The organism is Halomonas meridiana (genome assembly GCF_009846525.1).
Taxonomy (GTDB): Bacteria; Pseudomonadota; Gammaproteobacteria; order Pseudomonadales; family Halomonadaceae; genus Vreelandella.
Window position 1 is genome coordinate 1,931,401 of the sequence record NZ_CP024621.1, and the last position, 113,962, is coordinate 2,045,362.

108 protein-coding genes, 5 tRNA genes and 2 pseudogenes (2 of these 115 running past the window's edge) are annotated in these 113,962 nt (G+C 56.4%); 38 read left to right on the plus strand and 77 right to left on the minus strand.

The window, feature by feature from the left end; genetic code table 11:
• Nucleotides 1-1,893: the 3' portion of a bifunctional acetate--CoA ligase family protein/GNAT family N-acetyltransferase gene (locus tag CTT34_RS09285; protein WP_159342176.1), read on the plus strand. It extends 855 nt beyond the left edge of the window; 1,893 of the gene's 2,748 nt are visible here — the last part of the coding sequence; its start codon lies off the left edge, out of view; it ends in the stop codon at nt 1,891-1,893.
• An 84-nt stretch (nt 1,894-1,977) separates the two neighbouring features.
• Here CTT34_RS09285 and pdxH read toward each other — a convergent pair whose 3' ends face one another.
• Nucleotides 1,978-2,622, minus strand: coding sequence for a pyridoxamine 5'-phosphate oxidase (gene pdxH, locus CTT34_RS09290; protein WP_159342177.1), 645 nt, complete (start codon nt 2,620-2,622; stop codon nt 1,978-1,980).
• A 196-nt stretch (nt 2,623-2,818) separates the two neighbouring features.
• On the opposite strand from pdxH, the gene CTT34_RS09295 reads away from it, so the two are divergent.
• Nucleotides 2,819-3,505 (plus strand): cytochrome b/b6 domain-containing protein, encoded by a 687-nt coding sequence (locus tag CTT34_RS09295; RefSeq protein ID WP_159342178.1) that lies wholly within the window; start codon nt 2,819-2,821, stop codon nt 3,503-3,505.
• Between the two features lie 5 nt (nt 3,506-3,510).
• Here the strand turns inward: CTT34_RS09295 and CTT34_RS09300 are convergent, their stop codons facing one another.
• The 3 genes from CTT34_RS09300 to CTT34_RS09310 are packed head-to-tail and all read right to left on the minus strand — an operon-like array spanning nt 3,511 to nt 5,056.
• Nucleotides 3,511-3,906, minus strand: a complete 396-nt coding sequence (locus CTT34_RS09300; RefSeq protein WP_159342179.1) for a DUF2069 domain-containing protein — start codon at nt 3,904-3,906, stop codon at nt 3,511-3,513.
• Nucleotides 3,903-4,529, minus strand: coding sequence for an NAD(P)H:quinone oxidoreductase (gene wrbA / locus CTT34_RS09305; protein ID WP_159342180.1), 627 nt, complete (start codon nt 4,527-4,529; stop codon nt 3,903-3,905). The genes CTT34_RS09300 and wrbA overlap by 4 nt, the downstream gene beginning before the upstream one ends.
• Before the next feature lie 8 nt (nt 4,530-4,537).
• Nucleotides 4,538-5,056, minus strand: a complete 519-nt coding sequence (locus CTT34_RS09310; RefSeq protein WP_159342181.1) for a gamma-glutamylcyclotransferase family protein — start codon at nt 5,054-5,056, stop codon at nt 4,538-4,540.
• Between the two features lie 135 nt (nt 5,057-5,191).
• On the opposite strand from CTT34_RS09310, the gene smrA reads away from it, so the two are divergent.
• Nucleotides 5,192-5,782 carry a DNA endonuclease SmrA gene (gene smrA, locus CTT34_RS09315; RefSeq protein WP_159342182.1) on the plus strand — a complete coding sequence of 197 codons (591 nt, stop codon included), beginning with the start codon at nt 5,192-5,194 and terminating at the stop codon, nt 5,780-5,782.
• Between the two features lie 57 nt (nt 5,783-5,839).
• Here smrA and CTT34_RS09320 read toward each other — a convergent pair whose 3' ends face one another.
• The 4 genes from CTT34_RS09320 to metH all read right to left on the minus strand — a co-directional run bounded on the left by CTT34_RS09320 (nt 5,840) and on the right by metH (nt 13,192).
• Nucleotides 5,840-6,382 (minus strand): DUF934 domain-containing protein, encoded by a 543-nt coding sequence (locus CTT34_RS09320; protein ID WP_159342183.1) that lies wholly within the window; start codon nt 6,380-6,382, stop codon nt 5,840-5,842.
• Nucleotides 6,369-8,027 (minus strand): nitrite/sulfite reductase, encoded by a 1,659-nt coding sequence (locus CTT34_RS09325; RefSeq protein ID WP_159342184.1) that lies wholly within the window; start codon nt 8,025-8,027, stop codon nt 6,369-6,371. The genes CTT34_RS09320 and CTT34_RS09325 overlap by 14 nt, the downstream gene beginning before the upstream one ends.
• 136 nt (nt 8,028-8,163) lie before the next feature.
• Complete coding sequence (locus tag CTT34_RS09330; protein WP_159342185.1) at nt 8,164-9,483, minus strand: MATE family efflux transporter; 1,320 nt, start codon at nt 9,481-9,483, stop codon at nt 8,164-8,166.
• A gap of 13 nt (nt 9,484-9,496) precedes the next feature.
• Nucleotides 9,497-13,192 (minus strand): methionine synthase, encoded by a 3,696-nt coding sequence (gene metH / locus CTT34_RS09335; RefSeq protein WP_159342186.1) that lies wholly within the window; start codon nt 13,190-13,192, stop codon nt 9,497-9,499.
• 272 nt (nt 13,193-13,464) lie between these two features.
• Between metH and nfuA the strand changes: the two genes are divergently transcribed.
• Nucleotides 13,465-14,070, plus strand: coding sequence for a Fe-S biogenesis protein NfuA (nfuA, locus tag CTT34_RS09340; RefSeq protein ID WP_159342187.1), 606 nt, complete (start codon nt 13,465-13,467; stop codon nt 14,068-14,070).
• 242 nt (nt 14,071-14,312) lie between these two features.
• Nucleotides 14,313-15,947: a BCCT family transporter gene (locus tag CTT34_RS09345; RefSeq protein WP_253016383.1), complete on the plus strand. Its 1,635-nt coding sequence runs from the start codon at nt 14,313-14,315 to the stop codon at nt 15,945-15,947.
• A 54-nt stretch (nt 15,948-16,001) separates the two neighbouring features.
• Here the strand turns inward: CTT34_RS09345 and CTT34_RS09350 are convergent, their stop codons facing one another.
• Nucleotides 16,002-17,045, minus strand: a complete 1,044-nt coding sequence (locus tag CTT34_RS09350; protein ID WP_159342188.1) for a DNA-binding protein — start codon at nt 17,043-17,045, stop codon at nt 16,002-16,004.
• Nucleotides 17,046-17,308: 263 nt separating this feature from the next.
• Between CTT34_RS09350 and CTT34_RS09355 the strand changes: the two genes are divergently transcribed.
• Nucleotides 17,309-18,448 carry a tyrosine-type recombinase/integrase gene (locus CTT34_RS09355; protein WP_254436488.1) on the plus strand — a complete coding sequence of 380 codons (1,140 nt, stop codon included), beginning with the start codon at nt 17,309-17,311 and terminating at the stop codon, nt 18,446-18,448.
• Nucleotides 18,449-18,486: 38 nt separating this feature from the next.
• A complete protein-coding gene (locus tag CTT34_RS09360; RefSeq protein ID WP_159342189.1) occupies nt 18,487-18,903 on the plus strand; it encodes a SufE family protein in 417 nt (138 codons plus the stop codon).
• Nucleotides 18,904-18,906: 3 nt separating this feature from the next.
• Here CTT34_RS09360 and yidD read toward each other — a convergent pair whose 3' ends face one another.
• From yidD to CTT34_RS09390, 6 genes are read right to left on the minus strand one after another with little or no spacing between them, the layout of a single operon-like run.
• Complete coding sequence (gene yidD, locus CTT34_RS09365) at nt 18,907-19,182, minus strand: membrane protein insertion efficiency factor YidD (RefSeq protein WP_217353005.1); 276 nt, start codon at nt 19,180-19,182, stop codon at nt 18,907-18,909.
• Nucleotides 19,183-19,235: 53 nt separating this feature from the next.
• Nucleotides 19,236-19,709 carry a phosphoribosyl-AMP cyclohydrolase gene (gene hisI, locus CTT34_RS09370; RefSeq protein ID WP_159342191.1) on the minus strand — a complete coding sequence of 158 codons (474 nt, stop codon included), beginning with the start codon at nt 19,707-19,709 and terminating at the stop codon, nt 19,236-19,238.
• Entirely contained in the window at nt 19,709-20,158 is a 450-nt protein-coding gene (locus CTT34_RS09375) for a transcriptional repressor (RefSeq protein WP_159342192.1), read from the minus strand. Before CTT34_RS09375 ends, hisI begins: the two co-directional genes overlap by 1 nt.
• 31 nt (nt 20,159-20,189) lie before the next feature.
• Nucleotides 20,190-21,188 carry an alpha-L-glutamate ligase-like protein gene (locus CTT34_RS09380; RefSeq protein ID WP_159342193.1) on the minus strand — a complete coding sequence of 333 codons (999 nt, stop codon included), beginning with the start codon at nt 21,186-21,188 and terminating at the stop codon, nt 20,190-20,192.
• A complete protein-coding gene (locus CTT34_RS09385; RefSeq protein ID WP_159342194.1) occupies nt 21,185-22,708 on the minus strand; it encodes an inactive transglutaminase family protein in 1,524 nt (507 codons plus the stop codon). The genes CTT34_RS09380 and CTT34_RS09385 overlap by 4 nt, the downstream gene beginning before the upstream one ends.
• 38 nt (nt 22,709-22,746) lie before the next feature.
• A complete protein-coding gene (locus CTT34_RS09390) occupies nt 22,747-23,583 on the minus strand; it encodes an ATP-dependent zinc protease family protein (RefSeq protein ID WP_159342195.1) in 837 nt (278 codons plus the stop codon).
• Nucleotides 23,584-23,805: 222 nt separating this feature from the next.
• Between CTT34_RS09390 and CTT34_RS09395 the strand changes: the two genes are divergently transcribed.
• Nucleotides 23,806-24,354 (plus strand): DUF3833 domain-containing protein, encoded by a 549-nt coding sequence (locus CTT34_RS09395; protein WP_159342196.1) that lies wholly within the window; start codon nt 23,806-23,808, stop codon nt 24,352-24,354.
• 80 nt (nt 24,355-24,434) lie between these two features.
• On the opposite strand, the gene CTT34_RS09400 is transcribed toward CTT34_RS09395, so the two are convergent.
• The 4 genes from CTT34_RS09400 to gorA form a co-directional block, all read right to left on the minus strand.
• The gene (locus tag CTT34_RS09400) at nt 24,435-24,827 is read right to left on the minus strand and encodes an ectoine synthase (protein ID WP_139527592.1); all 393 of its coding nucleotides are present in this window, start codon (nt 24,825-24,827) and stop codon (nt 24,435-24,437) included.
• Nucleotides 24,828-24,917: 90 nt separating this feature from the next.
• Complete coding sequence (gene ectB, locus CTT34_RS09405; protein WP_159342197.1) at nt 24,918-26,186, minus strand: diaminobutyrate--2-oxoglutarate transaminase; 1,269 nt, start codon at nt 26,184-26,186, stop codon at nt 24,918-24,920.
• 87 nt (nt 26,187-26,273) lie between these two features.
• Entirely contained in the window at nt 26,274-26,852 is a 579-nt protein-coding gene (gene ectA / locus CTT34_RS09410) for a diaminobutyrate acetyltransferase (RefSeq protein WP_159342198.1), read from the minus strand.
• A 243-nt stretch (nt 26,853-27,095) separates the two neighbouring features.
• Nucleotides 27,096-28,478 (minus strand): glutathione-disulfide reductase, encoded by a 1,383-nt coding sequence (gorA, locus tag CTT34_RS09415; protein WP_159342199.1) that lies wholly within the window; start codon nt 28,476-28,478, stop codon nt 27,096-27,098.
• A 154-nt stretch (nt 28,479-28,632) separates the two neighbouring features.
• On the opposite strand from gorA, the gene can reads away from it, so the two are divergent.
• The gene (gene can, locus CTT34_RS09420) at nt 28,633-29,280 is read left to right on the plus strand and encodes a carbonate dehydratase (RefSeq protein ID WP_159342200.1); all 648 of its coding nucleotides are present in this window, start codon (nt 28,633-28,635) and stop codon (nt 29,278-29,280) included.
• A 25-nt stretch (nt 29,281-29,305) separates the two neighbouring features.
• On the opposite strand, the gene CTT34_RS09425 is transcribed toward can, so the two are convergent.
• The 6 genes from CTT34_RS09425 to CTT34_RS09450 all read right to left on the minus strand — a co-directional run bounded on the left by CTT34_RS09425 (nt 29,306) and on the right by CTT34_RS09450 (nt 38,644).
• Entirely contained in the window at nt 29,306-29,827 is a 522-nt protein-coding gene (locus tag CTT34_RS09425) for a c-type cytochrome (protein WP_159342201.1), read from the minus strand.
• 12 nt (nt 29,828-29,839) lie between these two features.
• Entirely contained in the window at nt 29,840-30,457 is a 618-nt protein-coding gene (gene msrA, locus CTT34_RS09430) for a peptide-methionine (S)-S-oxide reductase MsrA (protein WP_159342202.1), read from the minus strand.
• Between the two features lie 10 nt (nt 30,458-30,467).
• Nucleotides 30,468-34,580 carry an autotransporter assembly complex protein TamB gene (tamB, locus tag CTT34_RS09435; protein ID WP_159342203.1) on the minus strand — a complete coding sequence of 1,371 codons (4,113 nt, stop codon included), beginning with the start codon at nt 34,578-34,580 and terminating at the stop codon, nt 30,468-30,470.
• A 9-nt stretch (nt 34,581-34,589) separates the two neighbouring features.
• On the minus strand, nt 34,590-36,443 hold the full coding sequence (gene tamA / locus CTT34_RS09440) for an autotransporter assembly complex protein TamA (protein ID WP_159342204.1): 1,854 nt from the start codon (nt 36,441-36,443) through the stop codon (nt 34,590-34,592).
• A gap of 65 nt (nt 36,444-36,508) precedes the next feature.
• Nucleotides 36,509-37,342 (minus strand): coiled-coil domain-containing protein, encoded by an 834-nt coding sequence (locus CTT34_RS09445; protein WP_159342205.1) that lies wholly within the window; start codon nt 37,340-37,342, stop codon nt 36,509-36,511.
• Nucleotides 37,343-37,351: 9 nt separating this feature from the next.
• Complete coding sequence (locus tag CTT34_RS09450) at nt 37,352-38,644, minus strand: nucleotide sugar dehydrogenase (RefSeq protein ID WP_159342206.1); 1,293 nt, start codon at nt 38,642-38,644, stop codon at nt 37,352-37,354.
• 196 nt (nt 38,645-38,840) lie between these two features.
• On the opposite strand from CTT34_RS09450, the gene ubiG reads away from it, so the two are divergent.
• Both ubiG and CTT34_RS09460 read left to right on the plus strand, forming a co-directional pair.
• Entirely contained in the window at nt 38,841-39,584 is a 744-nt protein-coding gene (gene ubiG, locus CTT34_RS09455) for a bifunctional 2-polyprenyl-6-hydroxyphenol methylase/3-demethylubiquinol 3-O-methyltransferase UbiG (protein WP_159342207.1), read from the plus strand.
• Nucleotides 39,584-40,255 (plus strand): HAD-IA family hydrolase, encoded by a 672-nt coding sequence (locus CTT34_RS09460; protein WP_159342208.1) that lies wholly within the window; start codon nt 39,584-39,586, stop codon nt 40,253-40,255. The genes ubiG and CTT34_RS09460 overlap by 1 nt, the downstream gene beginning before the upstream one ends.
• Before the next feature lie 40 nt (nt 40,256-40,295).
• On the opposite strand, the gene CTT34_RS09465 is transcribed toward CTT34_RS09460, so the two are convergent.
• From CTT34_RS09465 to CTT34_RS09525, 13 genes are all read right to left on the minus strand, one after another.
• A complete protein-coding gene (locus CTT34_RS09465; protein WP_159342209.1) occupies nt 40,296-41,057 on the minus strand; it encodes a YciK family oxidoreductase in 762 nt (253 codons plus the stop codon).
• 33 nt (nt 41,058-41,090) lie between these two features.
• Nucleotides 41,091-41,900 carry a tol-pal system protein YbgF gene (ybgF, locus tag CTT34_RS09470; RefSeq protein ID WP_159342210.1) on the minus strand — a complete coding sequence of 270 codons (810 nt, stop codon included), beginning with the start codon at nt 41,898-41,900 and terminating at the stop codon, nt 41,091-41,093.
• 47 nt (nt 41,901-41,947) lie between these two features.
• A complete protein-coding gene (gene pal, locus CTT34_RS09475; RefSeq protein ID WP_159342211.1) occupies nt 41,948-42,487 on the minus strand; it encodes a peptidoglycan-associated lipoprotein Pal in 540 nt (179 codons plus the stop codon).
• Nucleotides 42,488-42,532: 45 nt separating this feature from the next.
• Nucleotides 42,533-43,819: a Tol-Pal system beta propeller repeat protein TolB gene (tolB, locus tag CTT34_RS09480; protein WP_159342212.1), complete on the minus strand. Its 1,287-nt coding sequence runs from the start codon at nt 43,817-43,819 to the stop codon at nt 42,533-42,535.
• Nucleotides 43,819-44,979, minus strand: a complete 1,161-nt coding sequence (gene tolA, locus CTT34_RS09485) for a cell envelope integrity protein TolA (RefSeq protein ID WP_254436361.1) — start codon at nt 44,977-44,979, stop codon at nt 43,819-43,821. The genes tolB and tolA overlap by 1 nt, the downstream gene beginning before the upstream one ends.
• A 13-nt stretch (nt 44,980-44,992) precedes the next feature.
• On the minus strand, nt 44,993-45,430 hold the full coding sequence (tolR, locus tag CTT34_RS09490; protein WP_159342213.1) for a protein TolR: 438 nt from the start codon (nt 45,428-45,430) through the stop codon (nt 44,993-44,995).
• An 11-nt stretch (nt 45,431-45,441) separates the two neighbouring features.
• Nucleotides 45,442-46,137 (minus strand): protein TolQ, encoded by a 696-nt coding sequence (gene tolQ, locus CTT34_RS09495; protein WP_159342214.1) that lies wholly within the window; start codon nt 46,135-46,137, stop codon nt 45,442-45,444.
• Nucleotides 46,138-46,148: 11 nt separating this feature from the next.
• Nucleotides 46,149-46,565 carry a tol-pal system-associated acyl-CoA thioesterase gene (gene ybgC, locus CTT34_RS09500; protein ID WP_159342215.1) on the minus strand — a complete coding sequence of 139 codons (417 nt, stop codon included), beginning with the start codon at nt 46,563-46,565 and terminating at the stop codon, nt 46,149-46,151.
• A complete protein-coding gene (gene ruvB, locus CTT34_RS09505; protein WP_159342216.1) occupies nt 46,562-47,599 on the minus strand; it encodes a Holliday junction branch migration DNA helicase RuvB in 1,038 nt (345 codons plus the stop codon). Before ruvB ends, ybgC begins: the two co-directional genes overlap by 4 nt.
• Nucleotides 47,600-47,650: 51 nt before the next feature.
• Nucleotides 47,651-48,259: a Holliday junction branch migration protein RuvA gene (gene ruvA / locus CTT34_RS09510; RefSeq protein ID WP_159342217.1), complete on the minus strand. Its 609-nt coding sequence runs from the start codon at nt 48,257-48,259 to the stop codon at nt 47,651-47,653.
• Nucleotides 48,260-48,327: 68 nt separating this feature from the next.
• On the minus strand, nt 48,328-48,879 hold the full coding sequence (gene ruvC, locus CTT34_RS09515) for a crossover junction endodeoxyribonuclease RuvC (RefSeq protein ID WP_159342218.1): 552 nt from the start codon (nt 48,877-48,879) through the stop codon (nt 48,328-48,330).
• A gap of 82 nt (nt 48,880-48,961) precedes the next feature.
• The gene (gene aspS / locus CTT34_RS09520; protein WP_159342219.1) at nt 48,962-50,743 is read right to left on the minus strand and encodes an aspartate--tRNA ligase; all 1,782 of its coding nucleotides are present in this window, start codon (nt 50,741-50,743) and stop codon (nt 48,962-48,964) included.
• Between the two features lie 63 nt (nt 50,744-50,806).
• Nucleotides 50,807-51,082 carry an FmdB family zinc ribbon protein gene (locus CTT34_RS09525; RefSeq protein WP_159342220.1) on the minus strand — a complete coding sequence of 92 codons (276 nt, stop codon included), beginning with the start codon at nt 51,080-51,082 and terminating at the stop codon, nt 50,807-50,809.
• 200 nt (nt 51,083-51,282) lie between these two features.
• On the opposite strand from CTT34_RS09525, the pseudogene CTT34_RS09530 reads away from it, so the two are divergent.
• Nucleotides 51,283-52,232 (plus strand): annotated as a pseudogene (locus tag CTT34_RS09530) (D-2-hydroxyacid dehydrogenase).
• A 29-nt stretch (nt 52,233-52,261) separates the two neighbouring features.
• On the opposite strand, the gene CTT34_RS09535 reads toward CTT34_RS09530, so the two are convergent.
• The gene (locus tag CTT34_RS09535; RefSeq protein ID WP_159342221.1) at nt 52,262-52,537 is read right to left on the minus strand and encodes an acylphosphatase; all 276 of its coding nucleotides are present in this window, start codon (nt 52,535-52,537) and stop codon (nt 52,262-52,264) included.
• A 17-nt stretch (nt 52,538-52,554) separates the two neighbouring features.
• Entirely contained in the window at nt 52,555-53,454 is a 900-nt protein-coding gene (locus tag CTT34_RS09540) for a YihY/virulence factor BrkB family protein (RefSeq protein WP_159342222.1), read from the minus strand.
• A 175-nt stretch (nt 53,455-53,629) separates the two neighbouring features.
• Here CTT34_RS09540 and CTT34_RS09545 point away from each other — a divergent pair, with 175 nt between their 5' ends.
• Entirely contained in the window at nt 53,630-54,724 is a 1,095-nt protein-coding gene (locus CTT34_RS09545) for a bifunctional nicotinamide-nucleotide adenylyltransferase/Nudix hydroxylase (protein WP_159342223.1), read from the plus strand.
• An 8-nt stretch (nt 54,725-54,732) separates the two neighbouring features.
• On the opposite strand, the gene CTT34_RS09550 is transcribed toward CTT34_RS09545, so the two are convergent.
• From CTT34_RS09550 to CTT34_RS09580, 7 genes are all read right to left on the minus strand, one after another.
• Complete coding sequence (locus CTT34_RS09550; protein ID WP_159342224.1) at nt 54,733-55,650, minus strand: LysR substrate-binding domain-containing protein; 918 nt, start codon at nt 55,648-55,650, stop codon at nt 54,733-54,735.
• Between the two features lie 56 nt (nt 55,651-55,706).
• Complete coding sequence (gene cls, locus CTT34_RS09555) at nt 55,707-57,125, minus strand: cardiolipin synthase (protein ID WP_159342225.1); 1,419 nt, start codon at nt 57,123-57,125, stop codon at nt 55,707-55,709.
• A gap of 106 nt (nt 57,126-57,231) precedes the next feature.
• Nucleotides 57,232-58,737: a fumarate hydratase gene (locus tag CTT34_RS09560; protein ID WP_159342226.1), complete on the minus strand. Its 1,506-nt coding sequence runs from the start codon at nt 58,735-58,737 to the stop codon at nt 57,232-57,234.
• Nucleotides 58,738-58,913: 176 nt separating this feature from the next.
• Nucleotides 58,914-59,744: an endonuclease VIII gene (gene nei, locus CTT34_RS09565; RefSeq protein ID WP_159342227.1), complete on the minus strand. Its 831-nt coding sequence runs from the start codon at nt 59,742-59,744 to the stop codon at nt 58,914-58,916.
• A 3-nt stretch (nt 59,745-59,747) separates the two neighbouring features.
• Nucleotides 59,748-61,772, minus strand: coding sequence for an excinuclease ABC subunit UvrB (uvrB, locus tag CTT34_RS09570; RefSeq protein WP_159342228.1), 2,025 nt, complete (start codon nt 61,770-61,772; stop codon nt 59,748-59,750).
• A 24-nt stretch (nt 61,773-61,796) separates the two neighbouring features.
• Nucleotides 61,797-62,204, minus strand: coding sequence for an OsmC family protein (locus CTT34_RS09575; RefSeq protein WP_159342229.1), 408 nt, complete (start codon nt 62,202-62,204; stop codon nt 61,797-61,799).
• Complete coding sequence (locus CTT34_RS09580) at nt 62,205-62,402, minus strand: hypothetical protein (RefSeq protein WP_159342230.1); 198 nt, start codon at nt 62,400-62,402, stop codon at nt 62,205-62,207.
• A gap of 230 nt (nt 62,403-62,632) precedes the next feature.
• On the opposite strand from CTT34_RS09580, the gene ygfZ reads away from it, so the two are divergent.
• Complete coding sequence (gene ygfZ, locus CTT34_RS09585; protein ID WP_159342231.1) at nt 62,633-63,589, plus strand: CAF17-like 4Fe-4S cluster assembly/insertion protein YgfZ; 957 nt, start codon at nt 62,633-62,635, stop codon at nt 63,587-63,589.
• Here the strand turns inward: ygfZ and CTT34_RS09590 are convergent.
• From CTT34_RS09590 to CTT34_RS09605, 4 genes are all read right to left on the minus strand, one after another.
• Nucleotides 63,580-64,368, minus strand: coding sequence for a TatD family hydrolase (locus CTT34_RS09590; protein ID WP_159342232.1), 789 nt, complete (start codon nt 64,366-64,368; stop codon nt 63,580-63,582). The genes ygfZ and CTT34_RS09590 overlap by 10 nt on opposite strands.
• 19 nt (nt 64,369-64,387) lie before the next feature.
• On the minus strand, nt 64,388-65,977 hold the full coding sequence (locus CTT34_RS09595) for a peptide chain release factor 3 (RefSeq protein ID WP_159342233.1): 1,590 nt from the start codon (nt 65,975-65,977) through the stop codon (nt 64,388-64,390).
• A gap of 226 nt (nt 65,978-66,203) precedes the next feature.
• On the minus strand, nt 66,204-66,413 hold the full coding sequence (locus CTT34_RS09600) for a putative motility protein (RefSeq protein ID WP_159342234.1): 210 nt from the start codon (nt 66,411-66,413) through the stop codon (nt 66,204-66,206).
• Between the two features lie 102 nt (nt 66,414-66,515).
• Nucleotides 66,516-67,757 (minus strand): NAD(P)/FAD-dependent oxidoreductase, encoded by a 1,242-nt coding sequence (locus CTT34_RS09605; protein WP_159342235.1) that lies wholly within the window; start codon nt 67,755-67,757, stop codon nt 66,516-66,518.
• Nucleotides 67,758-68,092: 335 nt separating this feature from the next.
• Here CTT34_RS09605 and amt point away from each other — a divergent pair, with 335 nt between their 5' ends.
• Nucleotides 68,093-71,470 (plus strand): ammonium transporter, encoded by a 3,378-nt coding sequence (gene amt / locus CTT34_RS09610; protein ID WP_159342236.1) that lies wholly within the window; start codon nt 68,093-68,095, stop codon nt 71,468-71,470.
• Nucleotides 71,471-71,554: 84 nt separating this feature from the next.
• Here the strand turns inward: amt and CTT34_RS09615 are convergent.
• The 4 genes from CTT34_RS09615 to CTT34_RS09630 form a co-directional block, all read right to left on the minus strand.
• Nucleotides 71,555-71,629: transfer RNA gene (locus CTT34_RS09615), tRNA-His, on the minus strand.
• A gap of 31 nt (nt 71,630-71,660) precedes the next feature.
• Nucleotides 71,661-71,735: transfer RNA gene (locus CTT34_RS09620), tRNA-His, on the minus strand.
• A gap of 60 nt (nt 71,736-71,795) precedes the next feature.
• Nucleotides 71,796-71,872, minus strand: a tRNA-Arg gene (locus tag CTT34_RS09625).
• Between the two features lie 86 nt (nt 71,873-71,958).
• Nucleotides 71,959-72,035: transfer RNA gene (locus CTT34_RS09630), tRNA-Pro, on the minus strand.
• Nucleotides 72,036-72,244: 209 nt separating this feature from the next.
• On the opposite strand from CTT34_RS09630, the gene folD reads away from it, so the two are divergent.
• A complete protein-coding gene (gene folD / locus CTT34_RS09635; protein WP_159342237.1) occupies nt 72,245-73,105 on the plus strand; it encodes a bifunctional methylenetetrahydrofolate dehydrogenase/methenyltetrahydrofolate cyclohydrolase FolD in 861 nt (286 codons plus the stop codon).
• Nucleotides 73,106-73,152: 47 nt separating this feature from the next.
• The gene (gene mtnN, locus CTT34_RS09640) at nt 73,153-73,860 is read left to right on the plus strand and encodes a 5'-methylthioadenosine/S-adenosylhomocysteine nucleosidase (protein ID WP_159342238.1); all 708 of its coding nucleotides are present in this window, start codon (nt 73,153-73,155) and stop codon (nt 73,858-73,860) included.
• Between the two features lie 88 nt (nt 73,861-73,948).
• Here mtnN and pyrC read toward each other — a convergent pair whose 3' ends face one another.
• Nucleotides 73,949-74,986: a dihydroorotase gene (gene pyrC, locus CTT34_RS09645; RefSeq protein ID WP_159342239.1), complete on the minus strand. Its 1,038-nt coding sequence runs from the start codon at nt 74,984-74,986 to the stop codon at nt 73,949-73,951.
• A gap of 150 nt (nt 74,987-75,136) precedes the next feature.
• Between pyrC and CTT34_RS09650 the strand changes: the two genes are divergently transcribed.
• Genes CTT34_RS09650 through CTT34_RS09660 form a run of 3 tightly spaced genes read left to right on the plus strand, consistent with a single transcriptional unit; the run spans nt 75,137 to nt 77,409 of the window.
• Entirely contained in the window at nt 75,137-75,553 is a 417-nt protein-coding gene (locus tag CTT34_RS09650) for a hypothetical protein (RefSeq protein ID WP_159342240.1), read from the plus strand.
• Nucleotides 75,554-75,561: 8 nt separating this feature from the next.
• Complete coding sequence (locus tag CTT34_RS09655) at nt 75,562-76,833, plus strand: ATP-binding protein (RefSeq protein ID WP_159342241.1); 1,272 nt, start codon at nt 75,562-75,564, stop codon at nt 76,831-76,833.
• Nucleotides 76,834-76,869: 36 nt separating this feature from the next.
• Nucleotides 76,870-77,409 carry a response regulator transcription factor gene (locus tag CTT34_RS09660; protein ID WP_159342242.1) on the plus strand — a complete coding sequence of 180 codons (540 nt, stop codon included), beginning with the start codon at nt 76,870-76,872 and terminating at the stop codon, nt 77,407-77,409.
• Between the two features lie 43 nt (nt 77,410-77,452).
• Here CTT34_RS09660 and CTT34_RS09665 read toward each other — a convergent pair whose 3' ends face one another.
• Both CTT34_RS09665 and hybE read right to left on the minus strand, forming a co-directional pair.
• Nucleotides 77,453-78,226 carry a 3-hydroxybutyrate dehydrogenase gene (locus CTT34_RS09665; protein WP_159342243.1) on the minus strand — a complete coding sequence of 258 codons (774 nt, stop codon included), beginning with the start codon at nt 78,224-78,226 and terminating at the stop codon, nt 77,453-77,455.
• A 77-nt stretch (nt 78,227-78,303) separates the two neighbouring features.
• Nucleotides 78,304-78,750: a [NiFe]-hydrogenase assembly chaperone HybE gene (hybE, locus tag CTT34_RS09670; RefSeq protein ID WP_159342244.1), complete on the minus strand. Its 447-nt coding sequence runs from the start codon at nt 78,748-78,750 to the stop codon at nt 78,304-78,306.
• A gap of 145 nt (nt 78,751-78,895) precedes the next feature.
• Here hybE and CTT34_RS09675 point away from each other — a divergent pair, with 145 nt between their 5' ends.
• Nucleotides 78,896-79,159 (plus strand): GrxA family glutaredoxin, encoded by a 264-nt coding sequence (locus tag CTT34_RS09675; RefSeq protein ID WP_159342245.1) that lies wholly within the window; start codon nt 78,896-78,898, stop codon nt 79,157-79,159.
• Between the two features lie 114 nt (nt 79,160-79,273).
• Nucleotides 79,274-80,041, plus strand: a complete 768-nt coding sequence (locus tag CTT34_RS09680; protein ID WP_159342246.1) for a VOC family protein — start codon at nt 79,274-79,276, stop codon at nt 80,039-80,041.
• 35 nt (nt 80,042-80,076) lie between these two features.
• Here CTT34_RS09680 and CTT34_RS09685 read toward each other — a convergent pair whose 3' ends face one another.
• Complete coding sequence (locus tag CTT34_RS09685) at nt 80,077-80,739, minus strand: CoA transferase subunit B (protein ID WP_159342247.1); 663 nt, start codon at nt 80,737-80,739, stop codon at nt 80,077-80,079.
• A gap of 49 nt (nt 80,740-80,788) precedes the next feature.
• Entirely contained in the window at nt 80,789-81,487 is a 699-nt protein-coding gene (locus tag CTT34_RS09690; protein ID WP_159342248.1) for a CoA transferase subunit A, read from the minus strand.
• A 169-nt stretch (nt 81,488-81,656) separates the two neighbouring features.
• On the opposite strand from CTT34_RS09690, the pseudogene CTT34_RS09695 reads away from it, so the two are divergent.
• A pseudogene (locus CTT34_RS09695) lies at nt 81,657-82,555 on the plus strand (LysR family transcriptional regulator).
• Between the two features lie 111 nt (nt 82,556-82,666).
• Nucleotides 82,667-83,548 (plus strand): acyltransferase, encoded by an 882-nt coding sequence (locus CTT34_RS09700; RefSeq protein ID WP_159342249.1) that lies wholly within the window; start codon nt 82,667-82,669, stop codon nt 83,546-83,548.
• Here the strand turns inward: CTT34_RS09700 and CTT34_RS18590 are convergent.
• The gene (locus CTT34_RS18590; RefSeq protein ID WP_285263369.1) at nt 83,532-83,663 is read right to left on the minus strand and encodes a hypothetical protein; all 132 of its coding nucleotides are present in this window, start codon (nt 83,661-83,663) and stop codon (nt 83,532-83,534) included. The two genes, CTT34_RS09700 and CTT34_RS18590, sit on opposite strands and share 17 nt — an antisense overlap.
• Before the next feature lie 55 nt (nt 83,664-83,718).
• On the opposite strand from CTT34_RS18590, the gene CTT34_RS09705 reads away from it, so the two are divergent.
• On the plus strand, nt 83,719-84,462 hold the full coding sequence (locus tag CTT34_RS09705; RefSeq protein ID WP_254436362.1) for a peptidoglycan DD-metalloendopeptidase family protein: 744 nt from the start codon (nt 83,719-83,721) through the stop codon (nt 84,460-84,462).
• Nucleotides 84,463-84,550: 88 nt separating this feature from the next.
• Here CTT34_RS09705 and CTT34_RS09710 read toward each other — a convergent pair whose 3' ends face one another.
• Complete coding sequence (locus CTT34_RS09710) at nt 84,551-85,120, minus strand: POTRA domain-containing protein (protein ID WP_159342251.1); 570 nt, start codon at nt 85,118-85,120, stop codon at nt 84,551-84,553.
• Between the two features lie 252 nt (nt 85,121-85,372).
• On the opposite strand from CTT34_RS09710, the gene CTT34_RS09715 reads away from it, so the two are divergent.
• A complete protein-coding gene (locus tag CTT34_RS09715; protein ID WP_159342252.1) occupies nt 85,373-86,395 on the plus strand; it encodes a helix-turn-helix domain-containing protein in 1,023 nt (340 codons plus the stop codon).
• Nucleotides 86,396-86,457: 62 nt separating this feature from the next.
• Here the strand turns inward: CTT34_RS09715 and gcvT are convergent, their stop codons facing one another.
• From gcvT to CTT34_RS09730, 3 genes are all read right to left on the minus strand, one after another.
• Nucleotides 86,458-87,570 (minus strand): glycine cleavage system aminomethyltransferase GcvT, encoded by a 1,113-nt coding sequence (gene gcvT / locus CTT34_RS09720; RefSeq protein ID WP_159342253.1) that lies wholly within the window; start codon nt 87,568-87,570, stop codon nt 86,458-86,460.
• A 90-nt stretch (nt 87,571-87,660) separates the two neighbouring features.
• Complete coding sequence (locus CTT34_RS09725) at nt 87,661-89,064, minus strand: alanine/glycine:cation symporter family protein (protein ID WP_159342254.1); 1,404 nt, start codon at nt 89,062-89,064, stop codon at nt 87,661-87,663.
• Between the two features lie 208 nt (nt 89,065-89,272).
• The gene (locus tag CTT34_RS09730) at nt 89,273-89,470 is read right to left on the minus strand and encodes a hypothetical protein (RefSeq protein ID WP_159342255.1); all 198 of its coding nucleotides are present in this window, start codon (nt 89,468-89,470) and stop codon (nt 89,273-89,275) included.
• Here CTT34_RS09730 and gcvH point away from each other — a divergent pair.
• Nucleotides 89,469-89,858, plus strand: a complete 390-nt coding sequence (gcvH, locus tag CTT34_RS09735) for a glycine cleavage system protein GcvH (protein WP_159342256.1) — start codon at nt 89,469-89,471, stop codon at nt 89,856-89,858. The genes CTT34_RS09730 and gcvH overlap by 2 nt on opposite strands.
• 85 nt (nt 89,859-89,943) lie before the next feature.
• The gene (gcvP, locus tag CTT34_RS09740; RefSeq protein ID WP_159342257.1) at nt 89,944-92,838 is read left to right on the plus strand and encodes an aminomethyl-transferring glycine dehydrogenase; all 2,895 of its coding nucleotides are present in this window, start codon (nt 89,944-89,946) and stop codon (nt 92,836-92,838) included.
• A gap of 40 nt (nt 92,839-92,878) precedes the next feature.
• On the opposite strand, the gene CTT34_RS09745 is transcribed toward gcvP, so the two are convergent.
• Nucleotides 92,879-93,781, minus strand: a complete 903-nt coding sequence (locus tag CTT34_RS09745) for a LysR family transcriptional regulator (RefSeq protein ID WP_159342258.1) — start codon at nt 93,779-93,781, stop codon at nt 92,879-92,881.
• 213 nt (nt 93,782-93,994) lie between these two features.
• On the opposite strand from CTT34_RS09745, the gene ppnN reads away from it, so the two are divergent.
• From ppnN to CTT34_RS09760, 3 genes are all read left to right on the plus strand, one after another.
• The gene (gene ppnN / locus CTT34_RS09750) at nt 93,995-95,377 is read left to right on the plus strand and encodes a nucleotide 5'-monophosphate nucleosidase PpnN (protein WP_159342259.1); all 1,383 of its coding nucleotides are present in this window, start codon (nt 93,995-93,997) and stop codon (nt 95,375-95,377) included.
• Nucleotides 95,378-95,425: 48 nt separating this feature from the next.
• The gene (locus CTT34_RS09755; protein ID WP_159342260.1) at nt 95,426-96,154 is read left to right on the plus strand and encodes a sulfite exporter TauE/SafE family protein; all 729 of its coding nucleotides are present in this window, start codon (nt 95,426-95,428) and stop codon (nt 96,152-96,154) included.
• Between the two features lie 119 nt (nt 96,155-96,273).
• On the plus strand, nt 96,274-96,474 hold the full coding sequence (locus tag CTT34_RS09760; protein ID WP_159342261.1) for a hypothetical protein: 201 nt from the start codon (nt 96,274-96,276) through the stop codon (nt 96,472-96,474).
• 368 nt (nt 96,475-96,842) lie between these two features.
• Here the strand turns inward: CTT34_RS09760 and CTT34_RS09765 are convergent.
• The 4 genes from CTT34_RS09765 to CTT34_RS18595 all read right to left on the minus strand — a co-directional run bounded on the left by CTT34_RS09765 (nt 96,843) and on the right by CTT34_RS18595 (nt 99,195).
• Nucleotides 96,843-96,919 (minus strand) — tRNA-Pro (locus tag CTT34_RS09765).
• Between the two features lie 114 nt (nt 96,920-97,033).
• Nucleotides 97,034-97,846: an inositol monophosphatase family protein gene (locus CTT34_RS09770; protein ID WP_159342262.1), complete on the minus strand. Its 813-nt coding sequence runs from the start codon at nt 97,844-97,846 to the stop codon at nt 97,034-97,036.
• A gap of 65 nt (nt 97,847-97,911) precedes the next feature.
• A complete protein-coding gene (locus CTT34_RS09775; protein ID WP_159342263.1) occupies nt 97,912-98,343 on the minus strand; it encodes an anti-virulence regulator CigR family protein in 432 nt (143 codons plus the stop codon).
• Between the two features lie 438 nt (nt 98,344-98,781).
• Nucleotides 98,782-99,195: a pilin gene (locus CTT34_RS18595; RefSeq protein ID WP_159342264.1), complete on the minus strand. Its 414-nt coding sequence runs from the start codon at nt 99,193-99,195 to the stop codon at nt 98,782-98,784.
• Between the two features lie 231 nt (nt 99,196-99,426).
• On the opposite strand from CTT34_RS18595, the gene pilB reads away from it, so the two are divergent.
• From pilB to CTT34_RS09810, 6 genes are read left to right on the plus strand one after another with little or no spacing between them, the layout of a single operon-like run.
• Complete coding sequence (gene pilB, locus CTT34_RS09785; RefSeq protein ID WP_159342265.1) at nt 99,427-101,184, plus strand: type IV-A pilus assembly ATPase PilB; 1,758 nt, start codon at nt 99,427-99,429, stop codon at nt 101,182-101,184.
• Between the two features lie 8 nt (nt 101,185-101,192).
• Nucleotides 101,193-102,422 carry a type II secretion system F family protein gene (locus CTT34_RS09790; RefSeq protein WP_159342266.1) on the plus strand — a complete coding sequence of 410 codons (1,230 nt, stop codon included), beginning with the start codon at nt 101,193-101,195 and terminating at the stop codon, nt 102,420-102,422.
• A gap of 29 nt (nt 102,423-102,451) precedes the next feature.
• Nucleotides 102,452-103,297, plus strand: a complete 846-nt coding sequence (locus tag CTT34_RS09795) for a prepilin peptidase (protein ID WP_159342267.1) — start codon at nt 102,452-102,454, stop codon at nt 103,295-103,297.
• A 33-nt stretch (nt 103,298-103,330) separates the two neighbouring features.
• Nucleotides 103,331-103,927 carry a dephospho-CoA kinase gene (coaE, locus tag CTT34_RS09800; RefSeq protein ID WP_159342268.1) on the plus strand — a complete coding sequence of 199 codons (597 nt, stop codon included), beginning with the start codon at nt 103,331-103,333 and terminating at the stop codon, nt 103,925-103,927.
• A 14-nt stretch (nt 103,928-103,941) separates the two neighbouring features.
• Nucleotides 103,942-104,175, plus strand: coding sequence for a DNA gyrase inhibitor YacG (yacG, locus tag CTT34_RS09805; RefSeq protein ID WP_159342269.1), 234 nt, complete (start codon nt 103,942-103,944; stop codon nt 104,173-104,175).
• Between the two features lie 15 nt (nt 104,176-104,190).
• Nucleotides 104,191-105,060: a DNA replication terminus site-binding protein gene (locus tag CTT34_RS09810; protein WP_159342270.1), complete on the plus strand. Its 870-nt coding sequence runs from the start codon at nt 104,191-104,193 to the stop codon at nt 105,058-105,060.
• Here CTT34_RS09810 and CTT34_RS09815 read toward each other — a convergent pair.
• Nucleotides 105,037-105,399, minus strand: a complete 363-nt coding sequence (locus tag CTT34_RS09815) for a hypothetical protein (RefSeq protein ID WP_159342271.1) — start codon at nt 105,397-105,399, stop codon at nt 105,037-105,039. The genes CTT34_RS09810 and CTT34_RS09815 overlap by 24 nt on opposite strands.
• A 357-nt stretch (nt 105,400-105,756) precedes the next feature.
• On the opposite strand from CTT34_RS09815, the gene CTT34_RS09820 reads away from it, so the two are divergent.
• Complete coding sequence (locus tag CTT34_RS09820; RefSeq protein WP_159342272.1) at nt 105,757-106,590, plus strand: helix-turn-helix transcriptional regulator; 834 nt, start codon at nt 105,757-105,759, stop codon at nt 106,588-106,590.
• 82 nt (nt 106,591-106,672) lie between these two features.
• On the opposite strand, the gene CTT34_RS09825 is transcribed toward CTT34_RS09820, so the two are convergent.
• The 6 genes from CTT34_RS09825 to serC all read right to left on the minus strand — a co-directional run.
• Nucleotides 106,673-107,047 carry a histone-like nucleoid-structuring protein, MvaT/MvaU family gene (locus CTT34_RS09825; RefSeq protein ID WP_159342273.1) on the minus strand — a complete coding sequence of 125 codons (375 nt, stop codon included), beginning with the start codon at nt 107,045-107,047 and terminating at the stop codon, nt 106,673-106,675.
• Nucleotides 107,048-107,359: 312 nt separating this feature from the next.
• The gene (rpsA, locus tag CTT34_RS09830) at nt 107,360-109,039 is read right to left on the minus strand and encodes a 30S ribosomal protein S1 (protein WP_139527448.1); all 1,680 of its coding nucleotides are present in this window, start codon (nt 109,037-109,039) and stop codon (nt 107,360-107,362) included.
• Nucleotides 109,040-109,223: 184 nt separating this feature from the next.
• On the minus strand, nt 109,224-109,913 hold the full coding sequence (gene cmk / locus CTT34_RS09835) for a (d)CMP kinase (protein ID WP_159342274.1): 690 nt from the start codon (nt 109,911-109,913) through the stop codon (nt 109,224-109,226).
• The gene (locus CTT34_RS09840) at nt 109,903-112,137 is read right to left on the minus strand and encodes a bifunctional prephenate dehydrogenase/3-phosphoshikimate 1-carboxyvinyltransferase (protein WP_254436363.1); all 2,235 of its coding nucleotides are present in this window, start codon (nt 112,135-112,137) and stop codon (nt 109,903-109,905) included. Before CTT34_RS09840 ends, cmk begins: the two co-directional genes overlap by 11 nt.
• Nucleotides 112,138-112,187: 50 nt before the next feature.
• The gene (gene pheA / locus CTT34_RS09845; RefSeq protein ID WP_159342276.1) at nt 112,188-113,279 is read right to left on the minus strand and encodes a prephenate dehydratase; all 1,092 of its coding nucleotides are present in this window, start codon (nt 113,277-113,279) and stop codon (nt 112,188-112,190) included.
• Between the two features lie 5 nt (nt 113,280-113,284).
• On the minus strand, nt 113,285-113,962 hold the 3' portion of the coding sequence (gene serC, locus CTT34_RS09850) for a 3-phosphoserine/phosphohydroxythreonine transaminase (RefSeq protein WP_159342277.1). Its footprint extends 426 nt past the window's final position; the window shows 678 of its 1,104 coding nt (coding positions 427-1,104); the start codon falls outside the window, past its right edge; it ends in the stop codon at nt 113,285-113,287.

The following is a 113,962-nucleotide window of genomic DNA, read 5'->3' on the forward strand; positions in this document are numbered from 1 at the left end:
GATGAAATGCTCGATGCGCTGGAAACGCTATCCCGCATGAAGCCGCTGCGCGGCGACCGCTTGGCGATCGTTTCCAACGGCCTTGGGCCTGCCATGCTGGCTATCGATAAGTTGGTGAGCGCAGGAGGCAAACTAGCGGAATTTAGCCCGGAGACCCAGGCGGCGCTGCATAAAAGCCAGGTGGATATGAGTAAGCCGGGTGAGAACCCTGTTGACTTAGGCGGAAACGCAACGCCAGAGCGCTTTGTAGAGGCGCTGCAAATCGTCACCGCCGACCCTAACGTCGATGCCGTATTGGCCGTGCACGCCCCCACACGACTGGCGCCTTCCCAAGTCACGGCTCAGGCACTCATCGATCACCGCAAAACCTTCAAACGCAATTTACTCACCAGCTGGATGGGGTTGAAAGAGGCGCTCAATGCCCGCCATGTCTGCAACTTGGCCGGGATTCCCACCTACACCTCACCCGAAAAAGCAGTGAAGGCGTTTATGCACATGGTGGATTACCAGCGCGTTCAGGCGCTGCTGCACGAAATTCCGCCCAGCCTGCCGTTTTCTACCAGCCCGGACATTCGCGCTGAGTGTCGCGCGCTGATCAAACAGGCAAAAGAGCAGGGCAGGCAGACGCTGACGCACTCTGAAACGGCCCGAGTGCTGGAGGCCTACGGTATTCCCACTGCCACCAGTGCCTACGTGCACTCGCCCGAAGAAGCCTTGGTGGTCGCCGAACGCTTTCCTGGGCCAAAGGCGCTGAAAGTCGTTCACGAGGGAAACTGCCGGCCGTATCGCTACCGCAAGCATCCGCATAAGATTTCCGCTGGGCTGCTGCAAGACTTGGAAACACCGGAGCAAGTCGCTGAGGGCGTTCGGCGGTTGGGCGATAAAGTGCAGGAGAAGTTTCCCGAACACGCCATTCGTGAGTACTGCCTCCAGCCAATGCAACGTGGCAAACACTCGATGCAAATTTGTGCAGGCATCACGCGGGACCCCGTATTTGGGCCGCTGATCGTGTTCGGTATTGGTGGCTACAAGGTCAACGTACTGGCAGACCGGCAGGTGGCGCTGCCGCCACTCAATATGAGCCTCGCCTCGGATGTGGTAGGCCGCACCCACGCGGCGTCGTTGATCCGCGAGCACTCGGCCGACCCCGAACGTGATATCCAGCATCTGTGCCAGTTATTGGTCAAACTTTCCCAGATGGCCTCGGATTTGACCGACCTGCGCGGCCTGGAGCTCAATCCCTTGCTGCTAAATCGCGATGGCATGTTGGCCGTGGATTTTGCCATGGACTTAGGACACCCCGCTCGTTTTGCGATCATGCCGTACCCAGAAGAGCTTCGACAGTGGGTGACGTTGAAAAATGGCTGGCAGGTAGAAGTGCGGCCCATTCGCGCAGAGGATGCGCCACTGATCACGACCTTTCACCGGCAGCTCTCAGAGGAGAGCATTCGGTTTCGCTACTTCCATAACAAGTCGAACCTTACCCAGCGCGACCTATCGATTCTGTCGCACATCAACTATGACCGTCAGATGGCCTTTATTGCCGAGCATCAGCACGATGATGGCAGTAAGGAGATGCTGGGAGTGGTGAGGGTTTGGAACGATCCAGACAATATTCGTACCGAGTTCTCGATCATCATTCGCGATGATTTGCAGGGCCTGGGGATCGGTAGCCTGCTGATGAAGAAGATGATCGATTACTGCACCAGCATCGGCACGCTCGAAATGATCGGCAAAATCATGGTGGATAACCACCCGATGCGGGCACTGATGAAGCATCTTGGCTTCCGATGCCGTTACAACATGGAAGAGCAGGTGATTGATGCCGTGCTACGGCTAAACGAACCCGACAGCGAGTGGCAGCGGCACCGCTTGGAGAGTCAGCCGGATTAACCCTGTTCAACACCATGTCCAATAAAATGGCCTGCTGGTCAACACCGGCAGGCCACTTGCTGGATGCCGTCTTGCGCGGGATGATTAAGGCGCTAAACGGAAGCGGCTCCACTCACCGCCATCACGTCGCTCATAGCGCAAGCGGTCGTGCAAGCGGCTGGGTTGCCCTTGCCAAAACTCGATCATTTCTGGATGGACACGGTAGCCGCCCCAATGGATGGGGCGCGGAATATCCTGACCCTCATAGGCTTGTTCAAAACGTTTTTGACGCTCTTCGATCCAGTTGCGATCAGGAATCACAACGCTCTGGGTCGCAATCCAAGCCCCCAGTTGGCTACCACGCGGGCGGCTGGCAAAGTACTCGTCCGACTCCTCGGCAGATACTTGCTCCACCGCGCCTTCGATACGTACTTGGCGGGATAGGGAGGGCCACCAGAACGTGAGGGCGGCGAAGGGGACGTTGTTCAGTTCGCTGCCTTTATGGCTGTGGTAGTTGGTGAAAAACACCATGCCGCGCTCATCGAACCCTTTGAGCAGCACCACGCGGGCATGGGGACGGCCTTGGCTATCCACGGTGGCAAGTGTCATGGCATTACCATCTTTACCTTCGCTTTCGAGCGCCAGGCTGAACCACTCATCGAACATCACGAACGGATCGTCAGGAGTGTGCGTTTCATCCAAACGCCCACCCTCGTAGTCACGCCTGACGTCGGCAATATTACGTGTCATCGGTGAAGCTCCCTTGCGGTGATAAGTTGCATTAGTGTCATGTTCGCTGGTCTACCGATAAAGCTCAAGTGTTGTTCGGTGGATGACCCAAAACGGTTGGTGCAGTGACACAGCGTTGGTGAGTGGGTGGAATCCTCCTAGGAGAACCCGTCAATAAATGAGAAACTCTACCAGTACGAGGATTGAGGATCGTCAGATGCAGAGCCGCACGACACGCATAGCCGTATGGGATACGTTCATTCGTTTGTTTCACTGGTCCCTGTTGGCAGCCGTGGTGATTTCGTTCTACACCACCAAAACGTCGGGCCAGCCGTTTCTATTTCCGCTGGAAGTGCATGCCCAGTCGGGCTATTTGATCATTGGGTTATTGGTGTTTCGCGTGATCTGGGGCCTGGTGGGCACGCCGTATGCCCGCTTTGGCACGTTCTTGTACGGGCCAACTGTCACCGCACGTTATACCAAAGCGCTGATGACACGACGCGCACCACACTACGCTAGCCATAATCCGCTTGGCGGCTGGATGGTCGTATTGCTACTGGCGTCGTTGGGGTTTCAAGCGCTCAGTGGCTTGTTCTTGAGCGATGATATTTTCTTTCAAGCGCCGCTGTATGGGCTGTTAGGGGCAGGGGTAGGCGATTTATTGGGCCAACTGCATGCACTGAATAGCGACCTACTGTTGGTATTGATCGGTGTGCACGTTCTGGGGCTGATGTGGCATGCGCTTCAAGGCGAGCGGTTAGTCACTGCCATGCTTACGGGCGTCAAAAAATTTGACCGCCCCCCTGCGGATGCCACTCCTGCCGCGTCTCGTGCGCAAACCCACTATGCCATAGGTGCACTGCTGATCGCGGCAGGTGTGAGTGGCTGGTTGTGGTTCTACTGATACACTCAGCCTTTGAGGCGCTGTTGGCGGCTGCGAAAACGGGCATACCCCATGCAGCCTGTAAATAGCGCCAGCGATACCAGCGCTTCCAACACTCCGCGCATGCCCTGGCCGGGCAGCGTCGCCAGCATGACGCCTTGTGTGAAGTAGAGCAAGCTGACGAAGGCAAGCCATGCGTGCCCACGGGCACGTTGGCCAATGATCGATGGCAAGAACAGCACCAGGGGTAGGACGAACGCGACGACGGGGCGCCAATTGAACGTCTCGCCTTGCACGAAGAATCCACGATAAATTACCAACAGCAGCAGCACGCCAAAGCTAACGAGCACCAGCAGGCGTGCTTGTCGCGTCAACGTATCGAGCCCGTGTTTCTCTTCCAGCGTCTCTAACCACTGTCTCATGAAGACACCTCCTGGCGCATTTTATGTAATGCCAGCGCGAGTTTGGCGAGCCGCCTGCCTTGTGCTTTGCATAACGCTCGTTCGTGCTCGTCCACCGGGCGGTCGCTGCGCGCGCCAGCCACGTGGCTGGCCCCGTAAGGCGTGCCGCCATGCTGCGTGCTCAATAACGCGGGCTCGCTGTAGGGGATGCCCGCATAGACCATACCGTGATGCAGCAAGGGCACTAGCATGGTCAATAAGGTGCTCTCTTGGCCGCCATGCAAGCTAGAGGTCGAGGTGAACGCGCAAGCGGGCTTATCGATGAGCGCGCCATTCATCCAAAGGCTGCTGGTCGTGTCGAGAAAATACTTGAGCGGCGCAGCCATATTGCCAAAGCGCGTTGGGCTACCCAACGCCAGCCCGCTGCAGTGACGCAAATCGTCCAGATTGGCGTACACCGCTCCTTCGGCGGGAATCTCGGGGTCGACGGCTTCACAGGTGGGGGAGACCGCAGGCACCGTGCGCAGTCGCGCTTCGATACCGGGAAGGCTCTCGACACCCGCTGCTAATTGGCGGGCCATGTCTGCCGTGGCTCCTGAGCGGGAGTAGTACAGTATCAAGACAAAGGGCGTGGCTTCACTCATGGCGTATCCTAAGTGGTGGGCAGGGCGACCAAGCGTTGAGCGGTCACTGGCAACGTGTCATATGGTACCAGAGCTATCCCCTGGGCAGGAGCGCTATCGAGCAGGCTGACCTCTGGAAGCCGAACGTAGACCCAGGCAGTGCTGCCATCGGCCAGCGTCTGCGTCACGCGCTCATAGCGAACGCCAAGCCGTTCATAACGATCGAGGCGCGCCAGCGCACGGGGCGAAACGGTTAGCAGGAGCCCATCGACGTGGCTATCCGCACGGGCCACAAGATCCAACCCCTGACGCTCGAATCCTTCTAGTCGCGCAGGCTCAGGGGAACCTGACGTCCCCATGACGATCCAGCGGATAGGCCAGTAGCGCAGCGTGCCGTACACGAACACTTGGTGGGTGCGCTGTTCGATGTCGGGTAGTTCTTCGGGGCGCTCATAGAACCAAGGGCTGAGCATGGTCAGCCAGAGCCAAGCGGCAATGCCCATCAATCCAGCCAACAGTGACCATACCAATCGCTTTGCCCAAATCATGCGTCATTCCTAGGTAACGTGTGGCTGTGTAGAGTGAAGAACGTCATGCCACAAGACAAGTCTTAAGCAGTGTCGGTGATTTTGCTACGATACGTAGCGTTGTCTAGGCCTTAGACCCTATCGGAGGAGCCTGTTATGAGCCAGTCACTTCGTGATGATATGGACTTCCGCGCGTTAGTGGGCGATGTGAAGCCATTGCCCAAGCGCAACCGCGCAGATACAGGTCCCCACCGTCAACGGCCATCAGAAGCCCAATTGGCCCGGCGTGAGAGCGCAGAAGAGCGTTTGGATGAGCGTAACTTTCTTTCGGACGATTTCGTCGATTTACTGCCCCCTTTCGAACCTATCGAGTTCCGCCGTGAAGGCATTCAACAAGGCGTGGTCGATAAGTTGAAGCATGGTGGATACAGCGTGCAAGCACAGCTCCATTTGTTACGGCGCCCATTGGTGGAGTGTCGGCGTATGCTGTTCCCCTTCATCCAAGAAGCCTATGCCCATGACTTACGCTCGGTGCTGATCGTTCATGGACGTGGGCGGGAGCTGGATAGCCCGGCCAACGTGTTGCGCTCTTATATCGCCAAGTGGCTCACCCAGTTCGATGAGGTGCAGGCTTACGTCTCCGCACAACCTTCAGAGGGCGGACTGGGTGCGACCTGGGTGATGTTGCGCAAAAGCGACCGCGCCAAAGCCAATAACCGCGAGCGTCAACAGAAGCGGCGCGGTTAAACGCAAAAACGCCGACAAGGGCAAATCCTTGTCGGCGTTGTCGATATGCTAGCGGGGTTACTGGCTAGCAGCTAGGCGCTTTTCGAACAGAGCTTGGCGCTCTTCCACGTCGGTCTGATAACGGACGCTGAACGCATTGAGGGCGCGCAGTGCATCCTCAGGGTGCTGATCGTCTCGTAACGCCATGGTCGAGAAGCCGCAGCGACGCATGTAATCCAACTGATCGACCAGCACGTCGCCGACCGCACGAATCTCTCCCGTGAACCCATAACGCTCTCTCAGCAAACGCGCAATGGTGTAACCACGCCCATCGGTAAAGGCCGGGAAATCTACGGCGACGGCAGGGGCCATCTTGAGTTCGCTGGCCAGTTCGGCGTTGAGTTCGGTGTCGCTCGCCAGTAGCGGTGCCAGCTCTGCATCATCCTGATGGCTTTGCCACAGTGCGAGTGGCACGAACGCAGGGCGCTGCTCGGGCAGTGTTTGCGTATCGTAGGAGACGCACCAAGCATTTTCAGCAGCCAGCTCACCGTTGTCGATCAAGTGATCGACATGAACCGGCGTCTTTTCTACGGCCTCGGTTTGGGTATCATTGCTGGGCATAAACACGCTCCTTAAAGGGTTTTAGGCCAATACGGCGATACGTATCCAGGAAGCGCTCATCTTCGTGACGTTCAGCCACATACACTTCGAGCACCTTCTCGACCACGCCCGGCACGTCTTCGCGGAAGAAAGAGGGGCCTAGAATTTTACCCAGCGAGGCGTCGTCCGTTGAATTACCGCCAATCGAGACTTGGTAATACTCCTCGCCTTTTTTATCGACGCCAAGGATGCCGATATGGCCGACGTGGTGGTGGCCGCAGGCATTCATGCAGCCTGAAATATTCAGGTCGAGCGGACCCAAATCGTATAGGAAATCCAGGTCTTCGAAGCGCTCTTGCAACGCCTGGGCAATGGGAATGGAGACCGCATTGGCAAGGCTGCAGTAATCGCCACCGGGGCAGCAGATGATATCGTTCAGTGTGCCAACGGTGGGGTTGGCCATTCCCAGCGCATCCAGTTCTTTCCAAAGTGCTTCGAGCTCGTCGACCGGCACGTCTGACAGCACCAAGTTCTGCTCGTGAGTCACCCGCACTTCGCCAAAGCTGTAGCGATCCGCCAGATCGGCCACGGCTTCCATTTGGTCGGCAGTGACGTCTCCCGGAGCATGCTCGCGGCGCTTCAATGACAGCGTGACCGCTTTGTAACCCGGCACTTTGTGGTCGGTCACGTTATTGGTGACGAAACGCGCGAAGCTGCGGTTTTCGCTACGCAGCTGGTCGAACGCTGCCACCGCGTTGTCGGCCACCGGGCGGCGCTCCGGCTCGGGGAAGTGCGCTTTGGCGGCGTCGACGGCAGCTTGATTCAACGTCTGAGGTCCATCCTTCAGATGCGCCCACTCTTCGTCGACTCGGCGGCGGAACTCATCGATACCTAGCGCCTTCACCAAAATCTTGATGCGCGCCTTGAACTTGTTATCACGGCGACCGAACTGGTTATACACCCGCACACACGCTTCGAGATAGGTCAGCAGGTGCTGCCAGGGCAGGTCTTCGCGTACTACGTCGCCAATCATCGGCGTGCGGCCCAAACCGCCACCTGCCAACACCTTGACGCGCAGCTCACCGTCAGCATTGCGCCACAGGCGCAGGCCAATGTCGTGAACCTGAATCGCAGCGCGGTCTTGGGCGGCCCCGCTTACCGCAATTTTGAATTTGCGCGGCAGGTAAGCAAACTCCGGGTGCAAGGTAGACCACTGACGAATGAGCTCGCACCAAGGGCGCGGGTCTTCGACTTCGTCATTGGCAATGCCAGCAAACTGGTCACTAGTGGTGTTACGGATGCAGTTACCGCTGGTTTGGATTGCGTGCATCTGTACCTTGGCCAACTCGGCCAAGATATCCGGCACGTCTTCGAGTGCAGGCCAGTTGAGCTGCAGGTTTTGGCGCGTTGTGAAGTGGCCATAGCCGCGGTCGTAGCGGCGCGTAATCTCGGCCAGGGCACGCAATTGCTGGCCTGCCAGCATGCCGTAAGGAATGGCGATGCGCAGCATAGGCGCGTGTTTCTGGATATACAGGCCGTTTTGCAGCCGCAGGGGGCGGAACTCTTCCTCTCCCAAGCGTCCGGCTTGGTAGCGCTCCATCTGATCGCGGAACTGAGCTACGCGCTCGTCAACCAGCGTTTGGTCGTGAATATCATAACGGTACATGTGGCACGATCCTGCTAAAAGCGAAATGGTCACGTCGAGACGGACGGTAATGTGCCGTCACCTTAACGCGGGCGTCATATTCTACAAAAGAATATATAATTATCTTTTTATCGTTAAATGCTATTTCAAACGACTATCAAAACCCGTGGGCGAGCCAGCGTCGCCGCTGCCATACCCACAAAAAACCAGTAGAGTTGAGCAGTCGGTAAAAGAGCTGTGTCAACCAGACCCCGACCAACCCGTAACCCAGCCAAATACCCACCCACCAAGCCAGTGGTAAAAAGAGTAGCCACTGCATCCCTAAGGTGAGCAGCATGACGGTGCGCTGCGCACCAGCGCCCATCAGGGCCTGTGCCAATACCAGCGCAGCGGCGTCGAGCACGATCATCAGGCCGGTAATTTGCAGGGGCAGTCTCCCTAACTGCACCAGCGCCTCATCGGTAAAGAAAATGCCCAAAATCGGCTCGGGGATGACGAGCATGGGTAACGCTAGAACAGTCAGCAGCATACCGGCAACGCTCAAGGCGTCAATGCCCCAGCGGTGGGCGGCCTGCTGATCGTCGCGGCCCAAGGCTTCGCCGACAAGGCTCATGGCAGCGACTCCCACACCGACGCCCGGCAAAATCAGTAGCAAGGAAAGATTCACCAAGACGTGACCGACCGCCACGCTCGACGTGCCGAGTTGACCCAGCAGCCAAAAAAGCACCACGTAACCGGCGGCAAACCAAAGCTGTTGCAGCGAATGCGGACACGCAAGCGTCAGCGTCGATCTAACGTCTTCCCAGGAAGGCATTGAGGAAGTGCTGGGATGACACTGCCGCCAAGTGATGCTTCCCCAGATCCCCAGCCCCAGCAGAAGTGACAGCGTGGTGCCGATCGCAGCGCCGTTCACTCCCAACGCAGGCAACCCCGCGACCCCGTAGATGAGTGCCGCACTGAGCGCCACGTTAGCTGCATGGACCACGACGATGATACGTAGATAGAGATGCGTTTGCTGCCGCCCGTTCCAGTAGCCACGTAAGCAAAGGGTCAGCGCGATGGCGGTTAGCGCGATGACGCGCCAGCGGAAGTAATCGATAGCAAGCTGTGTGACGTCGTCTGCGGGGGATATCAGATGAATCAGCGCCGGGGCTTGCCACCATGCCATACAAGAGAGCGGCAACCCTACGGCCAAACCGATGACCATGCCTGCGCGCAGGGGCTGGGTAGGGCACATGTGGTTAGCGCCCGTTGCGTGGGCCGTTTGCGACTGCACGCTGGAGGATAGGCCAAACACCAGCGCCGTCATCATGAACATGGCATACCCACCCATACCCACGGCGGCCAGTGCTTCCTGGCCTAAATGGCCTATCAAGGCAGCGTCGATCAAATTGAGCACGCTCTGCGAGAGCATGCCCAGCATGATAGGAAAGGCCAAACGCATGACCTTGCCTTGGCGGCGAACCACTGGCGACATTCGTTCGGACGAATCAGCTAGGGTCGTAAGAGAGCACCGGCGAGAGCCAACGCTCCATCTCAACAAGCGACATCTGCTTTCGCTCGGCCAGTACCTCGACCTGATCACGAGTGATTTTGCCCGTGGAGAAGTACTTCGACTGCGGGTGGGCAAAGTACCAGCCCGACACGGCTGCCGCTGGCCACATGGCGAAGTTCTCCGTCAGCGTCAGGCCGGTATTCTCTGGGGCGTTCAGCAAACGGAACAGCGTGGCTTTTTCAGTGTGATCCGGGCAGGCCGGATAGCCTGGGGCAGGGCGAATGCCCTGATACTTTTCGGCAATCAGCGCGTCGTTGTCTAGCGTTTCTTCAGGCACGTAGCCCCAAAACTCTTTGCGCACCCGCTCATGCATGCGCTCGGCAAACGCTTCGGCCAAGCGGTCGGTCAGCGCCTGCACCATGATGGCGTTATAGTCGTCACCGGCAGCTTCGTAGGCTTTGGAGAGCTCGTCCACACCGTGCCCCGTGGTCACCGCAAAGCCGCCGATCCAGTCGGGTTTGCCGCTCTCTTTAGGGGCGATGAAGTCAGCGAGGCTGTAGCAGATACCGTCACGGCCTTTGGTGGTTTGCTGGCGAATATGGTGTAGACGCTCGACCACCTCGATGCGGCTCTCGTCGGCGTAAACTTCGATCACGTCATCATCCACGCTATTCGCAGGCCACAGGCCAATCACGCCGCGCGCTGTCACGTGCTTTTCATCGATCAACTTGCGCAGCATCACTTGCGCGTCGGCAAACAGGCTCTGGGCGGCTTCACCCACGACCTCGTCGTTGAGAATCTTCGGGTACTTGCCAGCGAGCTGCCAGCTCATAAAGAAGGGGGTCCAGTCGATCCGCTCGACGAGTTCTTCCAAGTCGTAATCGTCGAAGGTCATCAATCCCAGCGTGTTTGGTTTGGCAGGGGTATGAGTCGCCCAATCGGTGCGAAAGCGCCGCTTACGCGCCTGGGTGTAATCCAGGTCGGCGGCTTTGGGGCGGCGCTTGGCATTACGCTCGCGCACTTTTTCGTACTCTTCGCGAATCTCGGCCACGTAAGCCGGTTTCAAGTTGGGGGCCAGCAGCTTGCCAGCCACGCCGACCGCACGGGAAGCATCCGTCACGTAAATAACGGGGTGCTCGTACTGCGGTTCGATTTTAACTGCCGTGTGCGCTTTGGAGGTGGTGGCACCGCCAATCAGCAGCGGCAGGTCCATGCCGCGGCGCTGCATCTCTTTGGCCACGTGTACCATCTCGTCCAGCGACGGGGTAATCAGGCCAGAGAGGCCGATGATATCGGCATTGTGGTCAATGGCGGCCTGGAGAATTTTCTCGGTGGACACCATGACGCCAAGATCGATCACTTCGTAGTTATTACACTGCAGCACGACCCCCACGATATTTTTGCCGATGTCGTGGACATCCCCCTTGACCGTGGCCATCACGATTTTGCCTTTGGCCTGGGTATCCTCACTTTTTTCCGCTTCGATGAAGGGAATCAGGTACGCAACCGCCTGCTTCATGACACGGGCGGACTTGACCACCTGGGGCAAAAACATCTTACCCGCCCCAAACAGGTCACCGACCACGTTCATGCCATCCATCAGCGGGCCTTCGATCACCTCGATGGGGCGGGCAGCTTGTGCACGGGCTTCTTCCGTATCGTCTTCGATATACGCTGTAACGCCTTTCACCAGCGCATGCTCGATACGCTTGTTGACCGGCCAGCTGCGCCACTCGAGATCCTCTTTCTTCGCGGCACCGCTGCCGTCACCCTTGTACTGATCGGCGATGTCCAAGAGACGTTCGGTGCCGTCGCTGCGACGGTTGAGCACGACGTCTTCTACGGCTTCGCGCAGCTCGGCGGGCAGGTCATCGTAGACAGCCAGTTGCCCGGCGTTGACGATACCCATGGTGAGGCCCGCGCGAATGGCGTGGTAAAGAAATACCGAGTGGATCGCTTCACGTACCGGGTTGTTGCCTCGGAACGAGAACGACACGTTAGACACGCCGCCGGAGATCATGGCGTGGGGCAAGTGTTCACGAATCCATTGGGTGGCTTCGATGAAATCCACGGCGTAGTTATTGTGCTCTTCGATACCTGTAGCGATGGCGAAGATGTTCGGGTCGAAAATGATGTCTTCGGGCGGAAAGCCGATCTCATCCACGAGCAGCCGGTAAGCGCGCTCGCAGATTTCGGTTTTGCGCGCAAAGGTATCGGCCTGGCCCTCTTCGTCGAACGCCATGACGACAATGGCGGCACCAAAGCGACGGCACTTGGTGGCCTGTTCGCGGAAGGCGGCTTCACCCTCTTTCAGCGAGATCGAGTTGACCACCGCCTTGCCCTGTACGCACTTCAGGCCCGCTTCGATGATGTCCCACTTCGAGGAGTCGATCATGATGGGCACACGGGCAATGTCCGGCTCGCCAGCAATTAGGTTCAGAAAGCGCACCATGGCTTCCTTCGATTCCAACATGCCTTCGTCCATGTTGATATCGATGATCTGCGCGCCGTTTTCGACCTGCTCTAAAGCCACTTCAAGTGCCGTGGTGTAATCTTCCTCTACGATCAGGCGCTTGAAGCGGGCCGAGCCGGTGACATTGGTACGCTCGCCCACGTTGACGAATAAAGAGTCGGCTTCGATGTTGTAGGGTTCTAGGCCTGACAGACGGCACGCTTTGCTGCGCTCGGGCACTTGTCGAGGCGCCATGGGGCGCACGGCCTCGGCAATGGCGCGGATGTGCTCTGGCGTCGAGCCGCAGCAGCCGCCAATGATGTTGACTAAGCCGCTTTGGGCAAACTCGCCGACGATCGCGGCCATCTCTTCTGGAGTTTGGTCGTATTCACCAAATTCATTCGGCAAACCCGCGTTGGGGTGGGCAGAAACGAACGTATCGGCTTTAACGGAGAGCTCTTCCAGATAGGGGCGAAGCTCTTCGGCTCCCAAGGCACAGTTCAAGCCTACCGAAAGCGGGTTCGCATGACGGATGGAGTTCCAAAAAGCTTCTGTGGTTTGCCCGGATAACGTACGTCCTGAGGCATCGGTAATCGTGCCGGAAATCATGACCGGCAAACGACGGCCGAGATCATCGAACAGTTCTTCCAACGCATAAATAGCGGCTTTGGCGTTGAGCGTATCGAAGATCGTCTCGATCATGATCAGGTCTGCGCCGCCGTCGATCAGGGCACTGGCCGCTTCGTAATAGTTTTCTCGCAGTTCGTCGAAAGTGACGTTGCGTTTGGCGGGATCGTTCACGTCGGGTGAAAGAGATGCCGTGCGTGACGTTGGCCCGAGAACCCCAGCCACATAACGCGGCACATCGGTTTCCGCAGCGACGGCGTCGCACACCTCACGCGCCAAGCGTGCCGATTCGCGGTTGAGCTCAGGCACCAGATCTTCCATGCCGTAGTCGGCCTGGGACAACCGGGTGCTGTTGAACGTGTTGGTTTCCAATATGTCCGCGCCAGCTTCCAGATAATCGCGGTGGATACGGGCGACGACGTCCGGACAGGTTAGCGCCAGTAGATCATTGTTGCCTTTCAAATCCGACGGCCAGTCGCGGAAGCGCTCACCGCGAAAATCATCCTCGCTGAGTTGAGCATTCTGCAGCATGGTGCCCATGCCGCCATCCAGAATCAGAATGCGTTGGGCAAGGCGTTGGGTAAGGAAAGCAGTCAAATCGCTAGCAGCCATGGCAGGGGAAAATCTCCAGCGTCTCAGTCGGAAAGGGTATTTTTATCGTCGTCGTCAGTCATTAAGCGGCGGCTATCATACCAAAGGGCACACCATAGGGCAGCAAGCCTGGTCGTGAAGTTATTGCAGCATCTTTATTAGACGTGCTCATAAAGCGCGGGCAATAGCCGACTAAAACACTCGGGATTGTGTCGGCTCGCGGTTTTGCTTACCATAGGCACAAATGACATGTGAAGTGGCCGTGCCACTACCACGGGAGGATAACATCCCTTATGACCACGACTATCGAAGCGCCTGGTATTGATATTACCGACAGTGCACAAACCTACCTTGCCGAGCTGCTGGAAAAGCAGAACGTCGAGGGGATTGCCGTACGCATTTTCATCACTCAGCCCGGCACACCTTATGCAGAAACCTGCCTGGCCTATTGCCGCCCTGGGGAAGAAGAGCCGACGGACGTCAAACTAGAACTCGAGAAGATCAATGTCTTTCTCGACAAGAACAGCCTCGCATTCTTGGAAGAAGCGGTGGTCGACTTCAATGCTGACCGCATGGGTGGCCAGCTGACCATCAAGGCGCCCAACGCTAAGATGCCGAAGGTCAATGCCGATAGTCCGCTCGAAGATCGCATCAATTACACGCTCTATAGCGAAATCAACCCTGGTCTGGCGGCCCACGGTGGTGAGATCAAGCTCGTCGAGCTGACCGAAGACAAAGTCGCGATCCTGGCCTTTGGCGGTGGTTGCCAAGGGTGCGCCGCAGTGGACCTCACGCTCAAAGACGGTGTCGAGAAAACGTTGATGGACCGTATTCCCGAGCTTGCCGGTATCCGCGACGTGACCGACCACACGGATACCACGAACGCCTATTATCGCTAAGCCTATGGCTGCCCATTGGCTTGGTAGACACTGAGCTAAAGGCAGCAGAGCGTCGGTACAAAGCCCAGCAGAGCACTGCTGGGCTTTTTTATCGTTAGCGTTTCATCATTCGAGCCACTAAAGCGCCGTCTAGCGATCAACGATGATTCCATGTAAAACTATTGTAAAGCTATTCCCTGGGCGATGATGCCTAGCGGGTTCCTACAAAGTGCCATGGAGAGACGGCCATTAAACGCTCATCTGTGTTTTCTAATATTCATAAACCTATCTTTTTCGGATCGCTAGGCCTGCTGCTGGCGGTGACGCTGCCGCTCATTCTGTTTCCAGAGATGGGGCGGGTGTGGGTGATGGCGGCGCAAAGCTTCGTGACCACCAACTTCGGCGTGCTCTATCTCGCCATGGGCGTCGCATCACTGGGCTTTATGTTCTACATCGTGTTTAGCGACATAGGACAGATCAAGTTAGGCGATGTCGATGCCGAACCAGAGTTTTCGCTGCTATCGTGGGGCGCGATGCTGTTTGCTGCAGGCATTGGTGGGGCGGTCGTCTTCTGGGGCATGGTGGAGTGGATGTATTACCTGCAAAACCCGCCTTTCCATGTCGCGCCTTTTTCCGAAGAGGCAACCGCCTGGGCGGCTACGTATGGCATGTTCCACTGGGGGCCGATTGCATGGTCGATCTACCTCGTGCCGGCATTGCCCATGGCGTACTTTCTTCACGTGCGTAAACACAAAGTGCTGCGTATCAGTGAAGCCATTCGCCCCGTGCTGGGTGAAAAGCTGGCTCGAAGCTGGTTGGGTAACATTATCGATATTCTGTTTATTTTCGGCATGCTGGGTGGCGGCGCGACGTCGCTGGGTATTTTGGTGCCTCTCATCAATGAAGGGCTTGGCAATCTATTCGCTTTCACGCCCAATGCCAGCAGCCAAATTGCCGTGTTAGTGGGCACGACAGCCATCTTTGCCGTGAGTGCCTGGCGTGGCCTGAAGGGCGGCATCGAAATGCTGTCGGACATCAATATGTGGCTGGGCCTCGCCGTACTGCTGTTCGTACTGGTAATGGGACCAACGGTGTTCATCCTGGATACGGGCCTGAATTCCATCGGCTTAATGCTCAGCAACCTGATCGAAATGGCGACATGGACCGAGCCGTTTGGCGCGTTGGGTGGATTCGAGGACACTGGTTTCCATCAGTCATGGACGATTTTCTACTGGGCGTGGTGGCTGGTGTTCGCGCCGACCGTGGGGCTATTCATTGCGCGCATTTCGAAAGGGCGCCGTATCAAGACCATGGTGGCGGGATCGATTTTCTTTGGTTCGCTGGGTTGTGCGCTATTTTTCATCATCCTCGGCAACTACGGCCTTTATCTGCAGCTATCCGGCACGCTGGACGTCATTCAAGTGATGAACGAACAGTCGGCGAATGCAGCCTTCTATGCCGTGCTTAGCCAGTTGCCGCTGTCTTGGCTCGTCACGCTCGCGGTGGTGATACTGCTGTCGATTTTTACCGCCACCACGTTCGATTCCATTGCCTACATTCTTTCGTCCGCGGCCGAGAAGAAACTCGATAAAGAGCCTGCGCGCTGGCATCGTCTGTTTTGGGCCTTTACGCTATCGCTACTGCCGATGTCACTGCTGTTCTTGGGCGGACTGCAAACGCTGCAGACCGCCAGTATCGTTAGCGGCGTACCGCTACTGTTGATTGCCGTGCTGTTGATGATCTCCATGGTGCGCGCAGCGCATTACGATCTGCGTTATCAGCCCGATTACGATGACCCCGAGATCAACATCGAAGAGTTTCCAGAAAACGACCCCTGGACGGAGAAGGGTACGTGGGAACTACCTGAGGAACAGAGCGGCGAGCCGAGCCAGTCTTAACAGTGCTACGGACCCTCGTCGCTCCCATCCTCGAGTCATGCTTGGCCATCCCGCTTATCGGGATGGCTTTTTTGTGTCTGGCGTATCATCGCTGCTACTGATCAACGTGTTAGGCAGATCCGCTAGCTGTGCTTGCAGTGACGCCATGCGCTGCCATAACTGCTCTTGCCAATGGTCACTGTCTCGCGCCTGTTGCTGATGTGTTTCCAGCGCCTGCGTGGCTTTGTTCAGGCTCGCCTGCAGCTCGTTGCGCTGTGTTAGTAGCTCTGCATTGTGGCGTTCCAGCTCTGTCAGGCGCTGCTGATGAGCGTTGTTTTCTTGCTGGTAGTGATGAATCGCATCGTTTTTTTGCTGCAACTCCTTGGTGAGTGTCTCTGCACGCTGCTCCCATTGCTGTAAGCGCTTTTGTAGCGCTTTCTCTTCTTGGGCGCGCTCTTGTCGCAGCGTGTCCAGCAGCGCCATCAATTTACCTTCCGACGCTTCGTTGCGCTGCTCCTCTTGGGCCAGACGCTGCTCCCAAGCCGTTTGCTGTGCGGCCTGTTGCTCACTAAAGCGTTGTTGATCCGCTTTGAGCGCGCGCTGTGCTTGATCGAGCTGCTCGCGGTAGTGGATGACTTCCTGAGCCGCTTTTTCTGCCTGCTGCTGCCAATGACGCTCATGGGTCTGGCTCTCGCCAAGCTCGCGATGCAGCGCCTCTAGGCGCTGTTCGGTGTGGCGAAGGTGCTCGGCCAGGGCGCTTTCACGCTGATCGGCATTGGCGGCCTGTTGAAGCGCGTCGGCAGCTTCTTGCTGTGCGCTCTCCACCTGACGATTGGCATCTTCTCGGTAGTGCGCGAGTGCTTGGTTGGCTACTTCTTGCGCTTCGCGCCATAGCTCGCTGGCTACATTGACCACGACTTCCGGCACGCCTTTGGGTGGCGGTACGTCGCGATTCTGCTCGCGCTCAGTTCGCCATAGCCGGAAGTGTTCGCTGATGGTGGTAAAGCTGCCGGTGCCGAGCACCTCCCGAATACGCTGCACGCTGGGGGTATCGCCACGTGCCAGTAGCGTATCGATAGCTTGTTGAACATCACTGTACTGAATTCCGCTGCGCGCCATGGCGTGATCCTTATGCGTTGAGTGACATTGCTTGAACGGTATTGTCCTGACTTTACGAGCAAAACACAATTATTACATATTACATAAAACGTAATATTATTTATTTAACGGAAGTAAAATTCAAGATTACGCTCATTATCTTGAATTTATAGAGTTGTAGCGTCACACTTAACCATTGAATGGATAACGACTAAAAGGGCGCTGAGATGTCATTAGAAACGACAAAGAATGGGCATAGCCTCGATCTCTCCTCTGCAATGCCAATGAGGGAGGAGGGGCACTGGCTGACAAGCCAATCTGTCTCAGCGCCTACCCAGCCCCCACGTATCGAGGCAGAAAACGACCATCAGGCCGTGTTGCTTTGGCTTACGGAGTATCGTGACAGCCCGCAAACGCTCAAAAGTTATCGGCGAGAGGCCGAGCGACTGCTGCTTTGGCTAGGCAGCCAAGGTAAAGGGTTGCGTGATATGAACCGTGAGGCGCTGCGCCAGTTCGAAGCTTTTCTAGAAGACCCTCAGCCACGGGCAGCGTGGGTAGGGCCGTCAAAACCTCGTGAGCATCCTGAATGGCGCCCCTTCAGAAGCGGTCTGTCGCCCGCGAGTCGTCGGCAAAGCCTGATCATTCTGCAGGGCTTGTTTAGCTGGCTGGTGGAGGCTGGCTGGGTAGGGCACAACCCTTTCGTGCTGATGCGTGACAAAGCGCGGCGCATGAACAATCAGTCGCAGGGCATAGAGCGCTACCTGGAGCAACCGCTGTGGGCCTGGTTTTGGCAGTGGCTGAACCAGCCTCCGCAGAGCGATGACGCGCGGCTCGTTTACGAGAGTTCACGAAGACGCTTCATCTTTAGCTTTGCCTATCTTTTGGCACCACGCATTAGCGAGATGGCCAACGCCCGCATGGATGACTTTCATCGGATAGAAGGGCGCTGGTGGTGGAGGGTAGTCGGCAAGGGCAGTAAGCAGGCCCGCATACCCGTGCCTGCGGACATGCTGGAGAGCCTGCAAGCATGGCGAGTGGCGCTAGAGCTCAAGGCAGAGCCAGGCTACGACGAGCCAACCCCGGTGATTCGTGCGCTGGATAAGCGCAGAGGCATTAGCGATAACCAGCTCTATCGATTGATGAAAGACACCTTTGCCAACGCCGCGGATGCGCTCGAAATGCAGGATGGCCAGCCTGCCTATATCGAAGCACTTCGACGGGCAACGCCTCACTGGCTGAGACATACAGCGATCACTCATCAGGCCCAGTCCGGCGTTAGCCTACGCTACTTAGCGGAAAGTGCTCGCCATGCCAAGCTAGATACCACCAGCCGCTACTTACATACCGAAGCCGATGAGTGGCATCGAGAGCAGCAGCGCCACCGCTTGAAAACGCCGCCAAAAACAGGGGCTGAAACGTTATAATAGCCCCGACTGTGATTCATTAACCCAAAGGATACGTCATGGCAACTTCAGGCGCAGAGCTAGCCCAACAGGAGCTAGTCGAAGAGTTTGAGATGTTTGATAACTGGATGGATCGTTATCAATACATTATTGATATGGGCAAGCAGCTGCCTGACTTTCCGGAAGAGCGTCGTACCGACGAGTTTAAAATCCAAGGCTGCCAATCCAACGTGTGGATGTGCCATGAACAGGCAGGCGACAAGCTGGTGTTCAAGGCTACGTCGGATGCGGCTATCGTATCAGGGTTGATTGCCGTGCTGCTGCGTATCTACAGTGAGCGCACAGCCGAAGAGATCAATCAGACCGAACCGCACTTCTTGAAAGATCTCGGGCTGGACAAACACCTATCGCCTACGCGCAGTAATGGCCTGCATGCGATGTTAGAGCGTATTTATCAGGTGGCTAAGCAGGGGTAAGCATTAGTGGCGGCAGGAGGACGAACCGCAGCGGTTCGCAGGGCAGTCGTCATCATCTTGGCATAGCGTTTCGCTGCGCCCGCCAGGCACCGGGTCCATGCCCCCCGGATGGCCGGGGTGGCATTTCACGATGCGCTTGGCGGCCATCCAGCCGCCTTTGAGAGGGCCATGCACTTGGATGGCCTCGATGGTATAGGAAGAGCAGCTTGGCCAGAAACGACAGCGCGGACCCAACAAGGGGCTAATGGTGTATTGATAGACGCGAATGCAGCCCACCATCAGTGCGGTCAGCAGCCTGCGACCGCCTCGCTGCAGGGCCTGCCATCCGTTTTTCACGACGTTTTTGGACCATATAGCGTTGCCGGGTCGATCATCGGCTCACTGGTGATTTCTGCGCTTTCTACCCCTAGTGCGACATAGAAACAGCTGCGGCGGCCGGTGTGGCAGGCAGGCCCTGTTTGATCGACCTGCACGAGCAGAGTATCGCCATCACAATCCAGGGCGGCGCTCACTAGGTGCTGCTGCTGACCGGACGTTTCCCCTTTACGCCAGAGCGTTTGGCGAGAGCGGGAGAAGTAGCACACTCGCTGGGTGGATAACGTCTCTTCCAGGGCTTCTCGATTCATCCACGCCATCATCAATACCTCACCGGTATCGTGCTGTTGGGCGATGGCGGGAATCAGGCCGTCGTCATTGAAACGAACGGCATTCAAGAGCACGTCCATTGAGGGCAGGGTGTCTTGGGGGGAAGCAGACTCCAGCGCTTTGAAAAGCTGCTGAGGCGCCAGTTGGTCAAAGTGAGACATTAGGCATTACTCGTGGGTCGGCACGCTTGGCATAAGCCCTGAAGCTCGATGGTTTGGCGCTCGACATTGAAACCTTGACGTTTCGCAAGCGCGGCCAGCTGATCGCTAATTTCATCCAAGTGCAATTCTTCGACGTAGCCACACTGGCGACAGATGAGCAGCTGGAAGCCATGGGTGTGCTCCGGGCACGCGCAGGCCACGTAGGCATTCTGCGACTCGATACGGTGCACCAGCCCCTGCTCGATGAGAAACTCCAGCGCACGGTAAACGGTGGGCGGACGAGCAGCGGCGTGCTCGGTAGAGAGCTGATCCAGCAAGTCGTATGCTTTGAGCCCTCCGCCATTTTCTGCGATAAGCTCGAGCACCCGGCGGCGTATCGGAGTAAACCGAACGCCGCGCGTGTGGCACTGAGATTCTGCTTGCTGCAATAGCGTATTGGCTTCAGTCATTAGATAACTCGTTGAACGTCACGGGTGTAGTCTACGCCGTTGCCGAAGGTGTGTCAGGGGTCTCGACCAGCTCACTCTTGCGCGCAAAGTGGTGTTGAGCAAAAGCAACACGCTTCGCCACTGGTACGTTATCAGGCTGACGCTCAATCAAGTCCAACCGACGCCGTAAGCCTTCGCCGTTAGTCATCTGAATCGCCAAACCGGGGCGGGCGTTGAGCTCCAGTAGCATTGGCCCGTGTTTACGGTCCAACACCATGTCGGTGCCCAGGTAGCCAAGTCCGGTCATCTCGTAGCAGCCCGCCGCCAGGTGCAGCAGCGTTTCCCACTGGGGTACGACCAGACTGGCCAAGTCGTGCCCCGTATCGGGGTGACTGTAGCAGGGGCGGTCAAACTGCACGCCACGCAGCGCTGCACCGGTGGCAATGTTCAACCCCACTCCAACGGCTCCTTGGTGAAGGTTCGCCTTGCCATCGGAGGCCGCCGTGGAGAGGCGCATCATCGCCATGACCGGATACCCTTTGAAGACGATGACGCGAATATCAGGCACGCCTTCGTAGGTGTACTCAAGCAGGCTCTCATCAAAATTGATCAGCGTTTCGATCACGGCCACGTCGGGGGAGCCACCGAGGGAGTAGAGCCCCGAGAGGAGGTTGGAAACGTGGCGTTCTATATCGCTGATCGTCAGGCTAGCACCGCTGGGCTTGTAGAAAAGGCCATTCTCTACCTTTTCAATGACCAAAATCCCTTTACCACCGCTGCCTTTGGCGGGTTTGATCACGAATCCCGAATGGCCTTCCAGCATGTCACTGATATGTTGAACGCCAAACTGCGTCGTGACCGTGCCAATCAGTTCAGGGGTGGTGATGCCGTACTGCTGAGCCAGTAGCTTCGTCTTTAGTTTGTCGTCCACGAGTGGATAGAGCCGGCGCGCGTTATACCGCCCGATGTAGCGAATGTTGCGCCGGTTCATACCCACGATGCCTTTATCCCGAAGACGGGTAGGCCACGTCCAATTTTTCAGCCAACTCATGACGGCTTCTCATCTTCGGTGATGGGTTTGAAACGACGCAGCTCCAGCAAGCGGTAGCCCGTGTAGTTCCCCAGGAGCAGGATGAACGCCATCAAAATGAGCTGCACACCCAAGAAGTTGAACGTGATATGGCGTACCCACGGGTTATTCATCGCCAGAAACGCCAGTACGGCGGTCAACAGGCTGCCGCCCCCTTGGATGAGTACCTGTTTCGGGCCTTCCTCTTCCCACAGGATCGACATCCGTTCGATGGTCCACGCCAAGATGATCATTGGGAAGAACGTGACCGTCAATCCGGCGCTCAAGCCCATACGGTAGGCCAGCACGGTAAAGATGGAGATGATGGCGATGACCGTAATGATGACCGCCGACACCCTCGCCACCAACAGCAAATTCAAATAAGAGAGGTAGTTACGAATGATCAAGCCAACAGCAACGATCAGCAGGAAGCCAATCAAACCGGTCAACAGGGTGGTTTGGATGAAGGCCAGTGCAATCAATACCGGCATGAACGTCCCTGATGTCTTCACACCCACTAGCACACGTAGGAACACCACGACCAGCGCGCCAATCGGAATCAAGAGAATCGTTTGGAACAGTGCTTGCTCTTCTAGTGGCAGGCTGTGAATCGAGAAGTTCAGCAGCGTGTCGTCCGAGTAGTGGTTACGGACCGCCGCTGACGCCGGCTGGTAATGGGTTAGCATCGAGAACGAGACGCGAGAGTTGGTGCCGCCTTGCACTTCGAGTACCGCGCGGCCGCCGGTTTCCCATAGCAGCAGGTTATCGGGCTGACCCTGCTCGCCCGTGGCGGGGTTGAACAGCGTCCATTCTTCAGCGTCTTGATCGAATACTTGGATCCAACTGCTCAACGTTTGACGACGGCGACCGTCCTCGAGCAGCAGGCCGCTGACTTCTCTAGCTTGCACGCCTGCCTGGTTCAATAGGCGAACGATCAATGCGGAAGGCTGCATTTGCGTCAGTAACAAGCGTGCGTTTTCACCTTGCCGCTCGCCGTTGATATCGAGGATCAGCTCTCGAGCGAAGGTAGCGTTATTAGCGCTGCGATCCCAGGCGCGGTCGATCAACTGGGTAGCCGCCGTATCATAGGGGCTTTCCCAAGGAGTCACCGACGGAATACCCGGCGGTGTTTGCACCGGCGAACGAGAATCAGGTGATACCAGCATTTGGACCGAGTAGTAAAGCTGCTGGCTGCCCGCAGCGTCACGAATGGTCCACTGGGCTTGGCGGCCAAGCTCATCGGCTTGATAAGCCAGCCCGTAGCCAGAGGACGCCGTATTTTCGGTTAACACACGGAACCCTGCTTGGTGAGACGGCAAGGCTAAATCGACTTGCACCGGGCCATTTTGGGCGTTGAAGTTAATGACGGCTTCGATTTCCCATACTTGGCGCTGCTCGCCTGGAAACCAGGGGATCTCAAACTGCAAATGGCGATGCACGCTGGCAACGATGCCAACCAGCAGCAGCAACCCAACGATAAAATAAAATGGCAACCGTGACATGGTGATTCCTTTCAGCGTAAAGCGGCAGGGGAGTGATATTACTCTTCGGTATCGTCTTGATCGGCCGCTTCATCGTCAGCCGCGTCTTCAGAGGGCGCGCCACCCGGGAATTCAGGGCGGTCATGCAGGTACGTCTCAGCTACATCGATGGTGGCAATGTCCATCATGAAGCGACGTCCTAGCAGCACGGGATAATCTAGGTGCGTGCGATCGTTTAGGGTGAATTCGACGTTTTCACGAATGGGGCCCAGCGTCATCAGTAATGAAATGACCGGGCGTGACTCTTCGCCAGAGGCCTGGACGATTTTGACGCGGCGCTCGATAGGGGCTTCGATCCACTCGTCGCGCACTTGCTCGACGACGATATCGTCGTCATTGAGCGCCAATTTGAAGCGCACCCAGTCCTCACCATCACGCTCGAAACGAGTGATCTCGGCAGCAGAGAGCGACGAGGTGTTGGCGCCTGAGTCCACCCGCGCCTTTAAATAGGTGCCAATGCTGGGTAATCCCACCCATTCGCTACGGCCTAGCAACGTCTTGTTATCTTCCGGCTCCTCGACACGGCACTCTTCACGAATGATGACCGGTTCTTCGCCACGCGCTTCCAGGCTAGCCATGTCTTGACGCAGTTGGCGCAGCAGACTGCCGACTTCACGAACATCTGCGGTCAGCACTTGCTGCTGGTTGAGCTGCTGCTCGTTCATGCTAGTAGAGGCCTCGCATCGTTGGGCAAGGGAGGACTCTAGTTCAAGGATACGGGTATTAAATGAAGCCTCGCTTAGCGGCGGCGGCTCATTTGACTCTGGCTGTGTCACCGCGCAGCCTGCAAACGACATCGACAAACCGGCCATTAGCCATAAAACACCTGAGCGCATAACGAGGGATATCCTTGGACAATAAGAGCACGAATGATAAGGAGAAGGGAGACCGCTTGTCCAACATGGTAGCGGTTTTTCATCGGCCCCGTTTATCTGATTTAACATAATAAATATTATGCGCACTAAAGGGCTGGTTATTTTTGAGCCATGGCTACTGAAACAGTCACGCTTCTCCTACAATAGCTATACGGCTTATCTGAATGATAAAGGAATGACTCAATGAATACCCTTCGCAAGCGTCTTTTGGCCCTATCGCTCGTTTCGAGCTTTTTCTTGCTCGCTGGCTGTGCCAGCGTCAAGGTCGAGGAGTATGCCAATACCACGCCCCGCTTGGATATTGCAGAGTATTTCACTGGCCAAACTCGCGCCTGGGGAATGGTGCAGGACTACTCGGGTGAAGTACAGCGACGTTTTACGGTAGATATTACAGGCACATTCGAGGGCGATACGTTGACGCTGGATGAGTCGTTCGTGTTTGCCGATGGTGAAACCGACCAGCGCGTTTGGGAGTTCGAGCGTGTCGACGAACACCACTGGATTGGCACAGCCAATGACGTCGACGGCCAAGTCGATGCTCGGCAATATGGCCACGCGTTTCACATGCGCTATCCCCTCGACATCGATGTGGGCGGACGCACGTTAAGCTTTACCATGGACGACTGGATGTACCTTCAGCCGGACGGTCGGCTCATTAACCGCACCGCCATGCGGAAATTTGGCCTGACGCTGGGTGAAATAACGCTGGTATTCGAACAAGTTGGCCGCTAGGCAGCCCGTCTCGCTATCAAAAAAAGCAGCCTAGCGACGATGCTAGGCTGCTTTTATCCGCACTCAGTTAGCGCAAGCGCTTATTCATCGGCCGGTGCGTAAGAACCATCTTCACGGTGAACTTCGTTGCCAGTGATCGGCGGCGTGAAGACACACGCAAGGTGCATCGTTTTATGGGCGCGCAGCAGATGCTCATCGTGCTGGTCTAAGATATAGATATCGCCTGGTTTGATGGGCCAAATTTTGCCATCTGCCAGGGTTTCAACCTCACCTTCCCCTTCGATGCAGTAAACGGACTCATAGTGGTGCTTGTAGTGGATATGCGTCTCGGTGCCTTCAAAGATGCGCGTAATGTGGAACGAGAAGTTGCCACCATCGTTGGCCAACACCAAGCGAGTGCTGTCCCAATTGCCATTTTCAGCGGTAACGAGACGGTCAGTTTGACGAGCTTCTTCAATATTACGAACGATCATATAACGTGCTCCGTTGCATGGCAGCCACACACTGGCTGCCTGTTCCTGTGAGGGACGTAATGGCGCTAGGCCACTTAGACTAACGCTAAACTACTCGTTTATAACAGACTTAACTGACGCTTCCAGAATATCCAGCGCTTCCAGCAGATCCGCATCCGGAATGGTCAGAGGGCACAAACATTTCACCACTTCCCCGTCCTGACCGCTGGTTTCGATGATAAGACCATGCTCGAAGGCCGTGCTGGTGATCTTATCGGCAATATCACCAGATACGACGTCGATACCGCGCATCAAACCGCGACCGCGCTCCGTTGCTGGCATGCCATGTTCGGTGAGCAGTGCCGCCAGCTTCTGAAAACGCTCTTCGACGATTCGCGCCTTGCGCTGCACGTCGCGAGCAAAGGTGTCGTTCGACCAATACTTTTTCAGGGCTGCCGTCGCTGTCACCATGGCTAAGTTAAAACCGCGGAACGTACCGTTGTACTGACCGGGCTTCCACTTATCCAACTCCGGGCGCATCAATACATGAGCAAATGGCAGCCCAAAGCCTGACAGCGATTTCGAGTTTGTGACGATGTCCGGTGTGATGCCCGCATGCTCAAAGCTAAAGAATTTCCCCGTACGGCCACAGCCTGCCTGGATATCATCGACGATCAGCAGGATGTCATGGGCGCGGCAAATGCTTTCTAAGCGCTTGAGCCACTCCAGTCCTGCGACGTTGATACCGCCCTCGCCTTGCACGGTTTCGACGATCACGCCTGCGGGAATGTCCAAACCGCCTGACTTGTCATTCAGCAGTTTTTCAAAGTAGTCCAGCGTGTCTGCGTGCTCACCCATGTAACCGTCGAACGGCAGGAAGCTGGCACCTTGCGTGGGAATGCCCCCGGTGGCTTCACGGAACTTGCGGTTGCCCGTGGTAGCCAGTGCGCCCATGGTCACTCCGTGGAAGCCGTTGGTGAAGGTCACAATATTATGGCGACCTTTAGCAACACGCGCCAAACGGATGGCTGCCTCGACGGCGTTCGTTCCCGTCGGACCCGGCAGATGCACTTTGTAATCGAGCCCACGGGGCTTGAGGATGACATTTTCCAGTGTTTCTAAATAGTCACGTTTGGCACTGGTCCACATATCCAGGCCGTGAACGACACCGTCGCTAGACAGGTAGTCAATCATGGCGTCCTTCAAGTGCGGATTGTTGTGGCCGTAGTTCAGCGTGCCGGCACCGGCGAGAAAATCGATATATTCGCGACCATTCTCATCGGTCAAACGTGCGTTCTGTGCTTTCGTAAAGACAACAGGGAACGAACGTGAATAGGTACGAACATTGGATTCCATGCGTTCGAGTGTCTGGGTCTGCATATGCGACCTCCTTATCAGTGTTATGAGCCAAGCAAGAAAAGCAGCTAGGTCAACACGAGCGGGAAAACGCTCGCTCAAGATGCCCCGTTAGAGATGGTTCGTCTGAAACGGCCCGATGCGGACGAGGTTTTCCGGGTCGTGCTCTCCCCCTAACTGCTCGGTAGAGAAGTATTCCCGGCTGTTGAGGGGTGCCTGCCAGCGTGCTGCCAAGCGGCGGAACAATCCCCAGGAAGCCTGGTTATCGGGTGTGATGGTGGTTTCGAGGTGGTGGACGTCGTCCAGTTCGGGACGCGACATGATCGCCTCTACCAAGCGGCGCGCAAGGCCCGTTCCCCGGGCTTTTTCACCCACGGCGACCTGCCATAAAAAATAGGTATCCGGTGCGTTGTCTTTGACATAACCCGAGACGAATCCAACGACCTCCCCTTCTTCATTAGTGGCGACGGCACAGGTATCGCGGAACTGAGTCGCCAATAATAAATAGGCGTAGGCGGAATTTACGTCTAGCGGCGGGCACGCTTTGATCAGCTCGTAGATGCCCCAGCCATCATCGGCATTGGGCTTACGGATGAACAGTGGCGTTTCGGCGTGGCCTACTACGGCATCGGCGACGGTGGGACGTGCCAGCTCGGCAGAGGGTGTAAACGGCTTGATCGGCGTACTCATGGTTATGCTTCGCTGTAGCGAATTTGAGTTTCATTATAACAGCTGATTATTAGCAATTCAAAAGCCATATTATTCATCTCCCTGTTTTCCATAAATTCTAGTTATAAAATCGGATCATCAACGAGCCGAGGCCCCCGCTGGGCTGGCGTTTCATGACGTCACTCACTGAGTTTAGATCAGGCTGCCCGCTGCGCGAGACAAAAAAGGCGAGCCGAAGCTCGCCTTGAATATCGATAGAATTTCTTAGTAGCGTGATGGGGTTCTCATGGTCACGAACTCTTCCGCTCCGGTTGGGTGAATGCCCACGGTACGATCGAAATCTTCTTTCGTCAGCCCCGCGCGCACCGCGATAGCGATGCCCTGAATTAGTTCACCAGCCTCTTCGCCCACCATATGAGCGCCCACCACCACATCGCTGGCATCATCGACGATGAGTTTCATCAACATGCGCTCTCGGCTCCCAGAAAGCGTATGTTTCATGGCCCTGAAGTCGGTCCGGTAGACCCGTATGCGATCGAATTTCTCTCTCGCAGCCTCTTCCGACAGCCCGACCGTGCCAATGTTAGGGTGGCAAAAAACAGCCGTAGGAATGGTGTCGTAATCTAGCGGTCTTGGCGTTTTTTGGTGGAAGTGAATATCCACCAGCTGCATGGCTTCTGCCAGAGCCACCGGGGTTAACTCAGGCCCTTCGATCAGATCTCCCAAGGCTAAAATCGACGGCACAGCGGTTTCATAACGGTCATTAATCGGCACTTTGCCGTCGCTGTTCAACGTGATGCCTAAGGAGTCTACGCCAAGCCCGCTGACGTTGGCTCGACGGCCGGTGGCCGCCAAGACGGCATCGACGTCGAGTGTCTCGCCTGTGGTGAGCTCTACCTGGAGCGCGTCGCCCACCTGTTCGATGCGGGCGATGTTGGCAGAGAAATGTAAATGGACACCTTTTTTAGCCATCTCATCTCGAGTGAACTCACGCACCTCCTGATCGAAGCCTTTCAAAAATAGATCCCCACGGTAGATGAGATGGGTCTCACTGCCTAAACCGTTGAAGATGCTGGCAAACTCGACCGCTATATAGCCACCGCCCAACACTAGGAAGCGTTTGGGGAACGTTTCCAAGTCAAACACTTGGTTCGAGGTCAAGGCAAGGTCGCTACCGGGGAATTCAGGCACCCAGGGCCAACCGCCCGTGGCCAGCAGGATTTTATCGGCACTCACGCTCACCTCGCCTTCGGCATTGGTCAGGGCGACGGTGTGTGGATTAGTCACGCGGGCGCGTGCATTGAAAAGCGTGACGCCTGCGCCTTCTAGCATGCGCTGGTAGATACCGTTGAGCCGTTTGATCTCGCTGGTTTTGTTATCCCTCAACGTCGGCCAATCAAAAAGTGCTGGCGACGCCAATTGCCAGCCAAAACCAGCCGCATCATCGAAGCTGTCATGAAAATGTGCCGCATACGAATAGAGTTTTTTGGGCACACAGCCCACGTTGACGCAGGTGCCGCCCAGGTAGCGATCTTCTGCGATCGCTACCCGAGCACCGGCGGCGGCGGCCATACGTGCAGCGCGCACGCCACCGGAACCGGCGCCAATGACGAATAAATCGAAGTCATATGCAGCTTCTGCTGACATGGTTATCTCCTATCCAGTGCCGTACTTACCTCGGCTGGGTAAGCGCTAAGATTGACCTTCTAAGCAAGGGAGGTTAAAAACGCCTACCTTGTGTTTAAAACGCTATTGCGCGCCCTTGAGCAAGCCCCACCTCAATGTACTCTCTGGAGACTCGATGTCTGACCAAATTGCAACGCTGCTAGATAACAATCGCGCATGGGCAGAACGTATGTGTGAAGAGGATCCGGACTTTTTCAAGCGCTTGGCGAATCAACAATCTCCAGACTATTTATGGATCGGTTGCTCAGACAGTCGCGTCCCGGCTAACCAAATCATTGCTCTTCCCCCAGGCGAAGTGTTCGTTCACCGTAACGTCGCCAACCTGCTCCACCATACCGATATGAACGCGCTTTCGGTGGTGCAGTACGCGGTGGATGTGCTCAACGTGAGTCATATCATGATCGTGGGACACTACGGCTGTGGTGGCATCAAAGCAGCCGTGACCGGTGGTGAGTGTGGCGTGGTGGACTATTGGCTCCACTCAGTACGCGAGCAGTACAACCGTCATCGCGACACCTTGGAACACCTGCCACTGGCAGATCAAATTGACCGCATGTGTGAGCTGAACGTCAAAGCCCAGGTCAATAGTCTTTGCCGCACGAAGATTCTGCAGCGTGCTTGGCAGCGTGGCCAATCGATCTCGGTGCATGGCTGGGTCTATGGGTTAAGCGATGGCCGCGTGAAAGATTTGAACTGTACCATCCGCGGCCTTGATCAGGTAGAAACGCTTTATCGCATCGACCGCGTGCAGCCTAGCGATTGATCTTTTAACCGCCTATCGCTGCCCATTAATCGTAGCGGTAGGCACGATGACAACTGCGGCAGCTGAGCCCCACGTCAGAAAATGCGCGCGTGGCTGCCCGATAATCCTCTTGCTCCGCCGCTTCGATCAGGATGCTCACCTTCTCCTCCAAGTCGGTGAACCCCGCTGAAAACTCATCCCACTCTTCCCAAATGTCGGGCTTGGCATCGGAGCCAGGTCCATGCGTACCTGCAATGAAGGCAGGAAGAAAGTGGGCCTGGGTCGCCTTCTCTTGTAACTCCGCCAAACGCGGTGCGGCGCCTCGCGCATCCTGGTTGTTGACCAGGTCGAAACGTAGTTGGCGTAGCAGCCGCTCTAGATCTTTCAGCTCGTCCTGACGCCAAATGACGGCCTCACGGTCACTCGCAAACGGTGTGTCGGCCGCGCTTTGCGGCATGGCCGGTGTCGTTGGTTGCTCTGCATTCACGCCAGTGCTGAAGAGCCCCAACAGCGCCACTGAGAGAGCCCAATGAGGGGCTCGACGCCCCTTTGAAGATGGTTGTTGCATCCTGTTCGTCCTTCAGCCAATGGCGCAGGTCACGCCGGTGCCTTTCAATCCGCAGTATCCGCCCGGGTTCTTATCGAGATACTGCTGGTGGTACGCCTCGGCATAGTAGAAAACGTCCAGCGGTTTGATTTCGGTCGTGATGCGTCCTTTGCCCGCCTGGGTGAGCGCCTGCTGAAAGGCCTCGGCACTTTTCTGAGCAGCGGCAAGCTGTGCGTCCGTCGTGGTGAAAATCGCCGAGCGGTACTGGCTGCCGATATCGTTGCCCTGGCGATTTCCCTGCGTAGGATCATGCTGCTCCCAGAAAATTTGCAGCAGCGTCTCTAATGTGACCTGGTTCGGGTCGAAGACAACGCGCACCACTTCGGTGTGCCCCGTCAGGCCAGTGCAGGTCTCTTTGTACGTTGGGTTGGGCGTTGTGCCACCCGCATAGCCAGCCGCAGTGACATACACACCGGGCTGTTGCCAGAAAAGGCGCTCTACTCCCCAAAAACATCCCATACCCAGCACGATTTCTTCATACCCCTCTGGAAATGGGGGGTGAATGGAGTGCCCGGTGATGGTGTGAAGGTCGCTGGTCTCGATGGGTGTATCGCGCCCTTCTGGTGCTGTCGTTTTCGTAAATAGCGTCATAACACCCTCTCTATTGCTGGGGATAAATATAAGGATCGCCTGAGCGAGTGAATCGATAAATTAAATCCACTGCCTGGTTAGCACCAGACACTGCCTGAACATACAGGTTCCGCCACAGCGTGTAGCGTAGCGTGAGTTCTGCAATGGGCGAAAAAATACCCACACCGTAACTGATTCGCAGATCGTCGGTGAGCTGACCACTCACCGCAACCTGACTGTCGTCACCGGCACCGGTGGTATCCAACGTGAGATCATTGATCCCGAATGCTTCGCCGATGGAGCCCACGGCACCGCCGGTCCGGCCCAGCGACATACCGATGAGAGCCGTTGTCAGCGCACTGTCGACACCGCCTCCTGACGCATCTGGCGCACGGCCTCGCAGCAAGTACGACAGCGAACGGGTTTCGTCCATCGCAGGCTCCGAGAAGATCATCACATTGGGCTGCTCGGCGTTGCCGGTGACACGCAGGCCGGCAATCACGTCATCTTCGGTCACTTCTGGGTTACGAATGGCCTCAAAATCCAAGACCGGCAAGCCGGGAGGGCCGCTGAAAATGAGTTGCCCACGACGAATCAACAGATCTTGCCCAAAGGCTTGAAAACGCCCATTGACGAGATTGACGTCGCCAAAGAGCTGCAGCGCCCCGCTGTCCTGTCGAATTTCAAGGCTGCCCCCTAACCCAGATTCCAACCCATAGGCAGAAATTTGCATATCTCGCCCAAGATTGAGGGTGATCAACACATCGAGCGCCATGCCAGTGGATGCCAGCTCGTCAGCGGCACTCGGGTCATCGCCCGCCTCTGCGGCAAGGCGCGCTTGACGCTCGGCCTCTCGGTCATCGCGCTCGGTGATGATGATCTCATCCGGGCTAGGTGACGTTGCTGACGCTGGCAGATCGCCCACTTCCAATCGCGCCCAAGGAAGGTCAACGTCACCCCGCACCTGTAGGCGCTCGGGCGTAACACGAATACGAATGTCCGGCGCGGCTTCCAAGCGACCGAACTGCGGTAAAACGACCAGCAAAGGCTCTTGGGTGGCGTCGATATCCACGCCAATGCGCCAAGCGTCACCTGTGGGCCAGTAGGCATTACCGCTGATGTTCAGCCGTCCGCGTTCGGCAGCGACGAACCCCTCGATGTCACCCTCTTCACCATCGAAGGCGACGGCCAGCTCACCATCCACGATCGTTATTGGGATATCGGGACCACTCACCCGTAAGCGACGCAATGCCAGCTCACCCTGCAGGTCAGGCTGACTAGTCGAGCCGCCAATGGTGACGGTGCCGTTCAACCCCCCTTCTAGCTCCTCCATACCCACCACCATGGGGCGATATGGCGCCAGAGTGATGTTATTGGCGCGTAATTGGCCCTCCAAAGAGCCCTGTCCAAGAGGATCATTGACCGCTAGATCGAGCGTCAGCTCACCTGCTTCGGACAGGGACAGCGACACGTCGGCCTCCGCTTGCGTTTGATTAGCGTCGATTTGAGCATCCAAGTTGATTCTGGGAAGCTCGACCGGTTGACCGTAATCATTCACCGCCGTAATGGCCAATTCACTCAATAATTGAAGATTGGCCTGCCACTGAGCGCCGCCTTGACGCCAGCTAGCGACTAAATCAGCCGTGGTATCCCCTTCAAAACTCCACTCTTCGGGTAGAAATGGCTCCAGCATCTCCATTGGAACCTCACGCACGCTGAGTACGGCGCGACCTTGATCGGCCGAGGCCGTTATGGACTCTTCCGAGCAGACCAGTCCGCCTTGCAGGCGGCGTAGACAGAACGGGGTCAGATTCGCCTGTCCGTTGGCAAGGTTGTAGGTAATATCCAGTGGCTCTTCTAAACGAATATCTCCCGCCTCGGAGTCGACTTCCAGCGGCGTCAATCGGGCCTGATACCGCTGAGCCTGCTGATTCAAGCGTCCGCTGAGGGCTAAGTTCGCACGGCTGAGCACATTGCCGGCGTCACCAGTGACGCTGAGCTGCAAGGCATGGTCGGAAAGCCGTCCGGTCAGATCTAACGCCACCGAGGCCCACGACTGCCCGCCCGCGTTCACTCCCTCGGCATCCAGACCGATACGAAAGTCAGGATCCTCCAGGCCTTCCACGCTGCCCGATAGCGAAAGCGATGCCAGCCGATTCTCGGCAAAACGCAAGCTGCGCCCATTGAGATTCGTCACGATCTCAGGTTGCGAGAAGCTGCCTTGGGCCTCAAGGGTACCGGTCAGCTCTCCGGCTAGATCAGGATGGAGGCTTTGCAGTTGGGTGAGAGCGATATTGGCGTTCAACGACATCGCTTCTTGGCTCACCTGGCCTGCTGCGGTCAAGCGGTTGTTGCCTTGCGTAAAGAGCAGCTCTTGAATATCGATTTCTAGATCGCTGTTCGCATCGATCGCGGCTTGAAGCGTTAATGGATACTCCTGCAGCTGGCCCTGGATGTCGAGTTCCGGCAAACGAATGTCCCACCGTTCGCCTCGCTGGCGCACGCTCGCGACGATATCTCCGCTGAGGTTGCCCTCCAGTTGAGGTACAAATAGGGACGGGTCCAGCGCATCTAAGCGCACTTGCGCGTCAACGGCGATGGCCTCAGACCAGTTCACTTCTCCCTCGCTGCTCACAACGCTCTCGTCGATAGTGAGTGAAAGAGGGGACCAGCGGAAAGAAGACAAATCACCGTCGCCCTCTAACCGAATGGCGGTTGCTGGCACCTGCGGGCCTTGGGCACGAGTGGCCAAGGTGACCTGATACGCCTCCAAACTGCCGTTAATGGTCAGCGCGAGATCGTCGAGCATGTAGGGCGCCGTGGACGTTTCTTCGGCTTCATTAACGTCTTGTACCTGGGGCTCGACGGCTGAACGGTCTGAGGCATCGCTCTCAGCGGCAGTCGTGGTGTCGTTGGAGGCCGTTGGGCGCTCAGAGCCGTCACGCTGCTCCAACGGCCACTGCAGACGCTCGCTCTCAAGCCGAGCCTCGAATGGCAAGGTGGGCGCGAGCACATCAGCCTGGGCGGTGAGTGAAACCTCCACCGGCCCTGACGTGTTCAGGCTCGCCGTCAAATCCGCCAGACTGCCTGAGAGATCCAAAGCGATCCGTTCTCCACTCAGGGCAGGCAGTATCTCAGGCAGCCATAGCTCTGCGCGAAGCGCCGCGTTGAGGGGATAGTCGCCTTTTAGGCTGACGTTGGCGGTTAAACTGGCGTCTGCGTCTGGGGTGTCAAGCTCCAACGTGCTGAGCGTGACGTCGCTGCCCGATGCCGTCGCTTCCAGCAGCAGCCGTTCCACGCTGTACTCAAAGGCACCGCTCACGTTTACGTCCGTCACCAGTAATGATTCCAGGGCAACGTCGATGGGCATCTCGATCTCGGGTAGCGACAGTCGCTCCCGGTCGCTCAGTGCAAGTGTGGACGCTTCATCGTTCGGCTCGACGGGTTGATCGGCCTGGATAGCAGCGTCAATGGCAGTAGCGCTCAACGGCGTACTCGTCTCTTGCGTCAGCTGTACGCCTGGGGATGGTGGCAAGTAGATCGACGGTGATTCGAGCGTCGTGGGCGCAATGGTGACTTGCTGCTGTTCAGCGGCTATCGAGGTGGCAAATGCGGCCCATTCAATACTAGTACCGTCACCCAGGGTGAGCCGCACGTCATTCAGTGCGATGTCGCGCAGTTCAATGGGAAACGGCAGTGTGAGGCTAAAAGGGCCCTGCTCTTCTTGAGGCGGTTCTTCTGTTTTCGACCCGCTGGAGAGACGAATGTCGGCCTCTTCTATGCGCAGCTCGGCCAGACAAAGCTTACCGGAGAGCACGCAATCGTCTGACCACGCAAGCGCTACATCACCAATATCGACGCGCGTGCCCGCGATGGCCATTTGAAACCCTTGAAGGCGAAAGCGGTCCAGCAGCGCGCCCTCCTGCTGCTCATAGGTAAAAAAACCGCGCTGCTCACCCTGAGAAAATAGCTGTTCCGTTCCCCATGGCGACAAGGCCACGCCTAATACGACAGCCACCACGCCGAACAGCCAGAGTGGCAACACGACGACGAGTCGTAGCAGACTCCATAGCGCTAACCAGAGACGGCGTTTGGCGGAGAGCTGCTGACGATGTTTGGATGCTTTTTTATCAACCTGAGCCAAAGCGCTCTCCTAGAATTCCGGACCGATAGAGAAGTGCACGCGGAAAGCGTCGTCAATATCAAAGGGATGGGCAATATCGAAACGAATGGGGCCCACCGGGGATATCCAACGCACCCCCACGCCGGCACCGGTTTTTAGCCCATTGGGGCCCCAGTTATCGAAGGCATCACCGGTATCGATGAACGTCGCTCCCCACCAATCGCCGGTTACGCGGCGTTGATACTCCAGCGTGGATGTCAGCATTTGCTGGCCGCCACGTAAAAGGCCTTCTTGATTGCGGGGGGACAAGCTTTCGTAGGAGTAGCCTCGCACGCTGCGATCGCCCCCCGCAAAAAAACGTAGCGAAGGTGGTAATTGATCGAAGTCATCGGTTTCGATCGCGCCAATGCTCAGTCGCGCTGAGAAGCGATTATCGTTACCAACCGTACGAATCCACTCGGTGTCTCCCGTGAGTCGCGTAAACCGAGCATCGGATCCCCACGCCCGGTCGGAGTACTCGATCGAGAGCTGCTGCCGATCTCCCCATAAAGGGAAGCGCTGAGGTCGCGTGCGGGTTCTCGACCACTGAATACCGGGGTAGAACAACCACACTTCGTCAGACTGCCCACCCTGGGTAAAGTCTTCGTAAGTCGTTCTGAAATAGAGTGTTTGCACCCAGCGATTGTCGAATTCCCAGCGCCGCGCGATTTCCACCGTGCCCTCTAGCGACTGTGTGTCGCTATCGTCGATGTTGCGGACACCGTATTGCAGACGGTAGTTGTCGCGAAGCGGGTCTTCGAGCGGAATGTTATATACGCCGGTAAAGCGCTGCTCGGGGGCCGAGAGGTAAAGGTCATGATCTAGACTGTGACCAAAACGATTAATCCACGGTTGCTGCCACCCAAAGCGAAGGCGCGGGCCGACATCGGTGGCAAAACCTACGCCCACTTCAAACTGGTGCCGATCGGCGGGCTCGACGTTAATATCGATGGGAAGCCGAGTGTCGTCTCGGCTATGAATGCTGAGCGCACTGGCCAACGCCGCACTGCTCAACCGCGGACGCTCCGGCTGTGAGGCCGTCGCTTCATTCCACCAAGGATCGCCACTACGGGGAGGCGCAATGGTCAGCTCTTGCGCCGTCTCCAAGCGTGGCCGCACCGAGACAGAACTGAACCAGCCGGTTTCTGCCAGCCGCTGGTTATAGCGAGCCAGCGACTCGGCTAGATAGGGGTCACCCGCTTCGAAGGTTTGCATTTCGCGCAGCCGCTCGGGTTCGATATGGCTGCCGGTGATGAGGGTGTCACCGAATCGATAGCGCGGTCCGCTATCGAAGGTCATGTACAGGCGGGCGCTTTCAAGATACGGGCGCACTTCCATCCGGCGGTCGGAAAACCCCCAGTCAAAATAGCCGCGTTCAATAGCAAGACCGGCAAATTGCGAGCGCAGGCTGTCCCAAGGAGCGTGACGTAAAGGGTCGCCCTCTTTTAGCGGAAAGTCGTCTAACGCGTCTTGAAACGGGGGATCGTTACTAGCATCTCCATTGAGAGCGATGTCGAGGACTTCGATCGTAACTTGAGGGCCCGGCTCAATCTGCACGTTGATCGGCGATGTGTTCAACTCCACCGTCACATCAGGCTCATAGTAGCCATACACACGCATGGCTTCTTGAGTGCGCTGACGAATTTCGCCCTCTAAACGCGACTCGGTATATTGATCCGCGTCGATGTTTTCCAAGTACGCATCGATATTCGCTGCAACTTGCTCGCTGACGCCGCTAATGGCCGCTTCGAGCGCCCAGGCGGAGGTACTGGCTGCTGATACAAGTGGTAATGCCAATACACAGGCCACTTGTTTGGCCGTCGGCCATCGCCGTTGTCTTCCCATACCGTGATATCCCTAACCCCATGACCGGCTTAGTGGCTACGACACTTGACCGCATAAATGGATGCTTAATTTCTCAGCATCTCCATCTGCGCGCTAAAGGCAAGCTGCGCTTGACGAACCTGTCTGATGTCGCTTTCCAGTGTGCTCAAACGTTGAGACCACTGCGTTTCCAGTGCAGAAAGTTCCGCCTGAGTGGCGGGCTCCTCGGCGGTCGCAACGGCCGACACGTCGGCAGATAGCTGTGTGAGCTGTTGCTCGACCTCTGCCTGCCAATTTTGAAACTGTGCTTCCAGCGATTCTCGGTCACTGGATACTTGGCGCTCCATGGTGGAAAGACGCTGCCCCAAAACGTTCTCCAGGTGCGTGACCTCTTCGACCAGATTTTGCCGCCCTGACGTACCTGCCTGCTCCAACGCATCCAAGGATGCGCGGATCGACGCTAGCTGGCGGTCGCGCAGCTCGGCTTGCTCTTGCACTTGCGCCAACTGTTGAGCGAGTGGCTCCAGCGCTTCATCGGAGATGAGCTCCTCGTTGTCGGTCAACAGCCCATAGAGCTCTTCACGGGTATTGGTGAGTGCAACGGAGAGCTGTTCCTGCTCTTGAAACAGCGTTGTCATCTGAGCTTGTACAAAGGTTATCGCATCCTGCGTATCAGTGTCACCCGAGTCCAGCCTGGCATGTAGGTTGGAGACTTCGCCGCTGACACGATGCACTTCGCCAAGCAAACGCTCTCTTTCATACCATAAGCCAGCCGTCGCAGCCCCCAGGAGAAGGAGGATCAACACTAAAACGAACCAAATGGGCCAAAGCGTTGGGCCACGGCGATGGCGTAGATGATGCGCCGTTAGGCTCTGATCCACGTCGGGAATGATGCGCTGGGATGAAGTCGCGTCAGACATGATGTTTCCTTAAAGCGTCGTTGGATCGGCGCGTCGCCCAATCCCTCGGTAATGCAAGCCACAGCTCGCCACGAAAGCAGGGTCGTAAATGTTTCGGCCATCCAAGACCAGTCGTGCGTTGATCAGGGTAGCCAGACGGTGCCAGTCGGGGTTCCAGTAGGCTTTCCATTCGGTTACCAACATCAACGCATCCGCATCTTGGCATGCCAAGTAAGGGTCTTCTTCGAAGGTCAGCAGGTCCTTTCGCTGCCCAACCGCCGCATGCAGCGCCGGAATGGCAGCAGGATCGTGGAGCTTGACCGTCACGCCCTGGGCCCATAACGCTTCAAGCAGCGTCAAGACTGGCGCATGATCGATACGAGCAGTCCCCGGCTTGAACGCAGCCCCCCATACCGCCACGGTTTTACCGGCTAAATCGCCCTCGAAAAATGCCCATAGTTTCCTGAATAGCGTCTCTTTTTTCTGCTCATTGATGTCCATGACTTGCTCGAGCAGCGCAGAGTAGCGCCCGCTAGCCGACTGCACGTCGGCTAACCGCATTAGATCCCTTGAAAAATTGGGACCGCCAAAACCACAGCCGGGATAGAGATATTCAAAACCGATTCGCGTATCGGCCCCCATTCCTTGGCGGACATGCTCGACATCCACGCCCAGCGTATCGGCCAACCCGGCAATCTCATTCATGTAACTAATGCGAGTCGCCAACATACCATTGATCGCCAGCTTGGTCAGTTCGGCCGCTCGGCTAGGCATGCATTGAAATACTTCGCTTCGCCGATTGAAGGCGCGGAGCAGCTCTCGGGCCATCTGTTCGCCTTTGGCATCGTCGCAGCCCAACAACCAGCGGACAGGCCGTGTAAACGATAGCCACGCCCGCCCTTCTTCCAATGTGTCTGGCAGCGCCACGCGGCTGTGCTGATGCCCCATGAGAGAGTGCAAGCGCTCAGTCTCTCCGACTGGGAATGTCGAGTTATTGACCAATACCGCACCACTGTAAGCATCGAACATAGGGTGCTGTAGCAGGGAACTGGCCGCTTGCCGCTGGCTTGGGGAGAGCCCTAGCCACACGATATCGGGTGTTTCGCACGCCTCGGGGCTATCGATCACCCGTAAGTTGCCAGTGGCCATGGCCTGCTCGATGTGCGTCATGAGTGAGGGTTCGCGTCGCAGCCAGTCCGCATTGACCAGCGTGGGCCATGGAACGCTATCGTGGAGCAGCCAGTCCACTCGATGCCCCACCCATGCCAACGCCGCCGCTGCCGTCGCGGCGCTAAGTTCACTTCCATGCAGCAGCACACGCATCAGAGGCTCTCCCTATCCGATAAGCGCCGATAAAATAAAGTGTTAGGCGTCATGAAGCGTTCCTTTCCATGCGTTTGGCGTCAGGAGTGGTTAGAATAACCATAATACTCAACGTTAGAGTGGATGCCACCTTGCCACGCACACTGCTGTCGGGCGCACGGACCACTCATCACCCACTGCTAATGGGGGCTACACCATGCCAGAGACACTTCAGGATAGCACTTCTAAGCGCTACCAAGACAACGTCGATGCGGCAGAAGTTGCGAAATTTGAAGCACTTGCCAGCCGCTGGTGGGATCCGAACAGTGAGTTCAAGCCGCTGCACGACATCAACCCGCTGCGCCTTGACTTCATCGACGCACGGGCGGGGCTGGCCGGGAAAAAGGTCCTGGACGTTGGCTGCGGTGGCGGCATTCTGAGTGAATCGATGGCCCATCGCGGCGCCCATGTAACAGGCATCGACTTGGGGGAAGCACCGCTTGGGGTTGCTCGCTTGCACGCCGACGAGAGCGGTGTCGAGATCGATTACCGCCATATCAGCGTCGAAGGCTTAGCAGCCGAGCAGCCGGGCCATTACGATGTGGTGACTTGCATGGAGATGCTGGAACACGTACCCGACCCTGCCTCGGTCATTCGTGCCTGCAGCGCCTTGGTGCGCCCTGGCGGCTATGTATTTTTTTCTACGCTGAACCGTACGCCGAAATCCTATGCATTTGCCATATTGGGCGCAGAGTACGTGCTCAAGCTTCTCCCTCGCGGCACCCACGACTACGCAAAATTCATTCGCCCTTCAGAAATGGCTCACTGGGCGCGCTCATCGGCGCTTGAGGTACGTGAGCAGACCGGCTTAACGTACAACCCCGTGACACGCCATTATCGTCTAGTGGCTCATGATGTATCCGTCAATTACATGATGTACTGCCGTAGAGAGAGCGAGTGATGCGGATGCCCTCTCCCCAAGCGATTCTATTTGATCTAGATGGCACGCTGGTCGACACCGCACCTGACCTGGCGGCAGCCACGAACGCGCTACGAGCGCACCACGGGTTGGCCCCGCTGCCCTTTCAAAAGATACGCGGGCAAGTCTCGAATGGCGGCAGCGCCCTCGTTACACTGGCATTAGGGTTGGAATCGGGTAGCGACGCGCACGATAAAGCCCGGCAGTTTTTGCTGGATGCTTATGAGCAGGCCGTGGCCGTCCATAGCCAACTGTTCGCACCGCTGGATGAGTGGCTGCTCGCGTGGCAGGGGGAAGCGCGATTGTGGGGCATCGTCACCAATAAACCACGGCGCTATACGGAACCGCTGATCGAAGCGTTGGCGCTGACCCCGGGCGCCCTACTGTGTGCTGACGATTTGAGTGTCAAGAAGCCAGCCCCTGAACCGCTTTGGGAAGCGGCAAAACGCCTCGGCGTTTCGCCCGAAGCGTGTTGGTACATCGGCGATCATGTAAGAGACATGGAGGCAGCCAAAGCCGCAGGAATGACGGCCGTGGCGGTGGGCTATGGCTATATCAGCGAAGAAGACGACTATCAGCAGTGGCCAGCCGACCTATGGTTTGCGACCTGCGCTGAGCTGGTGGCCGCTTTGCACGACCACCGAACGGCTTAAAAGAGATAAAAGAGATAAAAGAGATAAAAGAGAGAAACGATCAAGCGCGAGGCGGCTGGGCATCAAACTTCTGGCCGCTGACGCCTTTGCTATCGGGCCCCATGAGCCATAGGTATGTCGGCATGATCTCTTCGGGTGTTCGCAGCGTGAAGGGGTCTTCCCCAGGGTAAGCGGTACGGCGCATTTGTGTCCGCGTTGCCCCTGGGTTCAGCGTATTGACCCGCACGTTGGGCTGATTGTCCAATTCGTCGGCCAGCACTTCCACAAAGCCTTCCGTTGCAAACTTCGACACCGAATAGGCTCCCCAGTAAGCGCGCCCTTTACGCCCTACGCTGGATGACGTGAACACCACCGAAGCATCGTCGGAGGCTTGCAGGAGCGGCAGCAGTGCCTGGGTCATCCAGATGGGGCCATTGATATTGACCTGCATCACCTGCTCCCACAGCTCCGGATTGTATTGATCGAAAGGTGTGATTCGGCCTAGTAATCCTGCGTTATGCAACAAGCCGTCTAAACGACCGAACTCTTTGTCCAGCGTTTCTGCCATATCGTGAAAATCTTTGAGCGTCGCCCCTTCGAAATTGAGCGGAAAAATGGCGGGCTGTGGGCCGCCCGCTGCCTCAATCTCATCGTAAACGCGTTCAAGCTTGGCAATCGTGCGCCCTAATAGCACTACGGTAGCCCCATGGCGGGCATAGGTTAATGCCGCCGCGCGACCAATCCCATCTCCCGCACCGGTTACCAACACGACGCGGTTTTCCAACAGATTGGGCGTTGGTTGATAGTCGATTTTACAGCTCATGAGGTTTCCTTGAGGCGTTTCTAGTCAATCTATTTAACCTGCCGACTGGCGCAAAAAGTCATTCGCCAACCCTGCGGCACTGCTCTGCGGATAGTCGTCGCGTACCTGCTCTAGAAGCTCACGGCTACGCTCAGCTTCTCCTTTGCGCGCTTTCACCAAGCCCAGCTTGTAGAGCGCATCGGGAACTTTCGAACTACCGCTGTACTCTTCGATGACGCGAGTAAAGGCTTGATCTGCGGCGTCCAGCTCACCTTCGGCGGCGTAAAGTTCGCCTAGCCAGTAGTGGCCGTTTGCCGTCAGGCTGCTATCAGGATGGTCGGCCACGAAAGCTTCGAACGCGGCAATCGCATCACCAAATTGCCGGGCCTGCACATGGGCAAAGGCCGCTTGGTAATCTGCCTGAGCATCCTCACTGACGTTACGCGTGGAGGGGGCTTTAACGACCTGCTCTGCCGCTTCAGGCTCTACCGCCGGAGTTGCCTGCTCGATTTGGCTAGGCGCGCTGCTCATCAAGCGATCTTCGATGTCTAGATACTGCTGCTGTGTTTGGTTGCGCAGCTGCTCCAACTGATGACGCAGCTCTTCGATTTGACCACGCAACTGCTGGATTTCCTGCTGATGCTCTTGCACTTGGTTGAACAGCACCAAGTTGCCACCTGACGACTCTTGCCGCTGAGTCTGCTGGTAAAAGCCGCTGGATGAACTGGAAGAGAGATCTTGTACCAGGGGTTGCTGCGCCAAGGCGGCACTGGACAAAAGTGATAAGGGCAATACGGACAGCGGGAGCACTAAGGCTCCCGCACCGCACAGCCTCTCAAAATAGCGTTTGAGACTGTGATTCATGATAGCTCCGAATGATGCGAATGTCGTGCTTGCGCACGCCAATGCTATCAGTAGTTAAAGACGACGCGACGGTTTTGCGAGTAGGCATTTTCGTTTTGGCCACTCGCTGCCGGACGCTCTTCACCGTAGCTAACCACGCTCATTTGTGACGGAGAAACGCCCTGAATGTTCAGAAAACGCTGTACGGCTCCGGCACGACGCTCACCCAGCGCCATGTTGTATTCGCGTGTGCCGCGCTCATCGGTATGGCCGTGCAGAACCACACGGGCATTCGGGTTGGCACGCAGGTAGCGCGCATGAGCCATGACGACCGACTCATAGTCGCTCTTGATGGTGTCACGATCATAATCGAAGTAGATCGTACGCACTTCGGGAATACGTGAGTCAGCCTGCTGGCCAGCGCCCGAACCGGACGTTGAACCATACTGGCCACTAGTGCCCACACCCGACGTGTTAGCACCCATACTGCTGCCATCCTGGCTTCCGTACGAGTCACCGTCTTGGGTTCCGCCGGTGCTGGAACAGCCAGCGATAACTACGATAGATAACGCGACTGCCAATGAGCGAGCCAACGGCTTAAGTTGCATAATCAGACTCCTTGCCTGAAAACAGAAATTAGTGCTGTTCATCTATTAATTTAAGAAAGGTGACCACGCGGGGTCACGTACATCACCTTGTGCTGCGGGCAACCTAAATGACGAGCGGCCATCGGCTGAAACGGCACTTAGTACTCCGCTATTACCCTGTTGGGTAGCGAAGATTACCATGGTCCCGTTCGGTGCAACACTAGGAGATTCATCTCTGGTGGATTCGCTCAACACGACTAAGCGTCCGCCATCAAGATCCTGCTTCGCCACTTGGAAACCGCGGCTCGAACGGTGAATCAAAAAGATCTCTTCACCGTCTGGCGAGAAACGTGCACGGGCGTTGTAGTTGCCTGTAAAGGTCAGTCGGTTGGCCTCTCCACCGCCTAACGAAGTTTGATAAATCTGCGGGCCGCCGCTGCGATCCGACGTAAAAATCAAGCTGCGACCATCCGGAGACCACGCGGGTTCGGTATCGATACTGTTGCTGTTAGTAATACGGTCCAGCGAACGGTTGGCTACGTCCAGCACGTAAATTTCCGGCTGACCGTCCTTGGAGAGTGACATGGCGATGCGGCGGCCATCGGGTGACCACGTCGGGGCACCATTGATGCCATCGAACGACGTAGCTTGAACGCGCTGTCCCGTATTGACGTCTTGGATGTAAATGGACGCTTTGCCCGTCTCGAAAGAGACGTAGGCCAATTTACGGCCATCCGGCGACCAGGCGGGCGACATGATCGGCTGATCGGACGTCAGTACCTGTTGGCTGCGACGTCCATCGGCATCGGCTACGTACAGGCCAAACTGCATGTTGTCACCCAACCCCTGTGCCGTTACGTACGCGATGCGCGTCGAGAAGGCACCGCGAATATCGGTGATGGCTTCGAAGATTTGATCACTGATGTAGTGTGCCGCGCCTCGCAGATCGTTGCTGCTGGCCGTCACCGTCTCACTGATCATGGGACGCTGACCGCTGATGTCGACCAAATCGAACTGCAGCTCATATCCGCTGCCCGTCTGCTGGGCACGCCCTACCACTAGATAGCGCACATCCAACGAACGCCAGGTGCCGAACTCGACATCCGCCGCTTGGCTTGGACGGTCGAACATGGCGCTGCGCTCTAACGGCGCGAAAAATCCGCTGCGTTCAAGGTCATCCTGTACGATTTGCGCAACGTCCTCAGGCAGGCCCTCGTTACCTGCGAACGGAACGACACCGATGGGCAGCGCCTGATCGCTGCCACGGGTGATTTCAATGGTTAGATTAGCGCTTGCTACGCTGCTGATCAGTAGCAGTACGCAAAAAAGCCACACTTTGCTTAACGTTTGCATCAGCGAACATCCCCCGGGGTAAATCGCAGATTAAATTGACGTAAAGTACGCTGCTGTTCCGCTGGCAAGTCACGTAACTCGCTGAACGGAGCCGCATGTTCAACCGCTTGCATGGCTGAACGATCAAAAGCACTGTCGCCGCTTGAAGAGGCCACGGACGTCGCTAATAGCTCACCCGATGGTCCAAGCCGTACCTGTATCGTAGCACTCATCGAGTCACTCGCTGCTGGCGGGATCAGCCAGGCCTGCTCAACGGCACGGCGCACGATATTGATGAAGCTATTGGCTGCTTGCTGTGCCTGTTGAGCATTGGCGGCCGCTTCTGCTTCTCCCGCGAGCTGGCGTTGCATGGCGGCTTCCGCCGCTTCTGCTGCGCGACGCTCTTCCGCTTCACGAGCGCGCTGCTCCTCTGCTTCTCGTTGGCGACGAGCCTCCTCTTCGCGCTGACGCTCCGCCTCGGCCTCCCGCGCACGTTGCGCTTCGGCTTCTTCACGTGCTCGCTGCTCTTCGGCTTCGCGCTGACGTCTAGCCTCCTCTTCGCGAGCACGCTGCTCTTCCGCTTCGCGCTGACGTTGAGCTTCTTCCTCGCGTTGGCGCTGCTCCTCAGCTTCACGCTGGCGCTGGGCTTCCGCTTCTGCTCGGGCACGCTCTGCTTCGGCTTCACGCTGGCGCTGAGCCTCAGCCTCTTCGCGAGCGCGCTGCTCCTCGGCTTCACGGGCTTGGGCTTCGGCTGCCTGCTGTTCGGCTAACCGCTCCGCTTCTTCAGCGCGGCGCTGAGCCTCAGCTTCCGCCTCTGCTTGCGCCTGCTCGAGTGCACGGGCTTGTTCAGCCGCTTCGGCCTCCGCTTCGCGTTGCGCCGCTGCGGCGGCTGCCTGATCCTCTGCGGAAGGCTCGTCGCTGGGCGGTTCTGGGTCGGGCGTTTCTGGCTCAGGGGCATTGTTCATGGCCGCCTGCTGCTCGGTGACTTGCTGGGCCTGATCAGTGAACGTTTCCGTGCTCACAAACGTGGCCTGCACGATCGAGGAGGAGTCAGGCTCGGCCGTCATGCTGGGTAGCTTGACCAAGCTAAACACAATGACCAGCAGGTGCACGGCAACGGCCAACACCGTTGGCCACGTATAACCAACATCTTGAGGGTCACGCGGTGGTTTCACAGCCATGTGCGACTCGCCCTTAACCATCTTGCGGCGGCTCGGAGAGCAGCCCCACATTGGCGACACCCGAGCGCTGTAGCGTGCTCATGAGCAGGACGATCTGCCCATAGGGGACGTTGCGGTCTCCCCGCACCATGACCGGTGTTCCCGGTCGGCGTTGTAGGATGGCCATGACCCGTTCCGACATCTCTTCGAGCGTCACGGAGGTCGAGTCCTCACCCAAAGTAATGAAGTAGCCGCCTTCGCGGTCTACCGAAATAATGATGGGGTCATTGTCTTCCGGTGTTTCGATAGGCTCAGAGGTGACTTGAGGCAGGTCGACCTGTACCCCTTGCGTCAGCATGGGGGCGGTGATCATGAAGATGACCAGCAGAACCAGCATGACATCGATGAAGGGAACGACGTTGATCTCCCCCATCGGCTTGCTCTTGCCGCTACGATTGAACGGACCTTGCATGGCAGACTCCCTTAACCGGCGCTAGGTTTGCCGTCACGCCCTTGCAGATTACGATGCAAAATCGCGTGAAACTCTTCAGCAAAGTCTTCGTATTTGCCCAACAGGCGGGATGCGTTATTGGATAAGCGGTTATAAAAAATAACGGCGGGAATCGCAGCGAAGAGCCCCATGGCGGTGGCAATCAGTGCCTCGGCAATCCAGGGGGCTACCGTGGCCAGCGTCGCCTGCTGCGTCATAGAAAGTGACTGGAACGATCCCATGATGCCCCAAACCGTGCCAAATAAGCCGATGTAGGGGCTGGCTGAGGCGACCGTTGCCAAAAATACGAGATGCTGGGTCAAACGATCCTCTTCGCGCGACCATGCCACGCGCATGCTGCGTTGAACGCCTTCCAGCACCGTATCTGCGCTGCGGGTCTTGGGCATGAGCCGATTGAATTCACGAAAACCTGCCTGAAAAATATGCTCTGCGCCGTGCCGTGGATCGTCCGCCGGAATTTCGCGATATAGCTCGTTCAGATCGACGCCCGACCAAAACGACTCTTCGAACTGGTTGTACTCTTGCTTGGCTCGGCGAAGCGCAATGCTGCGCTGAAAGATCACCACCCATGAGAGGATCGACCCCACCACTAGCAGCAACATGACCAGCTGGACGACCGTGCTGGCACTCATTATTAAGTGGGGAATGGACATGGTGTTATCGTTCACAGTTGCCCTCTTCAATCAATTGATGTCGTTATCGACGAAGGTGTGGTGTTAAGCGATGATGGCCACGCTTTCGGACGCAGAGTGGCTGCGTTTAGGCAGGCTATCTCGACTGTTGCGGAACACAAGAGTTCCTCGTCACGGCGCACTTGCTGCTCGAACGTCATGCGACAGCGCCCTTGTTGCGTAATTTTTGCCGTCACCGTGAGCGCCTCATCCAGCCGAGCGGGTTTGGCGTAGTGACAGGCCATGCGGTATACCACTAGCTGTGTACCTTCGTCTAGCAGCGTTTGCTGATCAAGCCCTAAATCACGTAACCATTCGCTGCGCGCCCGTTCCATAAACTTCAGGTAGTTAACGTAGTAGACAATTCCTCCCGCGTCAGTATCTTCCATATAAACCCGGACGGGGAGGCGAAACTCGTCGTTCATGGCCGACGCTCTCCTTCGACATCGATCGATTGTTCGTGGGGCGTCCGGTCGAAGTGTAGCCAAGCTTGACGGGTGACCACGCGCCCCCTAGGGGTACGCATCATTAGGCCTTGCTGAATCAAGTAAGGTTCGATGACGTCTTCGATGGTATCGCGCTCTTCGCCGATGGCCGCAGAGAGTGAGTCAACGCCCACCGGGCCACCATCGAATTTGTCGATCATCGCCAGCAGTAAACGGCGGTCCATGTGATCCAGTCCGTGATGATCGACATTCAGCATGTTGAGCGCGGCATCGGCCAACGAGACATCGACCACGCCGTTCCCTTTGATCTCGGCGTAGTCACGCACCCTGCGCAGCAGACGATTGGCAATACGAGGCGTTCCACGAGAGCGCCGGGCGACTTCGATGGCTCCTTCACGGCTGGTTTCCACGCCAAGCAAGCGGGCGGAACGCGCGACGATTTCCGTCAGCTCTTCGAGGTTGTAAAATTCGAGGCGCTGCACGATGCCAAAGCGATCACGCAGCGGCGACGTAAGCAACCCCGCCCTTGTCGTGGCCCCTACCAGAGTAAAACGAGGAAGATCCAGCTTGATGGAGCGTGCCGCTGGCCCCTCACCGATCATGATATCGAGCTGAAAATCCTCCATCGCTGGATACAGCACTTCTTCCACCACTGGAGAGAGGCGGTGGATTTCATCGATGAACAGCACATCGCCGGGTTCAAGGTTCGTGAGCATCGCAGCAAGGTCACCAGCGCGCTCCAGCACCGGGCCGGATGTCGATTTCAACCCGACGCCCATTTCGGTGGCGATGATATTCGCCAGCGTCGTTTTACCTAAACCTGGCGGGCCGAACACTAGCGTGTGGTCCAGGCTCTCTTCGCGGAGCCGCGCCGCGCCAATGAAAATCTCTAGCTGCTCGCGAACCCGCGGTTGCCCAATATAGTCTTTGAGGTGTTTGGGACGAATCGCATGATCGATGCGTACTTCGCCCTGTTCTGGCTCAGCGGCAATTAATCGGTCGTGTTCTAACATAGTGGCTCTTTTAAAGTGCTTGCCAATGCAGACTCATGATGTCCCCACAGATCAACCGGACATTCGCTTGGTCAATGCGGCTTTGATGAGCGCTTCGGTGCTCTGATTCGGATCAACATCAGCGAGCATTTTGGCCGCTTCGGTCAGCTTATACCCCAGGCTGACGAGGGCGGCCTCTGCGTCTGCCAACTGGTCTCTGGGCGGGGCGTGCCCACTCGTGGCTTCCATCGCCAACGGCGCGTCGCCGCCCTGCTCCCATTCGGGGAAACGATCACGCATTTCGATAATCAAGCGTTCCGCCGTTTTTTTGCCCACCCCCGGAAGCTTGGTCAGCGCTTTGCTGTCATCGTCTCGCACACAGCGCATGAAGGCGTCTTCATCCATGCCGGACAGAATCGCCAAGGCGAGCTTCGGACCAACACCGTTGACTTTGATCAACGCGCGAAACAGCGCCCGCTCATGGTCTCGCCCAAAGCCATAGAGCAGGTGTGCATCGTCCCGGATGGTGAGATGGGTATAAAGCGTTACTTGCTCGCCAGGGGCAGGTAGCGCCACGAACGTGTTCATCGACGCTTCGAGTTCGTAGCCCACTCCGTGAACGTCCACCACCATCCACGGCGGCTGTTTTTCCAGCAATAGGCCCGTTAACCGTCCAATCATGTGATGCCTCCCAGCCAATCAAAACAGCCGCCACTATAAAGCCACTCTGTACAGATGACCAGTAAGGCCTAGAGCCGCCAGCGTCCCGTGGAACGCCGTTTGCTGCGTGATGGGGTTGCCGCGACAAGCGCGCTCCCTGCGAAGGCGTGTGTGAGCGCAATGGCCAATGCATCAGCGGCATCCGCCTGGGGCGTTGCCGACAGGCCAAGCAGCGTCGTGACCATGTGCTGTACCTGGCTTTTATCGGCACCTCCCTGCCCGGTCACCGCTTGTTTAATCTGTCGTGCCGCGTATTCGGCAATACTCAGCCCATGGTTCGCCAGACAGACCAACGCCGCCCCGCGCGCTTGACCGAGTTTTAGCGCAGAATCTGCGTTCTTCGCCATGAACACGCGCTCGACGGCAACGGCATCCGGCCGGTGCAGTCCGACCACCTCGCTAATGCCTGCGTAAATTTGTGCAAGACGCTGCTCCAACGCACCCTCCGCCGTGCGAATACAGCCACTGGCCACGTAGCGTGGCTTTATTCCCACCAAGTCAATCACCCCATACCCTGTGATACGTGATCCCGGGTCGATGCCCAAAATCCTGATCGCAGTGGGCGGCTGTCTCTCATCCATGGACGCTTCTCTTGGTAATGCCTCAAACAAAAACACCGACGCTAGGCGTCGGTGTTTGACTCGTCAAAGCGTCACAGCGGTCTTATTCGCCCGCCGTATCTGCCTTGGCTTTTTGACATAAACGGATGTTCAGCTCTTTTAGCTGATCGGCACTGACCTCACCCGGTGCATCGGTCATCAAGCAAGCCGCACTTTGCGTTTTCGGGAATGCAATGACTTCACGAATGGTTTTTGCACCCGCCATGAGCATGACCAAGCGGTCCAAACCAAAGGCAAGGCCACCGTGGGGCGGCGCGCCGTACTGCAGCGCATCCAGCAAGAAGCCGAACTTCTCTTGCGCTTCTTCTTGGCCGATGCCCAAAATTTCGAACACGGTGCTTTGCATGGTTTGATCGTGAATACGAATAGAACCGCCGCCAAGCTCCGTGCCGTTGAGCACCATGTCGTAAGCGCGGGAGAGTGCTTTGGCCGGGTCGGCCTTCAACTCTTCCGGCGAACAAGACGGTGCCGTGAACGGGTGGTGGAGCGGGCTTAGGCGCCCATTGTCATCGGCTTCGAACATGGGGAAGTCAACGACCCACAATGGCGCCCAGGCTTGGGTGTAGAGGTCGAGATCGGCCCCCAGCTTGACGCGTAATGCGCCAATGGCTTCGTTGACGATACGCGCTTTGTCGGCACCAAAGAAGATGATGTCGCCATCCTCGGCACCCACACGGTCCAACAGCTCTTCGACAACGTTCTCCATGAACTTGACGATCGGCGACTGCAGGCCATCTAGACCTTTGGCACGCTCGTTGACTTTGATCCAGGCAAGGCCTTTAGCGCCGTAGATGCCTACGAACTTGGTGTATTCGTCGATCTCTTTACGGGAGAGCTTGGCACCGCCCGGCACTTTGAGCGCCGCCACACGACCGTCGTCTGCGCTGGCAGGACCGGAGAAGACCTTGAAATCCACCTGCTGCATGAGGTCATCGACATCCGTCAGCTCCAGCGGAATACGCAGGTCGGGCTTGTCGGAGCCGAAGCGATCCATGGCTTCTTGCCAGGTCATGCGGGGGAACTCAGGAAGTTCGACGCTCAACACTTCTTGGAACAACTGACGAATCATGGCTTCGGTAATGCCCATGATGTCATTCTCTTCCACGAAAGAGGCTTCGATATCGATCTGTGTGAACTCAGGCTGACGGTCAGCGCGCAGGTCCTCGTCACGGAAGCACTTGGCGATTTGGTAGTAGCGGTCAAATCCCGCCACCATCAACAGCTGCTTGAACAGCTGGGGAGACTGCGGCAGTGCAAAGAAACTGCCCGCATGGGTGCGGCTAGGTACCAAGTAGTCCCGTGCACCTTCGGGTGTGGCGCGAGTCAGTACCGGCGTTTCGATGTCCAGGAAACCCTGGTTTTCCAGGTAGGCACGAACGCTGTGCGAAATGCGTGAGCGCAGACGCAGTTTCTCGATCATGTCGGGCCGACGCAAATCGATATAGCGATGCTTCAAACGCACTTCTTCACCGACTTTGCCATGCTCATCCAGTTGGAAAGGCGGCGTTGCGGCGGTATTGAGCACCTCGACTTCTTTTGCCAGCACTTCGATCATGCCGGTAGGCATGTTGGGGTTTTGCGTGCCTTCGGGGCGCAGCCGAACACGGCCAGTAATACGCAGAACATACTCGCTGCGTGCACGGTCGGCATTAGCAAACGCCTCGGCGGTATCGGGGTCTACGACGAACTGGGCGATACCATCACGGTCGCGCATGTCGAGAAAGATAACCCCACCGTGGTCACGGCGGCGGTGAACCCAGCCGCAAACGGTGACCGTTTGATCCACCAATGTTTCGTTAAGCTGGCCGCAATAATGGCTGCGCATGTCACATCCTGTTCTGTTTCGTGGCAATTAAGTTGTCTTGGGCCATGGCCCTGACAGCCGCGGCTACGCCGCGGCGCCTTTGTTCGTTGACGTACTGCTGGTATCGCTTTTCGCACTACCGGCAGCCTGTCCATCGGCAGCAAGGTTCTTTTTGCTGCCTGTTTTGAAATCAGTTTCGTACCAACCGCCACCCGCTAAGCGGAACCCGGCTGCAGAGACCAAGCGCTCCAGATCATCTTGCTGACATGCAGGGCAGCTTTTTAACGGATCTGCGCTAATTTTCTGAAGTTTTTCCATGCGATGGCCGCAGGCCTTGCACTCGTACTCATAGATGGGCATGTTGATGGCTCCTGAAAAAGCTCAACTCCAACAGGTTTCGTCTTGTCAGTATCGTGGTTAACCCAACGTTACCAGGCTGACAATATGTGGCCTGTCAGGATAAATTCCAAGACTGCGGTCGATAGAGCGCTCATTATACCCTTTTGTGCCCCCTGCCGAGCAAGGCCAAGCGGCTTTCGGCAGTTAATGGAGAGAATAATATGTCCCAAGCGGTCATACTGGATGCCCAAAGCCTTGGCCCCGATATCGATTTGACGGCGATTCGCAATGCCGTCACGCACTTAGAGATCCATCAACAAAGCACCACGGCGCAGGCCTGTGAACGTTTGGCCAAGGCCGATATCGCCATCGTCAATAAGGTAAAGCTCGACGCCGAAACGCTCGCCCAGCTACCCTCGTTGCGACTCATCTGTGTGCTGGCTACTGGGCTGAACAACATCGATTTAGAGGCCGCCAAAGCGCATGGCATCGTCGTCAAGAACGTCTCGGCTTACGGCACGGCCAGCGTCTCGCAACATACGCTCATGCTCATGCTGTCACTGGCCAACCGCCTACCCCGCTACCAAGCGGACATTGCCGATGGAAAATGGCAGAACAGCGACTTTTTCTGCTTGCAGGATCATCCCACGCTGCAGCTGTCCGGCAAGCAACTGGTGATGGTGGGCCAAGGGGAGCTGGGGTCTGAAGTGGCGCGTCTAGCCGAAGCCTTTGGCATGCAGGTCACGTTTGCCGCCCGCCCAGGCAACGAGCAGAACGATCAGCGCCCATCCTTGGACGAACTGCTACCTACCGCCGACGTCATCAGCCTTCACTGTCCGCTGAACGAAGCAACGAAACACCTTCTCGACAAAGCGCGTCTCGCAAAGGCCAAATCGTCGCTCTTGATCGTCAACTGTGCCCGTGGCGGGATCATCGACGAAGTGGCGGCGTTGGAAGCTCTGCGCAACGGAGACATTGGCGGGCTCGCAGTCGATGTACTGCCTGCCGAGCCACCAAGAGATGGACACCCGCTACTGGATGCCCTGGCGAACGCAGAACCCCTCAATCTCATCGTGACGCCGCACAACGCATGGATAACCCCGAAGCACGTCAAAATATCGTCGCTTTAACCGCTGACAACATTCGTGCATGGCAAACGGAAAACCATTGATTCGATGTCTAGGCACACCCGGCGTGTGCCTAGTACGTCGAAAAATGGTCAGGGGCGTGATGGTCAGCCAGCGTTTCAAGCGTAACGTGCGTAGCCTGCGCCCCTTCAGGACCTTGCCATAGCCATTGAGCAAGCTCAGATACCATCGCTGACTGTCCGCACATGAGCACTTCGACTCTGCCATCGGGCAAGTTCTTAGCGTATCCGGTAATCCCCCTCAACAGCGCTTGCTCCTGCGTGGCGCGCCGATACCACACACCCTGCACTTTCCCAGTGACGAAAGCGCGTACGCAGCATTGTGACATGGCTGACTCCTCTATCTTCAAAGCAGCTCTCGCTTGACCAGCACAGCGCTATTGCGTGGCACCAACGGGCGACCTCGTCGTAGTAATAACGAGCGCGTGAACGCTGCACCAAACAGCAGGATGAGAGAACTGTAGTAAACCCAGAGCAGAATCATGACCACGGACCCCGCAGCCCCATACGTCGAAGCCGTTGCGGTATAGGCCAGATAGATCGCGATCACGCTCCGCCCAATCGTAAACAGCACCGCCGTGACTACGGCGCCAATCAAGACATCCTGCCAGCGTAGCACGACATCCGGCAGTACTTTGAAGATCGTGGCAAATAGCAGAGCCACCATGGCTAAAGAGATCAGCGACTCGGCCGTTGTCGTCAGCAGACTCGCAAAAGGGAGTAGATCGTTGGCGGCATGCAGCATCCCTCTCAACATGACACCAAGCACTAATGACACGAGCAGAATAAAGCCAATAGAAAGAACCACGGTCAAAGAGAGCAGGCGATTTTTAACGAAAATGAGTGCGCTATTGCTGTTAGGTTTAGCAGTTACTCCCCAAATCGTATTGAGTGAAAACTGCATTTGAGCAAACACGGTCGTGGCCCCGACAAGCAATGCGATAAAGCCAAGCAGCGTAGGTAACACCCCCGACTCTTCGATACGCGACTGTGCGACCGCCTCTTCGATGGCAAGCGCCGCATCCGCTCCCAAGGTACCCTGCAGCTGCGCAACGATCTGCCCCTGGGCGGCCTCTTCTCCCAACACGACACCAATGACGGTGACCGCAATGATGACGGTCGGCGCCAATGAAAACAGCGTGTAGAAGGCCAGCGAACCGGCGTAGCTGAACGCATTGCGTTCGAGCCATAGTGACGTTGCATCTTGAACCACGTTCCACCAAAACGTGAGCGTTTTTTTCATCATGATGTTTCCCTTTCACGCAGTGCACAGCGTCCTTTTGCAACGCTTATATGATGACTCATGAATAAGCATACCCAATCAAAGCGTTGAGCGCAGGCACGATAGCATTGCAGGGATGTATGACGCCCACCATAATGGCGACGCTTCGCCCACTTGCTTCAGCTTTCAAGGACACCCAATGAACTCAGATGCCGCTCGAGCTATGACGTCGTACGACTTCGATTGCCTGGTGTTCATTGGTCGTTTTCAGCCACCCCACCTGGGACATTTGGCCATTATTCGTGAGGCTCTCAAACAAGCGCGACAAGTCATCGTCATGGTCGGCTCCTCCTGGCAAGCACGCTCATTGCGCAACCCCTGGCATTTCGATGAGCGTCAGGCGATGATTCGATCAGGGTTTGACGATGCAGACAATCAGCGGCTTGAAATTACGCCCCTGCTGGATGCGCTGTATAACGACGATGTCTGGGTGAGAGACGTACAGCGAAAAGTACGCGACTTAGCCGCCCCGACCAATGCACGGCTACCGCGTATTGGGCTGATTGGCGCAAGCCGTGGACAATCTAGCTACTATTTATCGCTTTTCCCCCAGTGGGAATCGGTCAGCGTGCCCTTGGTCGAGGGGATTTCAGCCAGCCAAATCCGAGAGCGATTGTTTCGCTCCCCTGGCGCTACCGATGACTACTTGAGCACCGGTGCCTACCACGACCTGCCCCCCGGCGTCGTAAAGAGCGTTGGCGATTTTTGTAAAGGCACTGCCTACCATCGGCTTTTAGAAGAGCAGCAGCTCTTAGATCAGTATCGACAAGCCTGGGCACAAGCCCCCTACCCGCCCATCTTTGTCACGGTGAACGCCGTGGTCGTCCAGTCGGGTCATGTACTACTGGTCAAGCGCACAGCAGCGCCCGGCAAGGGGTTGTTTGCTCTCCCAGGTGGGTTCATCAATCCCCATGAGCGCCTGCTAGACGCTTGCCTAAGAGAGCTGCGGGAACGACTGCGTCTGAAAGTTCCAGAGCCGGTATTGAAAGGCTCCCTGAAGGGCCAGCGCTTGTTCGATGAACCGCACCGAAGCTGGCGAGGCCGTACACTGGCCGAAGCGTTCTATTTTGCCCTGCGGCCCGATCAACAGTTGCCTCGCCTGAAACCCGTCAAGGGCGGCGACCATGCGCGCTGGGTTGCGCTGGCCGACCTAGAACCAGAAAGTTTGTTCGAAGATCACTTCTTCATTATTCAAAACTTTCTCGGACTACCGGCCGATTTCGGCTCTCTTTAGGGCTGCGCTCAGGCTTGCAAAAAGTCTCGCGGCAGTTTCATCATCTGCCTCCACAGCCTCTCTACCCCTGGTTTATGAACCAGCGAACAGCGATAGAGGCGAATTTCCAGTGGAATGTCCCAACTCTCATCGCCTGCCCGCACGAGTCTGCCCGTCTTTAGCTCCTCGCGAATGCAGAAGTCCGGAATCCACGCAACGCCCACGCCCTGCAGCACCATGCCTTTCAAACCTTCGGCCATCGCCGTTTCATAGACGGTTCTCAGCTTCATACGGAGCGGATCGTTTTTTAGCAGCATCCTTACACTGCGGCCTAGGAAGGCGCCTTGGGTGTAGGCGAGATAAGGTATCGAGCTATCACGCTGTAGAGAGAACTGTGGTTGGCCATGCTCGTCGGGTAGCGAGACCGGCAACATTTTGACTTTGCCGATGGAAAACGAAGGAAACACTTCTGCATCCAACTGCATGGTGGCGAAGGGATCGTAGTACGCCAGCATCAGATCGCAGTTACCCTCGCGGAGTACATGAATGGCCTCGCCGACGTTCATGGCGACCAAGCGCGTCGGCAACTCCCCCAGACCTTTTTGCAGTCTAGAGATCCACGGGGGATAGAAACTCAGCGCGAGCGAGTGCGCCGCGACGATATCCAGCGCTTCATTGGCAATCGACAAACCGCGCAAGTGGCTGAGTGACTCGTTCAGTTGCTCGACTAAGTTGCGGGCAGTCACTAAAAAAAGCTGCCCTTCTGAGGTCAACCCAATAGGGGTAGTGGATCGGTCGACCAGGGTGACGCCAACGGCCTGCTCCAAGGCCCGAATACGCCGACTGAAAGCGGGCTGGGTGACATGGCGCTGGCGAGCAGAGGCAGAAAAACTTCGTGTGTTAGCAAGAGCAACGAAGTCTTCAAGCCATTTTGTTTCTAGATTCACCCATGACTCCTATTGTTTGAACGCCTGGGGTTAGGTTATTTGGCTGGGAGAGACGTTTACTGTACGGGTGCCATTAAATAAGCAGCACGGGACACGACCTTTTTCCACATAGGGCGCTGGCTGACTTCATCGAGGGTCACTCGCCGACATTGCGCAAAATCGTTTTCCAGCATGGTGGCTACGTCGCGGGCAAAGTCTGCGCTGGGAATGAAGGCCGTGATTTCAAAGTTCAGTCGAAACGATCGGTTATCCAGGTTCACTGTGCCCACCGTGGCAGACGAGTTATCGATGAGCATGACTTTTTGGTGTAAAAAGCCAGGTTGATAACGGTATATTTTAACGCCTGCTTTGAGCATGTCCGGCAAAAAGGAGAACGCCGAGAGAAACACCAGCAAATGATCAGGCCGCTCAGGAATCATGACGCGTACATCGACACCGCGCATGGCGGCTAACCGCAGAGAGTCCTGCACTCCCTGATCAGGTACGAAATAAGGGCTGGTGACCCAAAAGCGCTGGTTAGCACTATGGATCAATTGCTGGACGAGCAAACCTGCGGTGTCCTGCTTATCGGCAGGTCCGGAGGGAACAATGACCACCTGCTGATTTTGCTGTGGATGGCTTTCAGCATGCCAGTTCAGCGTGATTACGTCCCCCGTAGCCCAGTGCCAATCCTCCCAAAAGGCTTCTTGCAGCCCTAAGACGCAGGGGCCTTGAACGTATAGATGGGTATCTCGCCAAGGACCATGCTTGGCACTTTTGCCAAGGTACTCATTACCGACGTTAAGGCCGCCAACCCACCCCTGCTTACCGTCCACCACCGCAATTTTGCGATGATTCCGGAAATTGAGCTGGAAGCGGTGTTTGAGTCCGCGTGACGAGCGGAACGGGGTTACTTCGACACCACGCTCACTCAGCTCGTTCAAATAGCCGTCATTGAGTTTGCGACTACCAATTTCGTCATAAAGAAAGTAGACGCGCACGCCACGCTCGACGGCCGCGATCAAATATCGATGAAGCTGCCTACCTAGCTCGTCGTCACGTACGATGAAAAACTGAATGAGCAGATAATCCTGCGCTTGCTCGATACCGGCGAACAAACTGTCGAAAGTCGCCTGGCCATTGACCAGCAGCTCGGAGCTATTGCCTTTCGTCAGCGGCATCATGGCTAACTGCTCGACGGCTTGAATATCGGTGTTCTCCGAATAGGCCACGTGAGGTTTCACGTTATGGCGATAGCGGACGAGCACCCGACGCAGCACTGAGTCTCTAGCGCCTCTAGCGGTGACGTAGCCATAAAAACGCGGCCGACCGAAGAGCCAGTACGCAGGCACTGCCGCATAAGGAAAGGTCAGCAGGGAAATGATCCAGGCTACCGCTCCTTGCGACGTTCGACTCGACATCAATGCCATCACGGCCGAGATCAATCCCAGCACGTGAATCAACATAATCCCTGTCCCTAACAACCAAGAGGTCATTCGCTATTCCTCGCCCACCCTTCGGAGTGACTTCTTATGTCTCATACACAGGAGCCCCGCTAGAACGGGGCTCCTGTCGTCATACCACGCCTATTTCACCAGCGTATCACGCTTTTTCGGCAATGATTTCTTTCCACTTGGCCGGGCCGGTTTGGTGAACCGACGTGCCTTGGCTATCGACTGCAACGGTGACGGGCATGTCTTCCACTTCGAATTCGTAGATGGCTTCCATCCCGAGATCCTCGAACCCTACGACTCGCGACTTCTTGATGGCCTGAGCAACCAGGTAAGCCGAGCCACCTACCGCCATGAGATACACGGCTTGATTATCACGAATCGCTTCGATGGCGGCTTGGCCACGCTCAGCTTTACCGACCATACCCAATAGTCCCGTCTCTTCCAACATCGTACGGGTGAACTTGTCCATGCGGGTCGCTGTCGTGGGCCCCGCCGGACCTACCACTTCGTTGCCAACCGGATCGACCGGACCCACGTAATAAATGAATCGCCCTTTCATGTCGACCGGCAACGGCTCCCCTTTGGCGATCATATCCACCATGCGTTTGTGGGCAGCATCGCGTCCGGTCAGCAGTTTGCCGTTTAGCAACAGGGTATCGCCTGGCTGCCAGGTTTTCACCTCTTCCGGCGTGACGGTATCCAAGTGGACACGCTTGACGTTATCACCCGTTTCCCGGGTGATTTCTGGCCAATCTTCCAGCTTCGGCGCTGGCAGGGCCACAGGGCCCGACCCATCCAGCGTAAAATGCGCGTGGCGGGTAGCAGCACAGTTAGGAATGATCGCAACGGGTTTGTTCGCTGCATGCGTCGGATAATCTTTGACTTTGATATCCAGCACGGTGGTCAAGCCGCCCAGCCCCTGTGCGCCAATGCCGCTTTTGTTGACCTTGTCGAACAGCTCGAGACGCAGCTCTTCGGCACGGTTACTGGCACCACGGGCTTGCAGTTCCTGAATATCGATGGGATCGAGCAGTGCTTCTTTGGCAATCTCCATTGCCTTTTCAGCGGTACCGCCAATACCAATCCCCAGCATGCCCGGTGGGCACCAGCCCGCGCCCATTTTGGGGAGCTGTTCCATCACCCAATCGACCACGCTATCGGAGGGGTTGAGCATGGCGAACTTCGATTTTGCTTCGCTACCGCCTCCCTTCGCTGCCACATGGATATCGACTTTATCGCCCGGCACGATTTTATGGTGGATGATGGCGGGTGTGTTGTCTTTGGTGTTCTGACGTTTGCCGTCAGGATCGGCCAGAACCGAGGCCCGCAATACGTTATCCGGCAACTGATACGCACGACGCACGCCTTCGTTGACCATGTCGTCGAGGCTCATTTCGGCGTCCCACGTGACGTTCATACCCACATGCACGAAGACCGTCACGATGCCGGTGTCTTGGCAAATCGGGCGGTGCCCCGTAGCGCACATGCGCGAATTGATCAAAATCTGCGCAATGGCGTCTTTGGCTGCCGGGTTCTCTTCCCGCTCGTAGGCCGCAGCCATGGCGTCAATGAAATCTTTGGGATGGTAGTAAGAGATGTACTGCAGAGCATCGGCAACGCTTTGAATCACGTCGTCCTGGCGAATCACGGTCATGGATTAACAGCTCCTCGGTTAACGTCTAGGCTGCAGCCTTAACGGCCGTCTAAGTGTGCGGGAAGTATACCGTATCGAGGCCCAAGGCGGCAGCCAATCCAGTGGCCTACCCGCTTGGTTCGTTTAACTCTTTGGTTGGAACATCGCGTAAAACAGACAAGATAACGGTATAAACTTTATAACGAAGGAGATTGCTGACACCGAGGGCACCAATAGAGTCGGCGGGACCCTACCGTCATGCGCTCGATCACACTGCCACAGCGATGGCACGATAATCCAGCGCGCTCGAACACGCTGAACCGCCATTGGCGGCGAGGCTCACCAGAGGCAATGGCTTGTTCGATCCACGCGTCCTGATTGGTGACGCCTGCTGTCCGGTAAGCCTTACGGGTAATATCGATGATATGGGAGGACAACACCGATAGCTGCTCACTCGTGAGGTCACTCGGACGCTGCTTGGGATGCAACTGGGAAAAGAACAGAATTTCAGAACGCAAATAGTTACCTAGGCCGGCAACCAGCCCTTGGTCGAGCAGCAGTGCCCCTAGACTCCTGCGCCTAAACGCCGGTAATAAAAGACGTTGCTGTACGTCGGCAGCACTGACCTGCTGGCTCAGCAAGTCAGGTCCTAAACGGGATAAAAACGGATGATGCGCCAGCCTCTCCTCTTCCCACAGCGACACATCAGACGCGCTGTACAGACTGGCGGCACGCCCATCTGCTACCAAACGAACCCGTAAGGAGCGCGACGTGTTAGGAGGCTTGTCGGCGGCGTGCAGCTTCCACACGCCGTAAAGCTGGTTATGGGAATAAAGCACCCGATGATCCGTAAAACGAATCAGCATGGCCTTGCCCCACGTATCCACCGCCGAGACGTTGACACCGATCAGCGAGCTGGCTTGGCTAGCAAGCTCGGGAAAGGCAAACCAGACATCCTCGAGAATTTTTCCACCAATCTGCTTTTCAATGCGATCCGCCGCTCGGCGGATCTCAGGACCTTCAGGCATCGGTTATCCTAGCGCCAGCTGTTTTTCTTTCATTTGATGAAGCTGGTCACGTAACCGTGCGGCTTCTTCAAATTCCAGGTTTTGCGCCGCTTCGAACATGGCATCTTCGAGTTTGCTGATGGCAGCCAGAAGATCCTGCTGGCCCATGGACGCCACATCGTATCCGCCCTCTGGCTCGGCCACTTTTCGCTCACTTCCCTTACGGCGATTGCCTTTCTTACCCGGCGTTTGGGCCGCTTCGAGAATGTCCGCCACGGAGCGTGTGACCGTCGTGGGCGTAATACCATGCTTTTCGTTATGCGCCATCTGTTTGGCACGACGGCGCTCGGTCTCGTCGATTGCTTTGCGCATGGAATCGGTGATTCGATCACCGTATAGAATCGCCTTACCGTTGGCATTACGCGCGGCACGGCCAATGGTTTGGATCAGCGAGCGTTCGGCGCGCAGGAACCCTTCTTTGTCTGCATCCAAAATGGCAACCAGCGACACCTCGGGAATATCCAATCCTTCCCGCAACAGGTTGATTCCCACCAGCACATCGAACTTACCCAGCCGCAGGTCTCGGATGATCTCGACGCGCTCGACCGTATCGATATCGGAGTGCAGGTAGCGCACTCGGATATCATGCTCATCGAGGTAGTCGGTCAGATCTTCTGCCATCCGCTTGGTCAGGGTCGTCACCAGCACCCGTTCACCCACCGCCGTGCGCAACCCAATCTCTGACAATAGATCGTCTACCTGCGAACTGGCCGGTCGTACTTCGATCTGCGGATCCAAGAGCCCCGTTGGCCGCACCACCTGCTCGACGATTTGGCCAGCGTGCTCGGCCTCGTAAGGTCCTGGCGTCGCAGACACGAAAATCGTTTGAGGTGAGATCGCTTCCCACTCCTCGAACTTCATCGGGCGGTTATCCAATGCGGACGGCAAACGAAACCCATACTCTACTAGCGTCTCTTTGCGCGAACGGTCGCCTTTGTACATCCCACCTACTTGGGGCACGCTCACGTGTGACTCGTCGATGAACAGCAGCGCATCATCCGGCAGGTAGTCGAAAAACGTGGGCGGCGGCTCGCCAGGAGCACGGCCAGAGAGATAGCGCGAGTAGTTTTCGATACCGTTGCAGTACCCCAACTCGAGCATCATTTCGATATCGTAAAGCGTCCGCTGCTCGAGCCGCTGAGCCTCTACCAACCGCTCGTGCTTACGCAGCCACTCCAAGCGCTCTTTGAGCTCTGCTTTGATGGCATCGATGGCTTCTAAAATGGTGTCACGGGGGGTCACGTAGTGAGACTTCGGGTAAATCGTCATGCGCGGTACTTGCCCACGTACGTCGCCGGTCAGCGGGTCGAACAAGCGAATGGAGTCGATTTCGTCGTCGAACAGCTCGACGCGCACCGCCTCTTCATCCGAATCCGCAGGAAAAATATCAATGACGTCGCCCCGCACGCGATAAGTCCCGCGACGGAAGTCCATATCATTACGGGTATACTGAAGCTCGGCCAACCGGCGCAGAAACGCGCGCTGGTCGATCATTTCTCCACGTGTGAAGTGAAGACGCATCTTGAGGTATTGGTCAGGGTCACCCAAACCATAGATCGCCGATACAGAGACGACGATCAGCGCATCACGGCGTTCCAAGAGCGCTTTGGTGGCGGAAAGACGCATCTGCTCGATATGGTCATTGATCGAGGCATCTTTCTCGATGAACGTATCCGACGAGGGAACGTAGGCCTCAGGCTGGTAGTAGTCGTAATAGGAAACGAAGTACTCGACCGCGTTATCCGGAAAGAACGATTTGAATTCACCATACAGCTGCGCCGCCAGGGTTTTGTTGGGCGCCATGACGATGGTAGGCCGTTGCAGTTGCTGTACCACGTTGGCCATGGTGAAGGTTTTACCCGAACCAGTGACCCCAAGCAGCGTCTGATGGGCAAGACCTGATTCCAAACCGCTGATCAACCCGCGAATGGCTGCAGGCTGGTCGCCCGCAGGCTGAAATTTTGACTGCAGACGAAATTCCTTGCTCATCGTTGCTCCTATTGGCAGGTGGACCTACACGGTATGGGTGGCTATCTCGATCGTAGCCTGAGTCATCAGGCGTTGGATCGGGCAGCGATGGCTGATCTCTTCCAGCTTAGCGCGCTGCTCTGGATCGCTGATGCCATGAAGCTCTAACGTCACGTCCAGCTTGTAGAGGCCTTGGCGTTCGCCGCTGTCATCGCGCTGCACTTTGACGGTGATTCCTTCCAACGGCCACTGCTTGCGCTTGGCGTACATTTGGACCGTGATCGCCTTGCAGGTTCCCAGCGCAATATCAAAATAGTCATGGGGGTCTGGAGCGCTTTCGTCTCCTCCTACCACCGTGGGTACATCCGCGAAGAGGTCATCCATGCCGTTGACCTCGACGCGCTGACGAAAGGCGCTATTTCGTTCACTGATCACCACGATAGGCGGATGCATTTACGATACCTTGATGCGCAGGTTAAGTTTTTCAATGGCCTTGATCAGGACGTCACGTTTCGCGCGCCCCTCCACTTCCGCGCCGTAGCGACCTACTTCAGCACTATCGACGCCATCCAGCATCATTAGGGCGGTAGTGATTTTGTTGACTTGTTCGGCGGTGGTAACACCCTGAAAACTCAATGATTGAACTGCCATGGACCATCCTTACGAAGAAAAGGGTTTGCCTACATAGCGTCGCGGCAACCGACAACGACCATTACCTATGCAAACCTGATACAAAATGAAGAGTCTAGCATGCTGTCAAGCCCTTGCAATCCAACGAGTCTGCCCGCACTTTTACTGAACGAATGAATGAGCTGTTTTACTGGCCACTCTCATCGACGACTCTTATCTACGATGCTTACCCACAATGCTCAGGAGCGACCATGACCATGGAGAAGACGCCGCCCTCCAGCGCCGTACGTTTGAATCAGTATGCTGCGCTGGATATCAAAGGGGCCGATGCGGAGACATTCTTGCAAGGTCAAACCAGTGCGCAAGTGGGATTGGCGAACGGTACGTTTGCGCCACTCACCTGTTTTTGTACTCCCAAAGGCCGCATGTTGGCCAATGGACAGCTATATCGGCTCGCGACGGATCATTTTCGACTGGTTCTTGATGCCTCGCTGGCCAACGATCTGGTTCAACATCTGAAAAAATTCGCCGCTTTCTACAAAGCAGAATTAACAGTCGCTGAACACGTCGTTTTCGCAGGCGCCAACGAGCCATCCGACGACCTGGCCCATCATCTGAACGTGACGCTGCCCGAGCAGCCATACACCCACGCCACTAGCGCGTCAGGCACGGCCTTACGCCTCCCTGGGTCTCCCCGTTGGCTATTCATGTTCGAAGACGAGCCTCAAGACGTGGTGATAGACAGCGAGGCATTGCTCAACGCCTGGAAGCTGGCAGATATTCGTAGCGGACTAGCTTGGCTCACGGCCGCCCAGCAGGATCAGTTCCTGCCCCAAATGCTGAATTGGGAAGCCCTGGGCGGAATTAGTTTCAAAAAAGGGTGCTACACCGGCCAAGAGGTCGTAGCTCGCGCCCATTTCCGCGGGCAAGTCAAGAAGCGCCTCGTCCATGCCCGCGCCAACACCGCCTCATTGCCTGAGCTGGGTGCCTCACTGGTGGACGAGAGCGGTAAATCGTTAGGCGAAGTCGTCAGCAGCGCATCCAGCGACGATCAGCACATCGAGCTTCTGGCCGTGATGAACACCAAGGTGATGGAAGAAGCACTGAACGTATATTGGCAGGAAACGCCTCTTACCCTGCAGACGCTTCCTTATCCTATCGAGCGCTTGGACCCAGAGCAGTTAGCCGCTCAGCTTGCTCAGGAGTGATCGTTTAGCCCAAATACCCGGGCGGCGTTGTCACGGCTCGATGCCGCCACGGTCGATAAGCACTGCCCTCTCAGTTCGGCCACTACCTTGGCCACTTGCGCCACGCGTGAAGGTTCGTTGCGCTGTCCTTGATAGCCACATAGCGGCATATCGGGGCTGTCGGTTTCCAGCACGAACCCATCATCAGGCAAGGCTGCTACTACACGGCGCAACTTCTGAGCGCGCTCATAGGTCACCGCACCACCTAGTCCCAATATATAGCCCGCATCCAAAAACTTGGCGGCCTGTGCGTAAGAGCCAGCAAAGGCATGAACGAGTCCCGCTCGAGGTAACGCTTGCTGGCGTAACCGCTGGCTGACTTTGTCGTTGGCTTTGACGCAGTGAACCACAACGGGCAAACGACAGCGCTTGGCGATGGAGAGCTGGGCATCGAAATAGTGCCACTGAGCGTCAAGACTGTCCGTGAAACGACCATCGATACCGCATTCACCAATCGCCACCGGGCGGGTCTGAGGTGCGTCATAGAGCCGCTGATTGACCAGCGTTTCGAGAGCCGTCAAGTCATCCAAGTGATGCTGCTCAGTGAAATAGGGGTGAAGCCCTAGACAGATACGGACCTCGTCGCGCTCGCCAAGCGCCAGCACATGCGGCCAACGCTTGCGTACCGTCGCTGGCACGATGAAACGGGAGACGCCCACCGCCTTGGCTGCATCGATGACGGCGTCACGATCCGTTTCGAATGCCACGGCGTCTAGATGGCAGTGGGCGTCTATCAGCATCTAATCCCCCTTGCGGGTATTAATGCTCGCGCGTTGGCTGGAAGCGAATGTCTGGCCAACGCTCTTGGGTCATTTGCAGGTTGACCCGCGTCGGCGCGATGTAGGTCAAGTAGCCACCACCATCGATAGCCAGGTTGGCACTTGCCTTCCGCTTGAACTCTTCGAGCATTTTTGCATCGTCGCAGTACACCCAGCGGGCAGTTTGCACGTTGACGCCTTCATAGAGGCAGTCGACTTTATACTCTTCCTTCAAACGGTGAGCGACTACGTCAAACTGCAGTGTACCTACGGCCCCCAAAATCAGGTCGTTGTTATCCATCGGCATGAAGACCTGCGTGGCACCCTCCTCCGAAAGCTGCTGCAGGCCTTTTTGCAGCGCTTTCATTTTGAGCGGATCTTTCAAGCGCACTCGTTTGAAGAGTTCAGGGGCAAAGTGAGGAATGCCGGTAAAGCGCATATCTTCACCCACGGTAAACGTATCGCCAATCTGAATCGTGCCATGGTTATGCAGGCCGATGATATCACCCGGCCAAGCCTCCTCCACTTGTGAGCGGTCCGAGGCCATGAACGTCAGGGCATCGGCAATCTTGACGTCTTTGCCGATGCGTACGTGGCGCATTTTCATGTTCTTTTCGTACTTGCCCGAACAGACACGTAGAAAAGCGATTCGGTCCCGGTGATTCGGATCCATGTTCGCCTGGATCTTGAAAACGAAACCGGTAAAGCGCTCATCCTTCGCAGTGACTTCACGGGTATCGGTCTCACGAGGCTGCGGGGCGGGCGCATGCTCGACGAAGCCATCCAGCATTTCACGCACGCCGAAGTTACCCATCGCAGTCCCAAAATAGACTGGCGTCAGCTCGCCACGGCGATAGGCCTCTAGGTCGAATTCATGAGACGCGCCGCGCACCAGGTCGACCTCCATACGAAGCTCTTCCGCCTGCTCCTCGCCCAGGATGGCATCCACTTCCGGGTTATCCAGCCCCTCGATGCGCTTGTCATCCGGTATCCGGCTGCCTTGACCTTGGGTATATAGATGGATCACGTCGTTGTAGAGGTGATACACCCCTTTGAAGTGGCGCCCCATCCCGATTGGCCAGGTCATCGGTGCGCACTGGATATTGAGCACCGTCTCGACTTCATCCATGACTTCGATCGGATCGCGGATGTCGCGATCCATCTTGTTGATGAACGTCAGAATGGGCGTGGTACGTAAACGACACACTTCCATTAGCTTGATGGTGCGATCTTCGACGCCTTTTGCGCCATCGATGACCATCAGCGCAGAATCCACGGCCGTCAGGGTGCGATACGTATCCTCGGAGAAGTCCTCGTGACCTGGCGTATCCAGCAGGTTGACGATCCGACCGCCGTAGGGGAACTGCATGACGGAGGTTGTGACCGAGATGCCCCGCTCCTGCTCCATCTTCATCCAGTCAGACGTAGCATGGCGATCATTACGTTTGCTTTTCACCGACCCCGCCAACTGGATGGCATTTCCGAACAACAGCATCTTTTCCGTGATCGTGGTCTTACCGGCGTCAGGGTGCGAAATAATCGCAAAAGTACGGCGCAGCTCGGCTTCGCGCGCTATTTGGGCGTCAGACATGGAGTTCTCTAAGATGGTACAACGTGGTGACTTAAAACGTAGCGCCAAACCCTCGGCGTCGTATGCCTATGGTAACGCAACTCGGCTGCGACGGCATACCACCGCGTGCATGCCGCTGCGTTGTCAGGCCAGTGCTACGCAATCATCCATTGGCTTATTCCGCGCATAAAAAAACGCCGACAGTGTCGGCGTTTGAGGGCGACTCAATACAAGCCAAGAACGAGCCTCAGGCGTAGGTGTTGACCTGCGTGCCGACGCTGCCCTCTTGTGCCAGGCTTGGCTGAGCGCCGGTGTCAGCAGATGCCAATACTTCGGTGATTTGCTCGGCTTGAACGTCCAGCGCTTCGCGGAACATTTGCATCTGCGCTTGCTCAGCGGTTTGCGCCTGATTCATATACAGCGCCGTACTGACTGCATTGCTTGCAGCTACATCCATACTGCACCTCAGTCTATTGAATGACACTCTTAGCGTAGCAAACCCACACCACTGGGGCCACGTTTGTCGCTTGTCATTGTGTTACGAAATGAGACAAGCCGTTTAAAATCGATCTGCACGGAACGGCGTCATGTCGATGGCGGTTGGCTTCTGTTCCATCATGTCGGCAAGCAGCTGACCGGTCGCAGGGCCTAGTGTAAAGCCCTGGTGACCGTGGCCGAACGCGAGCCAGAGGCCGGGATGACGCGGCGCTGGGCCAATCACCGGCTTCATGTCTGGCAAACACGGGCGTGCGCCTTTCCAGGCGGCACTGTCCTTGCGCTCACCTAATGGAAAAATCGTCCGCGCAACGTTTTCAGCGGCACCCAGCTGCTCTTCATCGGCCGGCGATTCTAAGCGATCCAATTCAGCCCCGGTGGTCAGCCGTACGCCTGCATTCATGGGTGCCAGCAAATAGCCAATCTCGGCATCCATCAGCCAATAATTCAATGTCGCCCCTGGCTGGGTCGCGTAGTGCATGTGATAGCCGCGCTTCACAAACGTCGGGAAGTGATAACCCAGCGGCTTCATCCATTGCCCCGCCCAAGGCCCGAGCGCCATGACCACTTCATCGGCTTCGAACGTCGATTCCTGGGTCGTCACGCGCCAGCGCTCATCGATTTGAGTGACGCCCGTAATATCCGCCTGCACTAAGTTTCCGCCCATGGCCTCAAAAGAGGCGGCATAGGCGGCCACCAATCCACCCGGATCGGCGACCGTCCATGGGTCGAGCCAATGAATAGCACCAATGATCTTATCGCCCAGTTGGGGCTCCTTTTCACTCAACGCAGCGCGATCGAGCACGCTGAATTCGACGCCATAAAGCTCGCGCGCTTCCTCGGCCTCCTTGACGCGTTTGGCAAGCTTATCCTGGGTACGATAGATCTCCAGCCAACCCTCTTTGCGCACCAAATGCTCTGCCCCCGATGCTTCGATCATGGGTCCATGCGCCTCTAAACAGAGCTGAATCAACGAGGCGTACTCAGGCACGATTTTTTTATACAGCCGTGATGAGGAGTGGTGCCAATAGCTCAATAGCGGTGACGCCGCATTGACCATTCCAGCGGGACGATAACGGATATCGACACGGCGGTTTGGCAGTACGCTCAAGATAGTCTTCATATCACGAGGAAAGGGGTAAGGCCTCACCGCTTCACGCTGAATGATACCGGCGTTGCCAAACGAGGTTTCTCGTCCAGGCTGACGACGGTCCACCAGCGTTACTTGATAGCCACGTTTTTGTAGCTGCCAAGCAACACTGACACCCACCATACCTGCCCCCAACACCACCGTTTGACGCGCCATTTTGATGCACTCCTATCGCTCTAAAAATCAATTCGCCTCATGCCGCCAGCAGCACGGATAACGTATTGAAAAATATCACCAATCAAAGCGCTTTTGCATAGTCACAAACACTGTTTTAACTCATTTTTTTAGTTTTTTATCTCGCATAAAGCGTAATAAAGGATGACTTTGCTAGCCACGGCATAACATTTGCTTAATGATCATTAGGCCCGTTTTGTTAGATCCAACGTTTCGCTGCGCAGCAGGCCGAACGCTGCATTTACAGGCAGCATCTCGCGATTCCCTGCACCAATTAAGTGCCTGCATTGCACCCAATCAACACAAGGAACACACCCATGATCGATAGCTTTGACACCACTCTGATCGACACGCTTTGGGTGCTTTGGGCGGCCGCGTTGGTATTCGTGATGCAAGCCGGGTTTCTCTGCCTGGAGGCAGGCACCACACGAACGAAAAACGCCATCAACGTCGCTATGAAAAACCTAGCGGATTTTGCCATTGCCGTCAGCGTTTTCTGGCTAGCCGGCTTTGGCATGATGTTTGGCGCCTCTCAAGCGGGATGGTTGGGCAGCTCGCTGTTTGGTTGGCAGCTCGAATCGACCGACACCTGGCTAATGACCGTTTTCATCTTCCAAGCGATGTTTTGTGCCACCGCCGCGACCATCGTGGCCGGCGCCGTCGCTGAACGAATGCCGTTCCTCGGCTATTTATGGACCGCGTTTTGGATTGCGCTCTTGATTTACCCCGTTTTTGGCCACTGGGCCTGGGGCGGCTTGTTAGGAGGCGCGCCGGGATGGCTGGCGTCGCTTGGATTCATCGATTTTGCCGGTGCGACCGTGGTTCACAGCGTTGGCGGCTGGGTGGCACTCGCGGCGGTACTGGTCATCGGCCCCCGCCGGGGACGTTTTCAAGTCGATAAGCCACCCACTGCATTTCCAGCAGGTAATTTGCCACTGGCAATGCTTGGGGCGCTGTTCATGGTACTTGGCTGGTTTGGCTTCAATGGTGGAAGCACGCTCGCTCTGGATGGCTCGGTGCCTGGAATTATTGCCAATACCGTGCTGGGCGCCGTGGGGGGCATTTTATCGGCCATGCTAGTGGGCTGGCGGGTTCGGCGCTATGCCGATGTGATGTACGCTATCAATGGCGCCATTGCTGGCTTGGTGGCAGTCACGGCAGGTGCCCATGTGCTCTCATTGACCACGGCATTTCTCATGGGCGGCGTGAGCGGTGTGCTCATGGTGCTGGCCAACGAATGGCTGTTGAAGAAGCAGATCGATGACGCGGTGGGCGCGATTCCTGCGCATTTGGTCAGCGGCATCTGGGGCACGCTTGCCCTACCATGGCTGGCTGACCTCTCTCTCCTCGATCACCCCCTCGGTCGCGCCGATCAGTTCGGTATTCAGCTATTGGGTGTGGCGGCCTGCGGTGTGTGGAGTTTTGGGATTGCATGGCTGCTGTTTAGCATCACTCGCCGCTTCCTGCCTTTGCGTGTCTCGAAAAACGCGGAAAAAATGGGGCTCAACCTTGCAGAGCATGGCGCCAAAAACGAGCTGCATCAGCTGCTCGAGCACATGCGTCAACATGAACGGCAGGGGGACATGCACCAGCGCATCGAGGCAGACCCGTTCACCGAGGTAGGTGAAATCGCCGCTAGTTATAATCGCGTCTCGGCAGCGCTGGAACGTGCAGTCGGACACACCCAGGTCATGCTGCGTAACCTTCGTGATGGCGTCGTTACCTGGCAAGCCGACGGCACGCTGACGGGACTGAACCCAGGCGCAGAAGCACTGTTTGGCGTGGAGGCGAAGCAGTGGGTCGGGCGTCCTGTCAACACGCTACTGCCCAATAAGCTGCTCACGCCTGGCGCAAAGCATGAAATCAAACTGCGTCTGCATGACCAGCAAGTCCGCTATTTAGAGATCCAAGTAAGTGAAGGCGCTGCGGGCTCTGTTTCTGAGTGCTCGGGCATGGTCCGGGACATCACCGAGCGTAAACAGCTTCAAGAACAGTTGAACCGGGAGCGAGATTTGGCACGCACCACGCTAGCGTCTATAGGCGATGGTGTCATCACGTGCGATGCCAGCGGCAGTGTGACTTTTCTTAATGCCGAGGCAGAACGGCTCACGGGGTGGACACTTGCTGACGCCACCAACAAACCGATTCAGACAATCTACTCACTTCGTGATGAGCTAAGCGACGAGCCCATCAGCAATCCGGCGCGGCAGGTACTCACCCAGCATCGGGCCGTGCACTTCAGTGAACACTGCCAGCTGCTGCACCGCAACGGCAAACGTTTTCCCATACAGCATAGCGCCGCGCCCATTCGTTCTCGAGGCGGCATCACGCTGGGCGCAGTAGTGGTGTTTCAAGACGTCAGTGTGACACGGCAACTCTCGGAGCAGCTCAATTATCAAGCAACCCACGACAACCTCACGGGGCTAATGAACCGGCGAGCCTTTGAGGCACTGCTGACCAAATTGCTCGCCCAGGAAGAGGAGTACCATCATGTGCTCTGCTACTTGGACCTGGACCAATTCAAGATCGTCAACGACACCTGCGGCCATTTGGCAGGCGATGAACTACTTCGTCAGGTCTCCATGAAGCTGAAAGCCCACGTGCGCCACAGTGATACCGTGGCTCGATTGGGCGGGGATGAATTTGCCCTGGTGTTGCCCCACTGCCCACTGGACAAAGCCAAGATCATTGGTGAGGCGGTTCGCCGAGATATCGAGCACTTTCGCTTTGCATGGCAAGGACATACCTTCGGTATTGGCGTGAGCATCGGCTTGGTCACGATCACCTCGGAAAATCCCATGCGCTTGTCGGACACGCTGCACGCAGCAGACGCCGCCTGCTATACCGCCAAAGAGGCGGGCCGAAACCGCCTTCACTGCTATCAACCCGACGACCATGCACTATTAGAGCGCCATGGCGAACTGCAGTGGGTTCAACGTCTGCAAAATGCCCTGGATAACGACACGTTTCGGCTATTCGCACAACCCATCAGCGCGGTATGCGGCCAAGGCCCAGGTTATCGAGAGATTCTGCTACGCCTGGAGGAAAGCGGTACTCTCATTGCTCCCGGCAGTTTCCTGCCGGCGGCAGAGCGCTACCATTTCATGCCGCGTATCGATCGCTGGGTGATTCGCAATACGCTTGCCTGGCTCGGCGATCGTCATCGCTGCGCAGATGGCCAAAGCGTGGGCCACTGGGGAATCAACGTATCGGGAGACTCTCTATCGGACAGCGATTTTTGCCAAGAGCTGATTCAGCAAGTGCGCCGGGCCAATCTTCCTGAAGGCACGCTGTGTTTTGAGATCACCGAAAGCGCTGCGATTGCGCAGCTCTCGAAAGTAAGCGAATTAATTCAGTCACTGAAATCGTTGGGCTGCCGTTTTGCCCTCGATGACTTCGGCACCGGGCTATCATCGTTTAGCTACTTGAAGCAGCTTTCCGTCGACTATCTCAAAATCGATGGCAACTTCATTCGTAACATTCACCATGATCCCATCGACCGCGCGATGGTAGAAGCGATTCATGCCGTCGGCAAAGCCCTGCATATCGATACGGTCGCCGAATACGTCGAGAATCCATCGACGTTAGACATGTTGCATTCGCTGGGGATCGATTATGCGCAGGGATACTTATTGGGAAAACCAGAGCCCATCACCGCTGCCGCCAATGGACGTATTAAAGTCATGCCGCGATAAGAAAACGGGGTAAGAGATAATAAGAAAATAAAACAACTTAGGGAGGGATTAAACAAAAAAAGAATAAAAGAAAAGTCAGGTTAATGGGGTGGATGATGGGGATCGAACCCACGACCACCGGAGCCACAATCCGGGGCTCTACCACTGAGCTACATCCACCACAACCTGTAAACCGTTCGCTAATTGCCAATGGGGTGGATGATGGGGATCGAACCCACGACCACCGGAGCCACAATCCGGGGCTCTACCACTGAGCTACATCCACCACTGACAAAAGCAAGCTTGAAAATATCCAACTGGAAACAAACACAGAGAAGTATTTGATTGGCACGCCCAGCAGGACTCGAACCCGCAACCTACGGCTTAGAAGGCCGTTGCTCTATCCGGTTGAGCTATGGGCGCACATGATGTATCCAGAGAATACGGATGAGCACTTGACCACAACCAAAGTTTGGAGAAGCAGATTAACACCTTCCGTGCTAGGTACATGGTCGGGATGGAGGGATTCGAACCCCCGACATCCTGCTCCCAAAGCAGGCGCGCTACCAGACTGCGCTACATCCCGATTACTTACCTTAGACGTTGCTGCGTGTCCCGTCTCAAGCGAGGCATATATTACTATTTCTAATTTTAAAGTCAACACTTAAAGTGATTGATTCGATAGGCGCTTTGCCTTGTCGCCCTACCATGCGAAAATTACTCCCACTTTAAAGCGCGTCCTGTGACTGCGCGTGTCGTTTGCTTCGCTTTCCAACCTCATAGGGATTTCACTACATGACCGCCCAACTCATCGATGGTAAAGCCATCGCCGCTAATGTCCGTCAACGCGTGGCCGAGAAAATTGCGGCACGCCAGCAAACCGGCGCTCGCGCCCCCGGACTAGCCGTTGTTGTGGTCGGTGAAGACCCCGCCTCACATGTGTATGTCAACAACAAGCATCGTGCTTGCGAACAGGCGGGTATCCTCTCTTTTCAACACGCTCTTCCTGCCGATACGACGCAAGAGGCATTAGAAGCGCTGGTTGATCAGCTCAATGCAGACGCCACGGTAGATGGCATTCTGGTACAGCTCCCCTTGCCAGACCATTTGGATGCTCGCCCCATTCTCGAGCGTATCCGTCCGGATAAAGACGTCGATGGTTTTCATCCCTATAACTTGGGCAGGCTGGCGCAGCGCCTTCCTTCTCTGCGCCCCTGCACGCCCAAGGGCATCATGACCATGCTGGCGCAAAGTGGCATCGCCGTGCGCGGCATGGATGCCACCATCGTAGGCGCTTCAAACATCGTCGGGCGGCCAATGGCGTTGGAACTGATGCTAGCGGGCTGCACTACGACAGTATGCCACCGCTTTACCCAAGACTTGGCCAGCCATGTCAGTCGCGCCGACTTGGTCGTGGTGGCGGTGGGCAAACCGGGGATCGTCAAGGGTGAATGGATCAAACCCGGCGCCGTAGTCATCGATGTAGGTATCAATCGTCAGGAAGATGGCACACTGGTGGGTGATGTCGATTTTACGGCGGCGGCCGAGCGCGCCAGCCACATTACGCCGGTGCCGGGAGGCGTTGGCCCGATGACGGTCGCCACCCTGCTTGAGAATACGCTGGAAGCCGCCGAGCATCACGATCAGGCGTCTTGAAGAACGCCCCTCACCGAATACTCATTCGCACCATGATGGAGAAGCCCGTGCAACGCATTGGAATTATTGGCGCTATGGCGCAAGAAGTGAAGCTTCTAGCGGGACAGCTCGAGAACGCAGAACGCTACGAACATGCCGGGTTCGTCTTTCATACCGGCACGCGACATGGCCTCGACATCGTCATTCTGCAGTCGGGTATCGGCAAAGTGAACGCCGCCGTCGGCACGGCGATTCTGTTGGAGCGTCATCAACCGGACGCCATCATCAACACCGGCTCGGCAGGCGGTTTTGCCACCGACCTAGCCATTGGCGATGTCATCATTTCCGATGAAGTCCGCCATCACGATGTGGATGCAGTGGTCTTTGGCTACGAAATTGGCCAGGTGCCGGGCATGCCACCGGCGTACCATGCCGACAAGCGCCTGCGTGACATCGCTCGTGGTGCCATTGCCGCCCTGGGAGAAGTCAACGTGCGCGAGGGCATGATTGCGACGGGCGATGCGTTTATGGCCGACCCTGAGCGGGTGGCCGCCACGCGCGCGCAGTTCCCTACCATGCTCGCCGTCGAAATGGAGGGCGCCGCCATTGCCCAGACGTGCTATCTCTACGACTGCCCGTTCGTGGTCATTCGCGCCCTTTCCGACATTCCCGGAAGCGGCGATAACCACCTCTCTTTCGAGCAGTTCCTCGATATGGCCGCCGACCACTCTTCCCGCATGGTAGATCACATGTTGCTGGCATTAGGCGGTCAGTAAATCCTACGCGCTCGTGGAGTCACCGCCACGATCAAAAAAACGGAGCCTCATTGGCTCCGTTTTTTATGACGAACTCACACGCTTATGGTTACTTTTTCATCGCCCAGGCAAGTGTTTCACCTGCCAGTAACGGCACGATGGTTTGACCAGACGCATAGGGATAGCTCGCCGGCAGTGTCCACTCGCGCCGCTCAAGCGTAATGGCGTCTGCGTTCGGCGAAAGGCCATAAAAACGCGGGCCGTTAAGACTCGCAAAGGCCTCCAGCTTATCCAGCGCCTGCATCTCCTCGAAGGCCGTCGCATAAAGCTCGATGGCGGCAGGCGCCGTATAAGCACCGGCACAGCCGCAGCTCGACTCTTTGTCACCCTTTGCATGGGGAGCACTATCGGTGCCCAGGAAGAATTTGGGGCTACCGCTGGTGGCGGCTTTCAACAAAGCCTGTCGATGCTGTTCGCGCTTGAGGATGGGAAGGCAGTAATAGTGAGGGCGAATACCGCCTGCCAGCATTTTATTGCGATTGAAGAGCAAGTGGTGGGCAGTAATCGTGGCGGCTACGTTGTCAGACGCGCTGGCGACGAACTCCGCAGCCTGCTGCGTGGTGATGTGCTCGAACACCACTTTCAGTTCGGGGTGTCGCGCCAGCAACGGCTTCATGACACGCTCGATGAACACCGCTTCCCGATCGAAGATATCGATCTCGTGGTCGGTGACCTCGCCATGTACCAGTAGCGGCATACCCAGCTTTGCCATCATGGCAATGGTGGCATCGCAGTGGGCAATGTCCGTCACTCCCGAGGCAGAGTTGGTCGTGGCCCCTGCCGGATAAAGCTTCACGGCTTTGACGATGCCACTCTCGACGGCACGCTCTATCTCCTCGGGCGGTGTCGTATCCGTGAGGTAGAGCACCATCAGCGGCTCAAAAGTACTGCCTTCGGGTAGCGCGGCCAAGATGCGTTCGCGGTAAGCTACTGCCTGCTCTGTCGTGGTCACCGGTGGCTTTAGGTTCGGCATGATGATCGCACGACCCATTTGCGCAGCGGTATGTCCCACCACGGCATTGAGCGCCTCGTCATCACGTAAATGCAGGTGCCAGTCATCAGGGCGGGTCAGGGTAATAGCGTCCACGGCAAATCCTATTGGTCTTGGGTGAAGGGGGCTGCGAGCTGCCACAGTATACCCAATACGCCGATCGGATAAATCCGTGCGTGACCCCCACAGGTCCGCGCAAGTGTCGTATCATGGCGGCACGCTGTAAGATCAAGGATTCGGTTGTTTATGCAGAACGTACGTCGCTATGCGGATTTCATCGCCAGCTTGGAAGGTTTGGCGTGGCTGGGACTCGCATGGTCCATCTCCTTTTCGATGCATCGACAAAGCACCGAGCCAACGCTTGCGGTGCTGTTCATCGTGGCTACGCTGGTACTCTTTAGCTGGGCACATCGCCCGATGCGCTACTTGCTGCGACGCTATCACATTCGCAAGCGCCGAACCGATATGTGGATCCACACGCTCGCTCTGCCGCTTTTGCTGGCCATGTTTTTTCATATCATGCTGGAGGCGCTACTAGGTTCGGCTTGGCTGCCTCCCAAAATGCTGCTGTTCAATCTATTAGCGTCTGCCGGCTGGATGACCTTTGTCATGACCCTCTTCATCAAATTCGTCATTCATAGTGTCAAAACATCGAGCAAATAAGCCAACCCATGCCCACTGCCCTACCCTTACCGCTCTCTACACCCAATCGAAACCTGGTTCGGCTCACCATCGTTAGGGGAATTACCTGGACGGGTTTTTTGATGGCGATCATTGTCGGCATCGAGCTACTCGCTTTCGACCTTCCCGTCACCGCCGTTGTGAGCGTCGTGATCGCAATGGGGCTGCTGAACATTGCCACATGGTGGCGTTTGGGGCGCCCCAAAGCCGTTGGCCACGGTGAGTACTTGTCTCACTTGCTGGCCGATATTGCCGGGCTCACCCTGCTGTTTTACTTTTCGGGCGGTTCTACGAATCCGTTCATTACGTACTACTTGGTGCCCGTGACCATTGCAGCCGCAACGCTGCCCTGGCGCCACGCCTGGATCATTGCGGCCTGCGCCATGGGTGGTTACAGCTTCTTGATGTTTGACTACCACCCCATTCCACAGCTGGGTCATATCAGTAGCGAAGGTCCGCTCAGCCTGCACATCCTGGGCATGTGGCTCAACTTCGGGCTGTCGGCTGGGCTTGTCACGTTTTTTATCTATAAAATGGCTCACGCGCTGCGCAGCCGCGATAAAGCCCTCTCCCGCACGCGGGAAGCCGCTCTGCGTAACGAACAAGTGCTGGCCGTTGCCACACAAGCGGCGGGCACGGCCCACGAACTTGGCACCCCGCTGTCGACGATGGCGGTGCTGCTCAAAGAGATGCAGGCCGACGCAGCAAAAGGCAGCGCGCTGGAGGAGGATATCGCGCTCTTGCGACAGCAGGTCGATATCTGCAAATCGCGTTTGCAGCACCTTGTCACCAATGCCGATCGTCGCCGCATGGCCGAACCAGAAGTGCTGGATGCCGAAGTGTGGCTTGCTGGGGTGGTGCAGCGTTGGCTGGTGATTCGACCCGACGTGAGCCATCGCTTCGATGTGGCCGAACGGCGCGGCCGCCCCTGGCTCGCCGTGGATGCGACGCTCGACCAAGCGCTGACCAATTTATTGAACAATGCTGCAGACGCCAATCCAGAACACATCGCCATACGCTTGGATTGGCAAGATGAGAGCGTCATTATCGATATCCGTGACCACGGCCCAGGGGTGGCCATGTCGATTGCGGACCAGCTAGGCGACACGTTCGTCTCGACCAAAAGTAAAGGAATGGGCATCGGCCTGTTCCTCACGCACGCCACGATCAACCGCTTCGGCGGAGGCGTGAGCCTCTATAACCATCCCGAGGGTGGAACGTTGACCGAGGTCACCCTGCCGCGCTGCTCAGCACCCAGTTAAGCTGAGACAGCAGCGATTCAGACTAACGAGGGTAGTATGCAGAACCAAGAGCAGCGTCTGCTAATCGTCGATGACGATGAAATGTTTTGTCACGTATTGAGCCGTGCCCTGGCCCGGCGAGGCTTTGACGTCAAGGTGGCACACGATGCCGATCAAGCGCTGAGCATCGCGTCGCACTTCATGCCCACCATGGCTACACTGGATTTGAAGCTAGAACATAGCTCTGGACTCAAGCTGTTACCCGACCTCCTCTCCACTGTGCCTGGCTGTCGTATCGTGGTGCTGACCGGCTACTCGAGCATTGCCACGGCAGTCGAAGCCATCAAGCTGGGCGCCATCAATTATCTATGCAAACCAGCGGATGCGGATGATGTGATGGCGGCCTTCGAACACCCCGACGCCGACCCCAACGTCGAGCTGGCAGATAATCCACCCTCCATCAACCGAATCACCTGGGAGCATATTCAAAAAGTGCTGCAGGAACACGATGGCAATATCTCGGCCACCGCCCGCGCGCTGGGCATGCACCGACGCACCCTTCAGAGAAAGCTACAAAAACGACCGGTACGTCGCTAAGCAACATCGCCTGCCACCTTTGGTGGCAGGCGAGTCGGCTGGCTCAGTGAGCGGTCCAACCAAGATCGATGTTCCAGCTCGCACCGGTGACTGCGCCCGCCGCATCCGACGTGAGGTAAGCCACTAGTTGAGCCACTTCGGAAGGCTCGATTAGCCGCTTGACCGCCGCATTCTTGAGCATGATCTTCTCGATGACTTCTTGCTCGTCCATTCCATGCAGCTTGGCCTGATCGGCAATTTGGTTGTCGACCAAGGGTGTTTTCACGTAAGCGGGGCAAATGGCATTGGCCGTAATACCCTGCTCACCCCCCTCCAGTGCGGCTGTCTTGGTCAAGCCGATCATGCCGTGCTTCGCGCTGATGTACGCCGCCTTGCCCGGTGACGCCACTTGGGCATGGATCGAGGCAATGTTGACCACGCGACCCCAGCCTTTCTCGCGCATGTAGGGCCACGCCGCTTGGGTGAGCAGGAAAGGGGCCGTCAGCATCAAATCGATGATTTGACGCCACTTCTCTTCAGGGAAGGTCTCGATGGACGCGACATGCTGAATACCGGCGTTGTTGACGAGAATGTCCACGCCGCCAAACCGCTTGACCGCATCGGCAATCGCGCCTCGACACGCGTCAGGACCGGTGAGATCCGCTTGATAAAACGCGGCGCCAGCTGCTTCTGCAATCTCTTTACCAGCGGGGTTGAAGTCGACGGCCAGTACTTGATGCCCCTGCTCACAAAAATGTCGAACGACGGCCTCACCAATACCGCTGCTCGTCCCTGTCACCACGGCAACCCGCGGTGTTGAAGCTGTTGAAGATGACATTCAGGCTTCCTTTTTTGACGTACATGGGAATGAAGAAATAAACGTTCATGAGTATAGGAGCAGCCAACCGCTTCTGCCTACTCGGCCAATGAGGTCGCGTCCGGCTCCGCCAACAACTGCTGCATCATACGCTGCGCAAGTCGCGCCGTTTCCTGCAAGGAGTCTAGGTCGCTCAAGTCATCCAATATCTTTCTCTTGTATAGCTCGATCCCGGACGTCAAGCGTTCTAGTTCCAAGGCATAGCGGCCGGATGGCAGCACCAACACGCCTTCTGAGGGCAGCGGCGCCTGCAGCGTGGCCTGTTCAGGCAATGCGACCAACCACAGCTCGCAGGGGGTGATCAGAGCTCCCGCCATGACACTGGCGCCGCTGATGCGCGTCTCCAAATGCTGGAAGCAGAGCGCATCCACCCCCAACCTCGGGTTGAAATGGGACTGCTGTCTTAGTGATGTCCAGTGTTCGTCACGATAGCACTGGGCCAGCTCGGCTAAATAACCGTACTCATGCGGCGCCAACGTCTGCATGGATTCTCCTTGATGGATGGCTCATTGTGACGCTTTATGGCACGCGTAGCGTGGTGCTATTGGCGAAAGCCTGCGCCCTACGCCACAATGTGCGCTGATTGCTCACTCAACTACCAATTCGCCCCTATCGTAAAGGAGCCACCTTATGTTCGTGGTCATTTTTGGGCGCATGTCGTGCCCTTTTTGCGTTCGCGCCAAGCATCTCGCCGAACACTTGGAAAACAGTGGGAAGATCGAGGGTTACCGCTATGTCGACATGCCCTCCGAGGGCGTCACCAAAGAGGATATCGCTAAAACAGCGGGTAAACCGATCCACACCGTGCCACAAATCTTCGTCGACCAGCAGCACGTGGGCGGCTTTACCGAATTCGATCAATTTGTTCGCGACAAACAGTTGCTGGCCTCTTAGCGGGCGTTAAATTCGCCGTTAAAGCCCGTTGAACCTACGAACTCCTTGCTTGCCTATACTGACCACTCAGTTAACCGTTGACTCACGGACGTCTTTAGGCGGCGAGGAACCCCCATGCAACGCGAGGAGTTTGTACAACAGCTATGGCTGGACTATGTCCATACCCACCCCGACATCGGCGGCCTGCGGCTATGGCCACTCCACACCGCAGCGGAATATCTGACGCTGGTCACCCTGAATTACGGCCCGTTCGCAATGCATGCCTTGAGCCTGCCGCTATCACGCATGGGGTATCGTTCGGTCGGGCACTATGCCATGGCAGACAAAGGCTTGCTGATCCACTTGATGGCACCAAGTGACGACAGCAGTTGGCTGGTGCTCGCCGAGCTACAAATCGGCACGCTGTCAAAAGTGCCTCGCGAAGCGTTAACCTCGCTCGTGCATCAAAGCCACCCCGCCGACTGCAAAGGTCACAACCTGCTTTGCCGTGGCCGCCCTTGGCCGATGCCTTCTTGGGAGCTCTATCAGCAGTTACAAAACGCGCACCCACTGGCCGCCTGGCTTGCCGTCATGGGCCCTCGCTTGCATCATGCGGGTTTCGATTGTTACCGGATGCACGCGTCGATCGACACACTGAGCGAGCAGTTAGAAAACGCCGGTATGCCGCCGCTCAGCGGTCAGCAAAATGGCGTTTTCTCTGTGTCCAATTTACTCGAGCACCGTTTTTACCCGGCAACGCCACAGAAAATGGTCTTCCGCGATGGAGACGAACACCGCTTGTGCCTGGGTGGATTAGCCCTGACCCAAAAACAAGTCAACGATGCCCATGAGCGGGTGGCGGAGATCTTGCTGCCTTTTCACACTCGCTGCGAAATGGCGTGAGCCACCAGCCCACGCCCTCCGCCTAACGGTCGTGCTTATTCATCGAAAGTCATTTCGGGGACGTGGTCCGGCACGATGAGTTTGCCTGCGGTTTTCTCGACAATCTCTTCGACGCTCACCCCTGGCGCACGCTCTTTAAGGATGAACGCGCCATCCTTGATCTCCAGGTAAGCCAGATCGGTCAAGACCCGATTGATACAACCCGCTCCTGTCAGCGGCAGGTTGCACTTTTCGAGCAGCTTGGATTCGCCATGTTTGGAAGCGTGGGTCATGGTGCAAATGATGTTGTCGGCCCCGGCGACGAGATCCATCGCGCCCCCCATGCCTTTGATCAATTTGCCAGGGATCATCCAAGAGGCAATGTTACCTTCTTGGTCGACTTCGAACGCACCCAGCACGGTCAAATCCACATGACCACCGCGAATCATGGCAAACGACTCAGCGGAGGAGAAAATCGCCGCGCCAGGGCGAGCGGTAACGGTCTGTTTACCGGCATTGATCATATCCGGGTCGACTTCCTCCTCGGTAGGAAACCGCCCCATACCTAGCAGCCCATTTTCAGACTGCAACATCACATCCATGCCATCAGGAATGTAGTTGGCAACCAGAGTGGGAATACCGATACCCAAGTTGACGTAGAAGCCGTCCTGCAGTTCACGCGCGACGCGCTGGGCCATTTGTTCACGAGTTAAAGCCATGGTGCCACCTCTTGTCTTAGTAAGGAGTTGATTGTGGACGTTGATACGCTCAGCTACGGACGGTGCGCTTCTCGATACGCTTTTCGAACGTGCCTTGAATGATGCGATCGACATAGATACCCGGCGTATGAATCTGGCTTGGCTCCAGCTCTCCGGGTTCCACAATCTCCTCTACTTCGACAACGGTAATTTTGCCTGCCGTCGCCGCCATGGGATTAAAGTTCTGCGCAGTATGACGATACATGACGTTGCCATAGCGGTCGGCCTTCCAACCTTTGACGATCGCGAAATCGCCTTTGATGGCCTCTTCCAAAATGTAGTGACGACCATCGAATACGCGCACTTCCTTGCCTTCACCAATGGGCGTGCCGTAACCAGTCGCGGTATAAAACGCGGGAATACCTGCACCGCCTGCGCGCATTTTCTCTGCAAGCGTTCCTTGAGGCGTCAATACCACTTCGATTTCGTTGTTCAGCATCTGCTGTTCAAACATCGCGTTTTCGCCCACGTAAGAGGCGATGATCTTGCTGATTTGGCGGTCTTCTAGCAGTACGCCCAAACCAAACCCATCTACACCACAGTTATTGGAAACCACCGTAAGGTCCTTGACTCCGCGACGCTTGATCTCCGCGATCAGGTTTTCAGGAATCCCACACAGACCAAAGCCACCGGCAATCACGGTCATACCGCTTTCGATGCCTTCCATTGCTTCCTCGTAAGAAGCCACACGCTTATCGAATCCTGCCATTGTTATGCCTCACGTTGTTGTTGAGAACGTATCGGTGTTGGACGCTCGTTAAAGTAGTGTAAGCAGCGTTTGCTGGCGTGTCGCGCTATCGCCAGTGTTGTCCTAGATGATATATTTGTTAAGTTTGTTTTTCTTATCAATTCATTTTAATAACTTATAAAGAGATACCATGACCGTCAAACAGCTTCGCGCTTTTTTGGCCGTGGCACAAACGCTGAGTTTTACCCAGGCCTGCGAGCGCCTGCATCTTTCACAACCCGCGCTGAGCCTTGCCATCAAAGGCTTGGAGGACTCCCTAGGCGGCAAGTTGCTCATCCGCAGCACACGGAGCGTACGATTGACCCCGGAGGGTGAGTCGCTTCTACCACTGGCCAAGCACTTGCTGGCGCAATGGGACAATACCGAAGAGCGCCTGCGCCAACGCTTTACGCTCCAGCTTGGGCGGCTCAGTGTAGCGGCCATGCCCTCCTTCGCCAGTAATTTGCTTCCTAGCGCGCTCGTCAAATTTCGTCAGCAGTACCCCAAAATCAATGTCACCGTCCATGATGTCATCAATGAAGACGTCATGGAGATGGTGCGCTCTCGCCAGGTGGAAATTGGTATCGCTTTCTCGCCGGAGGGGTCGGCAGTTTGAACTTCACCCCTCTTTTTGAAGATCGCTTCGTGGCCGTGGTACCTCGTCACTCGCCGTTGGCCGAGTGCGACACGCTCTCTTGGGAGCAGCTGCTAGCGTACGACTTCATGACGCTGCAACGACCCTCCATGGTCAGACGGCTTTTAGAACAAGCACTCGGCAAACGCCAGATGGCGCTTCCAGTCGCCTTCGAGAGCCACCAGCTCTCCACCGTCGGCCGCATGGTCGCCGAGGGATTAGGCGTCAGCGCGGTACCATCAATGTGTATTCGACAAATGCAGGAGCTGGGCGCTCGCTGCGTGCCGCTGGTGGCGCCCAGTATCGCGTGTCGCGTGGGAATCCTCACTCAGGAAGAACTCTCCGTCGCCGCCCATGCGTTGCGCAGCGTTTTGCTGGATAACGTCAAAGCACCCTCGCTCTTTGCGCCCTTCTAACGTATTGATACAGTTATGCTGGGCAGCGTGACGCGGATCTATTAGCATTTGTCGTCAAGCGCGTGCGTAGCGACGCTAAACACGCTGTCAGATAGCTGTGAGGATCGTGGTATGCCAATCATCAAAGGGGGCGTTAGCATCGTGCTGCTAACGTTGAACACGCTGTTTTGGGGTGTTCCCCTGATTCTGTTGACGCTGCTGAAGGTCATCGTCCCTGGGCGGCGGCAAAAGGAGTGGCTCCTGAAAGGCCTCTGCGCCGTGGCGCTCAATTGGATCGGCGTTAACTTGTGGTGGATGCGACGCTGGCTGAAACCTAACGTGTCGATCAAGGTACCGGACACCTTGAGCCCAGAGCAGTGGTGGTTAGTGATCTCTAACCACCGGAGCTGGACGGACATTTTTATTCTGTTCATGGCATTGCACCGTCGGATCCCCATGCCCCGCTTCTTCCTCAAGCATCAGCTCATTTGGATTCCTATCGTGGGGCTCGCCTTTTGGGCGCTCGAGTTTCCTTTCATGCGTCGGTTTAGCCGAGAACAGATCGCGCGAAACCCCAAGCTCGCCACCGTCGACCGCGCCTCCACCGAACGGATGTGTCGTCAGGCGCGACATGCGCCCATTGCGATCTTCAATTTTGTCGAGGGCACCCGCTTCACCGTTGCCAAACGCGAAGCCCAACAGAGCCCTTTTCAGCACTTGCTGCGCCCTAAAGCCGGTGGCATTGCCCAAGTGCTGAGCCTGTTGGGGGATCAATTGGATGGTATTTTGGATGTCACCATCAGCTATACCCACCCTTCGCCTACTTTCATGGGCTTTTTATGCGGTAAAGAAGCCCCCATTACGCTTGAAGCTCGGCAGCTCGCCATTCCTGAGTGGATGCAGACTGCTAACTACCATGACGAACCGCAGCACAAGGAACGCTTCCACGCATGGATCAATTCACTCTGGCAGGAAAAAGATACCTTGCTAGACCGACTCAGCGACCACGACTAAGCCACTGGCTGACGATGTGCGTACTGGCAAGCATGTTGGCTGGCTGCGCCAGCTCCACACCCACGTCTAGCCAACGCGTGCCCGCGGCCAGCACGGCGAGTGCCATAGGCGGCAACTGGGTCGCCGTTAGGCGAGGCGATACGTTAGGTCAGCTAGCGGCACGAGCCAACGTGCCACTCGAAAGGCTCGAGCGCTTCAACCCTGGCGTCGACCCACGGCGTTTGGCCGTGGGCCAGCGTCTGCTGATTCCCACCCAACAAGAGCGCGCGCCCTCCGGTGGCCCTTACCGCTATCAAATTCGCCCTGGCGACACTTTTTCAGGCGTCGCTCGCCATTTTGGCACCACCTCCGGGCGCATCCAAAGTGCCAATCAGGGCACCTCGCCGACGGCGCTGCGAGTGGGTCAAATCATCAGCGTCCCGCTCAGCAGCACGGCTAGGCCCCCGTCTAGCAGCTCCAGTAGCCCCACACGGAACACTCGTTCTTCGAGCGCTTCCACGTCGACTTCTGCGCCAACCCCCAGCGCTAGTCTGCCGGCCTCTGCGCGCCGCTGGCCTTGGCCGCTAGAGGATTATCGCGTCGTGCGTCGCTTTGGCGCTGATAGCCGAGGCACTCTACAACCGATGCTACTCGCCACACAGGCAGGCGCACGTGCGAAAGCCGTGGCTCCAGGCGAAGTGCGTTTCGCAGACAGCATGCGCCAGTTGGGCGATGTCGTCATCGTGCATCACGCGGATAATTTGCAGACCGTCTACGCGCTTTGCGAGCAAATTCTGGTGCGTGTTGGCGACCAAGTGAGTACGGGTGACGAGCTCTGCGAGGTGGGGCAAAGTAACGCGACACAGCGTTATGACCTGCTGTTCGATTTGCGCCAGGGAGGCAAACCCATCGATCCACGCCAAGTATTGCGCTAACTCAGTATTGCGCTGCCAGGCGCGTCAGCGATACCTATTTATGACTTTCCTAGCGGCTACTTCTAAGCGAGCCGCTGGGAAAGTCTCGCTACTTGAGGGGCGTATTCGGATACGAAGAATCGTCACTATCGAGGACGGCCAGTTGCTGTCGGCCACGGCCCTCTTCGATGATACGTAGCCGTAGTGTGCCGCTATACAAGTCCTGTTTGACCAAACGGGTCCGTGCGCGCCAGCCACGGCTACGATATACCCCATCCAGTGTTTTAGCGGCGGCATGTATCTGTTCGAGCCCCAACGGCTGGTTTAACCAAGACGCCAGATGATGGGTCAGCTCTCCGGGTGAAATGAGACTCGCTCCTTCGATTTCGATGCGCTGAAAGACGGTTTGGAGGTCTCCGCCTTGAAGGAAAGCCTGAGGAGAGGCATCCAGCGACAAAACCGTCAACGAGACTTCCTCCTGCACAATGCGGTACAGGTCACCGCTATCTGTGGCAATTTGCGCTTGCGCCGAAAGTGTATACACGATGCCGCCCAGCACGAGCGCCGCCATCCACCCCAAACCGTACTGACTGACGTTTCTGAATAGTGGGGAAGGTCGACTTGGGTGTTCATCTGCAGCAAACACCGTATCGATATAAGAAGTGTCTTCGTGAGCCATGAGACCGTTAACCATTCGTTAGTGGAGATGAACGAGAAACTTCACGTGACGCTAGGGCAGGCAACTGATGGTGAATAGTCGGTAAGTGTCTAGCGCGTAAGCGAATTGTTGGTTCATCTCTCCACTGCTCGCAACCGCTTTTGTTACCATTGAGACACACTGCTTACAAATTGAGACGTTTTGCACAAAACGCTGGGATTCGCTGATAATCAATCCACGACATCGCCATCTGAGAGCGATAGGGGAATCTTAGTGACCATCTCTGAACGTATCGTGCGCACCACCTCCCAACAATTATTGCCGGGCATGACTTGTTTGGATGAGTGGCAACTTCGCATGCAAGCCACCCTCAACTTCGCGACCTGCTTCTCCAAAGAGCAGGTCGCGCGCTTGGCTTGGGACGTGACGACGCACCATTTTGCTGGTTTGATCGGGGTCGTCATGCACTTGTCGCCCCAGCGCATTCTTCGTCAGGCAGCGAGCTTGAGTCAGGGGGATATGGACTATCTGATGGTCGATCTAGTGCTGAACGGAGAGCTACTCTGCGTCACGCCGTTCGGCGAAGTCACCGCCCGCTCTGGCGACATTCTGTTACTCGACCTACTGCAAGAGAGCGCTGTGTGCATCGAGCGGCCCGCCTCGATCCTCTCCTGGATTTTGCCCCGTGCAGCCTGGCTCGAAGAGCCTTCGGCCCTGCACGGCCAAGTCATCAATCATCGCCAGCCCGCTGCTCGATTACTCGGCGTTCATCTCAAGGAACTCATCGCGTGCAGTGACACGTTACATGCCAACGATGTGGCGTTCTATGGTGAGGAGAGTGCGCATCTCTTAGTACGCGCCCTCTCCCAAACCCTTGGCAGCGGGACACAGCATGAAAAGGAACACCCGCTACTGGGCCGGCTGTGTCTCTATATCGAGCGTCATCTGCACGATCACTCCCTCTCACCACTTGCCTTGTCACAACGCTTTGGGCTGGCGCGCGCCTCTCTATATCGGTTATTCGAGCCAATGGGTGGGGTGGCTGGCTACATTCGCAAGCGACGCCTCATCAGAGCACGTCGCTATCTATTGGAACCGCGCTATCGCCATTTACGGATCTCCCAGGTCGCCGATCAGTGTGGCCTGGAGGCCGCGAGCTTTAGTCGGCTGTTCGTGCAAGCGTTCGGCTTGCCCCCTCGCCAAGTTCGTGAACTATGCCTGTCAGCGAAGACGCTGCCTTTCGAAGAGGAAGCCGACATACAGAGAGCCCATTTAGGCTGGTTTCGGCAGCTGTAAGACCTGTGATGGTATGAACATAAAAAAGCCCTTGCGTGGCAAGGGCTTCATTCCAATATGACTTAACCTCGATAGTAGCCAGGCGTCACAAACGGCATGGGCGCGACACTCATGGGGAGTTGCTTGCCACGCACCAGTGCATACACGGTCGTGCCCGGAGCTTCCCACTCCCGAGACACGTACCCCATGGCCACAGGCTTGCCGACGCTAGGCCCGAAACCACCGGACGTTACCACGCCGATCTCTGTCCCAGCTTCGTCGACCAGCAAGCTCCCTTCACGTACCGGCGCTCGCCCTTCCCCTAGCAAGCCAACCCGCTTGCGTGAGTGATCTTTAGCTTCCACTTGGTGCAAAATCACATCGGCGCCAGGGAAGCCCGCTGACCGCTCTCCGCCTCGCCGACGGGGTTTACCAATGGCCCAGATCAAACTGGCTTCGACGGGCGTGGTATGCGGGTCCATATCGTGACCATACAAACATAGGCCTGCCTCCAGGCGCAGTGAATCTCGAGCGCCCAAACCAATGGCCTCCACTTCTGGCTCAGCCAATAGTGCCTCTGCTAACGCCTGACTCTCCTCCGCCGCAACCGACACCTCGAAGCCATCTTCGCCGGTGTATCCACTGCGGCTGATCCACACCTCACAACCCGCCAGCGTGTAACGGCCATGTTGCATGAACGTCAATTCGCAGGCTTGCGGGCAGAGGCGCTGCATCACGTCACGCGCTTGGGGTCCTTGAAGCGCCAGCAACCCCCGGTCCAGTACGTCGATCTGATGGGTGCTACCCAAATTGGCGCGTAAATGGGCGATATCCTGCTCTTTACACGCCGCGTTCACTACCAAGTAGAAGTGATCCCCCGCGTTGACGGCCATCAGGTCGTCGAGAATACCGCCGTCAGTACTGGTAAAGAGACCATATCGCTGCTGCCCTTTTTCCAATCCCACCAAATCTGCGGGAATCAGGCTTTCCAGCGCTTCGGCGACCTGCTCACCGGACACCAAAATCTGCCCCATGTGCGACACATCAAAGAGTCCGCAGCGCTGACGGGTGTGCTCGTGCTCTTTTTTCACCCCTAACGGATACTGCACCGGCATCTCGTATCCAGCGAACGGCACCATCTTGGCACCGAGCTGAATGTGCAGCGCATGAAGTGGCGTTCGGTTCAGATCAGTCATGGCATGTCCTCTATCAAGAAAGAGAAACGGGAAGCCTGACAAGGCTTCCCGGCTCTAATACATCGTGCATCGCCTGCTAAGGAGCAGACCTTATTTATCATGATCCAGGGCTTCGCCCGGCAGCACGTCCTTACCTGCAAAATAATCCCGAGTCAGCTTAAAGACAACGGGGGACAGCAGTGCCAAGGCAATGAGGTTGGGAATCGCCATCATGGCATTGAAGGTGTCCGCCATCAGCCAGATAAAGCCCAGCTGTGCAATAGCACCCAGCGGAATGGCCAGCACGAACAACACGCGGTAAAGCATGATGGAGCGAGTGCCAAACAGGAACTGGCAACATTTCTCACCGTAGAACGACCAGCCAAGAATCGTGGTGAACGCAAAGATCGCCAGCGCAATGGCCACGATTTGATTACCAAAACCAGGCAGTGCCGCATCAAAGGAGAGCGCAGTGAGCGAAGCGCCCGCTTCACCTTCCATCCAGACCGTCGAGGTCAGAATGACCAGCGCGGTGATGGTGCAGACGATGATAGTGTCGATGAACGTCCCCAGCATGGCAATCAAGCCCTGGCGGACCGGATTCTTCGTCTGAGCCGCTGCGTGAGCAATAGGCGCACTCCCCAGACCGGCCTCGTTGGAGAAGATACCGCGCGCTACACCGAAGCGAATGGCGGCCATCACAGCGGCACCTGCAAAACCACCGGCTGCGGCCATGGGATTGAAGGCGTAGTAGAAGATCAGTCCAAAGGCATCACCAATTTGGCCCGCATTGACGATCAGCACCAGCAGGCCGGCAATGACGTACGCGATGCCCATTACCGGCACCAGTTTACCAGCCACCTTGGCAATACGTTTGATGCCGCCCAGAATTACCGCCCCAGCAAGCACCATGATGATGACACCGGTCAACCAGTGCGGAACACCGAAGGTGGCATCCATGGCGTCCGCCACGGAGTTGGACTGTACGGTATTACCAATCCCGAAGGCCGCCACTGCGCCAAAGAACGAGAACAGCCCGCCTAGCCACAGCCACTTACGGCCCAAGCCATTCTTGATGTAGAACATCGGCCCGCCCACGTGATAGCCGGTACTGTCGGTTTCCCGATAGCGTACCGCCAACACGGCTTCAGCGAACTTGGTCGCCATACCCACCAGCGCGGTGATCCACATCCAGAACACGGCTCCAGGGCCACCGAGCGCGATGGCGGTCGCCACACCGGCGATGTTACCGGTGCCAATCGTCGCAGACAGCGCCGTCATCAGCGCGTTAAAGGGAGAGATTTCCCCCTCATCGCTTGGCTGAGCCGGGGTTTTATCGGACGGCTTGGCATCTCGGCCTTGCCACATTAGCTTGAAACCCATGCCGAGTTTGCGGATCGGCATCAGTTTCAAGCCAATTTGCAGGTAAATACCGACCCCCAATAGCAGGATCAGCATTAACGGGCCCCATACGATCCCGTTAATGGCCCCTAATAGGCTGGTTAATGTTTCCACGCGACTCTCCTTACCCAATTGATTCATGCATTTGTTATGAAGGTTAGGTTGTTCATCCACTCACCGGCAGATGAAATCACCAAGCGTCTCTACCATAGCGCTTAATTCACGCTGGAAAAACGCATGATGGGTATGTTTTACACCATTTTATAAGAGCGCTTCCACGCCAATGTCGCTTGATGGCAGAGAAAGCTCCCCTTTATGAAACTCACCAGACGCCTGAAACCCAGGAAAAAGAAGCGCCCTTCTTCGCCTTTTGGCGACAATGAAGAAACTTGTTTCCAATAAGAAACACGGTACCATAGGCGCATTCACGCGCGCTGTCGCGCGGGCCGCAGTCGCCAAGGCGAACGACAAACGCTAGTATGCCGTTGTTCTGTCCACTGACTTGAAAAGGAATCACCATGAGCAATCTTCCTGCCAATCTTCGTTACGCCGCCAGCCACGAGTGGGTGCTGGACAACCAAGACGGCACCGTGACCGTTGGAATCACCGACCACGCGCAAGAAGCGCTGGGCGACGTGGTTTTCGTCGAGCTGCCCGAAGTGGGTCAAGCTTTGACGAAAGGTAAAGAGTTCGGTGTCATCGAGTCCGTGAAAGCCGCTTCTGACCTTTATGCCCCCGTCGACGGTGAAGTGGTGGAAGTCAACGAAGCTCTCGAAGACGCTCCTGAAACGGTCAACGAAGCCCCTTATGAAGGCGGCTGGATCATGAAGGTTCGCGTTAACGACCAAGCCTTCGAAGGTTTATTAGACGCCGATGCGTATCAAGCGACGCTGAGCGCCGACGACTAAACTACGTCGTTGAAGCGCCTGCCCTGTTGGCAGGCGCTTCTTGATCGCCTCTGCACGGTTTTTTCATCACGTCCGGAATCTCCCCATGCCTTTTGAATCACGCCGTTTGGCCGAACTGGCCGACCACGATGCTTTTATCAAACGTCATAACGGGCCTAGCCCCGACGATGTCGCCACCATGTTAAAAGCGCTCAACATGCAGCGCATGGAAGACCTGATTGAGCAAACCGTGCCAAGCGACATTCGCCTTGGCCGTGAACTTGACCTCGACGACCCACGCAGTGAAGCGGAAGCGTTGGAGTACCTGAGCCAACTCGCCCGTCAAAATCGTGTCACTAAAAGTTATATTGGTCAGGGCTATTACAATACCCATATGCCTGCGGTGATTCAGCGCAACGTGCTAGAAAATCCCGGCTGGTATACCGCTTATACACCTTATCAACCCGAAATCTCTCAGGGTCGTTTGGAAGGCCTTTTGAATTTTCAACAGGTCATCATGGACCTGACCGGCATGGAGCTTGCCAATGCTTCTCTGCTGGATGAAGCCACCGCCGCCGCAGAAGCCATGGCGCTATGTAAGCGTGGCAATAAAAAGAGCAAGTCAAACGCTTTCTTCGTAGCAGACGACCTCTTTCCGCAAACGCTGGACGTCGTCAAAACCCGTGCCGAGTTCTTTGGTTTCGAGCTGATTACCGGCCCCGCCGAGCGTCTTGCCGAGCACGATGTGTTTGGTGCCTTAGTGCAGTACCCGTCTGCCAGCGGCCGCATTACCGACCTCTCGCCGATGCTCAAGGCGGCCCAAGAGCGCGGCATCATGACGTGTGTAGCGACCGATCTGCTCAGTCTGGTGTTGCTGAAAGAGCCTGGCGCGATGGGAGCCGATATCGTCGTAGGTAACTCCCAGCGCTTTGGCGTGCCCATGGGCTTTGGTGGGCCCCATGCCGCTTTCTTTGCCACCTCCGACAAACTCAAGCGGTCGATTCCCGGGCGAATCATCGGCGTCTCCAAAGACAGCCGAGGCAAAACGGCACTGCGCATGGCTATGCAGACCCGCGAGCAGCACATTCGCCGTGAGAAAGCGACCTCGAACATTTGTACCGCGCAAGCGCTGCTAGCCAATATCGCCGGCTTCTATGCCACGTATCATGGCGCTGAAGGGCTACGCAAGATCGCGGGTCGCGTTCACCGCCTGACCACCGTGCTGGCTACCGGCCTGCAGCAGGCCGGCGTTCAACTCGCCAACGAGACTTGGTTCGATACGCTACGCCTCACCCAGGTAGACGCCGGCAAAATTCATGGCCGCGCCATGACCCACGACATCAACCTGCACTACTTCGCCAATGGTGATGTGGGTATTAGCCTGGATGAAACGACCACTGCCCACGATGTCGCCGCGCTATTCGATGTGCTGCTGGGCGATGAACATGGCTTGGCAGTGGCCGCGCTGGACGAGCAGGTCATTGCCGACCAGCTCAGCGGCATTCCAGCGGCTTACCAGCGGAACAGTGACTTCCTCACTCATCCCACGTTCAAGCGCTACCGCAGTGAAACGGAGATGCTGCGCTACTTGAAGCGCCTTGAAAACAAAGATTTGTCGCTGGCCCATGCCATGATCCCGCTGGGTTCGTGCACCATGAAGCTCAACGCGACTAGCGAGATGATTCCTGTCTCCTGGCCTGCGTTTGCCAACCTGCACCCGTTTGCGCCTCGCGACCAAGTAGCGGGCTACCATCAGATGATTGATGAGCTGGCAGCTTTCCTGGTCGAAGTGACCGGTTATGACCATATCTCTATGCAGCCCAACTCGGGTGCCCAAGGGGAATACGCGGGTCTGCTGGCGATTCGCCGCTATCAGGCTGCGCAAGGTGAAGCTCATCGCGACGTGTGCTTGATTCCTAGCTCCGCTCACGGCACGAACCCAGCCTCCGCCGCCATGCTGAGCATGGACGTGGTCGTCGTCGAGTGTGACGCGAACGGTAACATCGACTTGGACGACTTGACCCGCAAAGCCGAGCAGCACAGCGAGCGGCTGTCAGCGGTAATGATTACCTACCCGTCGACCCATGGCGTATTCGAGTCGCACGTTCGGAAAGTGTGTGAAGTGGTTCACCAACACGGTGGTCAAGTGTACGTCGATGGCGCGAACATGAATGCTCAGGTTGGCCTCACTCGCCCTGGCGACTTCGGCGGCGACGTGTCTCACCTAAACCTGCATAAAACGTTCTGCATTCCCCACGGCGGCGGCGGCCCCGGCATGGGCCCGATCGGCGTAAAGGCCCACTTGGCGCCGTTCGTTTCCAATCATGTGGTGACCCCCATCAACGGCGTCAACCCTGAGAGCGGTGCTGTGTCGGCAGCAGCCTTTGGCAGCGCCTCCATCCTGCCGATCTCGTGGGCGTACATCAAAATGATGGGAGCCCGTGGCCTGCGCGAAGCCACCGAGCTGGCCATTCTGAACGCCAACTATATTGCTAAGCGTTTAGAAGCGTCCTATCCGATTCTCTATCGCGGCCAGAACGGTACGGTTGCCCATGAGTGCATCATCGATATCCGCCCGCTGAAGAGCGCATCTGGCATCAGCGAAGAGGATATCGCTAAACGCTTGATGGATTACGGCTTCCACGCGCCGACCATGTCGTTCCCGGTGCCGGGTACGCTGATGATCGAGCCGACGGAGTCTGAATCGCTTTACGAAATCGATCGTTTCTGCGATGCCATGATTTCCATTCGGGAAGAGATTGCACGGGTAGAGAGCGGTGAATGGCCGCTGGATAATAACCCGCTGGTCAATGCGCCCCACACCCAAGCCGATCTGATGGATAGCGCGTGGGAGCGTCCTTATGATCGTCAGCTAGGCGCTTTCCCCACTGAGGCGGTGATGGCCTCTAAATACTGGCCTTCGGTCAACCGGGTCGATAACGTCTTTGGTGATCGCCAGTTGATCTGCTCCTGCCCCAGTATCGATGAGTATCGCCATTAATCGATGACGTTAGCGCTGTAAATAACGCCTCTGGTCTCTCTCATTCGGGGACCAGGGGCGTTTTTTCTTGCAAGCGCTGATCATGAAAACCGTTGAGCAGCTTCTCATAGCGCTTGGGCAAGACGGAGTCTTGGCGGCGAAGAAGATAGAGCACTTCGTTGATCGCTTGCGGAAGCGCCAACGCCTTTACCTGCCGCTGCCAGGGTGACGTTTCGAGCACTAAGCGCGAGACCACCGTAAAGCCCAGCCCCCTCGCCACGGCATCCAACACCATGCTGACTTCGTTGGTGAACCCCTGGTGGCGAAAGTGCGTCATGGAGCGAAACTCATCGGGATAGTTGGCTCGCAACAGCGCATTGGCGTGATTGATGCCATCGTAGTAATTGATGAAGCCAATGCCCATCAGCTCCGACAGCGTGCTGCCTGCAAAATCGGCAGGCACGACTAAGCAGAGTGGCTCTTTATGCCACACCGTACAGTTGAGTTCCGGGTGATTGACCTGCTCGGTCACGATACCGATATCGTAGCGGCCTTCTAGCAGGTCGTTGACGATCTCATGGTTGAACGCAAAGCTATAGTTGACCGTGAGATTAGGGTGCATTTGCTGCTGCCCCAAAATGTAGGGGTAGAACATCAGCCCGACGCTACCGGGAGAGGCGATTCGACACTCGCCGCTGTCCAGGGAATCGTCATCTAAGCCATGGCGAAACTGCTCATGTTCGGCGAATAGCTTCAACGCGTAATCGTAAGCACGGCGCCCCGATTCGGTTAGCGTAAAACTTCTGCCACGGCGCTCTAACAGCGTTTTGCCAAGATAGCTTTCCAACTTACGAATATGCTGGCTAACCCCAGGCTGCGTCATCTCTAGACGACGCGCCGTTCGTGTGAAACTGCCGGTTTCCACTAACGTTATAAACGTCCGAAAATATTGGGCATTAAACATAGGGTTTGAGCAACATCCTCATTATCCATCATCGTAAGACGCTGATATGGGTCGCTAACGTCACCATCCCGACCCGCCTACCGTGCGCACTTGCAGGGCCCTAGAGTAGCACAAACGCTACCAAGACGGTCGCTTAGCCCCATTGCTGAACCGCACCCAGCAGCGTGCTAGTATGCAGTTTCGTTACGAACACTCTTAGGGATAGCCAGACTAATGACGCAGACCCCAGCGCCTCGTGCCACGATTTCCAGCATTATTTCTCCTGAAGGCAGCCTCGAAGTTCTTTCACAGCATGAGGTCAACCGGCTCAAGAGCACGTCCAAAAGTGGTTTGCACGATTTATTGCGCCGATGCGCGCTTGCCGTCCTCAATTGCGGCAGCCCTACCGATGACAGCTTAGCCATCCTGGAAGCCTACAAAGATTTTGACATCGAGGTACTGCAACAAGATCGCGGCATTCGGCTGAAGCTCACCAATGCGCCCGCAGAGGCCTTCGTAGACGGGCGCATGATTCGCGGCATTCGTGAACATCTCTCGTCGATCATTCGCGATATCGTGTATGTCTATAACGAGATTCAACACCACAACCGTTTCGACCTGACCACGGGCGAAGGCACGACCAACGCGGTGTTTCACATTTTACGCAAGGCAGGCACCCTCAAACCGGGCCGCGACCCAAGTCTCGTGGTGTGCTGGGGCGGTCACTCCATTTCCCGTGAAGAGTACGAATATACCAAGGATGTGGGTTACCACCTGGGCTTGCGCGATCTGGACATTTGCACTGGCTGCGGCCCTGGAGCCATGAAAGGACCCATGAAGGGCGCCAACGTGGCGCATGCCAAACAGCGGCGCAAAGATGGCCGCTACTTGGGTATTTCAGAGCCTGGCATCATCGCCGCCGAAGCGCCCAACCCTATCGTCAACGAACTCGTAGTCATGCCGGATATCGAGAAGCGTCTGGAAGCGTTCGTCCGCCTGGGCCACGGCATCATCGTCTTCCCTGGCGGCGTGGGTACCGCCGAAGAGATCCTCTACCTACTAGGTATTCTGTTGCACCCCAGCAACCAAGAGATTCCCTTCCCTCTCATCTTCACCGGTCCAGCGAGCGCATCCGCCTACTTCCAGAAAATCGATGAATTTCTGGTGTACACCCTGGGCGAAGAGATTCGCCGCTACTACACCATCATTACCGGCGACCCAGTGGCCGTGGCCCGCAAAATGCGCGACGGTATCGACCAGATCGCCGATTTCCGCCGCCAGCATCAGGATGCCTTTTACTACAACTGGCGCTTGACCATTGCTCGCGAATTTCAGGCCCCCTTCGAGCCTACCCACGAAGCAATGCGCGGTCTAGCGCTGCACCGTCAGCAACCCACGCATGAACTAGCGGCCAATTTGCGCCGCGCCTTCTCGGGCATCGTGGCGGGTAACGTCAAGGAACCCGGCATCCGCGCCATCGAAGCGCATGGCCCCTTCGAGCTCACTGCCGAACCAGAGCTCATGCAGCGGCTGGATGCTCTGCTGAGTTCGTTTGTTGCCCAAGGCCGCATGAAGCTGGATGGCCAGCCCTATACGCCCTGCTACGTTCTGAAATAGCCTTAACCACCTGGCAGGCACTTCAGTGCCTGCCTGAGAGTCCATGCCGTGATCATTGCACTGCTTACGCTTGTCATTGCAGGCATCATCAAAGGCGCGATTGGTTCCGGCGTGCCGGTGGTGGTCGTGCCAGTGTTGACCATGCTTTACGACGTCAAACTGGCCATTGCAGTCTTGGTCGCCCCTAATCTGTTCAGCAATGCCCTTCAGGTATGGCAATACCGCACCCATCTGTTGCCTTGGCGCTTCTTGATGGCATTTGCCATGGCCGGTGGCGCTGGCATCGTTTTGGGCACGTGGGGCCTTGTCGTCCTGGCACCGGAGTACCTGTCGCTGGGGGTCGCAGGCGCCATTGTGCTGTACCTAGCCGTCAAGCTCTCGCGACGAGCGACCGCATTGCCTTTATCCATGGCCGAGCGCATCGTCCTACCCGTCGGGGTGTTAGCTGGCGTGTTACAGGGCGCTGCCGGCATGTCGGCCCCGGCATCGGTCACGTTCTTGAACGCCATGCAGCTGGAGCGCCGCGTCTTCATCGGCTCCATTTCGGTGTTTTTCGTCGCGATAACGCTGGTACAAATTCCCGCTCTTCTCAGCGCAGGCATCCTCACAGCTGAGCGCTTCGTCTACAGCCTGGGGGCGCTAATGGTGATTCTTGTCGGTATGCCTTTAGGCGCTCGCTTAGGACAGCGCCTGCCGCACCGCTGGTTCGACAATATGATCATGTGCTTGTTAGCCAGCATTGCCGTGAAAATCATCGTCGACGCATGGCTGGCATGATCAACGACCGGGCCTCTGCACGATGGCTCATTAACCGCTACACTGAATCGACACATCGCGCCGCAGACATTGGCGTGCAGACGATGCGTATCACGTATTGACAAGGAAAGGAGCACGACATGGAAATGATCGACCAACTGCAAGATGGCAAAACCAAAGCTTTCGCCAAGCACTGTTTCGAGCGCTACTCTCCCGAGGAACTCAACAGCGCGGCAGAAGGCGCGCCAGATCAAGCGGAAATGGAGCACTGGGGCATCACTGCCGGACAGTGGGAAGAAGCCGTTGCAGCAGCGCTCGCCGATCACAAAGCGCAAGGCTAACATCGCATGCGGTTACGCTTGGCTGATGAAGGAACATCAAGCAGGCGGGTCAGTCAAAAATACAGATTCGGCGCAATGGAACAAGGAGGTTCACATGAGAAAATGGGTAGTGATGGCCCTCTTCAACTGGCTTCGCAAGCCAGCTAATCGTCAAAAGGCCAAAGCTGCCTGGAACGACTTACGCGGTCAACAAAAGCGCCCTTCAGGTGCGTCGTCGCCATCTTCAAGCCGCAATGCTTCACGACACCCCCATTCTTCCCGCGACCACCGCCGGTAACTAATATAAGTCTGGCCTTGAGAAAGGCCAGTTTTTATCCGTGACACGACACAAAAAAGCCGCTTCGATGAACGAAGCGGCTTTTCAGTATTGGTCGGAGTGACAGGATTCGAACCTGCGACCTTTGCAACCCCATTGCAACGCGCTACCAAGCTGCGCCACACTCCGATGTCTATATGGCTTTTGCCTCAAGACGGTGCGTATACTATCGCTTTATTAGCCAAATGAAAAGCCCTTTTTGCGCTTTCTTTTCAAATGCTTGCCGTTAGGCACGTTGCAGCGTTATCGGTCTGCCTCTTTTAGCAAAGTGGCCATAGCGTCATAGACCTTGGGCGTGGTGACCAAGAGCTGCTCTGGAAAGAGATCAGCAGGAACATTGGCAGGCACATCAATAAGGTGTCCTACTTGCGCACCGGCTTCGCGTGCGATAACCCAACCCGCTACAAAATCCCAAGGGGAGACAGTTTCGTAATAGGCGTCCAACCGGCCGCAGGCGACATCGCAAATGTCCAGCGCCGCTGAGCCGTTACGGCGTACATCTTGGCAATGGGTTAACGCTGCTTCAAGGCGGGGTAGTAACTGTTTACGAGCCGCCTTGTCGTAGGGAAAGCCGGTGCCCACTAGCGTGCTTTCCAGCGAATCGGCATCACTTGGCGTGATGGGCTGCTGGTTACAAAATGCGCCTAACCCTTGGGCAGCGCTAAAGGTGTCGTTCAGGAAGGGAGCATGCACCACACCGACCTTACCAACCCCCTGCTCAATCCAACCGATGGAGACCGCCACATGACGCAAGCCTTGGGCAAAATTCACCGTGCCATCGATGGGGTCTACGACCCACAGCTGCTCAGCGGGGTTGTGAAGCGCTTCTTCGGGGTTTAGCTCTTCGCTCAGGCGAGCCTCTCCTGGGAAGTGCTCTTCCAAGCGCTGGCTAATTAGCTTGTCCACCGCCACATCCACATCGGTGACTAGCTCGATACCGGCCTTTAGTCGCTGGCTAAAGGTTTGCTGCTCGCGGGCATCACGAATCATCTGCCCCGCTTCTTCTGCAATACGCACAGCCAACGCTAAGCGCTCTTCCAGGGTAATCGCCGCCATAGGTGCTCCGTTTCATTGGGTTAACGTCATCATTCACCCAGCATAAACGCTGCCATTTTTAGGCGCTAGCGCAGTGCATCTACCAGCACATCAACGACCACGCGGGTGGCGGCTTCAATCAAGACCACGTCTGCCCCCACACGCTCCCATTCATAACCGGGATAACGGGGCAGTTGGTTAGCAATTGGGCCGTCAAAGCGCTTGGCAATACCAGGCGGCAGCGGCTTACCGCGCTCTAATTGGCGCTGAATACCCGGCGGCAGTGGCTCGGCGCGAGGGGCATCGTACTGGCGCAGTAAATTGAGAAGGTCGCGCTCGTTAATACGCGGCAAATCGACATAGCGTTGGTCGCGCTCATACTGGTGGCGCTGTTCATGATGATGCTTGGCATTACCGTGGTCTCGCGCACCGTGAGCAGGCGCATGGGCAGGCTGTGCGGAAGCGGCTGTATACCAAAACAGAGTGGCGAGTAAAACGCCCAAGGCGATGGGTCTCATAACTGGCTCCTTCAAGGCATTTAATCTATCTAAGAGCTTTGAGTATATAAGGCAATTGCGCAGGGAGTGTGAACAAAAGTGTGCATCTCAACATACAATCGTACCATTTACAGGAACTTGAGTCTGAGCTCCTTAAAGCGCCCCCTCCTATCCTATAGTGCAGTGATCAGGAGAACGAAGGTGAGCAACGAACCTATTGGTAAACGCTGGACTTTAAAGGCGCTCAGCCTGCTAGTGGAGGCTGAATGCAGAGCGGCCTAGGTAGGATAAAAATGCGGGGAAACTAATGCACACTAAGATAGTCACATTGGTAACAACAAGAAGAAATTTAATGTGAGTAAAATCAATATAAAAAATAATTATTTTATATTCACAGGCTTTAGATGTTAATAACAAAGCCGCTAAACAGCGGCTTTGTAAAAAACTATCCTCTATGGATTAAGGGTTAGTCGGGAAGATAGAACCATCTGTGATAGCAATTGAACCTGCCCCCCGGTTTGACTGGATGGGATCTGTCAAACTGCCCGATGAAATGAAGGCGTCTGCTACTTCTTGATCGGTGGGCGTGCTACCAGCATCTAGTACACAAGCCTGGAAAGTAAAATCAAGATCTGTTCCTATTGTAACTGTTGTACTGTCTTCGAGCGTTGACTCTGCTAAAACAGCACTGCGAAACGCGGAAAGCTCGCCCTGACATGCATTCAGTGAAGAACGATCCAGATAATTCCCATACTGCGGCACACCCACAGCAGCAAGCACACCGATAATCGCCACAACGATCAGCAGTTCGATGAGGGTGAAGCCCTGCTGCTTCTTGAAGCGGCGGGGTTGGTTGGGTTGGGTTGTTTGCATTGCGAGTTTCCCTTGCGGTGTTAGAGTCATGAGCAAGCCAAAGGTAAGTGAACCAAGGCCTAACATACGGCTTACAGTAGCTTACCGCCCTAGGGTTGGCAACTAGGTTTCTCAACCGTTCAACGACGTTTTTTCAGCCTATTTCGGTGCTTTGGAAGCGCTGTATCAGTACCTCGCATCAGGCAAATATGGTACAACTCTCAGCACAATTACCCAGCTTTCGAGAACGCCATGAGCCAAACCGCCCCGGAGTCTACGCTAAGCCATGCGGCCCTCAACGGAGGGTTACGCGGCATTGCTAAACGACTGGTCAAGCATGGCCTGTTAACCGATGCGCAAGCGACTGTGGCAGAGAGTACGGCGGCCGAACTCGAGATATCTCTCCTACAGCATGTTATCGATAGCGGGCTTGTCGAAGCGGATGCTGCGGCCGTGGCGGCTGCGTGGGAGTACGGCCTACCGGTGGTGGATCTCGAGGCCATTCGCGTCAGCGCCCTACCGCCTGCCAGCGACTATCCCGTCAAAATACTCGAGCGACTGGATATCTTACCCCTGGCTCGCCATGGCCACCGTTTGACCGTGGCCGTGCCCTACCCGGCCACGCTGACTCAGCTCGATGAGCTGCAGTTCGCGACCGGGCTTAGTGTCGATGGTGTACTGGCACCGGCTGACCAGTTGCGGAATACGCTAGTCCAGTACTTAGCTCAAAACGAGCGCAGCATGCTCGATGAGCTAGACAATATCGACGATGCCGTCAGTGCGCTCAACATCGTCCAACACGCTGATGGAGATGAGGTCGAGCTCGACAAAGCCTCCCAGAATAGTGACGATGCCCCCGTCGTTAAATTCGTCAACAAGATCCTGCTCGATGCCATCAGCCGAGGCGCATCGGACATTCACTTCGAGCCCTATGAAACCCAGTACCGGGTTCGTTTTCGTATCGATGGAATGCTGGTCGAAATCGCGCGACCACCCTTTGCGCTGCGTCACCGCATCGCAGCGCGCTTGAAGATCATGTCCCGGCTGGATATTTCAGAGCGTCGCTTGCCACAAGATGGCGCTCTGAAGCTGCAGCTTTCACGCACCCGCTCCATCGATTTCCGGGTCAACTCCCTACCCACGGTATGGGGGGAGAAAGTAGTGCTGCGGATATTGGACCCCACGTCCGCCCAGCTTGGAATCGACCAGCTCGGCTTTAGCCCTGAACAGCAGGCCGCTTACGAGTACGCGTTGAAAAAACCCCAAGGAATGATTTTGGTGACCGGGCCAACGGGCAGCGGTAAGACGGTGACACTTTACACCGGCATCAACATATTGAACCAAGTGCAGCGCAATATCTGCACCGCTGAAGATCCGGTCGAGATCAAGGTATCGGGTATCAACCAAGTCAACGTGCTGCCTAAAATTGGGCTTAACTTTGCTAGTGCGTTACGGGCGTTTCTTCGCCAAGACCCCGATGTGGTCATGGTGGGGGAAATTCGTGATTTGGAGACGGCGGAAATTGCGGTCAAAGCGGCGCAAACGGGTCACTTGGTGCTCTCCACCGTCCATACCAATTCGGCGGCAGAAACGCTCGCCCGTCTCGCGAACATGGGGGTGGCGACTTATAACATTGCCAGTTCGGTGAGCCTGATCATTGCACAGCGATTAGCACGCAAATTATGCAATCAGTGTAAAACACCGGCCGACATTCCGGCTGAGGCGCTGCGTAAAGCCGGTTTCAACCAGCAGGATATTCGCAACGCGACGATCTATAAAGCTGTGGGTTGTAAGCAGTGCACCCAGGGGTATAAAGGGCGGTTAGGCGTGTACGAGGTAGTGCCGATTACCGATGACATGCGTCAACTGATCATGCGCGATGGCAACGCCATCGAGATCGACCAGCAAGCGCGTCGCGAGGGCTACCCTAGCCTTTACCAAAGCTGCCTCAGCCGAGTCTTGGATGGCAGCACCAGCCTGGAAGAAGTCAACCGAATCAGTAAGGAGTAACGCCGCCCATGACCAAAGCCAAGGCTCGCCGCGCCAAGCCCGCCCCGCTGCACCGCTGGAAATGGGCGGGCAAAGGTCCTCAGGATCGCCCCATGCGAGGCGAGCTGATTGGCCGCACCAAAGCCGATATCGTCGAGCAGCTTGCAAAGCAGCGCATCGTTGCCAGTAAGATTCAAAAACGCAGCAGTTTCAGCGGCCGCGGTAAAGTGACCAATGTCGATATCATGGTGTTCGCACGCCAGATGGCGACCATGGTGCGTGCAGGCATCCCTATTTTGCAGGCACTTCAAGCCGTGTCGGAAAGCTTGAAGAAACCCGCCATGGTCGCGCTGACCCAGCAAATCATGGAAGACGTGTCGTCCGGCGATAGCCTTTCCAGTGCCATGGCAAAACATCCTCGTCAGTTCGATCGTTTATTCGTCAACTTGGTGGATGCAGGAGAACAAGCCGGCGCGCTCGATCAAATGCTCGAACGTATTGCCAGTTACAAAGAAAAAGTCGAGTCACTCAAAAACCGCGTCAAAAAAGCGCTTTGGTATCCGACCTCGGTTATGGCGATTGGTGTGGGGGTAACCATGCTTTTGCTCATCAAAGTGGTACCTGAGTTCGAAAGCATGTTTCAAGGCTTTGGCGCCGAGCTGCCCGCATTGACACAGTTCACCGTCAATCTCTCTGACATGGCCCAGCAATATTGGCTACATGCACTGGGCTTCTTAGTCGGTAGTGTGATGCTGCTGAAAACGGCTGCGCGCCGTTCACCCAAGGTCGCCTATCGGCTCGATGGCTTATTGCTCAGGTTACCGGTAATTGGCGACATCATGCATAAATCGGCAGTGTCCCGCTTCACTCGAACCCTCGCGACGACCTTTGCCTCCGGGGTACCATTGATAGAAGGCCTAGAAACCGCTGCCGGTGCCGCCGACAATCGCGTCTATATCAAAGCAATCAATGAAGTGCGCCAGGATGTCACCACTGGGCAGCAGCTTCATTTTGCGATGCGGATGACAAACCGCTTTCCTGCGCTGGCCGTTCAGATGGTGAGCATCGGCGAAGAGGCTGGATCCCTCGATGCCATGCTCAATCGGGTGGCGGATTATTACGAAGAGGAAGTCGACAATAAAGTCGATGCGCTGACATCACTCATGGAGCCCATCATTATCGTCGTGCTCGGTGCCCTGGTGGGAGGCGTGGTAGTGTCGATGTATCTCCCGATCTTCGAAATTGGCACGGCGCTATAGAGCAGGCCACTCAATCCATTAGGAGTATCATGGGCTTACCGCCACTATTATTGTCAGTCTTCGCAGGGGTCATGGGGCTGTGTTTGGGCAGCTTTCTCAATGTCGTGATCACGCGGCTACCGGTCATGCTGATGCGCCAGTGGCGTAACGAAGCTCTCGCTTCGTTGGAGCAGCCCACAGAGCCTACCCCTCGCTTCAATCTTGCCTATCCACCGTCCATGTGCCCTCGCTGCGAGCACGCCATTGCCTGGCACGACAACCTCCCTGTCCTCGGGTGGTTGAAGCGTCGCGGGCGCTGCGCCCATTGTCAAACTCGTATCAGCCCTCAGTACCCGGTGGTGGAAATCATGGGGGGCGTACTGGCGATTGCCGTCATGGCGCTGCATGGCTGGCAACTTTCGAGTTTGTGGATATATGCCGCCTGCATGACGCTACTCGTGTTAGCCGTCATCGACCTGCGCACATACCTTCTACCGGACATACTGACCCTACCGCTGCTGTGGGCGGGTTTGGCCTACCAGCTTCTGTTTCAGCCCGTCATGCTATCTAGCGCCGTGTTAGGGGCCATGGCGGGGTATCTCGTCTTGTGGGGCTTTTACTGGCTCTTCAAGCTCGTCACGGGAAAGGAGGGCATGGGCTATGGCGATTTCAAACTACTTGCAGCGCTAGGTGCTTGGTTAGGCTGGAGCATGCTTCCGCTACTGCTGATCGTGTCTGCCGGATTGGGCGCACTCATTGGCCTGATGGTACAAGCGACACAACCTCGCCTGCGAGGCCAAGCCATGCCGTTTGGCCCCTTTTTGGCATTATCAGGCTGGGTGGGGTTACTCATGGGCGATGACCTCATGGCACTCTACCTGTCACTGGTATACTGAATCATTTATCGGTTCTGTCATTTAAGGGTTAACATGATCATTGGTGTTACCGGCGGTATTGGCTCAGGAAAATCCACCGTTGCTCGTCTATTTGGGGAGTTGGGTATCGGCTGGGTGGATGCCGATGACGTGGCAAGAGAGATTGTCGCCCCTGGCGAACCAGCACTCGATGCCATCACTGAGCGGTTTGGCATGCAGGTGCTGAATAATGACGGCAGCCTAAACCGAGCCACCCTGCGCGAGATTGTATTTACCGACCCCAGTCAGCGTGCTTGGCTGGAGTCCGTTACCCACCCGCGTATCCGCGAGCGGCTACTCGAACATCTGCGACAGCTTTGCACCCAATCACCCTATGTACTGCTGGTTTCCCCACTGCTTTTCGAATCGGGACAGGATGCGCTGGTAAAACGTACGTTGGTGGTGGACGTTCCCGAAGCAGAGCAGCTCGCGCGAACGTTGGCCCGTGATCACGTGAGCGAGCAGCAGGTGCGTGCTATCCTCGCGGCCCAATTACCACGCGATGTGCGACTCTCACGTGCCGACGATGTCATCGACAATAGCCGAGGGCGAAATCATACCCAACGGCAAGTGGCCGCACTCGACCAACAGTACCGTAACAGCATAACGTGAAGGAGCTTTCACCGATGACGATTCCCGCCAACGATGCCCCGCTCGAAGTGGATTGCCCACAGTGTGGAACACGGGTGACTTGGGGGCCTAGCAGCCCTTTTCGCCCCTTTTGTAGCAAACGTTGCCAGTTACTGGATCTCGGCGCTTGGGCAGAAGAGTCTCACCGTATCTCGGGAGAGTCCGCCATGGATGAGGCCGATATCGAGACGCTTCTAGCTCAAGCGGATAAAGACGCTCCACTCTCTTGAGACGATGCCTCACTGATGTCTGACGCCTTACGACCCCACTATCGGTTATTGCATGAGCTGGATGAACGCTTCGACCAACTGACTGCAGCCATCCACCGTGCAGCGACGCTCTATGAATCAGCGCCTCCCGCCACTTGGCGTTTGTCAGGGTCAGGCGATGCCACTTGGCTGAGGGATGCGCTTCTAGACATGTGGCATCAGCAGCATCAAGACGGCCGAGAAACACGTAATTACATTGCCGTCATCGCCGCCGACGAGCCGCTGATTGAGGCCTTTCAAGAGGTCAACGCTGCCAAAAGTGCCATCAGCACACTTTTGCAACGCATCAAGCAGAGCGAGCCGGGCGGACTCAGTGACGCCAAGCAGCGCCTCCCCCAGCGTCATCCTGATGTCGAGAAAGTGCTCCGCACCGGGGGAATGGCGCGACTGCATTTGAAACAGTGCTGGCGTCAATTGCCTATCGTCGAAGCACCGGTCGCACGAGTGCGGCTCGCGTGGTACAGCAGCGGCCGCTCTATCAAACGCATCACCGTCCAAGAGGCAGAGCAAAAGCTATTACAGCTGGATAGCGATGCTCCCCATGTCCGCATACAGCTGCGAAAACTCGCTGGCATACCCAGCAGCGAACCATTGGCGCAGGTACAAAACCAAGCACCGCTCATGCGCGCCAACCTATTCTTCACGGAACCGCTGATGGATGGCCAGACACGGCGAGCGTTAAATATTGCCATGCCGCTGGTGGTACCCGCGCATGAAGGCCGCTTGCCGCATATCAAAGTGCCCCCTATGGAGCCACCCGCACAACGAACACGCGCCAAGCGGCGGGATGAAAAGCTAGAAAGTGACGCTTTTTTGCCCAGCTTACGCGTTTATCGCTACCGCTAGCGGATCGTTGGCAACCACCGGTAACCGGTCCTTTGTCCATAAGCCGTAAGCCAGCAGCGTTTCAATGAGCGCCCTCACTTCCTGCTCGGACTGATCGTATTCATTCATGAGAGCCCTCAGACGCTCTGCAAAATGCGCCTCCTGTGCTTTTTCATGCGCCTCTTGGTCGTCAGCTTCTAAGGATGCTAAAGAGCGTACAGGCGGCCCGGTGGGAATATCAAAATCACTCTCAGGATCGTCCAACTGACGCAATGCTTGCGCAAAGGCGTCATCCAGCTCACGAAATTTACGTAGCTTTTCACGCTCATCCAGTTGTTTTTGAACCTTTTGATATTTCATTGATGTTTCATTTACACCTTACAAAAAATGGTCGATACGCCTGCCAAACAGGCCTTTTTAACGAAAAACTGTGCACAAACGCGTAAACATACAGAGCAAACTTGCCTTTGCTTGAGCTTAGCAGCATAAAGACAACATCGTGATGGCAACACGAATCGGTAACAATGGTTTACCGCTATCGTATGGACAGTGACACTACGCCATCACACGCCAAGGATGTTAGCTCACTCCACGATACTCCCTATTGATAGGCAGTGAGCAGAGCTATGGGCTACCAGCACTTGTACCATACGCACCGGGAGGGTGCTCTACAGGCAAGATATCGACCTGTATGACTCACGCATAGGAGGCCAGATAATGTTCAATGCAATGTCGCGAGCTGAGATCTGGCTACAGGACACGCTTGATCAGTCATTGAGTATCGAAGACCTAGCGAACCACTTGGGGTATTCTGCCTCGCAGGTGCGCAGACAGTTTCGCCAATGCTTTCATACATCCCCAAGCGCTTACCGAGAGCAGCGTCGCCTAGAGCGTGCTGCCGTTCTCTTATCACTGACATCACAAAATATAGCGCATATCGCCTTACGCTGTGGGTACGTCAATCACTCCTCTTTCTCAAGAGCCTTTCAAAGGCGCTACCAGCTAACTCCGCGGCATTATCGCCAAGCGCTAAGTGGTATGCGCCATTTAGCCGCACCTCAAAGACAGTTTACGACGACCATCGAGAAGAGCCGCCCTCGACAGGCTGTTTTTATGCGTATTTATGAAGCACCTGACGCTATTGATGGGCTGGGCAGCAAAAAACATCATGCTAACCATCTTAGCTGCTTTGAAGCACAATTAGGGCGAGCCACACCGACCGTTGCCTTGCCTGACTTATTAGCCAATACCGTTGCCGCTTTAGACACTTCTCAACCGCAAAACAAGTTGAGAACCGATATTGGACTTTACTTAGAGCCTACGGCTACCACGGAGAATTTAGCACTGCCAGTGGCTTATCGCAGGGTAGACTCTCCCGCTCAACACTTTGCCACGACACGTTTCGATCAGTTCGATGAGCTAGCGGATGCGCTAGCCTCCACGCTCTTGCGCATCATTCACCAAGAAGATACGTTTCAGATTAGTGGAGATTCTCCGCGAGTACTGTGGCATCCAAATCACTTGGAATTACGCGTCCCGCTTCAATATTGAGCAATGTTGACTGGAAACTCTTCTCTATCGCTGTTTAAAAAGAATTCCGGCACTTCTTTGCAGAAGTGCCGGAATGATTTGTTTAGTCTTCCATCCGCACGAGCCAAGACTCGACAGTGTCATCGCCGTGCTCGTCTTTCCAGCTACGCAGGCCTTTGTGATTGCCGCCACGGGTTTCGATGACCTCACCAGTGTGCGGGTTCTTGTAGATCTTCAGACGACGCTTGCGGCGCGTAGAGGCAGCAGGCGCTTTAGTGCTGACACGCTGATCGGCAGCAGGGTCAAGCAGTGCGACCACGTCTGTCGGGCGCTTACCAAACTCGTTCATCAACGCTTCCAGTTTGGCTTTAAACTCTAGCTCGCTTTTAAGGCGCTGATCGCCTTCTAAACGCTGCAGTTCTTCTTGTAGCTGCTTAAGCTGCTGTTCTTTCTGGATGTAATCGTTTAACAAAGACATAGGGAGTCCCTTTTTTGCTTTAGATGTAACGGCAATGGTATTCAGCTGGACCACTCAATACCGATCAGTTCAGGATGCGGTGACATTATTGCCTTAATTATGCTAATTGACAACAGTCTAGTTGATTTTGATCCATTTACTAAACTTTTTTTTAAACACCAACTTGCCAAAGCCCACAACGATTAAAGCCACTCTTCAAACAACACGAGTACTGCTAATACAGATTAAGAAAGTAAATCGAAGCGATGTAAATTTTTGCAAAAAAAACGCCGCCCTAGAGGGCGGCGTTTTTGTAGGCGTCAGACTAATAACTTAGTCTTGACCCATCTGCTGCTTGATCAGATCACCGATAGTGGTCGGGCCACCGGCGGCTTCTGGCTCTTGCTCACGCAGTTTCTTCAGGTTTTGACGAGTATCGTCTTGCTCTTTCGCTTTTACCGACAGATTGATCTGACGGCTCTTGCGATCGACGCTCACGATACGCGCTTCAACGCTGTCACCTTCGTTCAGAACGTTGCGTGCATCTTCAACACGGTCAGCGCTGATTTCAGAGGCTTTGAGGATAGCGATAACGTCTGTCGCCAGCTCAACGTGTGCTTCTTTGGCGTCAACTTCTACAACACGGCCAGTCACGATGCTGCCCTTGTCGTTCACAGACAGGTATTCAGCAACCGGATCGGAATCCATTTGCTTGATACCCAGGGAGATACGCTCGCGCTCCGGGTCGATAGACAGAATAACTGCTTCTGCTTCGTCACCCTTCTTGAAGTTACGAACGGCTTCTTCGCCTGTTTCAGTCCAAGAGATGTCGGACAGGTGAACCAGACCGTCGATACCGCCTTCAAGGCCGATGAAGATACCGAAGTCCGTAATGGACTTGATGGTACCGGAAACACGGTCGCCCTTGTTGTATTCGGCGTTGAAGGTTTCCCACGGATTAGCAGTGCACTGCTTGATACCCAGAGAAATACGACGACGCTCTTCGTCGATATCAAGAACCATCACGTCAACGTCATCGCCCACTTGAACGACTTTAGACGGATGAATGTTCTTGTTGGTCCAGTCCATTTCAGACACGTGAACCAGACCTTCGACACCCTCTTCCAGCTCAGCAAAGCAACCGTAGTCCGTCAGGTTCGTGACGACAGCGTGTACTTTGGTGCCTTCCGGATAACGGTCTTTAATGTTGACCCACGGATCTTCGCCCAGCTGCTTCAGACCCAGTGAAACGCGGTTGCGCTCACGATCGAACTTCAGCACTTTGACGTTGATTTCGTCGCCAACGGCAACGATTTCAGACGGATGCTTGATGCGCTTCCACGCCATGTCGGTGATGTGCAACAGGCCATCGACGCCGCCCAAATCAACGAAAGCACCGTAATCGGTCAGGTTCTTGACGATACCTTTGATCTGCTGGCCTTCTTGCAGAGTGGCCAGGAGCGCTTCACGCTCGGCGCTGTTCTCTGCTTCTAGCACGGCACGACGTGATACGACGACGTTGTTACGCTTCGGGTCGAGCTTGATGACTTTGAAATCCAGCTCTTTGTTTTCCAGGTGCGCAGTGTCGCGAACCGGACGAACGTCCACCAGAGAGCCCGGCAAGAAAGCACGGATAGAGTCGACGTCGACAGTGAAGCCGCCTTTGACTTTACCGTTGATCACGCCCTTGACGATTTCGTCTTTCTCGAAGGCTGCTTCCAGAATCTTCCAAGCTTCTGCGCGCTTGGCTTTTTCACGGGACAGACGTGTTTCACCGAAACCATCTTCGACGGCTTCCAGTGCAACGTGAACGTCATCACCGATGGCGATGGTCAGTTCACCGTTTTCATCGCGGAATTGTGCCGCAGGGATTTGACCTTCGGACTTCAGACCAGCGTTAACGGTAACCCAGTCACCGTCAATGTCGACAACCTGAGCCGCGACGATGGCGCCTGGCTCCATGTTGATGTCGTTAAGAGACTGTTCAAACAGTTCAGCAAAGCTTTCGCTCATGGTTTTCCTACGTGATCAACGTTGTTGAGGCATAACTGCCTTCTCCGTACCACCAGCGAGTACGGGCCTAATGTCACTCAGCTTTTGGAGGCGTTAGCGCTGGTTAGACCTGACCGGGCTCACTGAGATGATGCTGTCGCCCTGCCACGTCGTGACACCTTTCCAAAAACGCCGCAAGGGAGAATCAAATGCCGTTAGACATGCCGCGTAGGGCAAGCAGTTCGGTCAGCCGATCAACCACTTCCGGTATGCTCAGGCGCGTGGTATCAAGCGTGATGGCATCTTCTGCCGGCTTGAGGGGAGCCACACTGCGTTGCGTGTCGCGTGCATCGCGTGCCTGAATCTCCTTTAAAAGACTCGACAGACTAGCATCCACCCCAGCTTCCTGCAACTGTAGATGCCGTCTGCGCGCCCGCTCTTCGGCACTGGCCGTCAAAAAGATCTTCAAGGGAGCATCGGGGAACACGACCGTGCCCATGTCGCGACCGTCTGCCACGAGCCCCGGCGCTTGACAAAAATCGCGCTGCCTCTGGAGAAGCGCCGAACGCACTTGTGGCAAAGCGGCCACCTTGGAAGCGCGTTCACCGGCTTGTTCGGTACGGATTGCGCGACCAACGTCCTCACCCTCTAAGAGCGTGCAGGGTAAGCCATCCGCCACCGGAAACGCGACATCGAGCGATGCCGCAATACTGGCGAGTGCCGCCTCATCATCCAGCGAGACGCCATGCTTGACGGCGGCTTGCGCCGTCAAACGGTAAAGCGCCCCACTATCCAGCAGGTGCCAACCCAACCGTTCGGCCACAAGGCTGCTAATCGTGCCTTTGCCGGCACCGCCGGGGCCATCGATTGTCAGCACAGGTACCTTAGCGGTCATTGGCACCCTCCACCTCGACGCTCATCCCAATTCGTTGAGCCAGTGCGACGAAATCGGGGAAGGAGGTCGCCACGTTGGCGCAGTCATCAATGATGATTTCGGCACCGGCACGCAGCGACGCAATGGCAAACGCCATGGCAATACGGTGATCGCCCAGGCTATCGATACGACCACCGCCATAGCTCGGTTCGCTATCGTTGCCGTTACCCACAATGTCAATGCCGTCCTCTACCACCGTATGCTCGACACCCAGCACCGCAAGGCCATCGGCCATCGCCTGGATGCGGTCGGACTCTTTCACGCGGAGTTCTTCTGCACCGCGCAGGCGGGTCGTGCCGTGCGCATTGGATGCCGCAATGAAGAGCGCTGGGAATTCATCGATAGCCAGCGGCACTTGATCGACGGGAATATCGATACCTTTCAAGGGCGCGTAACGAATACGGATATCGGCAACCGGCTCGCCCCCCACTTCGCGCTCGTTCTCCAGGGTTAAATCAGCGCCCATCAGGTTCAAGATATTGATCACACCAATCCGCGTCGGGTTGATGCCCACATGTTCCAGTGTGATATCGGAACCCGGCGTAATCGCAGCCGCAACGAGAAAGAACGTCGCCGAGGAGATATCGGACGGAACATCGATGGGTCCAGCGGTTAGTCGACCACCGCCTTGTAGCCAGCAGGTATCCCCTTCACGGGATACTTCGTAACCAAACCCATTGAGCATGCGTTCGGTATGGTCACGGGTAGGCGCAGGCTCGCGCACACGGGTTTCGCCTTCGGCATACAGCCCGGCGAGTAGCAGACAGGATTTCACCTGGGCACTGGCCATGGGCATGTCGTAGTGAATACCCTTTAGCGCTGCGCCACCCTGGATTTTCAGCGGCGGACGACCGCCTTCGGCGGTATCGATCGTCGCCCCCATAAGACGCAAAGGATCCGCGACGCGACCCATCGGGCGCTTAGTCAGCGACTCGTCGCCGGTCAATTCGCTGTCGAAGGATTGACCGGCCAGCAGGCCGGCAAAGAGACGCATTGCCGTCCCAGAGTTACCCACATAAAGAGGCCCTGCTGGCGCTTTCAAACCGTGCATGCCGACGCCATGGATTGTCACGCGGCCTTGATGCGGCCCCTCAATCGCCACTCCCATCTCGCGGAACGCCTGCAGCGTTGCCAGGCTATCTTCACCTTCGAGGAAGCCTTTGACCTCCGTCACCCCTTCTGCCAACGCTCCCAGCATGATCGAGCGGTGGGACATGGATTTATCGCCCGGCACACGCAGACGCCCCTGCGCCTGGCCGCCCGGCTGCACCCGATAAGTCACTTTACCGTGTGGTTGCATATGATATTCCGCCTGATAACTGGTTTTGTTCAATAACGTATCGAAATAGTGACGCGCATGACTGGCCCGATCAAAGGTGGCGATGAGTGCATCGCTATCCCCCTCCTCCACGGCTTGACGCAGACGCGTTAGACCGGCCTCAAAATCATCCAGCGACGATAGCACCGCCTCTCGGTTGGCAATGAAAATATCCCGCCACATGACCGGATCACTGCCCGCAATGCGCGTGAAGTCTCGGAACCCGCCTGCCGCATAACGAAAAATATCCAGCCGCTCATCTTGACGCGCTAGGGTGTCCACCAGGGAAAAGGCCAACAGATGCGGCAAATGACTGGTTCGCGCGAGTACTTGATCGTGGCGTTCGACACTCATGTGGAGCACCTGTGCACCACAAGCCTGCCACAATCCCTCTACGCGTTTCAGCGCTAGTGCATTGACGTTGGCCTCAGGCGTCAAAATCACCTTGTGGTTCTCATAGAGCAAGGGGTTGGCCGCAGCTACACCACTCTTTTCGGAACCCGCAATGGGATGACCCAGCACCATGTTCGGCGGCACGCAGCCAAAGACGCGCTCGGCACACTCTCGAATCGTTGCCTTGGTACTGCCCACGTCGGTGATGACCACATCGCTGGCTGCGTCGGAAAGCGACTCGGCCAACTGGGTCATGACGCGCTCCATGGCCAGCACGGGCACCGCCAGCACGACCATGGAGACATCCTTCAACAGCTCGCCGAGCCTAGTATCGCCCGAATCGACGAGACCAAGCTCAATGCCCAGAGCCACTTCGTCATGGTTAGGGTCGCAAGCGACGATGTGGCCGTCATAGCCAGCGGCGCGTAACCCAGCAGCCAGCGAGCCGCCAATCAACCCCAACCCAACGATCAAGATCCGCGATTCATGACACGACGCACGTTTGTTCGTATGCCCTGACACCGTCACAGCACGCCCTGGGGGTAAGAGCCCAACACGCGCAGCTCGGAGGCCCGCAAACGCACCTCTTCCAAGACCGCCGCCACCTGAGGCTCGTCGCGATGACCTTTGAAATCGATGAAAAATACATAATTCCAAACGCCGGTGCGTGACGGCCGCGTTTCAATACGAGTCAAATCGATTTTGTGGCGATGGAACGGCTCAAGCAGATCGTGCAGCGCCCCCGGCTGGTTACGCATCGCCACGACGATGGACGTCTTATCCTCGCCTGACATGGGCACGTCTTGGTTGCCAATGATCAAAAAGCGCGTGGAGTTATCCGGGCGATCCTCGATCTTGTCGGCAATCCGCTCCAGACCATACAGCTTCGCCGCCATGTCACCCGCTATGGCGGCGCTGTGCCATTCGGTCTTTACCAGCTTCGCAGCTTCTGCGTTAGACGACACCGGTACACGCTCTGCGTGAGGATAGTGTGCGTCCAACCACTTACGGCATTGGCCAAACGACTGCGGATGCGAATAAATGCGCGATACTTTGTCTTTACGCGTGGTTTCGCTGATCAACAGATGATGATGGATGCGTAGTACCACTTCGCCGCAAATCTTGATGGAGGAGTCCATGAAGGTATCGAGCGTGTGATTGACAACGCCTTCGGTGGAATTCTCCACCGGCACGACGCCGTAATTCACCGCGCCCGCTTCTACTTCGCGGAACACCTCGTCGATGGCGGCCATGGGCAAGCTGACCGCGCTTTCCCCAAAGTGCTTCAGCGCGGCTTGCTGGGTAAACGTGCCCTCTGGGCCTAAATACGCCACTTTGACCGGCTGCTCCAGCGCGAGACAAGCAGACATGATTTCGCGAAACAGACGGGCCATCTCTTCGGAGTCCAGTGGCCCATTGTTCAGCGCCATGATGCGCCGCAACACCTGCGCTTCCCGCTCAGGGCGGTAGAACACGGCATCTTTATCTTGGGCGAGCTTAACGTGAGCCACCTGCTGAGCGCAGGTGGCTCGCTCACTGATCAAGCGCAGAATATCGCCATCCAACTGGTCGATACGTTGACGCAAGTCGTCTAAATGGATCGGCGTATCGGACATGATGGTTAGCCTCTTCGTTGTTCGAAATCCGCCATGAAGGCAATCAAAGCATCGACCGCCTCTTCGGGAACGGCGTTGTACAAGCTAGCGCGCATGCCACCGACGCTGCGATGACCTTTCAAATTGAGCAGCCCTGCCTCATCGGCTTCTTGTAAGAACGCGTTATCCAAACGCTCGTCGGCCAGTACGAACGGTACGTTCATCCGCGAACGGTTCGGTATGGCGATGGGGTTGCGGTAAAAATGGCTGGCATCGATAGCCGCATACAGCTTTTGCGCTTTGCGCTGATTCATCGCCTCCATCGCTTCCAGGCCACCCACGTCGTTTTTCAGCCATTGAAAAACGAGGCCCGATAAGTACCACGCGTACGTAGGTGGCGTGTTCACCATGGAACCCGCTTCCGCCAGCAGCTGATAATCGAATAGTGACGGAATGGTGCTTGGCGCGCGCCCCAGCAGGTCATCGCGCACCACAACGATGGTCAAGCCTGCCGGACCAATGTTCTTCTGAGCGCCAGCATAAATGACGCCATACTCACTAACATCAATGGGGCCAGAGAGAATGTTCGACGACATATCGCACACCAGCGGCACGGCTTTGCCATCTGCCCGAATCGCCTGCGGGATATAGTCGAACTCCAAACCGCCAATGGTTTCGTTGGAGGTGTAGTGCAAATAGGCAGC

Bases quoted from the DNA above. Each gene is read 5' to 3' on its own strand.
- pdxH (WP_159342177.1), bottom strand. From the start codon at position 2,622: ATGACACGTAATATTGCCGACGTCAGGCGTGACTACGAGGGTGGGCGT.
- CTT34_RS09295 (WP_159342178.1), top strand. From the start codon at position 2,819: ATGCAGAGCCGCACGACACGCATAGCCGTATGGGATACGTTCATTCGT.
- CTT34_RS09300 (WP_159342179.1), bottom strand. From the start codon at position 3,906: ATGAGACAGTGGTTAGAGACGCTGGAAGAGAAACACGGGCTCGATACG.
- wrbA (WP_159342180.1), bottom strand. From the start codon at position 4,529: ATGAGTGAAGCCACGCCCTTTGTCTTGATACTGTACTACTCCCGCTCA.
- CTT34_RS09310 (WP_159342181.1), bottom strand. From the start codon at position 5,056: ATGATTTGGGCAAAGCGATTGGTATGGTCACTGTTGGCTGGATTGATG.
- smrA (WP_159342182.1), top strand. From the start codon at position 5,192: ATGAGCCAGTCACTTCGTGATGATATGGACTTCCGCGCGTTAGTGGGC.
- CTT34_RS09320 (WP_159342183.1), bottom strand. From the start codon at position 6,382: ATGCCCAGCAATGATACCCAAACCGAGGCCGTAGAAAAGACGCCGGTT.
- CTT34_RS09325 (WP_159342184.1), bottom strand. From the start codon at position 8,027: ATGTACCGTTATGATATTCACGACCAAACGCTGGTTGACGAGCGCGTA.
- CTT34_RS09330 (WP_159342185.1), bottom strand. From the start codon at position 9,483: ATGTCGCCAGTGGTTCGCCGCCAAGGCAAGGTCATGCGTTTGGCCTTT.
- metH (WP_159342186.1), bottom strand. From the start codon at position 13,192: ATGGCTGCTAGCGATTTGACTGCTTTCCTTACCCAACGCCTTGCCCAA.
- nfuA (WP_159342187.1), top strand. From the start codon at position 13,465: ATGACCACGACTATCGAAGCGCCTGGTATTGATATTACCGACAGTGCA.
- CTT34_RS09350 (WP_159342188.1), bottom strand. From the start codon at position 17,045: ATGGCGCGCAGCGGAATTCAGTACAGTGATGTTCAACAAGCTATCGAT.
- CTT34_RS09355 (WP_254436488.1), top strand. From the start codon at position 17,309: ATGAGGGAGGAGGGGCACTGGCTGACAAGCCAATCTGTCTCAGCGCCT.
- CTT34_RS09360 (WP_159342189.1), top strand. From the start codon at position 18,487: ATGGCAACTTCAGGCGCAGAGCTAGCCCAACAGGAGCTAGTCGAAGAG.
- yidD (WP_217353005.1), bottom strand. From the start codon at position 19,182: ATGGTGGGCTGCATTCGCGTCTATCAATACACCATTAGCCCCTTGTTG.
- hisI (WP_159342191.1), bottom strand. From the start codon at position 19,709: ATGTCTCACTTTGACCAACTGGCGCCTCAGCAGCTTTTCAAAGCGCTG.
- CTT34_RS09375 (WP_159342192.1), bottom strand. From the start codon at position 20,158: ATGACTGAAGCCAATACGCTATTGCAGCAAGCAGAATCTCAGTGCCAC.
- CTT34_RS09380 (WP_159342193.1), bottom strand. From the start codon at position 21,188: ATGAGTTGGCTGAAAAATTGGACGTGGCCTACCCGTCTTCGGGATAAA.
- CTT34_RS09385 (WP_159342194.1), bottom strand. From the start codon at position 22,708: ATGTCACGGTTGCCATTTTATTTTATCGTTGGGTTGCTGCTGCTGGTT.
- CTT34_RS09390 (WP_159342195.1), bottom strand. From the start codon at position 23,583: ATGCGCTCAGGTGTTTTATGGCTAATGGCCGGTTTGTCGATGTCGTTT.
- CTT34_RS09395 (WP_159342196.1), top strand. From the start codon at position 23,806: ATGAATACCCTTCGCAAGCGTCTTTTGGCCCTATCGCTCGTTTCGAGC.
- CTT34_RS09400 (WP_139527592.1), bottom strand. From the start codon at position 24,827: ATGATCGTTCGTAATATTGAAGAAGCTCGTCAAACTGACCGTCTCGTT.
- ectB (WP_159342197.1), bottom strand. From the start codon at position 26,186: ATGCAGACCCAGACACTCGAACGCATGGAATCCAATGTTCGTACCTAT.
- ectA (WP_159342198.1), bottom strand. From the start codon at position 26,852: ATGAGTACGCCGATCAAGCCGTTTACACCCTCTGCCGAGCTGGCACGT.
- gorA (WP_159342199.1), bottom strand. From the start codon at position 28,478: ATGTCAGCAGAAGCTGCATATGACTTCGATTTATTCGTCATTGGCGCC.
- can (WP_159342200.1), top strand. From the start codon at position 28,633: ATGTCTGACCAAATTGCAACGCTGCTAGATAACAATCGCGCATGGGCA.
- CTT34_RS09425 (WP_159342201.1), bottom strand. From the start codon at position 29,827: ATGCAACAACCATCTTCAAAGGGGCGTCGAGCCCCTCATTGGGCTCTC.
- msrA (WP_159342202.1), bottom strand. From the start codon at position 30,457: ATGACGCTATTTACGAAAACGACAGCACCAGAAGGGCGCGATACACCC.
- tamA (WP_159342204.1), bottom strand. From the start codon at position 36,443: ATGGGAAGACAACGGCGATGGCCGACGGCCAAACAAGTGGCCTGTGTA.
- CTT34_RS09445 (WP_159342205.1), bottom strand. From the start codon at position 37,342: ATGTCTGACGCGACTTCATCCCAGCGCATCATTCCCGACGTGGATCAG.
- CTT34_RS09450 (WP_159342206.1), bottom strand. From the start codon at position 38,644: ATGCGTGTGCTGCTGCATGGAAGTGAACTTAGCGCCGCGACGGCAGCG.
- ubiG (WP_159342207.1), top strand. From the start codon at position 38,841: ATGCCAGAGACACTTCAGGATAGCACTTCTAAGCGCTACCAAGACAAC.
- CTT34_RS09460 (WP_159342208.1), top strand. From the start codon at position 39,584: ATGCGGATGCCCTCTCCCCAAGCGATTCTATTTGATCTAGATGGCACG.
- CTT34_RS09465 (WP_159342209.1), bottom strand. From the start codon at position 41,057: ATGAGCTGTAAAATCGACTATCAACCAACGCCCAATCTGTTGGAAAAC.
- ybgF (WP_159342210.1), bottom strand. From the start codon at position 41,900: ATGAATCACAGTCTCAAACGCTATTTTGAGAGGCTGTGCGGTGCGGGA.
- pal (WP_159342211.1), bottom strand. From the start codon at position 42,487: ATGCAACTTAAGCCGTTGGCTCGCTCATTGGCAGTCGCGTTATCTATC.
- tolB (WP_159342212.1), bottom strand. From the start codon at position 43,819: ATGCAAACGTTAAGCAAAGTGTGGCTTTTTTGCGTACTGCTACTGATC.
- tolA (WP_254436361.1), bottom strand. From the start codon at position 44,979: ATGGCTGTGAAACCACCGCGTGACCCTCAAGATGTTGGTTATACGTGG.
- tolR (WP_159342213.1), bottom strand. From the start codon at position 45,430: ATGCAAGGTCCGTTCAATCGTAGCGGCAAGAGCAAGCCGATGGGGGAG.
- ybgC (WP_159342215.1), bottom strand. From the start codon at position 46,565: ATGAACGACGAGTTTCGCCTCCCCGTCCGGGTTTATATGGAAGATACT.
- ruvB (WP_159342216.1), bottom strand. From the start codon at position 47,599: ATGTTAGAACACGACCGATTAATTGCCGCTGAGCCAGAACAGGGCGAA.
- ruvA (WP_159342217.1), bottom strand. From the start codon at position 48,259: ATGATTGGACGGTTAACGGGCCTATTGCTGGAAAAACAGCCGCCGTGG.
- ruvC (WP_159342218.1), bottom strand. From the start codon at position 48,879: ATGGATGAGAGACAGCCGCCCACTGCGATCAGGATTTTGGGCATCGAC.
- aspS (WP_159342219.1), bottom strand. From the start codon at position 50,743: ATGCGCAGCCATTATTGCGGCCAGCTTAACGAAACATTGGTGGATCAA.
- CTT34_RS09525 (WP_159342220.1), bottom strand. From the start codon at position 51,082: ATGCCCATCTATGAGTACGAGTGCAAGGCCTGCGGCCATCGCATGGAA.
- CTT34_RS09535 (WP_159342221.1), bottom strand. From the start codon at position 52,537: ATGTCACAATGCTGCGTACGCGCTTTCGTCACTGGGAAAGTGCAGGGT.
- CTT34_RS09540 (WP_159342222.1), bottom strand. From the start codon at position 53,454: ATGATGAAAAAAACGCTCACGTTTTGGTGGAACGTGGTTCAAGATGCA.
- CTT34_RS09545 (WP_159342223.1), top strand. From the start codon at position 53,630: ATGAACTCAGATGCCGCTCGAGCTATGACGTCGTACGACTTCGATTGC.
- cls (WP_159342225.1), bottom strand. From the start codon at position 57,125: ATGACCTCTTGGTTGTTAGGGACAGGGATTATGTTGATTCACGTGCTG.
- CTT34_RS09560 (WP_159342226.1), bottom strand. From the start codon at position 58,737: ATGACCGTGATTCGCCAGGACGACGTGATTCAAAGCGTTGCCGATGCT.
- nei (WP_159342227.1), bottom strand. From the start codon at position 59,744: ATGCCTGAAGGTCCTGAGATCCGCCGAGCGGCGGATCGCATTGAAAAG.
- uvrB (WP_159342228.1), bottom strand. From the start codon at position 61,772: ATGAGCAAGGAATTTCGTCTGCAGTCAAAATTTCAGCCTGCGGGCGAC.
- CTT34_RS09575 (WP_159342229.1), bottom strand. From the start codon at position 62,204: ATGCATCCGCCTATCGTGGTGATCAGTGAACGAAATAGCGCCTTTCGT.
- CTT34_RS09580 (WP_159342230.1), bottom strand. From the start codon at position 62,402: ATGGCAGTTCAATCATTGAGTTTTCAGGGTGTTACCACCGCCGAACAA.
- ygfZ (WP_159342231.1), top strand. From the start codon at position 62,633: ATGACCATGGAGAAGACGCCGCCCTCCAGCGCCGTACGTTTGAATCAG.
- CTT34_RS09590 (WP_159342232.1), bottom strand. From the start codon at position 64,368: ATGCTGATAGACGCCCACTGCCATCTAGACGCCGTGGCATTCGAAACG.
- CTT34_RS09595 (WP_159342233.1), bottom strand. From the start codon at position 65,977: ATGTCTGACGCCCAAATAGCGCGCGAAGCCGAGCTGCGCCGTACTTTT.
- CTT34_RS09600 (WP_159342234.1), bottom strand. From the start codon at position 66,413: ATGGATGTAGCTGCAAGCAATGCAGTCAGTACGGCGCTGTATATGAAT.
- CTT34_RS09605 (WP_159342235.1), bottom strand. From the start codon at position 67,757: ATGGCGCGTCAAACGGTGGTGTTGGGGGCAGGTATGGTGGGTGTCAGT.
- amt (WP_159342236.1), top strand. From the start codon at position 68,093: ATGATCGATAGCTTTGACACCACTCTGATCGACACGCTTTGGGTGCTT.
- folD (WP_159342237.1), top strand. From the start codon at position 72,245: ATGACCGCCCAACTCATCGATGGTAAAGCCATCGCCGCTAATGTCCGT.
- CTT34_RS09650 (WP_159342240.1), top strand. From the start codon at position 75,137: ATGCAGAACGTACGTCGCTATGCGGATTTCATCGCCAGCTTGGAAGGT.
- CTT34_RS09655 (WP_159342241.1), top strand. From the start codon at position 75,562: ATGCCCACTGCCCTACCCTTACCGCTCTCTACACCCAATCGAAACCTG.
- CTT34_RS09660 (WP_159342242.1), top strand. From the start codon at position 76,870: ATGCAGAACCAAGAGCAGCGTCTGCTAATCGTCGATGACGATGAAATG.
- CTT34_RS09665 (WP_159342243.1), bottom strand. From the start codon at position 78,226: ATGTCATCTTCAACAGCTTCAACACCGCGGGTTGCCGTGGTGACAGGG.
- hybE (WP_159342244.1), bottom strand. From the start codon at position 78,750: ATGCAGACGTTGGCGCCGCATGAGTACGGTTATTTAGCCGAGCTGGCC.
- CTT34_RS09675 (WP_159342245.1), top strand. From the start codon at position 78,896: ATGTTCGTGGTCATTTTTGGGCGCATGTCGTGCCCTTTTTGCGTTCGC.
- CTT34_RS09680 (WP_159342246.1), top strand. From the start codon at position 79,274: ATGCAACGCGAGGAGTTTGTACAACAGCTATGGCTGGACTATGTCCAT.
- CTT34_RS09685 (WP_159342247.1), bottom strand. From the start codon at position 80,739: ATGGCTTTAACTCGTGAACAAATGGCCCAGCGCGTCGCGCGTGAACTG.
- CTT34_RS09690 (WP_159342248.1), bottom strand. From the start codon at position 81,487: ATGGCAGGATTCGATAAGCGTGTGGCTTCTTACGAGGAAGCAATGGAA.
- CTT34_RS09700 (WP_159342249.1), top strand. From the start codon at position 82,667: ATGCCAATCATCAAAGGGGGCGTTAGCATCGTGCTGCTAACGTTGAAC.
- CTT34_RS09710 (WP_159342251.1), bottom strand. From the start codon at position 85,120: ATGGCTCACGAAGACACTTCTTATATCGATACGGTGTTTGCTGCAGAT.
- gcvT (WP_159342253.1), bottom strand. From the start codon at position 87,570: ATGACTGATCTGAACCGAACGCCACTTCATGCGCTGCACATTCAGCTC.
- gcvH (WP_159342256.1), top strand. From the start codon at position 89,469: ATGAGCAATCTTCCTGCCAATCTTCGTTACGCCGCCAGCCACGAGTGG.
- CTT34_RS09730 (WP_159342255.1), bottom strand. From the start codon at position 89,470: ATGGTGATTCCTTTTCAAGTCAGTGGACAGAACAACGGCATACTAGCG.
- gcvP (WP_159342257.1), top strand. From the start codon at position 89,944: ATGCCTTTTGAATCACGCCGTTTGGCCGAACTGGCCGACCACGATGCT.
- CTT34_RS09745 (WP_159342258.1), bottom strand. From the start codon at position 93,781: ATGTTTAATGCCCAATATTTTCGGACGTTTATAACGTTAGTGGAAACC.
- ppnN (WP_159342259.1), top strand. From the start codon at position 93,995: ATGACGCAGACCCCAGCGCCTCGTGCCACGATTTCCAGCATTATTTCT.
- CTT34_RS09760 (WP_159342261.1), top strand. From the start codon at position 96,274: ATGGAAATGATCGACCAACTGCAAGATGGCAAAACCAAAGCTTTCGCC.
- CTT34_RS09770 (WP_159342262.1), bottom strand. From the start codon at position 97,846: ATGGCGGCGATTACCCTGGAAGAGCGCTTAGCGTTGGCTGTGCGTATT.
- CTT34_RS09775 (WP_159342263.1), bottom strand. From the start codon at position 98,343: ATGAGACCCATCGCCTTGGGCGTTTTACTCGCCACTCTGTTTTGGTAT.
- CTT34_RS18595 (WP_159342264.1), bottom strand. From the start codon at position 99,195: ATGCAAACAACCCAACCCAACCAACCCCGCCGCTTCAAGAAGCAGCAG.
- pilB (WP_159342265.1), top strand. From the start codon at position 99,427: ATGAGCCAAACCGCCCCGGAGTCTACGCTAAGCCATGCGGCCCTCAAC.
- CTT34_RS09790 (WP_159342266.1), top strand. From the start codon at position 101,193: ATGACCAAAGCCAAGGCTCGCCGCGCCAAGCCCGCCCCGCTGCACCGC.
- CTT34_RS09795 (WP_159342267.1), top strand. From the start codon at position 102,452: ATGGGCTTACCGCCACTATTATTGTCAGTCTTCGCAGGGGTCATGGGG.
- coaE (WP_159342268.1), top strand. From the start codon at position 103,331: ATGATCATTGGTGTTACCGGCGGTATTGGCTCAGGAAAATCCACCGTT.
- yacG (WP_159342269.1), top strand. From the start codon at position 103,942: ATGACGATTCCCGCCAACGATGCCCCGCTCGAAGTGGATTGCCCACAG.
- CTT34_RS09810 (WP_159342270.1), top strand. From the start codon at position 104,191: ATGTCTGACGCCTTACGACCCCACTATCGGTTATTGCATGAGCTGGAT.
- CTT34_RS09815 (WP_159342271.1), bottom strand. From the start codon at position 105,399: ATGAAATATCAAAAGGTTCAAAAACAACTGGATGAGCGTGAAAAGCTA.
- CTT34_RS09820 (WP_159342272.1), top strand. From the start codon at position 105,757: ATGTTCAATGCAATGTCGCGAGCTGAGATCTGGCTACAGGACACGCTT.
- CTT34_RS09825 (WP_159342273.1), bottom strand. From the start codon at position 107,047: ATGTCTTTGTTAAACGATTACATCCAGAAAGAACAGCAGCTTAAGCAG.
- rpsA (WP_139527448.1), bottom strand. From the start codon at position 109,039: ATGAGCGAAAGCTTTGCTGAACTGTTTGAACAGTCTCTTAACGACATC.
- cmk (WP_159342274.1), bottom strand. From the start codon at position 109,913: ATGACCGCTAAGGTACCTGTGCTGACAATCGATGGCCCCGGCGGTGCC.
- pheA (WP_159342276.1), bottom strand. From the start codon at position 113,279: ATGTCCGATACGCCGATCCATTTAGACGACTTGCGTCAACGTATCGAC.